Source organism: Butyrivibrio sp. TB (assembly GCF_900110805.1).
Taxonomy (GTDB): Bacteria; Bacillota; Clostridia; order Lachnospirales; family Lachnospiraceae; genus Butyrivibrio; species Butyrivibrio fibrisolvens_C.
This window is the reverse complement of the sequence record NZ_FOER01000019.1, coordinates 1-102,861: the sequence shown is the minus strand read 5'-3', so window position 1 is coordinate 102,861 and position 102,861 is coordinate 1. Positions and strand designations below refer to the sequence as shown.

Genomic DNA, 102,861 nt, shown 5'->3' with positions numbered 1-102,861 from the left:
GTGACTTCAGGAATCGCGAAAGATTTCTTGCGTAGACGTTTGACAGCAGTAGAAAACGAAGAATTAGGAATTCCATTTGCTTGACAAAACTGAGAATCGGATAGCCCGCTCTTTCTGCAGTCCATAATGAGTCTGTACCATTCCTCATCTGTTCTGCGAGGTTGTGGTTTCTTTGGATTCGACATAACAGCTCCTTCCAAGTCGTAGTGAAATGTTCATCATTCGACTTTAAACATAGTAAAATGTACGTTATTCGAATCCATTATGAACCTAATTAATTGCGGTAGCGATCCACCTAATTTTTTCGCGCTTACGTTTGAATTCAGAGATTTTCGTATTTCGTTTGTTTGAGACAAAATCTCATATATCTTTCCATCCATTTCTTTTATAGCTTCAATGTTTCGCTTAACAGCTTCTATTTCTTCATTCTTTTCTTTGTTAAGTTTGGTTCTATTTTTACTAAACAAAAGTATTGATGTTAACAATGTTGCCCCAGCAATTGTCCATCCTACAGGTCCTGCCAATGCCAATAGTGCCTGTCCCCCCGCTACTCCAGCACCTCCTGCCGTTAATGCTCCTCCGCCAAGCCAAGCTAATGCTGCATTTGTTGCTGCAGCACCAGTTAATGTAGATATAGCAGTTCCAGTAGATGCGACACCAAAAGTCGTTGCAATCCACATTGCAGCAGTTGGCGCCATAAAAGCCACACTAGCCCCTGCTGCAATGCCTGCTCCTGCTCCGCCTGCTGCATTTCTAGCAGCATTAACTTCTCTCTGAGCAAATTCACAGGCGTCAGTAAATTCTTTTCTATTTATGTTTATTTCTTCAAAATCAATATCAAAACTCTTTGGGTGGTTTGCAATACTATTCACTAATAATTCTACATTACTTATAGAATCCAGCGCTCTGCATCTCTCTACATAGAGTTGCATTCCCTTATCATTCATAAGTGTATATACATCATTATATTGTGTAATGGTGCTTTCAAGCATTCTGTCCAACTCTGTAAGCTTATTGGTTATATCTTCTTTGGCATCTAACGCAGCATCTTTGATTTCCGCGGCTTTTTCGGATATTGTAGCGCTTGATTTTTTTATCATTTCGCCACCCGCTTTAGTTAGATTAGAAGAAAAATCTTTTAGCTGATCCGTATTTATCTTAAATCCTGGCTTGTCTGTTTTTTCTAAATTTTCAACCTTTGCGCCACATTTGGGGCAAAAAGCAGATTCAATTCCTAAGGTAGCTCCACATGACTTACATTTCATAACCCACCTCCATGCTTTGAATACCATGTGTTTAAATAATTCGTCACTTATAATTGTATCACAATTTAGTTATTGTATTATCGATTTAGTAACTATCGATGGAATCACTCTTCGTTTTTCTAATCATAATAAACAATTTGCCGATGGTAATTCATTTATACTCCTCGCGAAAATATTTTTTTTATTACGAAACTATAAATCACGGAAGGAAGTCAAAAAATGGATATAAATACTTTCTATAGAGAATTTGTGTCAGCTGTATTCGGGCTTCCACCTGAAGAGGCTATAGTCGAATATGACAAATATTATGCAATCCCGTGTGATTATCCGTCAGGATTTGTTTTTGATAAAACCACTGGTAAAATACTTGGCGTTGACTATAGTAAACTAGGCAAACCAAATAAAGTATGGCTTTATAACAAAAAGAAAGATTGTTATGAATAGCATACAGAAAAAACGTGCCAGTCACTGTTAAAAATATCTAACAGTGACCGGCATAACATCTTTTTTAAAAATAAATATCTCTAACCTTTATATTTTCTCAGAAATTATATTGCATGAAATTACCATTATGCTTAAATCCATATGATTCGTATAATTCAACACCCATATTAGAAGCTGTAATATAGATCGTTCCGCATCCATAGTCCTTAGCTTCCTTGACAACTCTGTCCAGAAGCTGCGTTGCAATCCCCATCCTTCTATAATCAGGATCCGTATACATACTTGATAAGATTCCAAGTCTTCCTGTAGGACATGTAAAATACGGGGGCTTTTCTGCAAAAGACATTCCGCTTGTGCCAACTATCTTATCGCCGTCAAAAGCAAGCCAGGATACATATGTTCCAGCAGCCATATTCTTGGTATAAAAATCCATCAGCGACTTCTTAAGATCCACATTTTCAGGAACAGTCTTACCTTCCGAAGTATACTCTTCTGTCAGCTGATTAATTCTCATTTTAATGATCTGGTCAAGTTCATTTTCAGTCAGCTTTTTATATACAATATCCATTATATTCATCCCCTTCTATGAACCAAAGAATTAACGAAATATAACATCTGCATATTAAGAATTTTATTACTGTCGTTTCTATCTTATAATCAATTCTGTAGTACTAGAAAAGCTCATAATTGCTCCTTTATTATCTTCTAATCTAAAGCCTTCATCACATTCGTCCCAATAGCAATTTCTCTCAGTACCATCTTCCCAAACTCTTTTATACTCATGATCAAGCATGGGATTACCTGCCTTTACCATAAGCTGAAATTCTACATTTTTAGCCCAAGGATCAACTGTGATACGATACCCTTTATCTGTTTTTTCTATCTGTACACCTTCTTGAGCATTAAAGGTATATTCATTTGTCTTTACTATTCCATGTTCTTTCTCTGTTCTTCTATAAACAGATCTGTTTTTTAATAAAACATCTCCGATCTCTTCATATTCCCATTTTTCATAGTGAAGATAATTTAAATAACTATAAGAAAATTGCTCAAATTTGCTTTTTAAAACTATATAATCACACTTGATATTATACTTTTCCTGCCTTTGCTTTAGATCATCAAAGGTATAACTTTCTAAAGAAAAGCTTTCCGGCAATTGTTCTATCCAACCGTTATAATATATAGTTGCTCCCCTGTCCGGATTATTTACATATTCTTTTACATCACCATTTTGAAGCACCAATTCACCCGGAAGACCATAATATTCAAAAAAAGCATCAGCCGTACTATCAAATGAACCTTCTCGAAGCGGTCTATAACACAAACCGGTATGGAATGAATCACCAAATATTGTATCAGATGGAAGATCAAGACTCTTCAAATAGTATTCCTTAGAACACTCAACAAATTCTTCCAACATATCATCGTCTGGTCTAAGCCATACAGCACCGGTTTTTATATTAGCAGCAAATCCTCTATCTGTATGTCCGTCATTCATTGTACCTGTTACATAATCAGTAAGATACCAGGGACCACTTGGATACATTAAATCATAATGATTAATTTCTACTATCTTTCCATAAGGACAATTCATTTTTATCCAGTCTTCCATTAATGCTGTGCCCTGTTTTACAACTTCATTAGCTTCATCTTCTGAATACCGTGATCCATAGCATCCCGACAAAAGAAGACAGCTACTTGCAATAATGCAAAAAAGTGCAATAAACCTCTTAATCTCCAATGATACAAACTTATATTTCATACGTCTCCCCCTAAAAAATAGATTCCCCTTTAATAAATGAAACACACTATAAATGTGTGTTTCAAATTAATGAACTCTAGATATCTATATACATATCAATATGATCACTGATGATTTTTGAGATAAAAAATCGCAAGCTGTGTCCTGTCACGCAGTTCCAGCTTTTCAAGAATTGTAGACAGATAGTTCCTGACAGTTCCCTCTGACAAAAAGAGCTTTCCAGCAATCTCCTTATTGGAATAGCCTTCTGCTACCAGCTGGATAACCTCAAACTCTTTTTCTGTAATATCTTTGGACTCATAGTCAAATTCAGATTCACTACTTGAAGCTTTGTTCATAAGCGCAGGAAGTTTGTCTACAACAGCTCCTCCGAATACGCTCTGACCATTTAATGCAGCTTTGATCGCAGCCGGAAGTGATTTATAGTCCTGCTTCAGAAGATATCCTCTAACGCCAAGTTTTAGAGCTTTCACAATATATTCATCATCAGAGAATGTTGTCAAAAAAAGTATCACAGCGTCCTTGTGCCTTTTTAATATCTCTTCTGCAGCTTCAAGTCCATTCATATCGGCCATTCTGATATCCATAAGAAGAAGGTCCGGGCTTAGCTTGTCATATAAATCTATACCTTCTCGTCCGCTGCCACCCTTGCCAACGACGTTAAAGCCTTCTTCCGCATTTATGATCATCTCAAGAGACATTGTTATAAGTTCATCATCATCTACTAATAGTATCTTTTTATCTTCTACCGGCATAGTACGTAATCCTTATTTCTATCTTTATTTCTATCTTTATTTCTATGTTTAGTTCTATATTTATTTTATATCTTTAATCTTATCTTTATTTCTATATTAATTTTATATCTTTATTTATAGCTTAATTTGTATCTTTTTTTATATCTTAAGTTGTATCTTAGTTTGTATCTTTATTTGTATCTCTATGTTCTTGAAACGGTTCCTTAACTCCATCCCCCAGGGGTCATTTTGGTCTCTGGGGATCATTTATGGGGAGGCGCGCAAAGACTGTGAAGCCGTCGTTTGTATAGAAGTAAGCATCGCCACCAAGAGATCTTGCTCTGTTCCTGATATTCTCAAGGCCTATACCGTCAAGACTGCCGGATGAGATCTTTTCTTTCTGAGCATCAGACAGATGTCCATTATCAGTGACAGAAAGGCTACAAAAGCTATAGTTCCTCTGAAGTATGATGGAGACGGTGTCTGCACTTGAATGCTTTAATATGTTAGTAACTGCTTCTTTTAGTATACCGATCAGAGACAGCTTTATCTTTGTAGGAACAGACTCGTCAAGATCAAGATCTGCAAGGACTTTATAGTCTTTAAGTTCTCCTATTATATCATCAAAGTTCTTCTTAAGGTCTATAGAATCGTCGTGAAGATCATGAACTGAGGCTCTCATCTTCTCCATAGACTCATCCAGGGTTCCTGCCAGCATCTCAAGCTGCGAACTTATAGAATCATCCTTGTTGACAGTCTTGATAGCTCCAAGTAGAAGGATTGCTCTTGACAGAAGGTGGCCTACATTGTCATGGATCTCTCTTGCTATCCTGTTGCGCTCAGCAAGTGTAGCAAGGTGTACCTGCTGGTCCTGCTCTGACATAAGGCGTCTATTCTTGTCTTCAAGCATATCTTCCAGTTCCTTGCTGTCATCTCTTGTTCTAAAAAGAAGTGTCTTGTATTTCATCATGATCTCATACAAGATGATAGAGACAGCTGTAAAAGCTCCAAGTATCACGATTGCCCATAGCTTTAACATGTCATAAGGATCTCCCCAAACATACGCACCTGCTATCACAAAAGGGATCAAGGTAACAAAACTGTAAACTCTTTTATCATTAAAAAGAAGACTTACTTCAAGTATCAAAAAAATGCAAACAGACACCACAACCGAAGAGGTTGTAATGCCATTTGCATTTGCTATAGTAATAAGTCCTGCCGCCGCCAGAAGGCGGATAATCACATCATAGAGCATATTGTTCCTTTTTCCTTGTAATGATCATGCCTGCTGCTAAGAAAGTAAGGCCAAAGAGAACCTCTATAAGAAGATATGTTCCAAAACGTCGTCCCATAATGCTGTCAACCGGCGTGTCATTGATAAAATCCAAAGCTCTTGTATACCAGTAAAGAGGCATGAAGTGAGCTGCCTTGACAATACCTTCAGACAGAAGCTCTTTGTTAATAAACACTCCGCATAGAAAACTCATGGACAATACCAGCATATTGGATATCATGTTGATAAGATTCTCGCTGGATGATATCGAGCAGATAAAATATGCCATTCCAAGTCCCACCAGCATCAGAGCGTAGGTATCAAGTGCATAGTATAGGAGCTTTTCATTAGCATATTCAAGACCCATAAGCTGGATGACCAGAATTACAAAAGAAGTGATCGCAAAGCCCACGAAGGTTACGCCTCCGATAGTTGCTGCATTTCTGGTCATAAAGTGCATTCCACTAACTGAAATACGCTTTTTGACATCTTTGTTCTTCATAAAAGTCAGAGTACTTGCACAGCAGATGCACAGGAGCATCATAAGTGTGTATCCGTTAAATGTGAACATGGATGTATAAAAAGAACGATGGTTATCATCAGATGTATCAAGTACAGATGCCTTAGTGCCACTGAGCTCTAACATCTGATCATAAGTAAGTCTTATAGCCTCATCCTCGCTATAACCACTATTTAAATATATCACAACGTCCTGCAGATAGTCATCAAGCTTTTGGGTTAATAGGAACTGTGATGCGGTGGTACCCGGTGCTATATAAGTAAGAGCACCTTCCGTATTACCGGATAAAATATTTTCTTCGAACCCCTCAGGAATTATAAGAGCATATTCATAGATAAGGAATCTTACATTATCATTCATAGTCTGAGGATCATCGGTCTTTGGATCTACAACTTCCTGAGTGCTTTCAAGATAGCTTACAAGAGCTCTGCTTAGTTTAGAGTTATCCTTGTCTGTTACAGCCACTTTGACAGTTACTTCTTCAAAGACATCTTCTTGTGTAGTAACCGTAGCTCTTGCCTGCATATTTCCAAATACTGCAAATATGGAAAAATAGACTATTATGGTCATTATATTGGATTTAAGAGATTTAAGTATCGCATTAAAGACTGACATATTTCCTCCTCCTTAAAAGGAATGCACTGATGATGAGACATCCGGCAATCATACCGCTCATAATATAAATATCCTGATAGTATATATCTGTTTTGCCATAAGCAGCTCTTGTATACAGACAGTCTACAAGAAGCGCTGCGGGATTGATCTTATTTAGTATAGGAAAGTTCGCTTCAATAAGCTGCCTTATCTGGTGCCACATAAGGCCGCTGCAAAAAGAACATGTCATAGTAAAAGCAAGCGGCACTACTACAAGCAGTCTTTCATTTCTGATCAAAGAACCCATAAGTACACCTGCTGATATTCCAAGCCCGCTTCCAAGAGTAGTCAGGAAGATTATGTTAAGAAGCGGAGCTCCAAGATTTATCTTCAAGATATACTCAACATATACAACAACTATTGCATTAGAGACAGCTTGCAGTGTAAGGCCTGCTAAGATTCCTGCCGCAATTGACAAAAGCTTACTTGCCGGTGAACATTCAAAACGCTTGCCTCGCTCAGTCAGATTGGCACACATTCCTTCCAGCATCGCCGTACTTATCCAGGAACTAAAAAGTGAAGCCATAGCTATAAGAGCAAAGAAGTATTGAAGGTACTGGGAAGTATTATTGCCAAATTCATGTTCTTTAAGGACTTTAAGATCACCGGATATCATCTCCATAGAACTTTCAAGCTTATCAGGATGGTCTTTGGCTATATTTTCTATAAGTGTTACTTTGTTCTCATACTCTCTTACTATCTGATTAAGAGTTGTCGTCTTATATCCGTTAAAAGGAACGATTGTCTCTACATCGCCGTTATCATCAACATATATTCCATACAGACCATCTTCTCCTTTTAGGTCCTTTAGTGCTTCCTCTTTGGATGGATATTCATGTACATTAAGTATCTTCTCATGATCGTCATTTTCTTTAGAAAGCTCATCCAGCATCAAAGTAAAGCTTGTATCAACGTCTCCTGTATTAACATATCCAACATCTATTGCTTTAAATGTATCAGGATCTTCTGCGATCATATTTCCAAATCCCATATAAAAAGCTGTAGCCAGAACGATCGGGAACAGGAAGTTCCATCCAACAAGATATCTGTTTCTTGCAAGCTCTTTTAATTTGTATATATAAATGCGTCCAAACATCAGTCTCTAAGCTCCTTTCCTGTTATCTCAAGGAATACGTCATTTAGTGATGGAAGCTGTGTTGATACATGTCCAAATGGGATATGATTATCAGTAAGATATCCAAGGATGTGTACAAGGTTGTGTTCTCCGCCATCGCACTTGATCACAAGATCATCACCATCTTCTTTGACCTTGTATACATGATTTATCTCTTTGATATCACCTATGATCTTGTCTGATCTGTCAGGAAGGCCGACCCTTATCGTCTCACGGCTTATAAGAGATGACTTGAGCTCTTGTGAAGTGCCACTTGCTACGTTTCTGCCATGATCCATGATGACTACTCTGGTACAGAGCTCTTCAACTTCTTCCATATAGTGTGATGTATAGATGATCGTAGCTCCTGCCTTATTCATCTTCCTGATGCCTTCAAGTATCGCATTCCTTGACTGGGGATCAACAGCAACTGTCGGCTCATCGAAGATGATAAGCTTTGGCTTATGAGCGATACCGCAGGCTATGTTAAGTCTTCTGAGAAGTCCTCCTGAGAGCTTTTGAGGCTTATACTTTTTGTATTCTGATAGACCTGTAAACTCAAGAGCTTCCTCTACATATTTTTTTCTTAGAGCTTTATTTTTAATATATAATCCGCAGAAAAAGTCTACATTCTCATATACGTTCAAGGTATCAACTACAGCTACATTCTGCATTACAACGCCTATCTGTGACTTGATATCATAAGCCTCAGGTTTCATCTCTTTGTCAAAAATAGTAACTGTCCCCTTATCATACTGAAGCAGTGATAACAGGCAGTTGATCGTTGTGGTCTTGCCTGACCCGTTTGGTCCAAGAAGTCCTAATATCTCTCCTTCCTGTACATTAAGTGAAAAGTGGTCAACTGCAACTTTGTCTCCATATCTTTTTACCAGATTATCGATTGCTACTACGCTAGTACTCATATTCTTCTCCCTTTATGATTAGTTAGTTGAAGGCTTCCCACTTGGACGGTGCAGTATCACCAAAGGCCTTGCTGAGGCAGGCAAGTGGGAAGTCTGAGTTAGTTATATACCATTTTATCTATTGTCTCGTGGATGACTTGTTATGAGACTATAATACATATAGCAGCACTTATAAACCAGTGAACATCGTCACCATTTATAATGACAATTGTCATATCTGATTCATAAAAAATTCTGCTTTGCTGGATTCTTGCGTTTTTTCCTTTGGCCACAAGAAATCATGATTTCTTGGTTGTGAATGTCTACTGCCAAAAATATTCTTTTCTAACTATTTAGCAGATTCTGACACAAAGTATTATGTATAACATGATATGCGCTATATAATATATTGTTATATTCTGTCTCATTTTTTTCTATTTACAGTTGCTTGTTAAAAATATAATTATCGTATTAAATATACTTTTGACCAAAGGAGCAATTGTAATGAAAACGCAGCAATCAAAAGAATTACTAAATGGAGTATCACCAGATTCAGCAAAAGAAACGTCTCAAGATTCAGCAAAAGTAACATCTCAAGATTCAGCACCAGCTTCACGAAAAGAAACAAAGCTTTCCTTTCTGGAACAGTTTGGATATTTTAGTGGCGACTTTGGAGGTAGTCTTGTAAACCTCTACATAAGTGCTTTCTATGTTACATTCTGTACATACGTTCTTGGCATCAGTCCTGCATGGATGGCAACACTTATCTTCGTCGCCAAGATATGGGATGCAATCAACGATCCTATGATTGGTTCACTACCTGACAGATTCAAGATTGGCAAGGGCACAGACAAGTTCAAGCCCTGGATCAGATTATTCATGGTGCCTCTGGCACTTACAGGCCTTATGTGCTTTACTAATACAGTTTCTATGCCTGATATTATCAAGCATGCATGGGTCGCTGTATCCTACATTCTCTATGGAATGGCATATACAGGTGTATCAATGCCTTACGGCGCTATGGCTTCTGTTATCACAGACTCACCTGTAGAAAGGACCAAGCTTTCAAGAGCAAGAGCTTTCGGCGGGATGGGCGTTGGTATCCTTTTCATCCCTCTTGTATCTCTTGCTATCTGGGACGAAGCAGGTAATCCAAATGCAAAGGGATATTTCCTTATGGCGATCGTAGCAGGCGTATTGTCAGTAATCTTCTATCTTATCCTTCTTGGTCTTACCAAGGAAAGAATCCATCAGGAACACAGATTCGCAGGTGCATCTGCCCGCAAGTACAGCCTTACACATGTTGTTAAGGAAGCCTTTACTAACAGAGCCCTTATTGCAGTTATGATCGCGTCTATCGGCAGCATGTTCGCAAGTGCACAAAGCATGAACAACTTCCTTTACAAAGAGTACTATCATATGCCCAAAGCAATGGCAGCATCTTCAATGATCAGCCTTCCTATGATGTTCGTGGCATTCTTTGCAGTACCACGTCTTGCCAAGATCGTAGGTAACAGGAAGCTCATTATCTACTCAGCATTTTACAGTATCATCGCATTCGGTATCTTATTCTTCATTAGGATCCCTAACTGCTATGTATTCATGTTTGTAAATACTGTTGCAAACCTCGGACTTACAACCTTCACAATGCTCGTATGGGCACTTGTAACAGAATCAATCGATTACCAGGAATATAAGACCGGCGAGCGCTCAGATGGAACTATGTATTCTATTTATACATTCTCCAGGAAAATAGGTTCCGCAGCCGCAGCTTCTATCTCAACAGCTCTTATAGGAACAGCCGGATTTGTAGCTGGTGCCAAAGAGCAGATCCCGGAATTTGGCGAGAACATAAGAAAACTTGTAATCCTTATGCCTTTATTGGGCGCAGTCGTGATCCTTGTAAGTATCCTTCTCATCTACCCTCTTACCAAGAATAAGTCCGATGAGATGTATGCAAAACTTCATGAAATGCATGAATCCAAGAACTAAAAATATGAGCTACTAAACATAACTTCAGAAATCCGTAGCTATTGCGGATTTCTGAATGTACAAGCATTAAATCATACATAACAATATAAGGAGAAACAGTATGAATACTATCATCCGCGATACAGACCTTGGACAGATAAAGGGACTTGAACTTGATGATAATACAGTCCAGTTTAGAGGCATCAGATATGCTACTGCCAGAAGATTTGCTTATCCAGAGCCTGTGACGAGTTTTGATGGCATATATGATGCCACCAATTTCGGCAATGCCTGCCCACAATTTAGAACCTACGATCCAGAGGATCATAAAGACCCTGCACCTTTCTACTACAAGGAATTCAGGGAAGGTGCCAAGTATACTTATGATGAGGATTGTCTTTTTCTTAATATATATGCACCAAAGGATGCCGAAAAAGCCCCTGTTATCATCTACATCCATGGCGGAGCATTCCTTGGTGGATGCGGCAATGAGAATCATATGGACGGTACAGCCTATGCCCGTAAAGGTATCATATTCGTATCTATAAATTATAGACTTGGCGTACTTGGTTTTCTGTGTGACCGAAAGCTTACCAAGGAATCAGGTCATAGCGGCAACTACGGCTTATATGACCAACTTGAAGCCATCAAATGGGTTCATGATCATATAGAGTACTTTGGCGGCGATAAGGACAATATTACACTTTTCGGTCAATCAGCAGGCGCTATGAGTATACAGCAGCACTGCTTCTCTCCCCTTACCAAGCCTTATATTCAAAAGGTATATATGGCAAGCGGAGGCGGAATTGGCAAGGAATTTGCAGGTGTAAGTTCTGTAGAAGACAGTTATGACTATTTTGAAAGACTTACAAGTCTTCTTGGAGATGAGCCTGAAGATTGGAGACAGGTTCCTGTCAAAGAGCTTATAGAAAAGTTCCAGAGCGTGATAGACAGAGATCTTATGTCGCATTGCTGCCCGCATATAGACGGACTTATCATACCCAAAGATCCTGCACAGTCATTAGAAGACAAGGACTACGCAGATGTTCCATATCTTCTTAGCACAAACTCAGAAGATATGGCACCACAGTTCCTGCATCAGATGAGCAAAGACTTCTGCAATACTGTAAATAGGAACGAAGGCAGAGCCTACTACTTCTACTTCTCAAGAAAACTCCCCGGAGATGACAAGGGAGCTTTCCACTCAGCAGAGCTTTGGTATACGATAGGATCCATACGTAAGTGCTGGCGTCCGATGACCCAGGAAGACTTCGATCTGTCGGACAAACTGGTAGATATGATATGCGAGTTTGCAAATACAGGTGCTATATCTTATAGCTCCTTCGATACGCCGATGGCGTCATTTGAAATTCATCCTTAAATAATTTGACAAAATAATTGGCATCAGGAATTCCTACACTGCCGCTGATCTTCTGAATCTCATCGCTTGTAGAGATAAGAAGGCCGGCGGCTTTTTTTAGTCTTACTTTTCTAAGATACACAGCCGGAGTAATACCTGTTTCTTCTTTAAATTGTGCGATCATGTAACTTTCTGTGATATTTAGCTCTTTGGCAATATCCTTGATAGTGAGCTCATTCATATAATTTTGATTGATAGAATACATGATGCTCTGAGTCATCGCAGAGTATTTCTCGTTCTTAATAGATCTCACCATCTCACAGAACTCTTTTAACATAGTCTCACAGGCATCTATCATCTGCTTCTGGCTCTGCGCAGCAGCTATTGCTTTAGATTCCTTGGTTGTGATCTTATGTATGATAGGTGCAGGAACTCCCGCTTCATAAGCTGCTATCCTGCTCATAGCTCTGTTAACAGCAAGTCCCAGTCTTTGGTCTTCCATATTGAACTTCTTGGTCCACATTCCGGAAGCATTCTCAGACAAAAGTTTTCTATAATGCAGCACCTCCTGAGTATTGCCACGCTTTATCGCATCCATATACTGTCTTTCAGTCATATAGTGAGTCTCAAGATTGGCATTACTCATCTTCACAAGCTCATTATCATAAATATCCTCGTTTTTTTCATATTTATATGCAGTATAATGCTCAGTCAGATTCTCAAGATCAAGGCTTCGCAATATACCGCGGAGTATTTTCTCCATAATGCTCTCGTGTATCACAGGATATCTGCCATAATAGATAAGAAGATTCTGAGCATCCATATTCTTTTTGTCTATCTTATTGCAGATCTGGATGCTCCGCCCGATCGTCATCTCTTCTGCAAGATAAGGTCCTAGTATTACAGGTTTATCTTCATAGTAAAAAAGGATGATCCTTACATGGAGAATGTCTTCGAAATAGTTAACATTATCATGATGACTCTTATCAAGTATCAGTTTAAGAGCATCTTCTGTAAGCCATGACTGTGCATCTATTACTCTATTGTCACTGCAGAATCTTTCGATATCTTCATATCTATCAAAAGTCGAATAATCTATATTAAAAATATCATGAATAAGATTCATTGTTACTGTTAACTTGTCAAGTTCCTTGTCCATATAAGTTCCTTCTTAATAAATATTTATCGGCTCCATAATACAGAATCATTGATTAAATCAGTTGTTGCAAAGCCGCAGCGTCCCATGATAGACACAAGCTCAGCTGTCATGGAATTAATCTCCTTGTTATCTTGTTGGAATCGTTGTTACCAGCCATAAACACCTCCAATATTAAGTTATAGAACCCCATAACCCGATTGATTACAGATAGCTTACAGTTTCAGACAGATCTTTTCTCTTACCATGATTCTCAAGTGGACCAGCTCCCTCTGCTGCAAATCCAAGGTCAAGGAGCATGAGGATTTCCTCATTATCCGGAAGTCCCAGATCTTTGGCAAGTTCATCGGGATCAAAGAAATTGATCCAGCAGCTGTCAACACTTTCATCAGCTGCAGCCAGGATCATGTGAGTTGCAACTATAGTCGCATCTTCAATACCTGAGTCTCTCTTGCCGCCCGGATAAGTAAATACATTGTTCTTATCAAATGCTACAGCTATAACCAAAGGCGCACCATATCTGCAAGGTGTAGCTTTATCAACCTTTGCAAGAGCATCGTCTGATTCAAGCACATAGATATGCTGCTCTTGCAGATTCTTTGCAGTAGGAGCAAGTCTTCCTGCTTCAAGAATATGCTGAAGGCTAGCCTTATTGACCTTTCTGTCACTGTACTTTTTGCATGAATAGCGGTTCTTAACTACGTCTTTAAACTCCATACTCTAATCCTCCTGTGTTATAGAAATCATAACTTATATTAAAAATATACTTAACGCTGTTATTAATAATTTCCTATTGAACAATATAATCCAGGCAGCTTCTAAGCTTGGTATATGGTCTTACCTTATTATCAGCTACAGCTACATGCTCAGGATGAGTCGCATAATTTTTAAGCGCCTCTTCACTTTCAAAAGTTGAATCAAGCATCAGATCGGCATTGGAAGAAGGTAAAACTTCTATATTAACCTTGATCTCCACAATTCCCGGAACCTTATCTTTAAGGCCCTCAAGGCCATCCTTGATGCTCTTTTTGATATCAGCCTTCTCAGAATCAGAAAGCTCATCTTTTAATGTCCACAAGATCACATGCTTTACCATAAGTGTTATTTCCTTTCTATTGATAGTTATCTTTTTATACTCAAATTTCAGTAGTCTCAAATATCATTATAACTAATGCATTTAGAAAAAAATATATTTTTAGAATTTCTTAATACATAAAAAAAATCCGAAACCTACTATGGAATCGGATTTTTAAACTTTACTTACAAAATAAAACCATAGGCCAATGTCACTTTATCGGTCTTGCAATATTTACTGTAGGTTGTACTGAGAAACTAAGTCCAAGCTTATTAAATATTTTCAACAGAGTGGAAAGATTTGGCGTTGTTTTACCGGACTCGATCCTAGCTACGGATGAATGTGGTATACCACATAATTGCGCCAATTCTCTTTGAGATAATTCAAGATTATGTCTTTGTTCTATCATAGCTCCAACAATAGCTGATATTTCTTCGACTTCATCAATATCATTCCCTATAATGGGAGAAGTTTCTCTTACGTGATCTTTATATTTTTTCCAATCACTCATGTTTTCCGCCTTTCCTTTTTCTCCAATCATCTCTTTCTGCCTATGCTTTTTCAATTTCTCTGCGTGGAGTCTTCTGTGTCTTTTTTCATCATTATGATAGCATTAATGCGTTCAAGATTCAATAATTATATATTTCTGCTACTCACACAATTTCTCTCCAAAGAAAGACCCTAAACAGCCAAAAGGCAACAACTGTAGTGATAATATCAGCTGTAACCTGCGCTGCAATAACACCGTTAAGACCTGCCGTTACAGATAGAATTATCAGAGCTGGCAAGAATACAACCCCCTGCCTGCAGGATGATAAGATAAACGCACCTATCGCCTTGCCTGTTGCCTGAAATGTGCAGATAACTATAAGACATATCCCCATGAGCGGCATTCCAAGAAGCTGGAATATAAGCATCCTTGCCCCCATATCTATCATATCAGGATCAGTCAGAAATCTTCCAAGAATCACTTTGGAAAAAAGAGAAAGAATAAAAAGTGCTACAAGTCCGGTTCCGCCTGTAATAGCCATTCCAAATCCCATGATCTTCTTAAGCCTGTCCTTAAGCTTTGCTCCATAGCAGTATCCGATAAGAGGCTGACCGCCAAAAGCAAGACCCACGATAACGAGTACAGCAATGTTAACGATCTTAAGGACGATACCCATAATGGCGATATTGTCATCGCCGTAAGGTTGCAGGTATCTATTGGTGAGGGTAATACCAACTGTCTGCATCAGATTCGTAATACTTGAAGGAAGTCCTATAGCCAGAACTCCAGAGAATGTCTGCGCGTCAAAGCTAAGGCCTTTCGGATCTATAGAGAGCACATCACTCTTTTGGACAATGATTATGACAAAAAATACTGAGGTGACAACATAACCTATAGCAGTTGCCATAGCCGCACCAGCAGCGCCAAGTCCAAGTCCAAAGATGAAGATAGGATCAAGGATTATATTAACAACAGTTCCAACAACAGATCCTACCATCGATTCCATAGCCTTACCTTCTGCTCTTAAAAGGTTAGAAGGAACCAGTGAAAAGATGACAAAAGTTGACGCAAGAATAAGCCATGTATAGTACTGCTGCGCATAATCATAAGTATTATCAGTAGCTCCAAGCAGCATAACTACCTGCTTTTTAAATACCAGCATAAGTATAGTAAAAATAATACCTGTGATAACAGAGGTATATATACAAAACGTACTCTTACTCCTGGCGCCTTCCCTGTCATGTGATCCAAGAACTCTTGAAACCACAGAGCTTCCGCCTATTCCAAATATATCTCCTATTGCCAGAAGCAGTGTAAATAAAGGTGCGCACAAAGATACTCCTGCAATAAGATCCGTATTGCCGGTCAGCGCGATAAAATAAGTATCCACAAGATTATAAATAAGAGTAACTACCATACCCATAACAACAGGCAGAGCCATCTTCATATAAGCCTTGGGAATCGGTGCTTTTTCAAATAATTCGTTTTGCATTGTTTTATATCCTTTCCAACATGTTATCTTTTTGAGCAAAAAAATAATCCATGACCCGAGATGGATTATGGATTTCCTAACCGTGGCCAGCGATGCAAGCCCTACTACAATATTTAAATATGAAATTCATGGATGAATTTCTATGTCATGATACCACCTTGTCACTTTTTGAGTCAATAAGCGAAATGAATTGTTTAACTCTATCAACTATTTGTTGATGGCTCATAGCGTGATCATATTATAAAATTAATACATATGATAAAAGTTTAACAAAGGCAGGTTAAGCTTTTACACCCGGCTTATGAAGCGTGCTACTAACGCATGTTTCATTATTTTCTCACCAATATATACCAATAATAAACAGGTAGGAGGACAATTTATATGAAGTACCAGGGACTTTTTGAGCCTATCAAGATCGGTAAGCTCGAAATCAAGAACCGCTACGCTATGGCACCCATGGGACCACTTGGTCTTGGCGACTGCGAAGGCGGCTGGAATGACAGAGGTATTGATTACTACACAAGACGTGCCAAGGGCGGCATCGGTCTTATCATCACAGGTGTAACATTCTCAGACACTGAGGTTGAGAAGCCTTCTTTCCCTAATACACCTAACTCAACTTACAATCCGGTTCAGTTCGTAAGAACAAGCCGTGAGATGACAGAGCGTGTACACGCTTACGGTTCTAAGATATTCCTGCAGATGAGTGGTGGATTCGGACGTGTTACTATCCCTACAAACCTTGGAGAGTTCCCTCCTGTATCTGCTTCTGCTATCCCGCACAGATGGCTTGACAAGACTTGCCGTCCACTTACTGTAGAAGAAATCCACGGAATCGTAAAGAGCTTTGGTAAGGGCGCTTACAATGCTAAGCGTGCAGGCTTCGACGGCGTTGAAATCCACGCTGTACACGAAGGCTACCTTATCGACCAGTTTGCTATCTCCTTCTTCAATCACAGAGAAGATGAATACGGCGGATCACTTGAGAACAGACTCAGATTCGCTAAAGAGATCCGTGAAGAGATCGCTAAGACTTGTGGCTGGGACTTCCCTGTTGCAATGAGATTCTCACTTAAGAGCATGGTCAAGGACTTCCGTGAAGGTGCTCTTCCGGGCGAAGAATTCGAAGAAAAAGGCCGTGATATCGAAGAAGGTATCGAGGCAGCAAAGCTTCTTGAGAAATTCGGCTATGACGCTCTTGACGTAGACGCAGGAACATACGATGCATGGTGGTGGAATCACCCTCCGATGTACATGGAGAAGGCTCCTTACAAGGAATTTGCACGTATCACTAAGGAGAATGTAAACATCCCTGTTATCATGGCAGGTCGTGTAGATAACCCTGATACAGCTATTGACTGTCTTAACAAGAATATCTGCGACATGATCTCCCTTGGTCGTCCTACACTTGCTGATCCTGATATCGTTAACAAGATCCGCAGAGGTAACCTCTCACAGATCCGTCCATGTATCAGCTGTCAGGAAGGCTGCATGGGTCGTATCCAGACTTACTCTCTCATCAACTGTGCTGTTAACCCTCAGGCAGGCAAAGAGAGACTTAACAAGTACAACCCTGTTGTTAAGAAGAAAAAAGTCCTCGTAGTAGGCGGCGGTGTTGCAGGTTGTGAAGCTGCACGCGTACTTGCAGAAAGAGGTCATGAGCCTGTCCTTTATGAAGCATCAGACAGACTTGGCGGTAACCTCATCCCTGGCGGTGCTCCGGCATTCAAGGAAGACGATATCGCACTTGCTAAGTGGTACGAAGATGAAATGGTACGCCTTAATGTAGAAGTTCATATGAATACAAAGGCTACTGAGAAAGAGATCCTTGACAGTCAGTATGATGCTGTTATCCTTGCTACAGGTTCTCGTCCTAAGATGTTCTCACTTGGCGATGATGACAAGGTTTACTCTGCAGAGCAGGTACTTCTTGGCAAGAAAGATGCCGGAGACAAGGTTGTTGTAGTCGGCGGCGGTCTTGTAGGATGCGAACTTGCACTTGACCTTGCTCAGAAGGGCAAAAAGGTAACTATCGTAGAAGCTCTTGATAAGCTCATGGCAGTTAACGGACCTCTCTGCTCAGCTAATAAGGAAATGCTTGAAAAGCTCATTCCATTCAACGGAATTGACGTTGTTACAGGTGCTAAAGTTACAGAATACAAGGACGGCGTATTAAAGGCATCTGTAGGCGAAGGAACTAAAGAGCTTGAAGCTGACAGCGTAGTACTTTGCGTAGGTTATGCAAGCGAGAATACACTCTACAACCAGTACAAGAATGATGTAGACGAGATCTATCTTCTTGGCGATGCTAAGCAGGTATCCAACATCATGTATGGTATCTGGGATGCATTCGAAGTTGCTAACCATATCTAATCCCCCACTAACCACTACTACAGCTTTGTATATAGCTGAAATCTTTTTCATAACCTCCCTTTTTTAATATATATAAGCTCTCATCAGATGTAACTTCTGGTGAGAGCTTTTTGTATTTATCATTATCTGATCATAATTTTTCTTAAACTAAACTCAATAAACCAGCAGTTCGCTAACACAGGTATCATCGTACTTGGCACCTTTCTCAGCGCCTGTGATCGTAATAACTATCGTATCTGTCATAACAGGCTCATCAAGCTCGATCTTGGTCCTGTTACTATCAGCAAGATTATCTGAGCTAAATCCCTCGTAGCCATAGCCATCTACGTCACCTTTAACCACGTTTCCACCGCCAAAATCAACGCTTACCTGAGTCAGACGTCCGTTATTATTGTACTGCTCGTAGCTTGCAGTATATCCGTTGCAGATAAGTACGCCGTATACGAGCTGCTCTTTGTCCAAATGGATTGTAATAGTCTCGCCTACGCCTGTGCCCTTTGCGCCTTCAGCCCAGATTGTTGTATAGTCGCCGTCGATAAGGTTTTCTGCGTCGTAGTCATTACCGCCTTGCGAAGAAAGTGTCGAAGACGCCTCTACAGAAGAAACATCTATAGTATCTTCGCGATACCATCCAAATACAACCGTCACGCCAAATCTGCTGTCCTTATTCTTGGCAAAAAGAATATCCGCATAGCCTACAAAAGCTTCATCGCCTCCATTACTTTCATAAAATCCGGGGCCTGTGTAAAGGATATAGTCATCATCTTCAAAAAACTGCATATGCTCAACAAGTTCCCAGGCTTCTCCATCAGCATAAAGAGGATAATAATACTCATCGTCTACATCCTCATGTTCGTCTGGAGTAAAGTTATCTTCACCATAGAAATCTTTGAATATATCCAATGCAATATCCAAAGGAATTGCCGTTTTGTCATTAACAGTCTCGCAGACATCTTCATAGATACCCTTCTGATCCCAGGTTACATAATCCACAATGTGGTAGCGAAGAGATACCTTATCACTATTGTCCATATCAGCAAAGGTTATGCCTTCGTAATCAAGAATACAGGAAAACGTAACGCACTCTGCCATTTCCTTAAGAATATCTTCGTTATCAGGAATCACAGGTTCAGAAGATCTAAGCTCATATATCTTCTCTTCATAAGTATGGGCATCACCACTTGATGCAGACTCTGAATCTTCATCTTCATCATTAAGAAGCTGCAGATAATAGATTCCGCCGTAGTCAGAATCAAACACTCCCGCTTCGCCATCACCCCAGACGTTAACGTACAGTCCTGTATTTAGATCATACGTTGCATTTTTATATTCATAATTTCTTCCTGATTCTTCAGTTTCCATGTGATAATTGATATTGATTATCCCATTATCTCTCTTGATGATCTGGTCAATGGCATATCCTTCTTCCTTGATTTCTATAATAGGGTCATTCTCAATCAGTTTTGAAAGCTCATCTTCACTGATCTCAACGGCTCCGTACTCTTCAAAGTCACCTGTCTCACTACTGTAATAAAAGTAATACGGCTTCCAGGTATGTCCGGTCCATGTACCTTCTTCTGCGTCGCCCTCAAAATCGCAGTACATGTCATATGCACTAACCGTTATATTAAGATCACCCTTTTCCTTGCCAACATAAGATGATCCAAGATACGATACTCTTGATTCTATGCACTTCTCACCATCCACATAATAGATATTTGATACATCTGCTGTTGCATACAGATCCCTGAAGACAACAAAATTTCTATCCTCTTCCTGAAGTATGGAAAAAATATTCTCGTTCTCACCAACTAAAAAGCTAAACTCATCATGAATCTTCTCACATCCAGATTCATTAACAAACCACACCGTACCATCACCAGATCCCCAGTCAGGATCTTCTTCGCCGCCTACAAACATAAAACCTTCATACGCGCCGTCATCATCAAAATCATCTACAAGATAGTACCTGACTTCCTCCTCATCACTCTCCGCGCTTGAAGCCACCTCTTCTATAAACTTTTCTGTGATCTCTTCTGTTGATACTTCATCTTTACTATCTGAATCAGAAGTCTTATTTTTACTATTATTCTTCTGCTGTCCGGGAGCTCCGCTATTACCTTCATGACTGCTATCCTCACCTTCCGTTCCGGACGATTCCTCGTTAGAAGTCTCACTTAAACTAAGCGAACTCCCACACGCAACTGCATTAGTTACAAGTGACGTGAAGGAAATTATTGCTACCATTTTCATCAATTCACTTTTTTTCTTCATCTCATTACCCCTTCATTAACTATTACCTAAAAAAACGCTTCAGCGCGAACTGCCACAGCCCCTACGATGAATGGCAAGGTAGCCCGATGATTATATCAGCGGCATCTTCCGTCCTATCACGACACTTTATGCCAGCTCACTCCACAAACAAGCAGTGCTGATATGTTTCGCCGCTTATCATTGTTACTTCCCACGTTGATATAACCTCTTCGTAATTATCATCATATGTAGAAACATGGATTGTATACAGCGGCATCCCTTCAGACATTGTCATCAGATATGCTCTTCCACTACCTCTGTCAATATAATCATACGCTACGATATCGCCATCATCATCCTGTATTTCAAAATAAGTATTATCTGACAGCGCAACGATCATTACCTTATTAACAGCACCTTCATCCAGTGCCCCCATAACATAAAACATATCACCAGTCCAAATCTGCGGATCTGTTAATATAAAGAACTTTGCATCATCAGGAGCATATTCCATAAATCTTCTATAGTCACTTGCCCTTCCTGAATCCATATAATCGCTGTATGCATTCATAGCGCCGTCACGTCTTTCAGGCAGTTCAAAAGTTTCTTCCTTGGTCTCTTCATCCTGTTTTTTATCATCCCATATAACATATGTACACTTTACACTCTTGCCATCATCTGTAAATTCAAGACTTTCGATCTCTTCACAATCGATGTAGTACATAAGATCCCCGCACAGGTCTCTTATTTCATTTCCATCTGAATATATAGCAGTTGTAAAGTCATCACCAATCCAGGTCAGGTTATTTCCATTAAAGTATTCCTGTACTATTTCACCCCTGAATTTGTCGAAAACAAGATATGAATTCTCATGATGTGATATATAGCACTCTATTATTATTTTGCCATAAGCGCTGTATAAATTATTGATCTTCATGCCTCCGCCAAGATCTGATACATCTATATCAATACCATTATAAGTAAATGTCTCTCCTTCAAAAGAAACTTCCGGATCAAGATCGCCAAGATCATACATTCCGTAGAAAGCGTCATCAACTTCCTGAATATCCTCGATAACACCATCAGATGATACCTTAAGAAGGCACATGTACCTTGGGTTTTCCATATCAAGTCTCTGGCCGTTTAAGAGAAGCTTTTTGTCTATATCATTTGAATACTCATAATAAGCAGATCCCATTGCCCCTGGCATAAATGCAGCCGCTGTATAGCGATTACATGTATACTCATTCTCATCATCCCACGTAATAGGCTTCATCTCCTGAGCCCAAAGTCCCTTATCGTCAGCCTTCCATACCCATGCATAGAACTCGCCATCCTTAAGCTCTGCCGTAGTATCAGCATCGCTCTTTCTGTGCATGATATAAGAATTGGCCCCCATATGAAAAGATCCATCTACCGTATTAGGATCCTGGAACAGCACGCTACCCGCAAATGTATCGCCGTTCCCTGTTTCCTCCATATAAATATAGTCTTCCCCATCACAGCTTCCATAATAGATCTTGCCATCAGACGAATCCTCGTCTTCTACCACATAGCCACTATATTCAAATGTCATCCCATCAAGCCCAGATACATTCACCGTAAACGTCAGCGGCACATCCTCTTCTACATATAAATGATTAGCCACAAACTCCCCAGTACAGCTTTCTTTACTACCCGTATACCCATAGACAAAAGAGCCCTTATCATCAATCTCCATATGAGCATAATCTTCCAACGTAACCGGATTTACAAAATCCCATTCGCCCTCCATAAAGGAAAAGAGCTCCTCTTCAGATTCAGGCACCTTTAAGCCTTCTACATCAGCGCTATCTTTATCTTCTGAATCATCTTCACTTTCATCAGAAGCTTTTTCAGAATCGCCGGATTCTTCATCCTTATCCTTGTCTTTTTTATCTGATTCATCATCTACATCCTCATCAACATCTTCTTCCTTATCATCCGAAGAAAATGCCGAAGCTATATCACCACATCCTGTAAGAAGCGTAGCTCCTAGTGTACATGTCATAAACAGTGCAACTATTTTTCTTTTCATAATATGCTTAGCCTCCTCTTGATAATCCATTTATAAACTGTCAGCCCGCAGGAATCCCCTCGATAACCTCACTCCATAATGACGGGTCGAATATAGTTTATTTTTCCGTCTGCGTCGAAGCATATGTGGCACATGTATACGTACTCGTCGCTTGTAAACGTTCTATCTGATTCATATACAAGATGTCCGTTTTCATCAAATACGCCGTCATCAATTATGATATCTTCCTTACTATACTCACTTCTTATCAGGTCTTCCAATGCCTTTGCGTCTTCAACCACGAAATCTTCTATAGTATAATCATCCTTTGGATGTTCAAATTTAAAATCATCCGAAAACTCAGCCATATAATAAACATCAGAAGTTTCGGTAGGCGTTTCAGGTCCTCCTGTATATACAGTCTCGTAGAAGGCTCCTACAAGATGACCATCTTCATCAGCATAGAATCTCGCATAAGCATATACTGTAGGCTGCCTCTCATAATATTCGTATTGGTATAGATCTCCCCTTGACCCGGGAGCTTCAAATAAGGTAAATAAGGACGATGCTTCTTTTGCCCCCGCCGGAAGAAAAAAATAGGTACAGTTAAGAAGCATGTAAGACTCTCTCCATCCCACATCTTCAAGCGGCTCTCTGTGACACTGGGCCATGGTATAGAATATTCCTTCATCAAATACTTTATAATACTGAAGGACATTTGCGATAGCACTTCCCGATTCCTGCTCAGGATAGTCATAAGCTATATCTTCAAGTTTATCAGGAAGGAGCGTTTGAGGATCTTCATCAGCACTAAAGTCTTCTATTTCAGCTTCATACAAAACATCGTCAAAAGATCCCTCATCTTCACAAACAGGCACTGTAACCTTTGCACTTGCATAATAGAAATGTCCTGTGCCTTCATAAAAATCAAACTGCAGATGTAACTTTCCATTATCTACGTATCCTTTTTTCGTATATTCAGGATACACCGTGCCATATTCCGCCATATCACTAAAATCGCACTCGGCAAGGCGGTATATATCACCTTCATTATTTATCTGCAAAATGATATATTTATCATCATCCTCTTTTTCCATAAGATATGCATTATCATTATCCATGGTCAGATAAATGGTGGTCTTATCAGTTTGGTAAGATGCATGATCTACGTCAACATCACCTGCCTTAAAGATGTAAAAATTATGGGTATATGGATTGAGAGTATAATTATAATTAGTAAAATGCTTTCCATCTGGTGAAAATCCTTCTATAGCTCCTGCGCATATCTCTTCCTGCTCACCATCCGGCAAGGACGTCTTGTATACCCTTCGCATATCACTGCTATTATTACTATACCCGGTCTCTTTCTGAGAATATATGTACTGCCCATCGATCAGATACATATCGCCAAAGCCGTCATCTTCGCATATAGTCTTAATCCCATTCTCGGGAGCATTAGGATCAAAAGTGCAAAGATTTCCTTTTATATACTGCATATCACTATTTGAAAACTCACCCCAAAGGGCATTGTATCTATATGCATCTGATGAATACTGTCTGAAAAGAATCTGATCATCATAGTATACTGCTTCACCAGCCCAGGCTACATCTACTTCTTTATCTTCAGACTTGCCGCCTTTATTATCTGATTCTTCGCTATCTTCGTCACCATCTTCATCTATTTCAGTAAGGGTAAGCTTACCATCTTCAGAAACTTTCAGATAACAAGCGATCGACTCTCCTTCTTCGCCGCCGACTTCCTCGATCACTAAAACTTTATTCATATTTACAGGAAGGAATACAGGAGCAATATCCTCAGAATCCTCTGCATTATCCCAAGAATAGGCAAGTCCTGCGTTTATGCCATCACCATCTTTGATCTTGCCATCTTCAAGAATATAACAGCTCATCTCCCCATAACCGAATTCGTCATGGTCTTCGATAATGATATTTTTATCACCCTTATGATATAGGAAAAAATTGTAATCGCCAGCGCTTCCTTCATATTCAGGGCTATATGACTTGCTGTCTTCTTCGTATGCCAAATGAAATCCCGAAACGTACAAATACTCGTACTCACCGCCGGTGTTAAAACCATATGTAACTGATGCTATTACGCTATTTTCTTCTCCGTCACCATTTGCATCAAAATAGGTCCGATCTCCTGTAGGCATCTGCATGACCCATTCATCCGGTATATCTTTTGAAAACTCTTCGTTAAAAATAGTATTGTCTGCATCTTCACAGAATAAAACTGTAGCGCTGGCGCACATAGGTGAAAATACATTAGAATCAAACCAGAAAGTTACGCCCTGAGGGTCCAGGGTAAAAGAACATTTGCCGTCTTTAAGGCTATCTTTGATCTCTTCTACAAAATCCTCTGCGTCCTTGTTTGAATATTCGCCCATATAAATATAGAGATCATCATCTACGACGGCTTTGACCTTCTCAGATAGAATGGCATAAAAAGCATCTTCATCTGCCACAATGTCAGAAAGTTCTATCTCCTTACCACTTTCTACGTAGTAAGAATGGGCTATGAATGAATAATAGTCAAAGTCAAATGTACCGAAAGTACAACATTCATTTATAAGGCTCAGATATTTGCCATCAGCTCTTCTAAAGAATGTATAGTAATTAGCATCAAATGTATAATCATCGCTTCCTGATAAATCTTCCTTAGCATGGTCAAAACATTCGCTTTCAAGCGCTAATATCTCTTCATTTGCACTTTTAAGTGCTTTATCAAGAGCTTCATGGCTTTGGGCATATTCTTTGTCCAGAGTCAGATAATTATAATTAACATGGATCGCCGGATTATTCTTGCTGTTCACAGCGTAGTCGGAATCTGTATGAAGTAAAAGAATCGGGATATTATCGGAAGAATCTGAGGTTCCATCAGATTTTGGAACTTCTTCAGATTCTATAGAATTGTTTTCAGAAAGATTAGTTTCAGAATCTTTTGTAGTGGAATCAGATACGCTGATGTCATCAGAATCTGCACCACCGCCTCTTGTTAACAACTTGCCACAGCCTGTACCAAGAGAACATACCATAACCATGGACATGGTTACTGACAATAACTTACGAATACTATTATTACCCATATAGTTTCCTCACACTTAACTTTGTTTTGAAAAAATGAGAGAAATAGTTCCATTATTTAGTGTAAGTTATTGTCAATTAATAATCAATATTACGTTTATTTTATCCTGAAGCTAAACATCAAGCAAAAGCTGATATTCAGAAAGCCTTGGATTCAGATTTATCGGAATCACCATACATTGATGGTTTGCTTGAACACTTCCACTCCACCTTTACCTGAAGTGATAGTAATCTTACTTGGTACTGCGCTATTTCCCTTATACTCAGGTGCACAATCAAATGATTGCGCTTTTCCTTGTTTTACGAGGTCCGCAAGAATATCGTCATAGCCTTCTTTGATTCTGTTAATTCCTACAGGTACATACAGAATATTTGAATCATCATCTGATCCACCAAAGATCGGAGACATGATATGCATCCTCTCCAGATTGCCTTTTCTGCATTCCTCTTTTGCCTTTTCAATTGAATCTATTTCCGCAAAGCTCACGTTACGTTTATTTTTAAATAAATCAAATAATCCCATAATCAACTCTCCTTTGGAATAATCTATCAGTATTCAAATTAAGATTGTAACAGCTAATGTACCAGTGCGGCAATAGCTGATATTCAGAAAGACCTACTTTTTTATGACAAAAGAAAGGCTTCGCATCGTCTTCCTCACTTATAGATTACAGGCAAGACACCCAGTGAAATATGGCTTAATAGTATCCCAGAAGGCTTCTTTCATTATCGATAAAACATTTATTGCATCAATAGCCAAGGTATAGTATTCTAAGTTCATCGGTCTTTCGACCAGAAGAGAATGTTGCTTTTTCAGAGCAACATATTCCCACAATAAACTACAAAAATATGTTAGTATAAATGTAGTAGACGTCTTTTTTGTTCTTTCTGCATTTATACAGAAAGGAAGTTTTTTGAAAAAGACAAGAAAGCAAAAACTAAAATATCTATTCCGGAGGGTTACATACCCCTGGATAAACCGCAAGTACAAAGACACCGTATTCAGGCTTCTGTTCAATAACGATAAGAAGGCTCTGCTTGAGTTATATAATGCCATCAACCACTCAAGCTATACTGATCCTGAGGCGCTTGTGGTCAACACTTTAGATAATGCTATATTTATGGGCATGCATAACGACTTATCATTTATCATCGATACCCACCTTAATATTTATGAGCACCAATCTACAAATTGCCCTAACATGCCCCTAAGATGCCTGTTCTACGTAAGTAAGCTCTATGCCCAAATATTTGATGAAAACAAAATCTACAGCAGTAAGGTAAAGCATATTCCAGAGCCTCACTTTGTAGTATTTTATAACGGTGTTGAGCAGCTACCCGAGGTAATGACCTACAAATTATCTGATATGTATGATTCAGATAATACCGCTCCTGACTTAGAGCTAACGGTCAAGGTTCTGAACATAAACCGCGGGATGAATCCAGAGCTGATGAGCAGCTGTGCTAAAATAAGCGGTTACTCAATATTCGTAGCCAAAATCAGAGAGTATAACACAGAATTACCTATTGAGGATGCTGTACCAGCCGCAATAGATTATTGTATCGAAAACAACATATTAAAAGATTTCTTCGTGAAGCAACGAAAGGCGATTACTATGTTTAGTTTGTATGAATATGATTACAAGAGTCATTTAAAAAGTGAACATGATGATGGTTTTGAAGAAGGTCAAGCCCAGGGTATAGCTATTGGCGAAGAACGAGGTATTGCTATCGGCGAAGAACGAGGTGAGTTAAAAAAACTCGCTTCCATAGCCACCAATATGCAAAACAACGGATACTCACTAGATCAAGTATCGGATATCACCGGTGTTGCAATAGCTGATATCCAGAAAGCCTTGGATTCAGTTAAGAATACTCCAACACAAAAATAATAAGAATAACTTCATCATCCCTAAACACTCATGTTTAAGGATGATGAAGCCAAATACAAGTCTTATATCTTTGACTTCCTTACATATATCTACCGCCGTCTTCCCCTTCTAACTCCCCTGTTAACAGAACACGGTACTTTGGCGTTAACAAATCATGGTACTTTAGTTAGCACTATTATTATAAGCAAAACGAACGCCTGTTTTTATGTTACAATAAACCTATGAATACTCGAAATTTAAAATGTTTTCAAACAGTATATGAAGAAAGAAACCTTCAGATAGCAGCAGGCAAGCTCTTCCTGTCTCCTCAGGGGCTTAGCAAGATCATCAAGAGCCTTGAAGATGAATGCGGTGCAGCTCTATTTGTACGCTCTAAGGAAGGTTTTGTGCCTACAGAAAGCGGCAAAGTCTTCTATGAGAAGTCCAAGGTCATAGTACAAAGTCTTAACGACATGTTCCAGTCCATCGAATCCATAGGTGATAAAGAAAAGAGGTTCAAAGTAGGATTCGCAGCAGGAACTATACGTGCTATTGATATCCCCAAAGTAAAAAGCTTCATGGAAGAAAACCCTGAGATCCTTGGAAGCTGGTCAGAGTATGAAAATGCCAAAGTCATAGACCAGGTACTTAATGATGAGATCAGCTTTGGCTTTGTAGTAGGTAAGCCCGCGCAGAGCAATATCACTGCCACTTTAGTTCAGTCACTTGATCTAGTAGTATACATCCACAAGATGCATAGATTCTGGGACAAGAACACACTTGAAATCAAAGAACTTCGTGATGAAAATCTTATCCTAATGAACGAGAAGCATCACTTATACTATGATGTTGTTAATGCCTGCCACATGTGCGATTTCAAGCCGCACATAGCTGCAACCGTTGAAGAAGGTGAAGCTATGTACAAGCTTGTAGAAAATGGAATCGGAATCGGCATATCTCCAAGGTTCCTAAAGGACAATGATAATATCCGTGCCGTAAATCTAAAAGATGCCTATACGTGGGACATTTACGGTATATACCGGAAGGATTCTGCAGATAAAGATATTGCAGAACGTTTTCTTACCGCTTTAAAATCCTGATATCTATATTTCCGGAGATTGCGTTAATGGTCATGTTATTGGCTCCGCTTCCAATGACATAGGTATCACCATCTTTGGAGAATGCCTGCTCGTAAGATACATCGCCGCTTACAACTTTAAACTGTGCTGTAACATCGATCTCCTCAGGCAGATTGACAGTGATATTGCCTGAGGATGTCTTGATCTGAGTATTCTCAGGGACAGTTCTTAATATATATGTTCCATCCCCGCTGGAAGCATTAGCATCCAAACTCTTGATATAATCAGAATCAACATCTATACTGCCGGAAGCTACCGAGATTGTAACCATATCTGCTGTCTCTAAGCCAAGCTTCACATGACCTGATGACGTATTTGCAGTCAGATTGGTACAATTTCCAAACACTGTAAAGTCTATATTACCTGAAGACGTATGCAGATCGATACTGTCAGAACTACATACAGCTGCAGTATTACCAGAAGATACACTGATCTTAAGATTACCAAGTGTTACATTCTTAGGAATGTTTACAGTAAGAGTTTTATCAAGATTATTTAGATTGATATTCTTAGATGATGCACAATACTTGATAAACAAGGTAGTACCTTCTACATAAGAATGCACTTTGTGATCATCGTCAAGATCTTTCTTTGAAGTCTCTTTAATTGATATAGAGTCAGATTCAGATACTTCCAGATAGATATCTCCTGATATATAGTCAATATCTACATTTTGAATATTATCTGTGATATCGCGATCTCCCGATATATATTTATCACCATTATCATATACATATTTGGAAAAAAGACCAAATGAACGTCCGTTAAAAAGTCCCATAAATTATCCTCCCATTTTTTACCAAAGTAATATTCTTTGCTTATATTCTTGTTATACCGTCATCTGTATACATATCATAGCTCTTAGCATCTGCCTCGAAACCTATATATGTCAGGTTATCTGTAGCAAGAGCTCCTGTCCTGTTTGCAGGCTCTGTGATAGGAAGAACTCGTCCTTTTCTTATAAATACCAGCACCTCTCCAAGATCTGCTCTAAGATAATGATCTCCCTTAGGAAGAACTTCCTCGTCATAATCATCATATGACCTGAAGCGGATCATCTTCATATCTTCCGGAAGATATACGTATCTGCCTGTAGTATTCTGCTTGTATACAGGAGCTATCATGATACTGTCTCCTACAAGGAGCTGATCTTCTACTTCCCTGCTCCTGTCATCATCATATTCAAAGCACAGAGGCTCAAAGAGCATCTCATAGTTAAGAGCAGCCTTCATGAATTCTGAATACAGATACGGAATAAGAGCATATCGAAGATCTATTAGTTTCTTAAAAGTATCTTTTGAATCAAATCGGTATAGTTCCTGATATCTAGTTCCTGCAGCAGCATGATTCCTGAAAAGAGGTGTGAATATGCCAAAAGATATCCATCTGATAGCAAGATCCTCAGTAGTATCTGCACCAAATCCGCATACATCAGCACCTGAATACAAGAAGCCGCACATAGACAGAGCCGGCATCTGCTGTATATTAAGAAGAAGGTGTGACCACCAGGACTTATTGTCACCGCACCATATACCACCATATCTGTGCATTCCTATATATGAAGATCTGGAGAACATAAGGATTCTTTTGTCAGGAGATAATCTCTCAAAAGCTTCACCGGCAGCCCTTGTCATATTGTAGCCAAAAAGGTTGTGGACTTTGTCATGCCTTATCTTCCTGCCCTTATATTCATGATAGAATCTCTTATAATCCGCTTCGTTATTGTCGATAGATCCCACAAGATCCTTGAAAGCAAAAAATGACTTTATATCAAGATTCTTGCCTTTGTAATCCTCTATAGCATCAAATACTTCCTGTAGATGATCCTGCGTATAGAATATGGCAGGCTCGTTCATATCGTTCCAGAAGCCGTCAATTCCCTGATCCAGAAGCACTTTATACTTGTTGCCAAACCACTCTCTTGCCTTATCATTAAGAAAATCAGGGAAGTGAACCTGCCCCGGCCATACAGCTGCTACAAGATTTTCTCCATTTTCTTTTTTGACAAAAAAATCTCCTGCTACGCCTTCTTCGTAGACATCATACCCGTCTTCAATCTTGACGCCCGCATCAATGATAGGGACAAGGTGAATGCCTCTATTCTTCATCTCATCTACAAATTCAGGAAAATTGGGGAAAGCCTTGTCATCTATAGTAAAGTCCTTGTATCTCTCCATATAGTCAATATCAAGGTAGATCATATCAAGAGGAATGCCAAACTCGTCATACTTATCAGCCACTTCCCTGACTTCATCTTCTGTATAATAGCTCCACCTGCTCTGACCAAAGCCAAATGCCCAGTAAGGCGGGATGTAGCTTCTGCCAATAAGGTGCCTGAACTCTTTGACTATATTCTTAAGACTTTCTGATCTGGACAAAGAAGCTTCAGATTCATCAGCTTCTATCAGATAGATATCTGCATCGAAATCTTCAAAAGATATTACAAGCTGGTCCTGCTGACTATAACCTATATCAAATGTAACTCTTCCGGGTGTATCTACATAGACTCCAAGTGATCTGTCATCAGATGTTATAATCAGGAAGTTCTGCGATGCATACAAAGACCTCTTGTCCTCTGTATGATTGGGATCGTCTGAATTAAAGCTTGTATAGATCCAGCCCCTTTTGTTGATACCACGGACTGTCTCCCCCAGTCCAAAGACCATATCCTTCTTGGACATAGATAATGAAAGCATCCCCTCTTCATCATCTTTCTTAAAAAATGGAATCTCCCCTTTGGTAACCTCGATATCCTGCACAACAGAGTCTGTCTCAATAGGATTACCAATTCTATACTTTCTAGTCATTTTGCAATACTGCCTCCCTATGTTCTTATTAGGTTCTTATTAGGTTATTATTTAATGTTTTATGTAATGTTTATATAAGAAATTCTATGTAATGCTTTATGCATTATTGGTATGTGTCATTTTTGTATTATTTTTTTAAGGCAAGATCATTAATTGCTAATAGCCTCAAGCCTCATCATAAACACAGAATACTCATCATTCCACGTGTCCAGATCCGGAGAATTCTCACCGCCGCCATTAGTGCTTCTCTTAATCTCGGCATAGAACTCTTCTCCTTCATTTATCAGATCCATTACATTAATGAAAATACCATACTCCGCAGCAATAGCACAGAAATCTGATACCGGGTTAGCTGAACTTTTAGTATTAAGAAGCTTATTTCTAAGATCATTATCAGACTTTGCCTTTTCAAACAATTCATCAAGATTCTCACTAATAGTCATACAATTCTTCCTTCTGGTATATTATTGGTTGCATAATACGAAAATTATCATCTAAATATCTGTAAATGAGCAGGCGTCTGAATATTATTCAATAAATATATTATCCAATAGGACGATATACACTTATCCCTGCTCATATCTTAATATAACAGAAAAAGTCCTCTATTACAGCACTTCATGTCAATATTATGTTCACAAAATCAGGCGCGAAGCTTAGCCGTTTCCGAAGAAAGAGCTTACTCTTGCAGCATTTGCTATTTCACTGGCTGTATTCATGCCACCAGTTGGTATTATTCTTGATATTTTACGTTCTCTCTGCTATCAACGCTGATCAGGATGATCGAAGCAATCACAGCTATCAGCGTCATCGCTACAGAAAATCCCCATGCATAAGCTGACCCCCATATATCAAAAAGCTTACCGCTGCCAAGCTCCACAACTCCTGTCATAAGAGCTGATGCAAAGCTTGTAACGCCATATATCCTGCCCCTAAACTGTGCAGGAACCTTCCTTGCAAGATATGTTCCAATTACAATTGTTGTCAATATCTCTCCCAAAGTAAACAGCGCTATGGAGATATAGTACCCCGGGATAAACCCAAAGGATACCAGAAAAGCAGCAAAGCTAACTGCCTGTAAGATAGTTCCAAGAGCATATTTTCTTGTAAGAGATACGCTTTCAAGAAGCATAGTTATGATCGGTGTAAAAAGGACTACTATGATGCAGTTAACGCTTGTAACAGTTCCGTATATGACAGATCCATTGTCCGGATATGCCTTGCTGATATCAAGCGGCATCAGATATCCGAACTGTGAGTACGCTCCCTGATAGAAACTAAGTGCTATGATGAAGATCATAAGGGCAGGACTCTTGGCGATAATGTTCAATATACTGCCCTGGTGCGGGTTATCAGCAATTTCTTTTTTCTTATGAGGAGTTCCAATATCTCTTACAAATAATCCGATAAGTACAGTTGATACCATGATCGAGAGCCCGCTTATTACAAAGCATAGCCACAGATAGTTGTTAAAAAGTATCCCTGCTATAGTCGGCGAGAGGATAAGTCCTATGTTAGAGCCAAGATAAAGAAGTGAGAATGCCTTCTCTCTTTTGTCAGGAGGGGTTATATCCGCAACCAGAGCCTGATACGCCGGTCCTTCCAAAGTCTGGAAGAAAGCTCCAACCAGTAGTACGCATATGGAAAAAAGTGATAGCGGTATAAATCCGCTAATGACAAATAATACAATTGATATAATATCGCAGCATATGATAACTCTCTTCTTGTTGAACCTGTCTGCGATCTGGCCGCCCCATATATTAGCCGGCAGGAAGATCACACCTGATACGATAATAAATGTTGCTGTCTGTGTTGCAGAAAGTCCGAGCTTCTTGTTAAGGATCATCGTCATCATAGGCCAGATCATGGCGCCAAGATTCGTAACGATCCTTCCAAAAAACAGGATGTAATTTTCTTTTTTAAGTCCCTTGTATTGTGAAAATAGACGCATAAATGCTCCTCATATAATAAATATACCAGTATAGCCGGTACCGGTATTTCAAAAGGTTTTTGAAACCTGTCCCAATTTATAGATATACATTCAAAAAGGATTTTGACACATAACTCAATTTATAAATTTACGCTCGAAAAGTGTTTTGACGCCTAACTCAATTTATAAATTTATGCTCAAAAAGTGTTTTGACACCTAACTCAATTTATAAATTTACGCTCATACAGAAGTGATGCTTTAGAGCGACCTTGAAGCGACATTAGCACTAGTTTAACATAATTTGTTCGATATATGACAAAAATGATTCAGTAAATCTTTTCTATATATTTTATTCTATAGAAAACGACTAAAATAAATGTGCTTTGCCAGTCATCAAATGCCCTATATACCAGCAATAGATGACCGGCATAAGGCATTTTCCAAAGTCGTTTACTTAAGTTTAGGATGTGCTTTTTGATAAAAAGCCTTCAAGAAAACATGTATTTTCGTATATGAAATCATAGAATACATCACTAAAAAATTTATAACAAAAAGAAGGAACATAAGATGAAAGAAAAAGTACGTGTTTATACAAGAGATATCGACAAAGATGAATACCCCTTTGGTCTTGCCAAGGCAGTTCATTTTGAAGTAGAACACAAGGATGATAAAGGCGTAAGAGGTACTACTGCTTTAAACAACAACTACGCAGTTCTTTTTGCAGAAGGCAATATATCCAAAGATAATACGATCATTCCATTAGGAATAGACGACCCTATAATATTTGAGCTGCCTGGCGGTACTATCTACATATCAGGAAGAAGGATTGATTCAGATGGTAATTCATATGCTCTAGATGAAGGCAGGCTCTGGACTTTTGAGACTCATGACCTGATTCACTTTGAAACCGTAGGGCTTGTAGATCCTGATATCATTGCTGCATACTCTCCTTCTGATGTCCTGGATGTTGATGAGGCAATCATTCAAGCTGCCATAAAGTTCTGGAATCCTGAGAAGCCTTTAGATGATGCATCTGTGACCAAATACTCTTTTCCCCTAGCCAAGGGATTTGGAGATCCTGTCATATTTAAATGGGAAGGCAAGTGGTACTTCATCTCAACAAGCGACAACACAGGTGATATCGGAATCTACGTTCGTGAAGCTGACACTGTCCCGGAACTTTTTAAAGAAGACGTAGTCCAGCACCTCATTCTTCCTTATGATGAAAAAAGACAGCTCATCCAGACTTTCTGGGCACCTGAGTTCCATGTGATAGGCGGCGAGTTATATATCCTCTTTGCTGTAAGTACAAAACAGTGGGGACCTCAGTGCCATCTTATGAAATTCAAAAAAGGCGGAAGCATCATAGACACGGATAGCTGGGAAGATCCTATTAAAGTTTTGAAAAAAGACGGATCGCCCCTTTCCTATGGAGCTATCTCCCTTGACATGACTTATATTAAAGCTGGAAGTGGCTCTTACGTAGTCTGGTCATACAGAGAACATATAGGTGATCCTCTTGATACAGGCTCCATGTTATATATAGCAACAATAGATGAAAAAGAGCCATGGAAGCTTACTTCAGATCCGGTACTTTTGTCACGCCCGCTATACGGATGGGAGAATCTTGAAGGTACCATCAATAATGAAGGGCCTTATGCCTTTATCAGGAATAACAAGATATACCTCACCTATTCAGGCGGCGCTGCAAATGGCTACACATATGCAGTAGGCCTGTTTACAGCAGACTATGACGCAGATCTTCTTGACCTTACTTCCTGGACTAAGAGCATCTCTCCTATCCTTACTTTCTATAACGTTGATGAGTTCGGTCCCGGACACAATTCATTTTTTGAAGATGATAATGGGAATCTCATGATAGCTTATCATGCAGAAAGAAATATCAAAGAGCATCTACGATGTGACATGATCCGCAGAGTCTGCTTCAAGGCTGACGGAACGCCTTATTTTGTGTAAGATATTCCAAAGGTATTGTTAACCTATTGTATAGTTATTTCTAATATTGGTAAATATAAATCGCCTTCCTATGGCTACTACGTTATAGGAAGGCGATTTTCTATTTTTCTGAAAAAATCTGTTTTACAATTCTATCAATTATTACAAGACAATCTGTTTATTAAGCTCATCTGTTTTTTAAGCTCATCTGTTTTCCAAGCTTATCTATTATTAGAAGTATGTTTATTGGTATTTCTATTTGTAGGTACATTGGCATTTCTGTTTATAGCCATATTAGTACTTCTATTTGCAGTCATATTAGTATTTCTATTTGCTGCCATATTAGTACTCCTATTTGTTGTCGCATTAGTACTCCTGTTTGCTGTCACATTAGTTTTTCTATTTATAGCTATATTAGTATTCTTGTTAACATTAGCTTTGTTAGGCATTTTCAAATTTTGAGCTTTATTATATGCACCACCATTAGTATATGGATTGCTGTTATTATATACATCACCATTAGTATATGGATTACCGTTATAATCAGCTTCCTGATATCTCGTATTTTGCTGAACCGGTTTTCTGAACATCTTTAAAATGGTATAGCCGTGATGCAATACAAATACAGCAATAAGCATAAATAGATGCGTGTAGAATATACCAACAATATAATAATTACGCTCCAGCAGATACCCTACACTAAATCCTATATAACACAGGACTCCTGTAAGTATAAGCCCCATGATAAGAAGATGAAGACTTACAAACATATTCTTAAGTGCAATTACAAAGTCTTTAAATGATGCATCAAAATATACAAATCGGCCAATCATTAGTCCCAGATAATACATCATTACAGGGCTGTACTCGCTTTCATCGCCTATGATATTAAGGTATACCAAAATGATGATAACATAGAACATACTAAGCATGCGGACTGTAGCTTTTTTGTCTCTGTCAATCACTTTAAGCGGGATGACTATTTTATCAAGAATTGTATTAAGAACGCAGGACAGGCAGATCAGCAGTAGTAATGCAAAGTCCTTGCCATCACTCCATATATTATAAAAAAGCATCCATCCCGCGCCTGACTCTCCACTTGTCTGTATCAACGAATAGATATGGTTACATACAACATAAGAAACTGCGAATGACATAACAGAAGTTCCTGAGATTATCATTTCATAAAAGAGTTCTACGTTGCTATCTGCTTTTATAAGAAGCTCGCTCTTGTCACTACTTCGTCCGCCGGCAACCAATCTAGTAACAAGTCTTGCTCCAAATGTGCATAGTAAGATTCCTACAAGCGCTATTATGAAAAAAATAAATTTTTCGCCCAATGTAAAATCAGGGTTAATGTAAGCTTTTAATGTCATGATGATGTCCTCTCAGGTTATGTCTGTAAGATTTATTATGATATTGGCAGTTGGTTAATGCTATCCAAGCTGCCATTATTCTTCTTTTTTAGGCAGTAGCTCTGGATCTTTATTTCTGCTATTATTCCTTTTTTCAGTTTTTATCAGTATCTCTGATACAGCAAGCAAAAAGTATACTCATAATATATATTGATGTTTAATAAGTATATTTCAAATATACCAAGACTATTATAGACTACAAACAATTATAATCAACTATATCTTTGCTTAATCGTCCTCAAAATATGCTAAATCAACGTGGATAAACTTTTTATCCATAAAAAAAGTCCCTCGATTTTTCTATAGTAATAAGCTATAGAAAAAACAGGAACCATTCTTACTTCGAACTACTCACAGGACGGACCAGCATTCCCAAAGTCTATACAAGGCCAGTGGTATATAAATCATTGCCACACTTTTTAATCGTTTTATTAAATTCATGAGCGTGATAGATGGAGTTTTTTATTCTGCCAGGGGTCTGTCTGTCTGAGCGAAGCGAGTTTCAGACCCCAGAATAAAAAGCTTCAGGTATCATGCCATGAATTATAAAACGATTAACAGTGTGGCAATGATTTATATACCACTGGCCCTGTATAGGCTTTGGGAATGCTGGTTCGTCCAAGCGGGAATTATGAATTACGAATTCAAAATTCCCTATAGCAGTCATCCTTAAGCTCTGAATAGACAAGATAGCTTTCCTTGCCATAGATAAGTTTTGCAGGGATTCTGAATTTCTCGCCTATATAATATTCATCGGCTACAAGCTTGCCATCAGCATAAACCTGCGCTGCGTCGCCTTCATATCTTATATTTACAAATCCTTCCGGCTTATCAACAGTCAGCTTCCTCCAGAATCTCTTTCTCTCACCACCCATATTAAGCTCATCCAGGTACGTAGGAGTGAATGGCTCATCTATACCTTCTTGGAACAGGTGAGGCTTTTCAAATTCATTTTGCATAATCTTGTCTCTATCTTCATCGGAAGTGATCACAAACTTTTCATCATCATTTAATACGCCGACTTCATCAAAGTCCTCGCCGTTCCATACATAGTACTCAAATGCACCGTCATGAATCTGTCTGATCTTGCCATCTTCCTCGTATAAGTCCACTCCATCGCCGATATATAGCTTGTCACCAAGTTTTCTTGCATATAGTGCCTGCTCAAATGAGATCGTGACAAATCTATATCCATTTCTCACAAAGCTCTTTTGACTTATAACATCTCCATTATCAAACTTATATTCCGGCGCTATTCCATCGATTTCTACGAAGAAGTAGGTATTATCTGTCTTGCAAAGCGGCTGAGCTGTTGCATATACAAGGTTGCCTGCGTCAGTATCCATATTAAATGGAAGAAAGAAAGCTTTATCGCCAGTAACACTAATGCTTGGAAATACAACGCTTCCGGTATCGATTACGACATCTTTGGTATCCTCAAGCTCTGCAAGCCTCTGATGGTGATTGATAAATACAAAGCCGCTTCTACCATCAGTTCTCATGGCATATCGAAGAGAGGTAAGATCATCAGCAGCTACGTCCTTAGTAGAGCCTACATTATCCATAGGAGCTAGTATCTGTCCAAAATCATTAACAAAAAGGTGTATCAGATTAAGGAGTCTGTACTGGTCTCTAACTTCACCATAAGAGGTCATGGCAGTATGGAAATCATAATTCAGAATTGGATAATCATTGGGATATCCTGTAGCCTTGGATTCATTAAAGGTGGACAACTTGCCGATCTTGTTAGTTCCGCCATGGTACATATAATAACCGATAAGATTGTTACCACATCCAAGCTTAACAAGTGAAAGCGCATATGCATCCATCCCGGATACTACTACTCGTCTGTGATGAGTTGAATGAAGACCTGCGCCAAGTTCGCAGGTTGCATATGGATAGTTCTCATAAGGAAGCTGCCAGCCACTTTCATTACTGTCTTTGATAAGGTCAGCGCCTATCGCCGTATCATTCCTTGTAGTATTAAAAACATAATGAGGTGAAAGAGGAAGCTTATCTGTACTATCAGCCCATGGAGCTTCTACATATGCTCCAAAGACAGGAACCACCTCTTCTACAGGGATCTCAGCTCCGTAGATACTGTTCCACCCTGTAACTGTATAGATTGGAGCTTCATAACCAATTTCAAGGGCAAGCTTCTTGAGAGCCAGAAGGTGAGGCGCATTGTCCACAAGTTCGTTTTCAAACTGTATACCAATTATATTGCCACCATCTTTATAGAATAGTCCCTTGACCTCATTGTAGATCTTCTCATACCAGATTCTGGCTTTGGCCATATACTGCTCGTTATTGTCTCTAAGCTTATAGTCCTTTTGAACAAGCCAGTCAGGGAATCCGCCGTTTCTGCATTCACCGTGTGCCCATGGTCCTATTCTAAGGATCACATATAATCCTGCTCTTCTTGCATCCTCAACGAACTTCCTGATATCAAGATCACCCGAGAAGTCGAACTCTCCCTCAATCTCTTCGTGGTAGATCCAGAAAAGGTAAGTTGCAACTATAGTGATGCCGCCGGCCTTCATCTTACACAGTTCATCGTACCAGTTATCTCTTGAGTCTCTTGAGAAGTGATACTCTCCCATTATTCCGATCCAGGGTTTTCCACCTTTTTCAAAATACTTGTTGGTAACACTTATCACTTCGCCATCAGGATTTGAACCGCCCATTTTAAGATGATCTCTGACTAGTTCTTTACTTTCAGACTGCTTGAATTTATATATCATAATATCCCTCTCATATAGGTAAATTGTCCCATTACAGGATGTAATATTGACATGTCCAGAAATACATGGATGTATTTCTATGTTCCTTTACAGGATGTAACGAAGACATGTCCAGAAATACATGGATGTATTTCTATGTCATTGTACAACATGAATTTGGATAATACGATGTAATTTAGAAAACTGCAACTAGTTGCGCTAATCTTTGTAAAAAATGACAACCGGATACTGCCACTGTCAGATATAGAGTTTTAGCCAATCAGTAAATACTATCACAAAATCTTCTCCATCCCCACTTTATAAGGCACAAGCCCCATCTTCTCATAGAACTTCATCGCACCGGGATTACAGCTCCAGACATTAAGAGTGACATTGTAACAACCATTACTGCGGGCGTACTCTATAATATGCTCATAGATAGCTTCGCCCACATGCATGCCCCTTGCAGACTCATCAACACATATATCATCTATGTATAATGTCAAAATATCTGTTAGAAGTCTCGTATTCTCAGGTCTTTGCATTACGCAAAAGCCGTGTCCCAAAACTTTACCACCTTCGCCCTCGCATACAAATACAGGTGTATCATTATCGGCTATGATCTTACTTAATTCATCCGGTGAATACTTGGTTTCTAATTTGAAAAGATCTGGCCTGCCATCATAATGAACCTTGTTGACCTGCTTTAAAAGTTCCATAAGTGATGGAATATCTTTCCCTACTGCTCTTCGAACTAAATACGACATCTAATGTACCTCCCATTACTGTTTTCTACACATTCTACACTTTACCATTTATTACGTATTAAAAAAAGAGACAATCTGCTTATTTGAAACGATTGTCTCTTTTATGCCTACTTTGCTTCCAGCTTGCCAAATTACCGCAAAATCCACTAATTCTAAAATATTTGAACGTTATAATATGACGTAAGGGTCAAAAGTCATTTCGATTCGAGCTTGCTCGAAATCGAATATGAATTTATGACCCGCAAAACATGAGCAAAGTAGTACGTAGTGCGGATTTGCGAATGTTTTAGGATTGTGAGAGTTTCGTAGAAACGGAACAATCCGTTAGTCATAAGGTGTCAAAAGGAACTTTTGACACCTACCTCATAATATCAATAAATTACAATGAAGTGAACTTCTGGGTTGTTTCATTGAGCTGTTCGGTTACTTCGGTGTTTTTGTCGATAGCTTCCGATATCTTCCTTATACCTCCGACGATTTCCTGCGAGCTTGTAGCTGACTGGGATATAGCCTGCGAGCTTTCAAGTACTGAAGTACTTATCATCTGAACAGAGTCAACCATCTCAGTCATTATGCCATTAAGGTTTTCAGCTCTATTATTGAAATTTCCAAGCATCTCTTCCATTATGTCTGCTGTGTGTTCGTATTTCTCTCCGGTAGCTACGAATTCATCGTAATCGCTTATAACCTGACCATTGATATAGTCAAGCATTGCCTGAGCATTTTTGGCAAGGTCATTAACAGCATTAGTAACTTCACCACTGATTTCTTGTATGTTAGCCGCGGTATTTCTTGAATTTTCTGCAAGTGAGCTGATCTCTGTAGCTACTACAGCAAAGCCCTTACCTGCTTCGCCTGCTCTTGCAGCCTCAATTGAAGCATTAAGAGCCAGCAGATTGGTCTGACCTGCTATATCAAGGATGACATTTGTAAGTTCATTGATCTTACCAACCTTTTCAGATTCATGAACGGATTCTCTAAGTGTTTCTGACAATCTTTCAACCTGTTCACTTGCTTCTGATTTTTTCTTAAATACCTGTTCTTTAAGTTCATCTGCCTCTGCCTTTATAGCATTGGCTGTCTTGGTTCCTTCTGTAGCTTCGTCCGCAATCTGCTGTGCAGCTGATTTGACGTCGTCTACACTGTCATTGATACTATTTACATTGCCTGATACCGTCTCCATACTTGCAGACAATTCTTCCAGTGCTGCTGATGTATTGGTTACATTGTCATCTACCATATGAAGCTGGGATGATACTTCCGCCGATGATGATGCAAGTACTACGGATCCATCTTTAACATCTTTCATGATAAGCTGCAATGTCTCTATGAAATTATTTATACCGGAAGTAATATATGATAGCTCTGACTTGGTCTTTGTATTGATTCTGGCTGTCAGATCACCATTGCCGCTTTCAATTCCATCAATGATGCCATTTACTTCGCTGCGTATACTTCTTATCTTTTTGACAACATTAATATAGCTCAAAAGGAAGCTTACTATTATAACAGCTATTATTACGAATATTCCGATGTATGAGGTCACTTTACCTCTAATCAGAAGTATGTTCATAGCATCTATCGTATTGTTAGAAGAATCACTTATTGCCTGATCAAGTACCTTGGTTGAATGGAATATGGCAACTTTCTGTATTTCAGCCTTATCGAAGAGAATCGTATAAGCAGAAGCCTGATCTCCTGCATCCTTCCTCTCCATGGAAGAATCAACGAACTTAACAAGCCTTCCATACTGAGCTTCTATCTCATCCATCTTGGTAGTTGCACTTTCATTATCAAGTGCTGTGAATTCGCTTCTAAGTGAACTGATATCTTCTGAGATGTCCTTCTTGACTTGTTCTATCTGTGGCAAAAGAGCTGTCTGCGTCTCTACAGCTTCTGCTGCAACATAACCAGTTGCCTGATCAAAAAGTGACATTACATCACTTTTAAGCTTAGCTTCTTCGGTAGTGATATTCATCATCTGTCCGAACATATCAACACTTGTATTAGTTGATGTTGTCATAGATGAGATCACCATACTCATGACAACGATAAAAGCCAGAAGAATTGCTACATTACCGGCAGCAATCAAAAACATGATAGAACTTAGTACATTAACTTTACTTTTTTTATTCATACCTCGTCCTCCTTATAACTTTGCATACCAGTCGCTTGCAATCTTCTTGATCTCTTGTAAGAACCCATCCTCATCCAGCTCTCCTTTGGCAAAATCGCAAAATGCAAAAGCAAAGCCTTTTTGACCAAGTCCCTCAGGCATCTCCATCCAGTGCCAGCTTGATGTCTTACCGGAAGATATATATTCTGAGATCACTGGTGCAAAAGGATCTGAAGCAACATATTTACAATCTTTAAACGGACTTACAAATCCTGCCTGTTCTACAAATATCTTCTGGGCGCTGTCTTCTGAGCACCACTGAAGGAATGCAAGTGATGCTTCGACTTGTCCTTCCTTGGATACTGCCCACCATGAAGGAGCACTGGTCAAAATTGTATCCATACCTTCCTGATAACAGTACGGTATCATACCTATTTCAAAATTTCCTGCTTTAGAATAATAATCAGACAGATCTCCAGTTAGCGATGCTCCTATCCATGAACCTTGTGTTATAAAGGCATACTCTCCGCTTGCAAAACCCGTAACCTGCTCATCATAAGTTCCATCTACCAAAATGTCAGGATCAGAATACTCATTAAAAAGAGCAATCATCCTTGTAAAATCAGAGAATCTATCATCATCAAATTTACCGCCATCATTCAGAATATCCAGATAAGTCGTATCTGTCCTTGAAAGTCCTGAATCCAGGTATGCTCCAAAGATATGGTTTCCGCAAGACCATCCAAGGTTCTCAGGTTCAGTGCAGTAAGCTATAACAGCTTTAATCCCTAGTTCATTCTTTTTACTATCGATTGTTTCAAAGGCCTGTCTCATAGAGTCAGGTCCCGTTATAGACCCTGGATCAACTCCGGCCTTTGCAAGAATATCTGCATTATAGGCAAGTCCTATGGCCTCCGTAGTATATGGAAATCCGATAGTTCCATATGTTTCATCAATATATGCGGCATCAGTTCTTCCTGCCCAGTCCTGATCGCTCATATCTACCAGAAGTCCTTCCCAGTTTCCAAATCCTGCTGATTCACAAGCGATAATATCCGGCATCTGATCGGACAGATAGTACCCCTTAAGAGTAGCCTGTGCATCAACACCGGCATCAACTCCGAGGACATTAACCGTAATGCCCGTCTGATTTTTGTACTCATCAGCAAGCACTTGCATCTGCGGAGCTACTTCGCCTTTAATGTTTAAGATAGTGATAGACTCTGCAGTGGATGCAGCATCTGTTTCCTGAACATCTTCTGCTTCCTTTGAAGAGCATGAAGTTCCAAAAACAAGCGCCATTGTCAGGACCATAGAACAAACAATTCTTTTCTTCATAACTTTAAATCCTTTCTGTCTTATATCAAAACAAAAAAGCTTTTCTCACTTAATATATAAAAGTGGGGAATCGTGCACTAGTGATATCGGTCAAAACTAATTATTTGTTAACAGTTTAATTTATTATCAGACCTAATAAATCACCTCACATGAATCTCGTGTGAAAGTAACAGAATAGTCAGAATGTATCTTATATATACGGAACTATAGAGGGGTGAAAATAATTCCTTGCCTTCGTCCACAAGGACCATCGATACGTTTATTTATATACCAACTTGTTCTTGCCTGTTGCCTTGGCTTCATACAGATTCTGATCTGCTTTCTTAAATGTATCTTCAAAGACATCATTATCGCCTTTTGAAGCGGCGCCCACAGAGATAGTGAAACGTAGCGAAGTTCCATTAAAATACATTGTCTTGGCTTCGACTGTCTTCCTTACATCTTCGCAGATATCTGTAAGGACCTCCTTTGGAGAATCTCCAAAGAAAATAATAAGGAACTCCTCTCCGCCCCACCTTGCAGTAACTGTATTCTCATTCTTTTTTTGCAATAATATTGAGCCAAGCTCCGCCAGGACGTCGTCTCCGATATCATGTCCATATGTATCATTGACCGTCTTAAAATTATCAATATCAATTATTGCTATAGCATATTCCGGTGACTTGTCCGGGTCATTAAGGTTTCTACGTTCTCTGATACTATCAACATAATGCCTGTTAGGAAGATGTGTCAGCTCATCATATTTGGCATTTCTTGTAAGTTTGCGTCTCTCTGTAAGTATCCTGGTAGTAAAGACATAAGAAAAGACTATCAGGATCACGAGAATAAAGGTATCATTCATAAGCCTTAACAGTTCTATATCTCTTGGACGTACAAAATATATTGGCTCATGAAACCTTGCTTCCAGCCAGCATATGAAAAAACAAGCCGAAGATACGATAGATACAGCAGCAGCATGAAATCCTGCTATTCCATCCTTTTGAAATGCATATCCTACATAAAAGCATATAACAACATTAGCAAAACAATAGTCCTGAAATCCCGCACCCCATCCAACGCATTGAACTGCCATCATATAGTGTATGAGTACTTCAATGAATGTAGCTGATATGGCAAGAAGAGGTTTTTGTGCATAAAACATAAACGCTATTGCGTAAATTGCCATACTTAACACATTGAAGAACATCATTATCTTTATTCCCAGTGCCATGAATATGATAAAGTATGTAATATGAATGCCCAGCAGTGCACTGTTAAGCGCATCGCCCCATCTTTCAATTATCGGGTATTTATGTCCTTGATTTGTTTCGCTCATATAAACCTCCAGACAAGTTTATGTACAAAATACCACTTTAAATATATCGACTTATTTTTTGCAGAACTTGTCATAAAGCATATGTATTTATGAATCTATTCTGCGCTTTTTGTTTTCCATAAGTCTAAACGCCCCAATACAATTACTGATATAAGTGACAGGATAAAAAATGCTGAAAGAGCTATCATAGCTCCTCTAAGTCCCATACTACCTGCAAGAATACCGGTAAGAGCGGTAAATGTAGCACCTCCGATACCTGTAGCTGTCGTTATCATGGCGGTAGCCGTAGCCTTACGATCTCCAGAATACTCCATCAGCCTTGTAAGAACGCTAGGATATATAGCGCCGCAAGCAAATCCCAAAGGTATACAGAGTGCCATCACAAGTTCTGCGCTGTTTGCAAAAGCAATAACAACTGTAATAAGCGGAATAGCTATTATCGCAGCTATAAGTATCTTCTTTGAGTATTTTGAAAAAAGACCTACCAGAACTCTTGAAGGGATCATAACTACCCAGAACATTGAAAGCGCAAACTTGCCAAGTCCGGAGCTAAATACCTCTTCAAACAAAGTATCAACAAAGAATGCAAAACCATTCTCAAAGCCTACATATATGCACATGACAACACACAATAAAAGCACACCCCAAACAACAAATCCTGTATTGCCAGCATTTATGTTATCTGTTCTAAATGCTGTCTCTGCCTTTTGGTTTTTGCATATGACAACGCCTGCAAAAGCTATCACTGATCCTATGGTCAGTGATACAAAGAGCATCTTCCAGGTAAGTCCGCTATTTATGAAAAAGTCAACGAATAAAGGTGCCAGAAAAGCTCCAAGAGCATACATTGAAGTCATGAAGCCGATCTTCTTTTTGCCGGATGCAGGATAGTTCTCTGCAAGAGCTGCTATGGATATAAACTGAAGAGCACTTGTTGTAAGCCCCAGGAAAAAGATACCAACAATAAATACAAGCTGAATATTACTCATGAAAATAGTAATAGAGAAAATGATCTGAATCCCGAGAAGGATCAGTAGACATCTAAGTTTCTTGGTTCTGTCAGCCCAATTTCCCAATACAAGCGGAGCAAGCATGGTTGCAAAGAGCTCTACGGAGGCAAATAAGCCCTTGCTTGTCACTGATAAATCATAAGTCTGTCCTATACTATAGAGACTTGCCTGATAGCCTCCTGCTTCAAAACCATTGATAAAAACAATAAGGAACAGATAAATCCATAGAAACATAGTCTACCTCTTTACTCCTTATCTACATGAATCGAATCAATATGCATTCTTATAGTATATCGTTAAATTTGAATCAGTTCATAATACATAAACTCTATTATTATCTTTAATTTTCGATCAAAAAATATAATGCATTAACTCTTTTTGGTCGATATACATATACGAAGACTGTTTGTACATTCTTGAAATGTAGTTTAAATAGCTTTCAGAGTGTCCTATATTCTTCCGTAACATAGATTACCTTGTAGCATCACGTATATACCAAAATTATGTGGATGGAGATATGAGCGAAAGCAAGGACGTTAATGGTATTTATGAACATGTAGTCAGCCATATTGATGACGCCATATCAAATGGATGGATCAAAGTCTATTACCAGCCTGTAATAAGAGGACTTACAGGTCAGCTTTGCAGTGCCGAATCCCTTGCCAGATGGATAGATCCGGAATATGGATTGCTGACTCCCGACAAGTTTATAAGTGCATTGGAAGCAAGTAATAATATACATAAGCTCGATTGCTTTTTGGTAGATAAGGTTTGCAGCGATATTCATGAACACATGATAATCGGCAAGCCTACTTTTCCTGTGTCCATAAATTTCTCAAGACTTGACTTTATCATGTGCGATATGCTGGATGTAGTTGAAAGCACGATCTTAAAGTACGATATTCCCAGAGATTATCTTCACTTTGAAATAACTGAAAGTATGATTGCTCAAGACGAAGAGCTTATGAAAAACGTCATCGAAAGCTTCAGAAACAGAGGCTATGAGATCTGGATGGACGACTTTGGAAGCGGGTATTCTTCTCTTAATCTTCTTAAAGATTATGATTTTGATCTTGTCAAAATGGACATGAGATTCCTCTCCAATATGACCGAAAAGTCCAAGAGTATATTAAGATCGGCTATTAATCTCGCCAAACATATAGGTATCAAAACTCTGAGCGAAGGTGTTGAAACCAAGGAGCAGATTGACTTCCTTCTGTCTGTTGGCTGTGGCAAATTACAAGGCTATTACTATGGCAAGCCTCAGCCTTATGATGAAATGCTTAAAAGTATGGAAGATAAGCATATCGAGTTCGAGCAAAGACAGTGGCGAAGCTACTATGAAGCTGCATGTCTTGCTCTTGTAGGTCTGGACAGGCCCTTGGAGATCATTGAATACGATGGCTATAACTTTAAGACTCTTTTTATGAACGAGGCTTATAAGAAACAGATATCCTTAAACGGATACAACTATGAAGAGATTGACAGAATCATCTACAACTCGGATTCTCCTCTTATGTCCAAATACAGAAAATTTGCAGACAAAACGATAAAGAGTAAAGGGACTGAGACATTTTTTTATACATCCAAAGGTAATTACTACCAACTTAAGGTAAAATATCTTGAGGATAATGCCGGCAAATATCTGTTCAGAGGCAATATCAACAATATCTCCCTCGATCAGAATACGGCAGAAAGAGATCAGCTCAACAACAAGCTCAAAGAGCTCAATCATCTTTATGAAACAGTACTTCTTATCAACAAAAAAGAAAATATAACTTCGCCTCTTCTGGGCGGATACAACTATATAGAGGGGTCTGCTTACTCTCCTGTTCCATTAGACAGAACTCTTAAAAGTTTCGAAGAGAAGTTTGTATACCCGGAAGATAGAGAAGCCTTTAAGAAATTTATGAGCCTTATGTATACAGGTAAAAAGGAATTCTCTAAAGAGCTTCCTTTTGCTCAAAAGGCTATCAGGGTCAAACAGGAAGACGGCTCTTATCTGTGGCGCGATTTTGCAATATTACCACTTACCGGCACCGGAGATTCAGAATATCTGCTGACTATTAGTGCAATTACAGGTGAGATGTCAAGAGCTCTTGATAAGCTGTACTATCCTGATTTTTCTGATGATGAGACGAGTTCACTTAGTAATGATCCAGCTGTTACACTTAGCAGTGTACTTGCTGTTTCTAATAATGGCGAACTATACGACGACGATACTACAACGGAATATGCAAGGCTTTGGTATAGCCTTATCAAGAACTCTTCATATAAGCTATTCTGGAAGGATAAAGATCGCAGATTCAGAGGCGTCAGCAAGTCCTTCCTTGATTTCTATGAGATAAAATCTCTGGACGACATCATCGGCAAAACTGACGAAGAGATGCACTGGCACGTCGATGACGGGCCTTATCAGGGTGATGAACTTGATGTCATTGGCAAAGGTCTTAGGGTATACAATGCGCCCGGTCAGTGTATCGTAAATGGAGTCGTACACAATATCATCTGTAACAAAGTGCCTATATATAAAAGCGGCAAGATCATAGGTCTTGTAGGAAGTTTTGCAGATGTAGATGAAGAGATATACAGAGTTCAAAAGCTTAAAAATCCTACAAAGCTTGATACTATAACAAGGCTTATGAATACCAAAGCTTTCATCGAGATAATGATGGATTATGCTATCCAGTACAATGATAGCGGCAGAAACTATGCCTATATAATACTTCACAATTCCAACCAGCGCCGTATCGAAGAAAGCTATGGCAAGGAAGTTGCTTCTAGTGTTATAAGGCAGATGGGCGAGAAGATCATCGATGTCATCAAGCAAAGCGGCGCAGCATCAAGGCTTAAGGAATCCTATTTTGCTATCATCACTTACATAGATTCTAAAGAGAAGCTTGATGAGCTTACCAAAAAAGTCAAAGAACACATAGAGTCTATCAACAAGGTTGATGGAAAGAGTGTCACTTTAAGGATAAATACCAACAATCATCTTAGAACAGATCCGGGACTTACAGATGAAACCATATACCCCATCACCCTAAGAGAACTGGAACAATCAGAAGAAAAGTCTTAATATTAAACAGAGCATTAAAAAGCAGCGCCTTTTTTTAATTATCTGTATCCATTGATTATTTTAATAACTTCAGAAAAATACTTTTCTCTATCATTGTCATCTGAATTGAAGATTTCATGTCTGGAATTTTCATAGGGATGGATTCTTAAATTATTTACTTTTTGGGCAAAGAGTTCATAGCCGGCGGGGTCTATAAGGTGATCCTGTCCTGCGGTAAATAGGTCTATGGGTATACGTATCTTGTCTATATCTTTGAAGATATCTCTGTGCACTTTAATGCTTGCAAGTGCCCAGCCAAAGGTCACTCCAGTTGTCTGATAGTGCTCATCTTCTCTTCTAAACTTTAGCTGATAGTCAAAGCGTGCTCTTGATCTTGCACTGCTTGTTTCAAAAACAGGATCCGGATTAAAGCGCTTTTGGTTAAAAGCAAGTTTTTTATTAAGCCCAAATAAAGCGACATATATTCTTAGTATAGTTTCTACAAATCTATTGATATTGCCGGCTTTCATTTTGAGCATTGGAGAACTAAGAATTGCAGCTTGAAATACTTCCGGATGCATTTCAAGAAAGCGCGTAGTTACAGCTCCTCCCATAGAATGAGCAAGTACAAGTCTTGGCATGGACTTACTTTGCGGTATGACGATCTGGTTTGTGAAGATATTCAGGTCTTCTACATAGGTAGCATAGTCATCGATATAGACAAGATCAGGTTCTGACATCTTACCTTCAGAATACCCATGACCTCTTTGCTCTAAGAAAAACACTTTACAACCTGCTTGATTAAGGTACCATGCATATTCATAATACTTGGCAAAAAACTCTCCCAAGCCGTGAACTATGGTAATGCTGACTGTTGGATCGGGATATTCACTATTTTGTTCTATAAGGCCTTGAGGATCAGCTATATAATAGTTTAGTCTGGTTCCATCAAAACTTGTGATGCTGCCTTTGGTCACGCAGTTATCGCGCCATGTTTTATTCTCATGATCCATTGCACTACGGAAGTCTTCTTCCCCTAAAAAATGTATAGTATCCATATACTTATCCGGCTCCATTTTCTAAATTATAGATTATCACTCTATAACCGGCTTAGGAATCTGCGGAATTGAGTTTATATCGTCTCCGCCGGCCAATTTGGAGGATAACACTTTGATATGCTTGTTCTTGTCAATCTCAACTGTATAGGATACGGTGGTATCAGCTTCAGTCTGCTCCCAGGACCTTGCATAAGAAAATGTGATCTCACAAGTTCCCTGTTCATTTGGGAGTAGTAAGAATACTTGCTGACCTCCCACTCCTGTCATACCTTCTTCATGCTCGTTCTCAATATATTCATCTGTGATCGTGAATAATTCAGGATTCTGGGTAGCTGTCCAGGAATACCCTGTTGTAGGGTTGGACTCAAAAGACAATGTCATGGTCTGCGGCTCAGACTTTCCACATGCTGTAATCAGCATAAAAATGCTTAGTATAGCAATAAGACTCTTTACTTTCTTCATAGCCATGAACTCCTATTAGTATTAAATATATTCAAAAAGTAATATGTATCAGATAGCCAAAGTATTATCATATTTAATTTTATTATACACTGTAATACGATATAATGATAACTTTAGGTAGCTAATCCTGTAGGAGCTCTTCTTGAAGGCAGGTACATTGACTTACCACATTCCTTGGCGGAACTACCAAAGTGGATATCTGATCATATTGAAAATGAATAAGTCATACCGAGTCTATCTCTGGAGTATGATCATTTAGTACAAATCTTTTCCCGGAATATGAACAAGTCGGTATGCTAGGCTCTGCATATCCTCGCCCAGTGACTTGATCTATAGAAAAGAAGCGCTGCCAGCATACCAAAGACAAAGCTTATGGATACTCCGCCTGTTACATAATGTCCATCCCAAAATGTTGCGATAAGATATGCACTGGGTATTCGAACCGCCCATAGCATCAGCAAGTTGACAACAGTAGAATACCTGACAGCACCAATTCCGTTGGCCAGATTAAGGATTGTATTAAGTACGCAAAAGCACCACTGGAACGGAATCTGGATATGCACACATAAAAGTGCATACTTTATTGCCATTCCATCTTTGGTAAAAAAGCCTACCAGCTGGGGTGCAAATATATACATAACAATTCCTAGTAACATAGTTATAAGTGCTGAATACAGGGGGACTATACGTCCTCCTTTTTTGAGCCTTCTATAATCTCTTGCTCCAAAATTCTGACCTGCAAAGGTAGACATAGCCTGTGAAAATGATGATATAGCAACACTACTGACTCCCATTATCTTACCTGCTACCGAAGCTCCTGCCATAAAGGCAGAACCCTGAAGATTGATAAGTGTCTGCAAAAGGATATGACCGACTGTATAAAGTGAGTTGTTAAAACCAAGAGGAAGTCCTAGCTTAAGTATATTTTTTAAAGACTCTCTATCTATTCCTTTTGGCAAAAAAGAAAACTCTATATGAGGATATTTTCTGATAATATATATGACACTAGAAAACCACGAAAGGTACATTGCTATTATCGTAGCTATAGCAGCTCCTGCAACGTCCATACCAAAGCCTGCCACAAACAACAGATCCAGCACGATATTGGTAACACTTGATATGATCAGGAAAATAAGTGTAGAGCTGCTATCACCAAGGCCGCGCAGAACTCCTGCATTCATGTTATAGCCCATATTGCCAAGTAGTCCTACGAATACGATTCTAATGTATAAAACCGCCAGATCCCAGGTATCATCCGGAACATTCATAAATCTTAGTATCACAGGTGTGAGGATGATGCCAAGAACAGCTAAGGGGATTGCAGTTATATAGGTAAATGAAACTGACGTCTTTACTGTCTTTCTAAGAGACTCATCATCTTTACTTCCTGTATGCATGGATACAAGGATAGATACGCCTCCGCCTATACCCATAAACACGCACATGAATACTTCTACAGGCTGAGAACTTGTGCCAATTGCGGCAATTGAGGTCGCTCCGCAGAAATTGCCAATGATAAGAGTATCCATGATCGTATAGAACTGCTGGAGTACATTGCTTGCAATGATAGGTAGGGCAAATAGTATCACCAGCTTCATTATGGGACCTTGGGTCATATCAAGTTTGGTACGTGATTTTCTTTTGATTGAAACTTCTGTCATAGTGTTTTTGGCTTTCCTGTCTGACTAAGTAAATGCTTTTTTATGTTTTTCTGATCTCTGGTTTTTATAATTTTGGGATTTTATAATCTACTTATTTTCTCTCATGCAATACTTATAACTCAAGTCATTTCCTAACTCTATACTTAAGCTCAACATCCCAGTCTTCATTTACTTCTATTTCGAGCTGGTTCTTGATCTTTCTTTTGATAAAAGATGTTATCTCTTCATCTGACATTTCTATTCTGGTTCTACCAAGTACTTCATTCATAAGTTCTTTAAGATTCAGGTCAAGAGATTCTCTAATAGTTCTTGCAAGATCTTTTTGAATAGCATCATTTTTGATATCTTCAGCTCCGCCTGCATAGAAACTGTCAATGTAGCAGTAGAATATGTCTTTTTTGATAAGGGCTTCTTTCAAAGCAAAACTGCACTTATCATGCTCTACCATTACCAAAAACTTAGCATCAGGAAGCTCTTCCATCAGTCCCCAATAATCAGAATCACTGGATACCAGAACAAATGAATCTACATTATTGGTATAGAACTCTTTACAGGTTCTGGCTGTTACCTTGACATCGGCAAGAGATTTATTATCCTTGAGCCTTTCTATCATAATGTATTCTACAGGTATATCTATATAGGACTTAAGAAGTTCCCAGGCAGAAGCGGCATGTATATCATCAAAGAGTATGATCTTCTCGATCTTCTCAAGTCTTTCAGGCTCTAAATTCCGTATTGCAGCACAGAGGCTGTAGGGATCTGAATTCTCGCAGTCTACTATGAATACGCACTTATCACTGTTTTCTATAAATGTATAGATATTGGCCTTGGTTCTATCGCTTACATCAGACACAAAGCTCAGATTCTGGAATTCATCATTGTTCCAGCGGTACAGAAGCGTTACGAATTTCTTATCATTAAGAAGAATATTGCCCTCATCCTGCGCAGGCCAGTTCATATACTGTTTGTATGGATAATAATTAATGTTTTCATAGAAAAAAGCTGCAGCTTTCTTCTGACCTTCAGGAGTAGTACCTCCCGGCATGATAAATATATCAGATAGATAATTCCAGTTGATCCATTCAGGGAACAGGTCTCTACAGTTATTGATCCTGCTTTTTATATTCAGATTAATATTTGTAAGAAATGGTGTGGGTTCTTTGAGATGATTATATATTTCTATCCCATCATCTGACAGAGCCTTCATAGCATCAGCCGACATATATTCCGGCATTCCTAAGATACTTCTTCCTTCCTGCTGGATAGCTTGGCACACTTTTAAGAAATTATGCTCGAGCTGATTTCTAAGCAGACATAGATTTCTAATAATTCGAGCTCTTTTATCAATATCAAGTTTCTTGAAGATTTCTAGCTTTGGCGGCTCGTGATCGTTTTCAAATATTCTCTTATTCATACCAAGAAGATATGCAACTTTAGAAATAATATCGTATTGCTCTCCACTTGAATAGGTCCCGTTTTCAGTTACCATAGCCATGATGTCTGATAGATCAAGTGTGTCGTTAAATTCTGAAGATACAACCATTTTTACTAATTCCCTCTTTCGTATTATTTTTAATCATGATCTATTTCATGATAGCTTAAATCAAATATTTTAATCAAGTATAACAATCAGTTACTAAACTGTTTAGGATTTCCGACAAAACGACAGATATTTAGGATATATGGTAATTTTGAAAAGAAAACTATAAAAAGAACTGATATTAACCGATATACTATATAGGATTTTATATTTAATAAGCCACAACTTCCCTAAGATGAGTGGTCAGATCAGTTGTAATTTGCATTACGCAGTGCCCTATATAAAAAAGCTCGATAATCGAGGGAATAATGAAAAAACACGTAATCAGGATCTATGTAATCTTTTTAATAATTGCATGCATGATCATCGCAGGCTACGCTATCTTTGACATAGGAAATGAACCGGCCGGTATGTTTGCAGAAGATACCCATGTAGCAATTCCTTCGAAGTCTATAATAAAGGACGCTGACGGTTCGGCATTCGTAACCCTTGATACTGCCAGGATCATAGATGCCGGTGGCTGCCTTTCTTTTTACACTGTATTTACTGATGTATATGTCTATGAAGATGATGCTCTGATCTATGAAAGAACAGGTTCTGGCTCTGTATTTATAAAATCTAACGGCAATGTATGGCACTTTATAAAAGTATCGGATGGTTCACAGGAATTAGTCATAAAACTAACCCATTATTATAACAAAAACGGCCTGACAATCCCTTCATTTGTCGCAGGCGATTATTATAACCTGAGAGCTACTCTTGTCTGGAAATCTTCTCCTGCCCTCATCATATCAATACTTGATATCGTATTCGGATTCGGAATGGTCATCTACTACTTTAGTACCAGGCGCTTGAGCGTATCCACCACCAAGATGCTCAACTTTGGTATTGCCTCAATGATGCTAGGTATCTGGTCTTCAGGCGAGACTAATGCCATGGTTGTTCTTCTGGAAAACAGGGCTTTAGCAGGGGTTCTGGCTTTTCTGATTCTGGTATTCATACCATCACCATTTATAATGTACATTCATTTTACCTTATGGCCTGAAGACAAATATCTATATAGGATCACACCAGTTCTATGCCTTGTTAACTTCGTGCTTGTTATAGGACTTGCCCTTTTAGGTGTCATGGATCTTAAGGAATCAGTCATCATCACTCACTCTGTCTGGGCTATAGCTATAATCTATACTGCAGTAGCTGTAGTTGTCACTCTAAAAAGGCATTTTAGGAAAAAATATAAAGTACCCATGCCAGATAAATCAAAAACATCCGAGTTATCGAAGATTTTATTTAATGATACTGTAAGTACGGATGCTGATGAAGAAAAAATAACTATATTCGTAGCTTCTTCAATGCTGATACTTATCGCAGTCTCTGTGGTTGATATAGCTCTATACTGGTCAGGGACAGGCACACAGAACGATCTCTTTGGAAGGTTCCTGCTCCTAAGCTATATAGTGATCCATGCATACATCAACATCAGAGAATCTCTCAAAGCCATTGAAAACGGCAAGATGGCTGCATATTATAAAAAGCTTGCAAACACCGATTCTATGACTACCCTGTACAATAGGAATGCTTTTAACAATGATGTGGCTCAGCTAAGCATAAAAACAGAGTACAGCATCATCTCCCTTGATCTTAACAACTTAAAATCTGTAAATGATAACTTAGGCCATCAGGCCGGTGACAGATATATCATCAATGCAGCTAATATTATAAATGATATATTTGGCCACGAAGGCACATGCTACCGCATCGGCGGTGATGAATTCAGCGTCATAATACAAAAGCCTGATAGTGGAATGGTCACAGAAAAGCTCATTAAAAAGCTTGAAAAAGAGATTGAGACCCACAATAAGAACAATCCAAGTGAGCCTGTATTCATAGCTTACGGATATCACAGCCACACTCCCGATTCTGCGTATGACTATAACGAAACTCTCCACATTGCAGACGAGAAGATGTATGAGAATAAGAGGCTTCAAAAATCCGTCCAATAATTACTGGACGGATTTAATTCTATGTCCCATAATTACAGAAAATACTTATAACCTGATAAGAAAGGCCACCTTATGACATATTTCACATGTTTTTTCCTGGATAATGAAAAAGATATAATAGTAAGCATTTATAAGGATCTGGGCGATCTATACTACGTATTGTCTACGCCAAACCACAGTACCGGTAACCTTATAAGGAATCTGTCAGCGACCTGCAATCTCCCCCTGTCACAGGATGAAAACGGGATGCTGATCATAAAGGGACAGGTTCCCTGCTATGTCAATGCAGCTAATGAAGAAGTATATATATTCAGGCTTGGTGATATAGAAGTTGCGGATATATATCCTGATGGACGAACATCAGTCAAGGCGCTGATCCCCGCTATCGCCAAGACACTTATGAGTCAGACCAAGAACTATCAACTGGATCTAAACAAGACTATATTCAAATCCTATGTTCCAAGAAACCTAAAATTCCGCGGGGATCTCCATACTCACATGAACGGCAACTTAAAAGCCGATGTCATGATCGCTCTTGGAATCTATCATCAGATCCGCTATCCCCTTTACTATGTCAAGAAGCTGGGACTAAAGCTCACACCCTCTCAGTGGGACAAGGTCAATGCCCAGAGAAAAAAAGTTGAGCGCCAGTTCATCACTTCTCCTCTTCAGGGCAAATATCTCGACAGAAAGATAAACGACAACACCTTCATCAATTTTGCTGACCTTATTCTTAACAATCTCGACAATGCCGAAATGAACATCGTCAAGATCCGCGGGTCACTTGCCGTTATAAAGGACGGCCAGGCTGTTTTTACCAATCTTGAGAAGGTATACCTTTACAGATACGTATTCGCCAAAGGCAGAGAAAGCGAGGATAAGATACAAATCGACTCAGTCGGTCAGATACCTGATGCAGATGTAAGAAATGCTCTTGTGCAGATGCTAAGAGACGGTGAGAACCCGGATTACAAGAATAACACTATCTTCCAGGATAAGCTTCTGTGGATAGCCAGAGGCTATAAAGCTCAAGGCGTTGACTATGCTGAAATATCCGATACTACACTGGTCAAAAAGTATGAATCCATCGAGATGCTAAGACAAGTCCATGAGATCATGCCCAAGATCTATCAGGAGACAGGTGTCATGATAAGATTCCTTGCTGCCATCCGAAGGATCCCACTTACTATCGTCAAAGATGCTATAACACCCTCCGACTATCTCGAGCAAAACCTTGAAGTCCTGAAAGCTACTGCTCTTGATCCATATGTTGCAGGATGTGATTTCGTTGGTGAAGAGATCAATGACATAATAACGCTCAAGCCAGCCTTTAAAGAGATAGTCAAGATTGCATCCAAAGACGAGTCTTTCGTTATTAGAGTGCACGCAGGTGAGAATGACAGCCAGAAAGATAACATTGCACACAGCATAGCCTGTGTTAAGGACTCTCTTGCTCCCGGACAGAAGATGCCTCGTATGAGGCTTGGACACGGCTTATATACCTACTCTCCCAAGTCCAATAAGGGCCGCGAAGTCCTAAAGCAGCTCAAAGAAAATGACATAGTCCTTGAATTCCAGCTTACAAGTAACGTCCGCCTTAATAACCTCAATTCACTAAAGAACCATCCGCTAAAAGAGTATCTAAAGCAAGGCATACGCTGCGTTCAGGGAACTGATGGTGCAGCCCTTTATGGCACAACATCTCTTGACGAAGAGCTGTCACTTAAGACTTTACTTGATCTGTCTGATGACGAAGTTAAGCTTATGAAGGATGCGGAGTCACAGATAATAGAAGAAAGCAGGAAAGCCTATTCTGACAAGAAAGCAGCTTTTAATGAGCTTCTTAAAGGGCGTGATATGGAAGAAGTCCTCCTCGAAAAGATGAAGACAGTAAAGCTTAAAAAACGCATGCCACGCTCCAAAGAACTTCTGGATACTAATAAAGAACTTAAAGATATGATCAATGAGATCACCTGGGACCGCTTCCCCATCGTACTTCTTGGGGGAAGTTTCAACTCAGAGAACAGATCTACAAGAGTTACAAATGAAGGCCAAAGACAGCTGGATGAACTTCTTGATTACCTGTCGCCTGATGAAGTGTGTTTTGTCATAGGACATAAACTAAGCGGCTATGAGAAGTACCTTTTAGAGCACAACTCCAAAGGATTCAGGATATATGCTGTTGTTCCTGCTCTTATGGGTAAAAAAGAAATAGAAAGGTTCAAAAAACTTGGTATAGAAATTAGAGTATCTACTGAAGCACAGGGAATGGGCATCTATAAGAGTTTCAACTACGAGATCTTCGAAAGACGCCCATCTATGGTTGTAGCCTTCGATGGTAACAGCGCTGCCGCCAACCTCATCCAGGAAGCCAAGAATGGTAAAGGAAAATCCGCCATATTCGTCTGGAGCCATTCCAAGACACTGCAGAATAAAGCAAAGTCACTTCACGGATATGTTTATTCTTTTGACGAAGATAACAAACTTACCGTCCAATTAAAAAGCCTTCAGGATAAGCTTCTAATATCCGAGCATTAATTTAAGATTCTAAAAAGTTATCAAATAAAAAGGAAAAGGTGCCTTACTCCCATATCGGAGTCGGCACCTTTTTATTTATCTTTAAAATATACTTCGTTTTATAAAACGAACCAGGTTCCAAAATTCCTTTTGACGCCTTATGACTGATCATGACATATGACCTCAGGTTCACCTAAAGACCATCTTGTTCCTACCGGTCTCTTTTGCTTCATAGAGAGCATTATCAATACGTTTAAACACAGTATCTATCGTATCTCCAGGTCTTAAAAGTGTGACGCCGCCGCTTACGGTGATATGCCCTGCCACTTCAAAGTCAAAGTCAGCTACGCCTTTTCGTATCATCTCAGCTGCCTGTATAGCCTTGTCCTTGCTGCTATAAGGAGAGATCATAATAAACTCCTCTCCTCCCCAGCGGCCGATAATGTCCTTCTGGGTAACGATAGATTTAACTCGGTCTACGCCATTTTTAAGTATCAGATCGCCCACATCATGTCCATAGGTGTCATTAACTTTTTTGAAATGATCGATATCTACAAGTAATACCATAACCTCTCCCTCAGATCCTAAGCCGTCTATATGCTGCTGGAGAAAATGGTTGATGGCACGTCTGTTATATATCTGGGTTAGTTCATCAAGACTTGCAACTTTGAATAGCTGATCTATAGCATATCTAAGATCCAAAGTTGTAGTCTCCAAAAACTTGACGAGTCTTTCTGAAAGCGGCTTAAAACCTACGAAATACTCTTTTGGAAAGTTGATATCTTTGTACTCTTTGGCCTTATCCTCTTCAGAAATCTCTCCTTCTCTGATACCAACAGCCACAAGTGATGCATTAAGGAATCCTCTAAGACCATTAGCATGAAGTATCTCTCCATACCCATGAGCCCATGTTGCATCCGGATATATGTTCTCATACAGATCGAACTCAAGCTCTGCAAGATCATCGCCCATGAGCATACGGCGGCTCATACAGGCATAGATCATGATAGCCTGAGGATGGAATCCGAACATCCTCTTAGCATTATAATATGACTCTTCAAGAAGATACCTGTCCGTAGCATATCCAAGGCTGACAGAGGATCCTTCCGGAATCTTTACAGCGAATTCCAGCGCTCCATTTTCCTTCTGATAGTCAAGTGCAACCCTTGCAAGATAATGCCCGTTTTCTCTTAACATAAAGGGAAAAGAGCTGGTATTTTCAAAGAAGTAATCGTTCATCTCAACGCCAAGATGCTGACTGTATATATCAAATGCAGGTTTATTATCAATTTCATATACTACACCTACATCATCAGACTTGGTTACAACCAGCTCTTTGCCAAGAGATTTAAAACCAAGATTGTAATCATAAGCAAAATGAAGCTCATCTCCGCAGAAAGCCACGGCAAGAATAGCTCTGTCATAAATCTTATTATCGACATAGATAAGAGATTTATCATCTCCCATCCGCTTTGTGCCTGCCAGTGCTCCAAAAACAATAATCTCAAACTCAAGCTCATTGATACAGTCTATAAAAGGTTCCGGACACAGACTAAAATCCGAAGACATCATAAGAACTGCCTTGGGATGTTTATAACCTCTAAGAATTACTTTATAATCCTTGCCCGCTTCCCTTGGCGTCTGATCATGACAATCGTACACTGCAACTTCGAAATCGCTCTTTTCAAAAAACAGGATCGAGCATACCGTGTAGCGAATAGAATGGGTCGTCTTACTAAGTGCTCCGTGACTGGTCATTCCTACGATAGTCACATTCGGAAGGCCCTTTTTAAGAACGTCCAGATCTCTTTGTATAGGCACCGGATCACAGTCCTGCTCTACAACTTGAAGGAGAGCTTTATATCCGTTCTTGTACTCGGGAAGCTCACGGATTTCATTGATCATCTGATCCAGTGATATTTTCTTATTAAGGATATATCTGTACTGTTTCATAACTTAACCTCATGTCACGAGCAAAGCGAGCGGCTAATGGTTCAAATTGATGGAACCTGTGACAGCAATTTGGGTATGAAAATGGAACATTTTCATACTTGACCTCATGTCACGAGCATAGCGAGCGGCTAATGGTTCAAATTGGTGTCTATTAGTGGTACAAACAAACTCGATTTTCTCATATATCGACCAGATTTTTTAGATACTTTATATTTGATATGTTCAGGGTTCTTGCCTCGTCAAAATTACTGATACCAATAGATCTGACTTTTCCTTCATCGACTGCATTTTCAAGTGCTTTCCAGGCTCCCATGCATCGCATTATCAATCCGTTTTACTCGCCGATAAAAATGCTTCACTTACGGCTACATAAATAAGATATGTGATCAGTGTTCCAAAGCATACATCAGATAAAAAATGATTAGTCATATGAATGCGGTTATAGCCATAGATCAACACATAAAGACAGGCGATAATAAAACAGATAACATTCTTTCTTTCACTCCTTTTTCTCATTACATTCGCAAGCATCGGAAGTGAAAACATCATACTGGCTATTGTCATGTTACCACTGGGCCAGGATTTAAAATTATCATCACTACCGGCGAGGTTTGGAACCATTTGCCACCAATTACGGAACTGGCTTATTGGATCATCTAATGTGATCAGGTATTTATAACGAGGTCTTGAAGCAACCTGCTTGAGCCACGAGTTCACATTATCTGCCGTTATACCTGCAATAAGTATTGCCGCTCCAACAGCAATGAGCCTGTCAGGATTTCTGTCATCCAATAGACGTATCATTACAAATGGTATCCAGGAATACAGCACAACCCAGAACATCCAACTTGCAACTGACAGTATCGGAGAGGATTGCCCGGCAGAATACCCAAACAACTGGCGCACGTTTTTGCCGTTATAACTGTTAGAATAATACACAGCCATAAACAAACTCAGCACCAGCAAAGTATATGCCAGTATACGGTAGCAGTCTCCCTTCTTCCTGAGGCCCACGAATAAGCATGATCCGGCTGCAGGATACAGGCAATATGAAAAGTATGATCCATAAGTGGCAAAGAAGGCACCAATATCTGTCTTATTGGCAAGCGCCTCATTGATACCAAAGTCAAAAAATGATCCAACAATTATACCCAAAAAACAAGCAGCTATGACACCCCAAAAGCATACAGTGGGAACCGCCATGATTTTTTTCTTATTCATTTTTAACCTCATGTCGCGAGTGAAACGAGTGACTAATGGTTCAAATTGGTGGAGCTCGCGACACCAATTTGGGTTTGAAAGTGGAACACTTTCAAACTTCCATCCTCCATTAAATTACCATAATCAGCGTCCCTGCTCCGATCAGCACACAACCGATCAAAGACTTTGCTGTGAACTCCTCATGTAAAAAGACAAATGCCAGCACCAGCGTAATAACAACACTCAGCTTATCGATAGGCACAACTTTCGAAGCTTCACCCATCTGCAGAGCTTTGTAGTAGCATAGCCAGGATGCACCGGTAGCAAGTCCTGACAGAATCAAAAAGATCCAGCTCTTTCTGCCGATTGAACTTAAACCGCCCTGGGCACTCGTAATGAACACCATAACCCAGGCCATCACCACAACAACGCAGGTTCTTATCGCTGTAGCCAGATTAGAATCAACTCCCTTAATGCCGACCTTGGCAAGTATTGATGTCAGTGCTGCAAACACCGCTGATAGAATTGCAAATAAAAACCACATATCTTCTACACCCCCAATAAGATCTTTCTCTATGTTATTCATTCATAAAATCAAGTTTTGGAGCCTCGCCTTCACGCTCAGGCTGCTCATCAAACATATGATCCTCAAAATAATACTCATCACCTTTTTCATTTCGCTACATCTTCACATGAGGAATTCCGTCCTCAATAAACACTCGAAGGCACTCCTGTTCTGTAACAAAAATCTCAAATAGCTGTCTTTCCCATAAACAAAACTCCTCCGAAACAGATACATCCATTATAACACCAACGGCCCTATTCATCCCACTATAAATGAGCAAACATAAAAGTACCCATATCGGCAATTTTTTCATTTTTTGCCAATATGGGTAAACAATTACATATTCAAAACAAGGCCGTAAGCAATGCTGTACTCATAATTTTGCGTCAGCCTACTATTTCAGTTTGCCGTAGTCTTCATCAGATACAGCTTCCAGCCATTCATTGCTTGTCTCTTCACCTGCAACCTCGATCGCAAGATGAGAGAACCATGAATCTGGTGCTGCTCCATGCCAGTGCTTAACTTCAGCAGGAATGTTTATCACTTTACCGGGAGTCATTTCCACAGCGTCTTTGCCCCATTCCTGATAATATCCTCTTCCTCCGATACAGATCAGCATCTGACCGCCACCATTCTTTGCATGATGGATATGCCAGTTGTTACGACATCCCGGCTCAAAGGTTACATTGAAGACAGGCACCTGTTCTGTTGAAACTGGAGCAAGATAACTCTGCCCAACAAAGAACTCTCCATAAGGGTTAGGATCTCCAATAGGAAAACAGATTGTATTCTGATATCTGTCCTTTTCAGTCAGTTCAGGAACTGCTTCATTCCAGACTTCCTTAGCAAGGCGGAATACCGCCCACCCCTTTGGCCAACCTACATACATAGTGGCATGGGTTATGATTGCTGCAATTTCTTCCTTACTTACACCATGTGCCTTCGCATTCTGAAGGTGATATGTCAGAGAGGAATCCGTGATACCTGAAGCCATAAGTGAAACCACTGTAATAATGCATTTGGTCTTCACGTCAATGGTTTCTTCATTCCATACTTCACCAAAGAGTATGTCGTCGTTCAGGTGCGCGAACATGGGTGCAAACTCACCAAGCTGATCTCTACCTGCTGTTTGTACAATTTTTTCTGCCATCTTATTACTCGCCTCCTAATATTTTCTGTGCTCCCGTAGTCCATACATGTTTCTTTGATGCATCGCTCCTCTTGTTCTGTGCCATAACACCTGCAAGCGAACATTTTGCAGACATTTCTTAAATCCGCTTATTCCCTGCTAATGGTTATAGTAACATCACCATTAGAAAGAAGATCTGCCATCTCTGCTTCATCCTTATCAGATATATGACCTAGCCTTGTGTATGACCAACTGTTGGAACCATAAAACACCACCATCTGGTTTCCTGAATACAGAACTATATCACCTGATGATGTTGTTGTCTGCTTATCATCTCGTGGCAAACTCTGTCCTATTGAACCCACCTGTTCAAAACCGCCATACATTGACATCTGAATGGTAATATCACCATCTTTAGCCATATCCCGCAGCGCTTCTACAGCCTGATTGTCTTCCCAATCCACATTAACTTTTGTATCGCCGATTTTCATTGTCATAGTACTATCTCCAATAGCTTCATCATCTACTGATTCATCTTTTTCTGCCAGCTGATACATAGCAGATCCCTCCGACATGACATTCTCTTCTGAGCTTTCTGTTTCAACATTTTCTGATGTTGATATTTCAGTTACTGCATTCTGATTATCCCCGTAGTTTATTGTATTTCCTGAACAAGCGCTCATACCAAACATGATTGTCATACAGAATGCTATCAAAATCATTTTTTCTTTCATATCAAGCATCCTTTATCATAAAGCCTTTCCAAACTCGAAAGCTTCGTTTAACTCTTCTGTTTTCCCAGATGCCTCACCCATATCACCTATGCCACCGCAGAATAAGGAGCCTGAAAACCGAGCCTTTCCAAAGCAGTCAACCCATCCTTGAAGTCCACTTTCAGCCTTTTTAGGAACAAACTCTTCATCCTCAGCAGCGACAGAGAGCATATATACATTTCTAAATCTATATTCTGAAGGATATAGAGGATTGAGCCTATCCAAAAGAGTCTTCATCTGACCACTCATCTCATAGTAATAAATAGGAGTGACAAATACCAATGTATCTACGTTCTTTACTTTATCAGCAATCGTGGCAGCATCATCCTTAATGACACATTTCTGAGTGTTCTGACATGCCAGACATCCTATACAAAAGCCTATGCTCTTCCCTTTAAGACTTATATGCTCCACATCATGACCTGATGCTTTTGCGCCTTCTATAAGCTTTTCAGTAAGTATATCTGAATTACTATTTGCACGAAGGCTTGTTGAAATAACCAGTACTTTGCTCATATCATCTCATCCTTTATTTCTTTTCTATCGGTTCTACATCCTCTACCGTCATCATTACTTCAGATTCTCCATAAAGAAGCTTTCCAGCTTGTCAAATGGAATATAATTCTTATCCCCGCCATCATATAGATCTGTATGGACAGCATCAGGAATAATCATAAGTTCCTTATTATCTGCATACTTGCTGTCTTTGATCATATCTGCATATGTATCCTTTGAGAAATAACATGAATGAGCTTTTTCTCCATGTACAAGTAAGACAGCACTTCTGATCTCATTACTATACTTAAGGATTGGCTGATTAACAAAGGACTCACAGCCGATCACATTCCAACCACCGTTGGAATTAAGGCTTCTCTTGTGATAACCTCTGTCAGTCTTGTAGTAATCATAATAGTCTTTCACAAAGAAAGGTGCATCCTCCGGAAGTGGATCTACTACACCGCCGCCAAGCTTATACTCACCTGCCTTAAGGTCTTCAAGTCTCTGAGCGCACATGGCAGCCCTCTTCTGATACCTTGCTTCCTCGCTGTCCTCGGAGTCAAAATATCCTTTGGCATTTACTCTTGTCATGTCATACATTGTCATTGCAGCTGTAGCTTTGATCCTTGTATCAAGAGCTGCTGTATTTACAGCCATGCCGCCCCAACCACAGATACCGATGATTCCAATCCTGTCAGGATCTACTTTTTCATTAAGTGAAAGGAAATCAACTGCAGCCATGAAATCTTCTGTGTTGATATCAGGAGATGCCATATATCTTACGTTCCCACCGGACTCTCCTGTAAATGATGGGTCAAATGCTATCGTCAAAAATCCTCTTTCCGCCATTGTCTGAGCATATAGACCTGAACACTGCTCCTTTACTGCGCCAAATGGTCCACTTACAGCAATTGCAGGTAACTTACCATCTGCATTCTTTGGAACATACATATCCGCTGCAAGAGTGATTCCATATCTGTTTACAAATGTGACTTTGCTGTGGTCTACCTTATCACTTTTCTTAAAGGTCTTATCCCACTCGGTTACAAGGTTTAGTTCTTCTTTTCTGATCATTTTACATTCCTCCGTTTTAATCATTTCTCTTTTTGAATCTGTCTTATCAAAAAATCCATATTATCAACTTTTTTCTGACTGTCATGAAGCTCATCCATAAGATGGCACCGGCATTTTCTAAGATCTCGAAGAAGTGTATCGGTGTCACCTTCTTCATACATCTTTTTCATAAAGTTTATTTCTTTCTCATCGCAGCCCATATCTGAAAGGCCTTCAAGAATCTTTTTGGTATCCATCTTTTTGCTCCTTCTGACTTCATAGTAAATCCTTGACCAGATTTTCGCTAATGAATAAAATAAATATCATGTTATTCGATTTTGGAATAACACATAAATTGTCAGCTTTATGGAGGTTTTCATGGAAATAAAAAATCTCAAATACTTCCTTGCAATTGCTATGTATTTTTAAATCAAAAAGACGCACAGAGACTAAACTCTGCACGCCTGATAGGTCTTTTCTATATTACTAAAAGAGGCACATTCCTTCGAATCCATATTTTGCTTCGAAGTAACGGTCCGGATCATCGGTTTTTTCTAAACCACTCTGCACTTACCGTAAGGCTCTTTATAGGATCATTATCGATCCAGTTTTTGTGAGTCTCAAGAACGATTGCTTCTACCCCGGTATTGGCCTTTACGGTCTTAAAAATAGCATCGAGGGGCATATTTCCTGTGCCAAGTTCCGCAGCGTCCTCTTTGAGGATGGGCGTAATGAAAGGTCCCTTTTTCCTGCAGCCCCTGTCATTTATGTGCCACATCACCATTCTGTCTGAGAGTTTGTTTACAAGGGCTGTGACATCGGCACCGCCATCTGCCATCCAGTATGTATCAAGCTCGAAGTTGACATACTGCGGATCTGTATTTTCTACGATCAGATCATAGGCAGTCTTATCTTCTGAGACCTTCTGCAGTTCTACATTGTGATTATGATAAAGCAGTTTTACTCCATAGGGTAAAAGAGCTTTTCCGGCATTGTTCAGGCGCTCAGAGAGCTTTTTTACCTCAGATGCATTTCCGTAATCAAACCTGTACATACCGGTTATAACAACGGTGTTCGTTCCAAAGCTCAATGCTTCCTTCGCAACAGCCTCAGGATTCTCTTCAATGCTGTTTAGATTGCTGTGCAGACTTATGACTTTCAGGCCGCTCTCTGAGATCAGCTTCTTCCAATCGAGTTTTCCGCCATTACCGGTGGGCATACCGGCAAATTTTGTAAGCAGCCTCACAATAAAAGGCGTTGGCCTTATCATGAAGTCATTTAGTTCAATGCCGTCATAGCCGGTACTCTTGATGCTTTGAAGTGTGCTGAGTGCACTCTCATAACTATTGCATCTGCTACCAATCATTATCTGTTGCACACCCGTCAGTACTGTGTCTTTCATTATTTCAAATAGCCTCCAAGATGCTTCAAACTGGGCTTTGGTGCCCTGATCTGTGTTTTCCTGTCAACTGCGCAAAGACCAAATGTCAGCGCATAACCTTTCTGCCACTCAAAATTATCGATAAGTGACCAGTGGCAGTATCCGATGACAGGAATTCCATCATTTATACAACTCTGAACACCCTCAATTGCCTTGTCGATAAACTCAACTCTCTGCTTATCATCTGCTGTTGCTATTCCATTTTCGGTAACCATGATCGGAACATTTGGCATCTCCTCATGCACGCGTCTTATTACATGCTCAAGAGCCTCAGGATATACTTCATAATCCATCTGTGTCATTGGTGTTCCCTCGGGAACAGGCACAATTCCATCTGGGCCGTAAGTTGTTCTTGTATAATTCTGAAGTCCAAAGAAATCATCATCCTTGATATAAGGAATGTAATGGCTAAACTCCTCATTCCAGTCGCTTTCTGCGCGCTCCTTGCCACCTTCTATGTACTGGCAGTCGTGCAGGGAAAGCGTAATACCAACCTGAATATCCGGATTAACAGCCTTGATTGCTTCCTTGGCTGCCTGATGTGCCTTTATAACTATCATATCGCCATTTGCATCTGTTGCAGAAACAAATGTATGCGGCTGAGGATCTCCGAATACTTTGGCGTTCTCCATTGCTGCCAGCTTCATTTTCTCCATCGGATCAGAAAGATTAAGCCCAACCTGAACCTGTCCCTCCATGGAGTCACCACTGCTTTTGGCTGCATTTGCCATTTTCGCCATCATCTGCTTCTTAAATCTCTCCATGAGAGCGCCAATCTGAAGTCTCATATTTGCTTCATTGATGGTGCAGATATACTTTATCTCGCTTCCAAGCTGCTTAGCGACATATCCGGCATAGTTGGCAAAAAACTCTACAACCTGCTCATTGTCCCAGCCACCCAGCTTTATAAGCCACACAGGCGATGTGAAATGCATGAGGGTAATAACCGGCTCAACGCCATTGTCCCTGCAGCATTTGATCATCTTCCTGTAATGCTCAATCTCTTTTTCATCGAATTTGCCCTGCTCAGGCTCAATACGTGCCCATTCAACAGAGAATCTGTAAGTGTTAAGGCCTGCATCCGCAAGCATCTTGATGTCTTCTTCGTATCTGTTATAGTGATCCACGGCATCCAGTGAAGGCTCAACAAACTGTGAATGCTCCATATTCTCCATTAACCAGTAATCTGAATTTGTATTGTTTCCTTCAACCTGGTGGGCTGCAGTAGAAGCGCCCAGCATAAATCCGTTCTCGAACTTGTTCATTTTCCTATCCTCCATAATTTAAATCTCATAACTTCCGCTTGTCAGAATTCTCTTTTCCTGTCCGTGGAGCTCCAGCTCTGCTTCCATTCCTTCAGGAATTTCAAAACGGTAGGCAAAAGAATTCGAGCTCTCAATATATTTCCATTCAGAAACTATGCGACCTTTCGGTGAATCATAGTAGCCCTTTGCATACTTAAGTCTCTCATCCGGCAGTGGCTTTATCAGGACTTTGTCGAAATCGTATCTGATTCCCAAGACACCGGACAAAAGCCATCCGGAAACAGCTCCATAGGAGTAGTGATTCAGTGAATCATGGACAGTGCCGTCTTCCCTGATACCATCCCACGTCTCCCAGACAGTGGTGGCACCTTTCTCCACCGCATAGAGCCATGACGGATAGCTTTTCTGCAGAAGTAATCTGTACGCAGTATCCACATAACCGTAATCTGCAAGCACGCTGCACAGGAAAGGCGTTGAAAGGAAGCCTGTATTAAGATGATAGTCATTTTTCACTACCAGCTCATTTAAGTCATTAGCAGCTTCCACTGCCTCTTTTTCAGGTAAAAGACAAAACGCAAGAGGCCTTACGTACTCGCACTGCCTGTCAGATCTTATATGCCCGTCTTTCAGAACCAGATATCTGTATGCCTCAGTCGCCTTTTCCGAGATCTCTTTATACTTATCCGCATCGGCACCATTTCCGAGAATCTCTGATATTTTAGCGAGAATACCCGATGAATATGCATAGTAAGCTGTTGCCACTTCAGGCTGGCCATCCTTGAATGCAGACATCATTGTTTTCATAACATCTGCCCCCGGCTCGCACCACTCACCGTAGTCCATTCCGGTATCGATGATGTATTTCCTGTAAGGGTTCTTTCCAAAGCGGTTCTTGAGCTTACTCTTTCCGGCTCTTCTTCCGAGGAAATTCACCCACTTCTTCATCATTTCATAGTTGTCTTTAAGTATCTGCTCATCGCCGTATATTCTATACAGATTCCAGGGCACAAGAACCGCCGCATCGCCCCATCCGACAGAAGCCGAGAACATCTCTGCTATCTTGCCCGGATTTGAGTTCTTGGGGCAGATATACGCCATCTTGCCATCAGTGTGCTGCCCTATCCTCACGTTTGCAAGCCATTTCTCGTAAACTCCCCTGCAATCCATAAGGTACGCACCGGTCCTCACAAAGACCGCCGCATCGCCTGTCCAGCCGGCTCTCTCCCTTGTGGGACAATCAGTAGGAATGTCACAAAAGTTTGACTTCATGGACCATACACTGTTTCTAAAGAGCTTGTTTACTTCATCCACGCCACATTCAAAGCCCGCTGTTTCCTTCATGTCCGAATAAACAGCAATGCTCTTTATTTTGATGTCTGACGGTAAGATATCGCCTGTTATCTTTGCGTATCTGAATCCAAACATCGAAAAATGAGGCTTAAACTCATTCCTGCCCGGCTTGCAGATATAGTTTATTTCCTGTTTTATTCCGCCTGATTTGTTCCTGTCTCCGGGCTGGAAATTACTGATCGTGAAGTTTCCGTTTTCATCCAGGTTTTCACCGTGGATGAGACAGATCTTCTCACCGCCCCTGGCATTTTTCACGACAAAAGAAGTATATCCGGCCAGGTTCTGCCCAAAATCAAAGACATTTTCTCCATTAGGGGTGGTAATGAGCCTTCCCTCAAACACCTCATGCTCCGTAACAAATGGCGCGGACTGGGCCACGATGTTTCCCTTGTCAAAAGACATCTCCCTTGCCTTATGCCACTCCTCAAAAGGCGCATTGGCATCATAGTTTTCACCAAGCTCAAGGTCCGTAAGCTTAATGGGCCCGTTTTCACAGGCATCCCAGCTGCAATCCGTGACAAGTATCGGATTCTCCATGTCTCCATCGCCTATCACTGCGCACAGAAATGAAACATCCTCTCCGTAGAGGTTTCTCACGCCGTCAATTCCGTTACATCCTCTGTACCAGCCATCGCCCAGCGTTACAAAGATCTCGTTTTCACCGGGCTTTAGCACTTCAGTGATCTCATACTCCTGATACTGAAGCCTTTTATCATACTCATCACATCCCGGAGTCAGTCGTGCATCCGTGATACTCCGGCCATTTATAAGTATTTCATACAAGCCGTGGGCCGTAGCATATATGCTAACTTTCCCCTCTTTATAAGAGAATGTGGTCCTTAAATATCCTGCACCTTTTCTCTTATCAGGTTCTGTCACGGTTTCAGGTGATATCCACTTTGCTTTTTCAAAAATCTTAGCCGCTTCCATTTAACACCTCTGTTTTAGCGCTTTTTGATATTCATAAGAGCATTTGAAAGTGCCTTAATCTCGTCGGATTCTATATCCATTCCGCCCTGTTGCAGGAGCTTCTTAAGGGGTTGGCGAGCGATCATCTGTTGCATCGCTTCGGATATCTCTACTCCTTCGCCCATCCCACCGGCTGTCTTTGCAGTCATTGCAGCCATCATTCTGTCCAGTATTGCTTTTCCTTCAGGCGTTGCCTGAATCTCTGCCATTGTACTTGAAAGGGAAAGGTATCCCTCTTTTTCCTCAGGTTCATCTGCCTTGTCAAACCAGTTTCTGACCTTTTTGTCGGGAGCAAAGTATGCAGGATTGGGCTCAGAAACCTTTGCTATCTCCATTTCATCAGATAACTCGCCTGAAACAGCCTTTATTGTATGTACTCCGGTTATGGGAACATTAAACTTAAATACGTGTTCTCCGCTTGCACTTGCCGCTTCTACACCGTCAACAAAGAGTGTGACGGACCTTTGGTTTGAATATACCTTTATCTCTGTATTGTCCTCGATGCGGTCGTGATATCTTTTTCCGCAAAGATGAACGAAAGGCTCATCAGACCACCATGCTTTATAGATATAATAAGCGTCCTTTTTCTGCTTTCTGTCAAAGGTGATGACTCCCTTGTGATTTTTGCCGGGGTCTCCTGCCTCATCTCGTCCTGCTGCAGCAAATTCAAACATATTCCAGAGATATGTTCCCCAGATATATGGACGGGTGCTGAACATTTCAAGCATATGCTCGTGATAAACAGCCTGATAACTTTCTGTATAATCGCCTTTTTCAGGTCTTGGAGACTGTAGGCTAATTACTGAATCTGCTCCATACTCCGTAAGTCCTATTGCAACATCAGGATGCTTACTATGGAAATCGTCAAACCACTTGTCATTGTCCTCCATCTCACCTACATACCAGCCATAATACAGGTTGTATCCGCGAATATCCGGCAATGTTACAAGAGGAGAGTCTGTCTCGAGAAGGAACAGATTTGCCATGGCAGAATATCTGACAGGGTCCATTACGTGGACAATATCGTTTAATATCCTGTGATTCTCCAAGAGGTCTTCAGTTACGCCTTGCAGAGATATTTCATTTGAAAGTGCCCAGCACATTATCGATGCATGATTGTAATTCTGGCTTATCAGCTCTTTCATCTGGGATATGGTGTTCTCTCTTCCACTGTCCATATGTACGGTAATATATGGAATCTCAGCCCATGCCACTATGCCCTTTTCATCGCAAAGATCATAGAAGTACTGATCGTGCTGATAGTGTGCAAGCCTGATGGAATTGGCGCCCATAGAGAGGATGAGTTCAATGTCCTCCCTGTGCATCTCTTTTGTCAGTGCATTACCAACTCCTGCCCTGTCCTGATGCCTTGAAACTCCTCGAAGCGGATAGCTTTCTCCATTGAGGAAAAATCCTTTATGAGGATCAACATGAAACTGCCTTACTCCAAACCTGTCATAGATTCTGTCACACTCTTTTGTTCCATCCAAAAGAGTTGCTGTTATGTTGTACAAGAACGGATCCTTGAGACCGTTCCATAAATGTGGCTCTTTTATCGTGATCTTACCACAGGCAACATATCCACAGGATGCATCCTCTGCCGGAACCACCTCAAACTCCTGCTCTGTTACACCATCTATTGATATTCTTACGCGCTCTCCGCCGCTCGTGTATGCCTTTATTTCAATTTCAGCTTCATTTCCGTTTAGTCTTGGTGTGACATACAGTCCTTTTCCACCATAATAGTCCATGTCAAAGTGCTTTTCATCCACAACCACAAGATAAACATCCCTGTAAATGCCACCATAGAAAGTGAAATCCGCTTTCTGTGGATACACCCTTGTATTGGGCTCGTTGGAAACAGAAACTACCATCTCGTTAGAATCTGAAAGTGCATCTGTTATGTCTGCCCTGAAGCAGGAATATCCGCCGTCATGGCTAGCAACCTCACGACCGTTTAAAACAACTTTTGCAGAGGAGTTAGCGCCTCGAAATTCCACAAGCACCCGCTGTCCCTCTTCCATTACCGGTCTTTCAAATGTCTTTTTATAAAGGCAGGTTCCTCTGTAATACTGCTCAGGTCCCGTCTGTCCATCAACAGCATTCCAGGTATGAGGAAGAGATATACTCTCGCTCTTGCCCTCTTTTTCAAATATCCAGTTATCATTCCAAAGAATTGTTGTTCGCATGTTTCACCTCTCCAGCTTTTTACTGACCCATTGCAGCCTTTTTCTTTTCGCCGATACTCTTTTGGATCTCTTCCATCTTATGGTATGTGAGCTCTGAATTCTTCATTGCCAGCAGTGTGCAGATCCATCCCACTATAGGGAATCCTATAAGGAGTATTACCGTCATGACCCTTACGCTGAAAGTAAGCGGATCACCCTGCTGGGGAGCTGTAGTTGTATATCCTATCAGTCCGATCATGAGTGTTGCGATAGTTGCACCAAAAGATGAAACTATTTTGTCAATAAAGCTGTAAGTAGCGGATACTGTCGCAGGCATGTATTTTCCTGAGCGATCCATCTCATAGTCAACAACATCCATTCTGAACGCACTTGTTGATACAGAAACAACCATCTTCATTGCGTTATTTCCAAATGTAAAGAGTACATAAGTGATTGCCATGAGAACTGCTCCGGTTGATAAGTTGCCACCGAATACTGTTCCCACAAGCGTTGTAGGTGTAAACAAAAGATATACTGCAAATGCGATATTCAGTCCGATACAGTTCTTGGTCCAGTCGATCATTACCTTTCTGCTACCCTGTTTACCTGCAATCTTCGCACCAATAATTGCAAAAATAATGGATGGAAGCATTGCAAGCGCAGACAGAATCGATGATATAGCCATTGAGCCAAGCATAATTCCGTTAAGCATTGTGGATACTACCGCTGCAGAGCCTATTGTCTGTGCCAACTTATCAGATGTTGCAGCCATGATGAATCTCTGAAGCTCTTTATTCTCTTTGATTAGCGCCAGCATGTCCTTAAAGCTTGGCTTTTCATCGGTTTCGCCATCCTTTTTGATTCCTTCGAAATTCTCGGGAATGTCGTATGGAGCAATTCCTATGCATGCCAGAATGTAGAAAAAGAGCGAAACAAATATTACCACTACATTGTAAGTTGCGAAGTATTCTGTTCCCTGAATGTTATTAAATCTTGGGAGAATCACAGCCGATGCCACAACGCTCATGATCATTGGCACCAGATATGAATACGCTGTACTCCAGACACCGATTGTAGGACGCTGTTTTGGATCATTTGTCAGAATGTTCATGTTGATCTGACCGGCTATACTTACAAAAGTATAGCCAATGATATAGATCACATAACAGAGAACAAAGAATGTTATTCCTGCGGCGCCCGTAAGTGACAGCTTTGCCCCTATATTGCACATCAGCGTCGTAGCAATGGCCATCAGCAGCCATCCAAACATGATCGAGAATCTTACTTTTCCAAATCGGGAATTAAATCTTTCCAAGAAAAAAGCTATCACCGGATCTGTAATACCATCCAAAAGCCTTGATCCTGTGATAATAAGTCCTGTAACTGCAACAAGAATTCCAAAGTTGGAATTTCCAATATATGTTGCACCATTCATCAGCAGATAAAATGCCATCTGCCCTGCACCTGTCATCATCGCAAGAGCGATGTGCCATGTTTTTGCCCTTTTGTAAGTTACCCCATTTTCTTCTCTTGTCAGAGATTTGTCCTTACCCATAATTAACCCCTTTCAGTTGCATATTAATCAATGAAACATTAATCAATGAAAGCTTTCCTGTTATGATCATAGTATCATTTAGTTCCGGGATATGTTAGAATTATTTTGTTAATTATAGTATTATTTTACTGTTTTTTGAGGAATGAATATGGATCATGCTCTTTTTTCAGCTCTTCTAAATAATCTGCTCTCAGTAGATGTAACGGATGCCACGGATATGGACATATCTCTTGAGGCCTTCGAAAAGAAATACTGCTTCAGTATCAAGATGCAGCCCATGTTTACACAGGATGCCCTTCACTATCTTCTGAGCTCATCCAAAGGAGGCATAATCTATGAGGTTATAGACCAGCTGGGTATATGTATATCTTTTTTTACCTTTGACAACAGGATTTATATAATCGGACCTTATGTAAAAGAAAAATACTCAGAACTTAAGACAGAGACCGTGCTTGCCAGGAACGATGAGTCCTCCTCCAAATCACTGGCCTTCAAGCTGTATTACACAGCATTTCCCATAGTATATACAGAGCAGATAACCAGTGTGGTAAACAAATGCATAATCTCTTTTTCTCCTGCGGAGTCAGAGTATTCGTACAGAAGGCTTACGGGTTTTATCCAGGATGTATCCGAGGAAGACGACAGGACGGAGCTGTCTGAGAAGAATTACAGCGAGATCTACAGGCGATACGACCAGGAAAAACAGTTTCTCTCAATGATAAGGAACGGGGATACCAAAAACGTCATGTCAGCATTTGAAAAATTATCCGGCCCTGAGTCTCTTTCCGACTTTTCTAAAGAGACCCTTAACTACTACGCCTCGGGCTATGGTCTGGCAATACTTAAAACCCTTTCCAGAAAAGCTGCGGAAGAATCAGGGCTTTCGGTCATTACAATAGATGAGATCACTCAGAAGTATACTCAGCTCTCATCAGCTACAAAAAGCCCGGAGCTGCAGACCCGATACCTGATCGAAATGATCGTTGAGCTCACGAAAGCAGTTCGAAATCACAAACTGTCCCTGGACAGGTTTTCTGCGCCAATTCAGAGAGTCCTTGAGTACATTAGTCTCCATCTCGGAGATCACATATCAAACGAAGACCTGACAAGTGCCGCCAATATGTCTGTTTCCCACCTCGCCAGGCTGTTCAAAAAAGAAACGGGCGTGACCATGACGGAATACGCCGCTTCCATGCGCTGCAAAAAAGCTGCCGGCCTCCTGAAGAAGACAACTCTTCCAATCCAGGAGATCAGCAGCTACGTCGGTTACTCCGACAATAATTACTTCGTTAAAGTATTCAGAAAAAACTATGGCATGACGCCAACAGAATTCAGGAGAAATGCCTGATCCTTCATCCAGTTCAGTTCTCTGACCTTATCCTCCGCTTCGGACAGCTGCACCATTCCTTTCGACCGCCAACAACTTGCAGATTATCTTAATCTTGAGCGCAGTGCTCTCTCAAAGGAACTTGGCAAAATGAAAAAAGACGGTCTTATCGAAGTCAGGAAAAATCATTTTATATTGATGTCCTGAATTTTATAAGCCAACGTAATGGGAGCTTAGTGTCTTCTATCTAAATAGCATCTCCTCCCTAAAACGATTTTGTCAGTCTGTAATCACATCAGTCATCACCTTCTGCGACACCCTTCCAAAACATAATTCTCAATGGCATCTGCCGCATCAACTACACCATTTTCTTTCTTGATCTGCTGCGACACTTCCAGTGCTTTGGCATCGTATCTGCCACTTACCAGATCTTTAAGTGAATCCTCAATTTCCCTTGCACTATTTTATGTCTTCTTTGCGTGCTTTCTGTTCATTTTCACCTTTTCTTTGGCAGCTATTCACCTGAAAATTATTTTTATAATCTGCATCTTAACAAGTACATCGCAGAATTTGATCATCAGTTTATGGAAAAAGCTGACATCCTTATATATATCCCTATATCCGCGCATATAGCTTTTTGCTGACACATCTGCAAAATCACCGGACCAGTTTCTAAGCTCATCCTTATCTTCTAATGAGAAAAATGCATCAACCTCAGATATTCCGGCTTCCTTAAGCCACGTTTTTGTCATCATCTTTGCTCCACGCCTGTTACAGCTGTCAAAAACAAGAACGGCTCCCGGAAATCGCTTTGCCATCTTCTGAAACAGAGCTTTCACATCTTCGATTTTAAAATAATAAAACACGCCGGATGCAAAAAAGACTGCACCGCTACTAGAATCAATCTCATCCATCCAGGCCTCATCGTTAAGGTCAAATGCAAGGTTTCTTTCTCTGTCACTCTCAGGAAGCAATTTATTTCTGACAGCGATCACATCAGACATATCGATGTTGTATCCTTTACACTTTCCGTTATCACATTTGCGGAAGGTATCATCCAGTCCACATCCAAGATTGACCACCGCAGCCTCCGGATTTTTCTTTAAATAGTCCTTTACTTCCCAGGCAAGGTCATACTGCCTTTGTGCGACCTCCAATGCACCAAAGAGACCTGCCGCGCTTTCCATCTTCTTTCCCTTTTCCGCAAAATCATAATCAAGCATGCTGCATAAGCGCTCTGCTTCAGGATCCTTGAACAGATCAGGGAAGTGTTCCGAGCAAACTTTTCTTCCATACAAAGGTATGATAAGCGTCTCCTGTACTGTGTTTTTCTCTATATGATACATACTTGTTCAGCCCCCTTTTTTATCTGTAAGAGTCAGTGCACAAACCAAATACAACATAAGCCACCCCAGTGATTCTGTCCCAGAATCCAGCCCTTCTGATATCAAATTAAGTAAGTTTCCGAAAAGTACACCAAAAACAGGGCAACATATGATCATCCATTTTTTAACAGGAAGCATACTCTTAAGAACCATTCCAACCCATCCTATAGTCACAAACATATCGCATACCACAAAACCGGCTAACAATGGAATAAGTTCGCTTTTCAGAACCCTGATCGTCATACCGACAGATGCTTCGATATCGCTCGTTGCTTCCATTCCTGCATTAAAAACAACAGGAAGAATGCATATGCCTATATGAATAAAGGCAAAATACAAAATTCCTCCCCAGTTGGCAACCTTGAAAAGCTTGTATAGTTTGGAATCCTTTAGATTATATTCATCCTCCATAATCCTCATCAGTTCTGTTGCAGCATAAGCAAACATCGCTGCACACAAAAACCCGAGGATTGATGATACTGCATATCTCCAATCAGGAGCCACATTCCAAGATATACCCATATAGGCATCCGGATCTGATGTTGTGCCAATTGTACCGTATCCAAGAAGATAATCCCCAATAATAGCAAGTACCATTGCATAACATCCAAATAATATTCTTTGTTTTGACTTCATAACTTACTTCCTCCCCATTAAAATAGCTGAACCAGAAAGCCCCATCCAGGTTGATTCCCATTTATTCATAAACATTCCGCTTGTTGTATCCACAAGCTTTACATCGTCATATCCCATGTCTTTTAGCTTCTGTACAAATGCCTGCATATCACCGTATTTTGCCTTTGACATAATGTCATGGATTGCAAATGTACCGCCCTTCTTTAAAGTACGTAATGTCTCCAGAAGGATCGCCTGCCTGTCACTGCTTGGAATATTGTGATATACATAGTTGCTTGTTACTGCATCAAAGGTCTCATCTTCAAAAGGCAGTTTACACGCATCTCCCTGCATAAAAGAAGTATTGCTTACACCTTCCGCTTTAGAATTGCTCTCACAGAGATTTTTGCTGAATGAAGCATACTCCTTACCCCATCTGTCAATTCCAGTAAAAGAGGCCGCTGAATTGAAGATATCTACGGAAGGACTCTCATGGTGGGCGGCGGATCCCCTGCACTCCTGCGCTCCGTCCAGCTGTTATGCCATCTTCCAATTCTCTGACTGCATCTGAACTGATATCATGTGATTATAGATTCCATCTTTTACCTTTAGCTCAGAAGAATTTCCTGACTCAGCAACAGTACCATTTTTAAGAACAACTATCTTGTCAACACCATCGACAGTGCGCATGCGATGCGCAATTATCAGAACCGTTTTATCCTTTATCAGGTCACTGATTGCCTCCTGGATCAGGGATTCATTATCTACATCCAGGGATGCTGTAGCCTCATCCATAAGAATAATCGGTGCATCCTTTAGGAATGCTCTGGCGATGGATATTCTCTGCCGTTCACCGCCTGATAGCTCCGAACCGTTTTCGCCTATGAGTGTATTGTAACCATCGGGCAGCTTATCGATAAACTCATCGCAGTGGGCAAGTTTGGCCGCAGCCCGGACTTCCTCGTCTGTAGCCTCTTTTCTGCCAATTCTGATATTCTCAAGAACAGTATTGTTAAAAAGAGTTACATCCTGGAACACAATTGAATACATGGACAAAAGCGTCTCAGGATCTATTTTTGATATATCCATTCCACCAACAGTTATTAGTCCGCTATTAATATCCCAGAACCTTGCAGACAACCTTGATACCGTAGTCTTTCCCCCGCCGGAAGGTCCGATAAGCGCTGTGACTTCCCCCTGTTTTGCCACAAAGCTCACATCGTCTAATACTGTTTCCCCATCCTCATATGAAAACCGCACGTTCTTAAACTCAATGTCATAGTTTTTGTTTGAAAGGATATCTGCTCCCGTCTGTTCGCCATGTGAAAGGATTTCATCCATTCTCTCACACTGAGTATCTGTTGCTATAAGCGCAGAGAAATTCTGAAGTGCTATCTGCAAAGGCTCATACATTCTTGAAACAACAAGAAGGTACATAAAAAATGTGACAATACTTATTTCATTCTTTATAAGGAGGGCTGAGCCAGCAATTGCAACAGTTCCTATCCCAAATTTAAGGATCATCTGGGCACTGCAGACAAATGCTGCATTTAAAAACTCTGAGAAAATATTGTGGGACTCGACAGCTTTGATTTTCTTATTGAGTCCTTCCATGTAGGTATCCTGTGCATTATATGCCTTAAGGTCTCGTACTGTTTACAGTGCTTCCTGGATGCCGTCAAGACATGCCACCTTATATCTGCTACCTCTCCTGTTTACAGCATGCATCACATTTCTTGAGAAAAACACGATTATAAATGCTACAGGAAGCACCCAGACTGCAGCTATTGCCATTCTTGCATCAAAGAAAAACAGACTTATTACTACAAGCGTTGTAGAAATAAAAGCTCCAACAAGCTCCGGGAGCCAGTGTGATGATGCTGTCTCCAGCATTGCGCAGTCCGCCATGATGGTATTGGTCAGATCTGCCAGGTCTTTTTTCCCAAAAAATGAAAGAGGTATCCTTCTTAATTTTTCTGCAAGAGAACGCCTTCTTACACCGCTTTCAACATAGGTTGAGAAAAACGTAGCATTATACTGGAAATACTCAGTGATTGCTATAAGCGCAAGACAAATAATACTTCCACCAATAAATATAACCACATGGCTCTTCGACAGCTGCCCATTTAGCAGATCTCCTGTCATCATAAAAAGAATTCCCACAGGCATCATCTGTGCCAGGTTTGCAAATGTACATGCTGCAAACGCTTTTATCATATCCTTAGCGCCCTGCTCTGAAAGGGCGTATTTATGCTGTAACCTTTCTACTATACTCATGCGCCTTTACCCACCTTCCAGTTTACTGATTTCTGATACTCGTTCCACATATGACCGTAAATTCCATTCTTTGCAAGAAGTTCTTCATGCTTTCCGGATTCTGCCACCTTTCCATCTGTAAGAACACATATCTTATCTGCATTTACTGCTGTTGACAGGCGATGGGCGATCATGATCACTGTTTTATCTTTTGACAGGTTAGCAAAGGCCTGCTGAACCATTATCTCATTGTCCGGATCCGCAAAAGCTGTGGCCTCATCAAGTATAAGTATCGGCGCATTTTTAAGGAACGCCCTCGCTATGGAAATACGCTGTGCTTCGCCACCAGATACATATGTGCCCTTACTTCCGATCATAGTATTTATACCCTCTGGAAGCTTTTCGATTATATCCCAGCACATTGCATCCTTAAGTGCCTGTATTACTTCCGCCTCCGTAGCATCAGGTCTCCCCATTCTGACATTATCAAGTATAGACATCTTAAGGAGTCTGCTATCCTGGAAAACGTAGGACACCTGCTTCATAAGCTCAGATGAAGCGATATCTTTTACGTTAACGCCGCCAATCCTGATACTGCCCTCTTTAACATCCCAGAACCTCGCAACAAGTGATGCAAGTGTTGTCTTTCCGCCTCCGGAAGGTCCCACAAATGCCACATGTTCACCCGGCTTTATATCCAGCGTGATGCCATCGATGGCATTAGCCTTTTTCTCATCATAGGTGAAGGTAATGTCCTCTATGCTGATACCGCTATCCTTGGGAATCTGTGGACTTACGGTCTCCTTAAGAGGCTTCACCTCCAAAAGGGTATACATTCTCTCAAGAGCATCCTTTACCACCATCTGGCTCTCACCGGCATAAGCGACCTTCATGAGTGTGACCGTCAGTATCGGAGTTATGATGATGTAAAAAAGGATGTTATAAAGGAATGTATCTGAAACGCCTCCTCTGGTAAAAATGAGTCCACAGGCTACAAGTGCAGCAAATACACCGTTAGCAGCTGTAGTGAAACCTATCATAGGTATTCTCATTCCTATGGTGTAAGTTATAGTCCATTTTTCGTATTTATCTATAGCTTCCTTGAATCTCTTAAAAGAGAAGACGGACTGCCCAAAAGTTTTTACGACAGGTATTCCCCTGACATATTCAACAGCCTCAGCTGACATCTCATCAAGGGCATTCTGATACTCTTTCATGTCATTCTGCATCTTTTCACCCATCATACCGCCCATGGCAAAAAATGCGATGACAGCTGGAATGAAGCAGATAAGGCCTATCTTCCAGTCAAAGATAAGGAGCATGGCGATTAGTCCCACTGGAGTTGCATAGCTCACCGCCTTATCCGGAAGACTGTGAGCCAGAAATGTCTCCGTAGCTGCACTGGACTCTGCAACTATCTTTCTTATCTTTCCGCTTCCCTCAGATTCTATATACCCCATAGGAAGCTTCATTACATGCTCCATCATAGCAGTTCTCATGTTGGCCTGAACCCTGAATGCTGCGATATGCGAACACATAAGAGCTGCAATATATATAAACATGGCCAAAAGGCTCATACCCACAGCACTCCAACCATGAGATACTATGTGGGTAGCCTTACTAAAATCCGGTCTTACTTCCACAACTTCCTTAATAATGCACCATATGTAATAGAATGGCACAAGCGCCACAAGAGCGCTTATGGCAGCCAGTATCCATGAGCATATAGTAAAATACTTATGATTGCCTGCGTATTCAAACAGCTGTGCAATAACACTTTTCTTTTTCTCTTTCATAGTCTTTCATCTCTCCGCCTGAATTAGTATTTACAACATGACCGTTCTCTAACCGTAGAACCACCGTAGCACATCTCCTGACAAGATCCGGGTCATGAGTAACAACAAACACTGTCTTCTGACCACGCAGTGACCATATCAGCTCAGCCACCCGCTCCATATTATAGAAATCAAGCCCACTTGTAGGCTCATCAAACAGGATGATATCTTTATCAGAAAGCAGCGCACTTGCAACTGCAACCCTCTGTTTCTGTCCACCTGAAAGACTCATGGGATGCCTGTCTGCCAATTCCTCAAGCCCAAGCTTATCCAGGATTTCAACTACTCTTTGTCCGTTTTCCTCATCCATTCCCAACGTGACCTCATCCATAACCGTTTCACAGAACAGTTGATGGTTAACATCCTGCATGACCATGTATGAACTCTTCAGAAGATTTCTACTCTTTTGCTTCTTTTTTCCGATGATGGCATAACCCTTAAATCCCCTCATCAGCCCGCATATACATTTCGAAAATGTGGATTTGCCTGCACCATTGGAACCGACTACTGCTATTACTTCATTCCGGGGTATTTCAAGCCTGTCTATATGAAGAGCATCACAATTTCTGTAATTGTAGAAAAGCTTCTCAAAGGTAATGGTCTCAGGATTCATCTTCCATGTTTCAATTGGCGCCATCGAAAGATTCTCATTTATAGACCGAAGGCCATGGCGTCTTAACTCTTCCTCAGACAGATTTCTGAACTCTTTCATCGGCATATCAAAGATGATCTTCCCTTCTTTAAGGCAGATTACCCTGTCGCAGATATCCTTAAGCCAGTACAGCCTATGCTCAGCTACAACAATCGTCCTTCCCTTCTGCTTCCAGCCAAGGAGAGTATTCTTAAGGTCTTCAATAGCCTCAAGACTTAAGTTAGATGAAGGTTCATCCAAAACACAAACCTCTGGATTTAGCGTATCTACAGATGCGCAGGCTATTCTTTGCTTTTCTCCACCCGACATTTCAAATATGCTTCTGTCCATTAAAGATCTGATCTTCATCAAAGCCACAGTAGTGTCTATGCGCTCCCTTATTTCTTCCTCCGGAAGTCCCATATTTTCAGGGCCAAAGGCAAGCTCGCTTGTGCTGTCCACACAGAAGAACTGGCTCCTGGGATTCTGGAATACCGAACCTACAACTTTTGCCGTCTCATAAAGTTCTGCTTCTGTCGTATCCATCCCAGCAACCGATACACTTCCATTCATCCGTCCCTCATAGAAATGCGGGATAAGACCATTTATCATCCTGATAAGCGTTGTTTTACCGCATCCGGATTCACCACATAAAAGCACCGTCTCTCCCTTGTTTATCTTAAGGTTAATATTCCTGACAGAAGCTTGCTCTGTCCTCAAATAATTAAAGCTGACATTTTCAAATTCTATCATCTCACCACATCCACAATCAGTAATACCCACGGGACCAGGCACAATAACAATGCAGCGTAATCCTGCAGATGAAAACCTATCCTGCAGATATTAGTTCTTTTCACCTCGCCGCCAAGACCTCTTGTAAGAGCCGCTGCTGATAGTTCCTCTCCGATATTTACACAGCAGGTCATAAGAGGAACCATCCTGTACTCTATAATCTTGGAAGCATGTCTCCCCCCCAATGTTTATTCCTCTCATTTTCATCGCGCAGCTAATTGAATCAGCCTCATCTACAACTGTAGGAAAAAAACGGAACATAACAGATAACGGAATGATGAAATTATCGCTTACATGGAGCTTTTTCATTGCTGCTGTAAATTCGCTTACAGTTGTAGACTCCATCAGATACCTCCCCATCATTATGCAGGGAAGGAACCTTCCAAGCACTCCGCATGAGCCGAGGATAATATAGTAAATAAGCCCTCTCAAATCATGCGCATTAGCAAAGGCCAGAAGCATACTCGATCCCCAAAACAGCACTATTCCAATAATCGCTGTTTTGAATCTCTTTGCAGTTAGAAGCAGGAGAAAAGGCACCATGCAAAGTACAGGTACAAGCATTCCGCATCTTCTACCTCCGGCACCGCCCAATGCAAAGGTTGTTACCGTGATGAGTAATGCCAGCTTTGTTCTGGGATCCATGATAAGTCCACGATCAAGTTTTCCCGGGTTATATACCGCACTTTCCATCAGACGATACCGGCTTTCTCAAAATGCTTTTTAAGGAAATGCATTCCAAGGAGTGCTCCGAGAACCCCGAAGACAAATGAACATGCCAGGATTATAGGTGCTGTCCATGGTCTGAATATCCTTGTCATAGCCTCAACATAGTCGCTTCCAAAGGATGTTCTTGTTGAAAAATATCCGTTTATGTCAAGATATAATGGCAGGAAACACCCAAAGATTGTTATACACATAATTCCATAACTTAAGACTGTCTTCTTTTTACTTGAATAATCTCCGCTCTTTGCAACAAGATCCGCAACAATTCCGCATATAATTCCAAAAATAAACGGCCAGAAGCCCATTCCTGTAACCCACAAAAATGCTCCAATTATAATAGTAATAATTGTGATCATCCCGAACTTTTTAACCTTTGTAAAAAATAGCATCATGGTAATACCACCAATCAGAGGGCATAGAACAGATAACATCGGCATCATGATCGGAATGAATCCCAACATAGAGATTGCAGTCATTATCACAAGATAGATAGCTGCATAAATTCCGATATTTATCAGGTCTTTTCCTCCAAGCTTTTCATTATTTTTTTTCTGAGTCATTATCCCATCCATATTTTTCTCCTTCCGCCACACTGGCATTATAGCGATTGTTAGCTTCCGCTAACACACTATATGATTTTAGTTATTTGCCTCCTATATTTCTACAGCAAAATAGCATTTTTAGCCTTTTTAGCATCGACTTCTTCTTTTATATTCCATTGGGAGAACTTTGTGATACTTAAGGAATGCTTCTGAAAATCTCGACTGGTTCTGGTAACCTACAGTTTCTGCGATTTTACCAAGGTTTTCTTTGTTTTCCCTGATAAGCTCAGCTGCTTTTCTCATCCTTATTTCGCTTATAATCTCACTGTACCCTTTTCCAAATACTGCACGAAAATAATTCTTAAGCGAGGATTCACTTATACCAAAAGAAGCAGCCAGCTCGGCTGCTGAATGACGTTTTGATAAATCAGCTGATATAATCCCCAGGGCTTCTTTAGCAATATCCACCTGTGAAGAGGTGCAAAAGGTTCTTCTTTTGTCAGACTTAAAAGACATACCGTTGATGAGATACAAAAGTTTTATGATATCCATAAGCAAAAGATTACTGTCAGTCTGCACCAGAATATCATCCTTAAGATCTTCCACACATCTTCTGATACGCTCTTCTGCCACGGTTATGAATGGAATGCTTCTATCAGTACACTTTTGTGTTATTTCATTTATAATATTTTCTTTGCCATTAAATGAAAGGATCTTGTCAAGTTCCTCAGAAGGATACAGAATCAGTTCTATCCCCTCGTATTCTGCCGTTGGGTAAAAGAATGCTTCCTCGTTGTTCTGGGAAGTGCCATAATCAATTGCCAGTTCATCACCCACAACAAAGGTAGTCACCCCCGAGTTGAGCAGTACCTCGCATCGACCACGATAGCAGTAATTTATCTTGACTGGTACCGTATCCTGATTTTTAAATGAGGTTGACCTGAAAATAGTTTCCGGTAAATTCCTTGACCATATATCTATATAGCCGGCGTGAAAAAGATCATCATATACAATCCATTTCATTTTTCCTTCATTCCCGCAGTCAGTTGCCGGAAGCTTAAAATTAATCTGTGTGCTCTTATTTATAAAAACAGCCATTCAGCATCTCCTTATAGGTCTCATGGAGCATTGCATATGCTTTAGTAAGGGGATAATCAAGACATACTGCTCCTTCAGGTATTTCATAAGCATTATTGAAAACAGCTTCAGGTACCTATCAGTGTAGCTAATCCCTTAAGCGGGAAGGTGTAAGCCCAAAGGCATTCAGGTAATGATAAATCCTTTTATGCTTTTCATCCTTGATATATAGCATAGGCATCCGATGATTCCACAAATAAGTCCCCTTATATTCTTTGTCTTTTTAAACATTTACAAATTCCTCTATTTCTTCAACATACTCTCTGGTATGCGCAGCCATGTATCCACAATGCGGATACCCTTTTCTAATAACCACCTTCACATCTGGCAAGTACTTGGCAAAAGATTTTCTAGAAAGTTTGAGGTCAAAATCCTTTTCGCCATATTCAAGATGGAGTTTGGCCTGTTGTTCTTTTGACAGTGGCTTCATATCGTAGGTACAGCATGCATGGCATATTGCATCGATATCACTCAGCGTGATTCTTTCAAAGTTCTTAGTCATCATCTTTGCGAAGTCATAGCCATACCAATCCACTAGGGATTTTGATGCTTCCACATGAGTCTTATCCAGCTGTTTCTTTCTCTTTCTGAACAGATTACACACAAGCACTTCTGCCATCTTAGAACTCTTATTGAGTGCAACACCGTCAAACCAGGCACGTTCTAAATTAAAATCGGAATCCCAGAATAGCCGCCATGCAACTGCTACGCCAAGTGAAGCTCCGTATACAAGCTTGATATTCTTATAGTCTTTATCAGTCAGATACGATTTAAGCTGTCTGTATTCATCATCAGCGCTGATATATGCCCCGGCTTTACCATGGCCTCCCTGATCGGGAGCGATGATAAAGTAATCTCCCTTAAGATACGGACTCATCAAATCATACAGATTTGCACCGGATATCATCATTGGCGCCAGCAATATGAGCTTTGGATTATTAGGATTTCCATACTCGTTGATATACATCTCATTTCCCTTTCAAAACAAAAACACCACAAAGCTCTTTTCTTATTCAACCCATCAAACTTATGAACAGTCCTACAAGAGCTGCAGGAATCAGTGCAAACAACAGCCCCGGGAATATAGCACCTTTTAAATGAAACCACTTCTGATGGTAAGCCTTGTCCATGTGCTCTGTTCCTTCCAGCCTGAACATTTTCATATTTGCAAATAGCACCCAGTCCAGAAAGAGTGTGTCATAGGCTCCAATCCATACCATGAGTCCAAAAGCGATCGCGAATCCCTGCCAAAATGTAACTGCCCCGGCAAACTTCGCGCATATGGTAAGAATAACTGTAAACATGATTATTCCACAGGCCTTCGCAAGTACTACCTTTTTTGATTTATATGAAACATCCACTCTTTCATGTGTTTTGAAGTATTCTTCCTGAATATCAGGCGGGTAATTATGGATACATGCCGGACTGTACATTTTTTCCCCATGAAAAGACACAAAAAGAATTGTTGTAAATAATACTGCAAATACTATCGCTTCAATTACCAATACATACCAAACCATGTTACCTGCTTCCCTCCCTCATAATACGACCATCATAATCCCTGCCAGTACAGCTGCAATAATAGGATTGCCTACAATCGTAATCAGCCCCTTCACAATCTTCGTCTTTTTGGGGATGTAAGGCCTTAGATCTTCGGTAGTCACCCCCATATTACCCTCAAACTGTCATTACCATAAATTCATCTATAGCTTTCAGCACAGGTTCTGCGTATTCTTTCCCGCCGAACAGCCACTGCTCATGCTGCATGTTGAACTCTCTGATGTCAGGATCATGGAAGTACTTCTTATAGCGTTCAAGATACTTCTCACCCATTTTGTTGGCATAGATAAAATGAGCTCTTGTATGTTCAACATTGATATCATCCCTAAGATGGGTTAGGAGGTCTGTGTAATACTCATTCTTTATGGACTGGGGATTAAACTTGGAAAAACAGTTCATGAATTTCTCAGCATTTTCATCATCCATTTCAAAGATTTTTTTCAGCTTTTCTTTGGATTTATTCCGTTTATTTTCACTGCCTGTAAAGCTTGTTAAAAGAGGCACAACAAGCATTGACTGGAGTTTTGCTGATACCGGCCCGCTCTGATCAAGGTCAGGACTGCCAAAGATAGCATGATCTATATGCACGTTCTTTCTCATAACAAGCTGACCCACAAAACTTGAACCAAGAGAAGATCCAATAGCTCCATCAAGCCTGCCATTATGCTTCTCACAGATATATTTCTCGATTTTTTCTGTTACCGTAATCATATCAGGAAAGATACCATCACTTCCATCAAAACCATCATAGTTCACGCATATAAGATGATATTTCTCTGATAACCTATCAATTACTGTTCCAAAGTTTGTCTGCCAGTCACAGCATGTCCCGGGAAGCAGCATAAGCGTCTTTCCTGACATATTCCCAATTTCTTCAAATTGCATTTTTTATACTCCCCTGTTTTGTAGTATTTCTGATTAAATCCACCATCTTATCCCAGCCTTCCTTGGCCTCTTTCACTATTGGGAATGCCGGATAGCAGTGGAACATGCCTTCGCCTACGATCATCTCATAATCCACTCCATATTTTTGCATGACTTTTTCGAAAGATGGAGCGCAGGCATACAACGTTTCTTCGGAGCCATAAACAAAAGTCACTTGCGGACAATTGGTAAAATCGGCCTTTTGAAGCCATATCATGTATTCAGGAACTGACAAATCGCCATGTCTCATGATATCCACAGCGGTTCTCATATAGCTTGCCGGAATTGCCACATCTTTTTTATTAAGCTTCAGCATCCGCTCCCACTCTTCATCTGTTTCAACGCAGGTTCCGGGTGAAATGGCAAGAATATAGCCAGGCATCGGTGTATCATCATGCCCGTCATTGATGTATGGAACCATTCCCAGCGCAAGATTACCGCCTGATGATGTACCTAGAACCGAGATGTTCCCAGCGTCATAGTCCTTTAGCATCTCTTTATATGTCTCATGGATCATTGCATATGCTTTGGTAAGGGGATAATCCGTGCAAAGGGGATAGTAAGGCACGTACACATCCACTCCTGTTTCCTTGGCAAAACGGAGTGCTTTCTTGACAGCGTCAGGTCTTGGTGCCATTACCATTCCGCCACCGATGATAAAGAGATTAGCGTGAGATGCCTTAGCTTTATGCTTCATCCTGATCACCGTAAATCCCATCACCTTGATCCGGTCTATATCAAACTCAGGATCTTTAAGCTCAGGAATCTGGTTCTTTGCATTTTCCTTTTTCTTTGCTGCAACAATCTCCTCAGCAGTTTTTCCATCCCACATCTTCTTTAAACCCGCGGCTTTCACTACCCGCTTAAGGATCTCATATTTAATGCTCATAGCTCCTTCTTTCTGCACTGGAATACCGCAATGCTCTCAACATTTGTAACATTGACTTCAATGTACAGTCCCTTGAGTCGCTTCTCCAGGGACTCTACTGTTTCGAACGGTCTTGTGAAGAATCCGCTTTTTATGTAAAACCTGTCTATCATCTTATCAGTATGTGTGTTGGCGCCTTCTACATAAAAGCATCCGGTAAAAATGCCACCTGGTTTGAGAACTCTGAATGTCTCCTTATAAGCAGCTTCTTTATCCGGGAATGCGTGAAAACCATTCAGCGAAACAACCGCATCAAATGTACTGTCTTCAAAAGGAAGATTTCCCACATCCCCCTGCTTAAATACTATGTTCTTTATCCGCATTTCATCTGCTCTTTGAGATGCAGATGCCATCATGTTTTCCGAATAATCAAGGCATGTAATGTCTGCGTTCGGAAGCGTTTTCCAAACCGGCATTGAAAGGACACCGGTGCCCACCGGAACCTCAAGTAGTTTCCCTGAAAAGTCTGCAGGTATCATCTCAAAAGCTCTCGCCTGATATTCCAGCGCATCCTCTCTGTCCATGTTCCACACAAGTTTTGTGACTAACCTGCCCATAAAGGTACTGCAGGTCATCATCCCATCATAAAAGCCGTGAGCCTTTCCCAGACTCTTATACGCACTCTTTATCTCAGTTTTCCTGTCAGACATATCTGCCTCCTCCACGTTTCTTAAAACAATGTACATATCCAGGCCACAATAGCTGACGCTGACGGGAATATCACAAGAAGCTTCAGCAGCTGACTCTTGATGTTATATCCATACTTCCTGTTCGCACATACTTCCTTCACTTCCGGATAGTAGTATTGGAAGAAGTGGAACCTCATAAGCAGGAAGTAATCAAAACAGACCATATCGTAAATCTTGTATACGGTGAATATAAAAACAAATCTGAAGAAGAACTGCCAAAACGTGAACCCACTCCTGAAGCCATCCCAGATTGAAATCACTCCGACACCAAGTATCATCAGAAGGCTGAATATCATAAGTGTCCATCCAATTATCCTCGCCCCATAGAATAGCTCCTTGTCTCTATGACGAAGCACCGCCTGTGCTTCCTTTGGCGCTGAATAAAAGAACTTTTCATTCTGTATAAATGCCACCGCAGAAAACATCATCAGCGTGATGGCTGCGCAAAACACTATTGTAAGAAAAACAGTTAAAAGCATACTCATTTACCCCTCAGAAATATAATCCTCTATTGCTTTAACAGCCTCTTCTATGCCATTTTCTTTCATTATCAGCTCAGAAATTGTCTGCGCCGTAACATCGTACCTTCCACTGACCAGGTCTCTAAGAGAATCTGCGATTTCTGTGGCTGTACATAACTTCTTTCTGATGTATAAAGGTTTTGGTCCACATCCAAGCTTGTGATCCACCCTGCCATAGAAATGCTGATCAAGAGCCAGTGCTATCACCAGCGTAGGAAGACCTGCCCTAAGTCCCAGCCCATTTGTAGTGTTTCCGCCATGATGCACCACTGCCCTCACCTTTTCGAAGATGTAAGCATATGGCACGTTATCTATAAAATACAGCTTATCTGTATTTATCCTGTCTTTTTCAGGTATCTGAAACGCCTGCACGATAGCACGAATCCCAGTCTTTTTCAAAGCTTCTAATGTAAGCAGCTGCAACCTTGCAAGTTCAGGGGACTCAGCCTTTCCAAAAGCCACAAATATGGGTTTTCCACCCGCCATCAAAAAATCCGTCAGTTCCTTGGGTTCTTCATAATCTTTTATACTCTCTTCCGGGTGATACCAGTATCCTGTCACATGTATATGGTCTCCCCATGAAGGATCCGCAGGCATAAGGAGTGGACTTGTCGGATAAAAAGTAAGTACTTTTCTTCCATTAAGTTCAGTATATCTGCTGCTTATCTTCCACTTTGGGAGTCCTGCACTCTTTCTCCATTTATTAAGAGCTACCATTGTCATGAGGCTCATTCCATTTGGGAGACCATCATAGCTTTTCAGCACTTTATCAGAATTAAACTCATCAGTATAAAGCGAGTACTGGCTCGTCGGATCCATTGGACTGTAAAAGTATCTGGCACATCTGATTCCAAGATACTCAGCCACATGCCTTGCAAAAGCTGAGCACGTACCATACATGACAAGGTCAGACCCTTTTATGGCATCAAAAGTCTGCTCCATGAACCTCGGATTTTCCTTCTTAAGCTTAAACAGACCATTTACAAAATCAAGGCTCGTCCCATAATCTGTAACCAGATATTTCATGACGTGATCTGCATCAGTATCAAGCCTTAAGAAGGTCACACCTTTACTTTCTATGAGCAGACGGAAAGCCTCCGATGTCAATATCCGGAACTCATGTCCCCTTTTTATCATTTCTTCGCCAAGCTCTGCCAGAGGATTTACATCCCCTCTGGTTCCCACGGCAACAGCTGTAACAATCATTCCCTGCTCCCAATACGTGTAATCCAGCTTAGTATCTCATCTATAGCCAGCTTTCCATTGCCAACATTACAATGATTTTCCGCTTCTTCCTTGTCAGTAAACAGGCGAAATGTAAGGCTTCTGACATTCCTTAGCATGTTGATCTCTTTTCCGATAAGGTGGTAATCAATGAAATGGTCTCCACTGGCCCCAAAAATCAGCATATCCTGCGTAATCTGATCTGCGACGGGTGCAATGTCATATAGCTTCAGCTTCTTGGCATAACTATATGCATCCTTTGCCTCATAGGCATAGCATCCATGGATTTCCCCGTCCGGCCTCCATATTTACACCAGATATCCTTTAGTATCCCTCTCAAGGTCTGTCCACTGCTTTGGAATATCGCCGTATTGCCCGATGTATGCCTTGAAATCCCTGTTGAGCGCACTCATCTCATCGACTGCATTCATCGCATGGTCTGAAGTGCAGAGTTTTCCAAGCTTCGTTGCGAAAATGAATTGATAGAACGGAAGGTATTTCTTTTTGAACTTTGGATTCCTAAAGTCTTTGTCAGAATCAGGCATAATTTCATGCCCATTGTCTTCCAGTACTGTATAAGCCGCAATAATTGCGTCCATGATCCTGTTGACATAGACTTTGTCGCGCCTAAGCTTTTTTATATCACCATTTGCATAATAACAGGCAAAAGCTATTGGTATTACTGATGCTGCATGGCATATGAGCCAGTCTGTCATATTTGATTCATAGACTACTTTGAAGTTTGTTCCGGAGAATACATTTCTTATAAAATTCTCCTGCGAGGAAGTCCCCTTAGTATTTCCAACTGTTATCTTGTTCAGTGACACTGATCTGATATAGTCTTTTTCCCTATGCCCTGCAGACATTGCAAATGCAAACAGCACAGTTTTTTCTGATAGTGCGGATGTAAGCTCGTCTGTCTTAAGATTGTTGCCGACAAATACAATGTTCCTGGAAGCATTATCTTTAAGAGGTTGAACAACACTATCTATCTGGGTATATCTGACCACCACGAATATAACGTCGTATCTATCATCCGATCTCAACCCATTAATCACAGGTATCTTCACATTGGTCTTTCTGCCGAAATAATGATGAATACTAAGCCCATTTCTTTTTATCTCTTCATACCATTTTCCACGTGCAAGAAGTGTGACATCTTTTCCCTGTCTGTACAGACTGCTTGCCAGATTTCCACCCAACACTCCTGCTCCATAAACGAGTATTCTCATCTTATTTTTCCCTCTTAAACGTTATGAGTATGAGCCCGGCAAACAGGGCACACAGCACTGCTCCTGTCAGCATCCACAGCGGCAATCCCCGGTCAGTCTTTGAAATAATTCCATATATTGAAACAGGGATTCCAATCAGCCCGCCCAGCGACAATGCTCCAAAGCCCCTGTGCAGCCTTGTCGCTGTAAGGATGCGGTTAAGCCCTGCCGCCCTCTCACTAATTAGTTCCAACACGCCAATCATCATGAAAATTGCTACTATGACAGAAAGTACGGCATACATATTCGCCTCTTGCCTCAAACATTTCACTGTACAAACGATCCATATTATCCAACCTGCATTCCCCGGCAAATCATATATCATCCACTTAGTTGTGGATATCTCCGTTCTATATATCCCAATGCCAGGTTTCCACGGGATGCATCTGTTTACGTTTTCCTTATACTCAGCGTACTCCTCACCATATAAATCCAAAAGCCACTTCTCTTCCGTTTTTATAAGTGCAACTGTCATAATAATCCAGTCAACTATCGGAAAAAGTAGCAGCCATGCATTATGCCACATAAGGGTAATCCCAGATAGCGCAATCCACCAGCCGCTGTACATCGGGTTCCGTACCCATGAATAAATGCCATTGGTCTGAAGCCTGTTCTCTGTTATAGAATCATCCATATCTGACCGGACAGCTCCTATATACCATACACCGATTCCCATTATTATGAGTAATGTACCAACCACTCGGAAAATAAGTATCCATGGCTTATACAGGATTCCTATCTTAAGCACATAGCCAAACAAGATAATTCCTATTACATTGACCATAGCAATTCCATAAACAATATATGGCCCGACTCCAAAGAGAGGGAGTTTCTGCCCTTCCTTCATGTAGTTCTTTAACATTTTCTGATCACCTCATCATGACATGCAGTCCCATCTGATAAATCCGAATGTCTGATAAACTCTACATGCCGTGTAAGTCCCGAATAGGCTCTTGTATCTGTATTGCAGAATATTTTACAAAGCGGTCTTATCCCATAGGTTTCAAACATTTCGACATACATACACTTTGAAATTCTATATTCTACCTTGTCTCTGGTGACATTGAAATAATCATAGGTTATGCTGCCATCAGTCATTCGTTTTTCATGGTCGCCGATATTCCACTTTCTGGCAATATCAAAACTGTTCGGAAGTGCGTTGATTATTGCAATTATCACATTGAAAAATGTCCTTCTTGCTTCAAAACCAGCGTTTATATAATCCATGATATCTGTGTCAGAAAAGCCAAATTGCTTTAGTTCCAGACACATTGCAATTACCGCATATACATGAAGCGTACTTGTTGATGGATAAACATTGTGTTTCCTGAAATCATCAGAGGCATACATCTTAGAAAGTCGGACAGCGTATGCTTCAACTCTGTCATCGACATTATTAAGTCCAGTTTTTTCAATGACCTTTCGATATATCTTTTTATAGGCTTTTATCTTTCTGTCCATCCCTTATCCTCCAACTTTACTGAGGATCCGCTATCTTATCAGGTACGATCCAGTAATTCCAATCGTCCCAAGTACCATCCCTTTCGGCATCCAATTCTTGTAATCAGCCTTCATCGCCATTTCTCCTATGTTTGATCATATCTATCCTCTCAATTACTCCGATATCTTCCAGCACATTTATCATGCGGTATACCGTAGCTACTCCCACAGAAGAATCATTGCCTCGTACAATACAGCAGATATCCTTACAGCTGGCTCCGTCATTATCCGCAATGACATCTGCAACTATCATTCTCTGTCTGGTTATTCTCATACCGTTCTCTTTTAATGCCTCAACAATCTGCTCATTATTCATCATGCCATCACTTCCACCCAAACATTATTTCGTTAGTTATAGCTAACCCATTCTCAAAAGAAAAGCCCGCACTAACCGGGTGTTCTTAATAGATATTTAATATCATGAAAATAATTATCAGTTATCTCAAATGTTAGCATACACTAACTCCATTTTCAATAGTACTACAGTATTTTTCTGTCTCATCTCCTATCCTTATTCAGCAAGATCTATTGCCCCACTCATCAAGGATAAAGTGCCAGTGCTGAAGCTGAGGTAACTACATTTGATTCCCTTAGTCCATCAGATGCAGCTAATGAATCAGTGATTGCTTTTGGATGTCCGGCGATGGGAGCAGAAGTACTTGAAGAAGGAACCGTTGAGCCCTTCATGGCTGATTATGAAACAAAGTGTAGCGGTAAAAAAGTTGCCCTTTTGGGTTCCTACGGTTGGGGAGATGGCCAATGCCTTTCTGTTTCTATTCACGTTATGCATCATAATACATGAAATATACAGATTGTTAAAAATCTATAAGTAAATTATTCTGGAAGATAAAAAAACCATATCCCCCAACCCTGAAACCGCAAAAATCACCGATTCATCCCGGCAGCTTATTTTATGATTTCAGTCTGGCTCCGTCCTTGAACGCTTCGCCTACTCTTCCACCTACTTTATAGTATCCATGCGTATAAGGGAGATATGTGAGAACCAACCACGATGAGGTCGTAGCTTTTCCGTTATGATAATGCTTTCTACTTTTTAAAAGACTCCTGGTGAATCTTTCTGTGATCAAATTCTGATTCATCATATCCTTTTTTGATCTCACCTTTTTCGCCAAGTGCTATCAGATTAAGAACTTCATAGCCTTCAGGTATACCGAGCAGATTTCGAATCTCTATATCCGATGTCTGACTCTTTCCCATACGATTTCTGATCTGGACCCAACAGGCTCCGATATCATACTGCTCCGCTGCAAGCAAAATATACGCTGATGCTATGGCACCATCCTCTATCCAGAACTCTCCGCGGTCAAGGCTTACAAAAACAACAATTACCGCATCCGCACCAATGATCTGACTGCCTCCATAGCTTTTGCATGACGCCAGATCCTTTATGGTTTCTTTATCCCTGACAACCACAAACTCTACCGGTCTGTGACCGAACGAGCTCGGAGCGGTAAGTGCCACCTTCATGATCTCATCTATCACTTGCTCATCAATCTTTTTATCGCCGTATTGACGAACGGATCTTCTCCTGCTTGCCAGTTCAAATAGTTCGTTTTTCATTTGCCGCTCCTCACCTTATCAAAAATCCTGTTATATTCATCCGTAATACCTTCTTTGAAATAAGCCTGCGGAAAAACCGCAGACTTAAAAATTTGTTTACTGATTCATTTTTGCACAGTCCCCTGCTTTTTCACCTGTTACAAAATATTCATAGGTTGGGAACTCAAAGAGCACAGGTTTGAACACATGATAATCAATCTTGCCTGCCTCATTCAAAACAGACTCATCCGCATAGGTAGCAAGGATCTTTCCGATGAAATTATCAAAATTCTCAAGTTCATAGTTGTGATCCATCTCACACTCAATGGATACCTTTGCATCATCAATAAGTGGTGCACCGTTTTCTCCGATGGTATATTTAAATGCCTCAGACTTGTCTTCCTTGTTTCCAGAGATAACTCCCATTCTGTCAGCCTGCTTAAGCCATGACTCATCCACCACATTTACCGAAAAGATCTTATTCTCACGGATCCCTTTATTTGTATAGTGTGCCTGTACCATGGAAACCATAAGGTGGCTGTGTGCCACTGTTCCTGCATGTGCCACAAGTGTCCAGTTAGGCTTTCCGTCTACCATTGCTCCTACTACGATTACAGGTGCCGGATATAATGCAAGTGTTGCTCCAATATTCTTCTTCATTTCAATTCCTTCTTTCTTAGATCATAAAACCAGCTTCAAAAACTGATAGGTCATTTCATAAATAGTTATATCAAGATGAGACAGCTTTACCTCATCCATTGCTGATATCTGCTTATCTGTAGGATATGAGTAAGGATAGATTCCGTACATGTAAGGAAAGAATGCGTATCTTATCTGTGTACGTTTCTCTTTCGATACATCCGTATACTTTTTCAAACATTCATTAAACAATTCTACGGAATCCTTAAACACTTTTTTGTATTCTACAAGAAGCTCTGCTCTGCTGTTTTCCTCTATTTCATACAGATTCATGGCAGATATTTTCAGAAGTGTCTTTCTTTCTTCCATGGACTTGGCAATTGCTCTTGCAAGGGCATCCTTATTCATGTCCGTATTTCTTCCAATGATGCTTTTAAGAGCGTCATTCCATTTCATATATTCACGGGTCAAAAGCCCTAAAAAGATTTCTTCCTTCGTCTGGAAATAATTGTATATAGAAGGTCTGGAAAAGCTGGTCTCTGTACTGATAACCTTTATGTTAATGCTCTGAAAACCCATTGTTTCATAAAGCCTTTCACAGGCATCCATGATTTCCTCTCTTCTTTTATCAATTGTATCCTTATGTTCTACTGCCATGTTTTTCTCCTTAAACTGTATATCAATACTATTATAATAGTTCTCAGTTGACACACAGTCAATCGTAAGGTAAAAAATTATTCCATTTTCTTTTCCCACATACGGATAAGATTCATTTCCAAACTGTCCGCTGTATTCTCAAGTGCCTTTATTTCATCTAAAGTAAGCTCTATGTTGCAAGCTTTCACTGCATCCGCAACATGGCTGACCTTTGTGACACCAATAATAGGTAATGCTCCTTTTGCAATCGCCCATGCTACAGGAATCTGTGCAGGTGCTACATTATACTTATCTGCTACTTCCTTAAGTTTTTTGTTCATGATTTCAAGTTTATCAAGCACCGGATTATAAGTTTCTGCTCTACCCGAACCAGCAGGCATAGGATTTTTAGTATCATATTTTCCTGAAAGAGCGCCCTGTTCCAAAACCATATATGCCCAGAACTGAATGCCGTTTTCTCTGCAGTAAGCAACAATACCTGAATTCTCCGAAGATCTGTTAAGTAAGCTGTAGTGATTCTGTACAGCGCCTAGTTTAAGACCATGCTCACGAAGAATACGGTCTGCCTCTTTGATTTCTGCCAGATTATGATTGGATACGCCTATTACCGGGACATTTTCTCTTCCTTCAAAATACTTTGCCACTTCCGTAATCCATTTCGGTGCGTCTAGCGGGTTATGCACCCAGTAAATATCCATGTTGTCAATCCCCAGCATTTCGTATTCAGTTTTTAGCATATCCTCAACCGGAGTTTTGGAAGAGTAATCCGCACACTGAGGTGTAAGTTTATCTGAGATAATATAGGAATCTCTGGGAAGACCTTTTAAAAAACTTCCAAGAGTCTTTTCAGAGGTTCCCATACCATAAACATAAGCTGTATCCCAAAGGTTCAGTCCTTCCTTCATAGCTGTATCAAATATAGGCTTAAGAGAATCTGCTGTTAAGTTTCCGCCAAAGGTTCCATCGTTACCCCAGGCCCATGCGCCAAGTGCAATTCTAGGTAATGCGTTTTTCATTTTATGTTCTCCTTTCTACTGACACTGTGTCAGCTTTCGATAGTAATCATATCATCAAGTTGACAGTGTGTCAACTATATTTTATAAAAAATTCAGCCGATATGTAAAAACACATAACGACTGGAAAATCATTTATCTATTAATAAGTTGATCATAGATATTGAAATCAATATCCTTAAATACATTAAACACAACCTTCATATCACTACCTGTCTCATCAAGCCAGTTTTTCACTGTTTCCACAGCAATTTCAGTAGCTCTCTGATTAGCTTCCTGTCTCTTTCCTGGTCACAGGCTTCTCATGCTGTCTCTTCGCATCCGTAATCGCTCTTCTACCTGTTCGTCTGCACCCTGTTTGAGCATCGCCAGTATTTTCTCTTTGTCATCCGGAAGATGTCCATATACCGGCATCATATTGGAGACATTCGTTGCATCCAACAGTGTGTGGATGTCAAGCGTCTTCACAAAGGTATATAGTTCCTGTATCTTTTCTGTCTCTGTAGCTTCTACAAACTCACCCCTTCTCACTTCTTCCATAAGCGGCGTATCAGGGAAGATGGAGAGTCCGGAAGCCAGCACCCTGACGGGCGACAGATGATTCAACACTTCTGCTGTTTTGACGGCATGCCCCATACCATATTCATGACCTCCCAGCCCATATAAGAAGATGACGGAATAATGCATTCCCGCCTCATCCATCTTGGAGAGCTGCTCCACGATATCACTTCCATGATATCCTTTGTTCATCTTGTCAAAAACCGCATCATCACCTGACTCTATTCCGAATACGATCATGTCATATCCCATTTCTTTCAGTGACTTAAGCTGCTCCACAGACTTGTTCTTTACGCTGTCAACCCGACCATATCCGCCGACAGAAACACCCCAGGGCAGGTATTCTTTAATCAAGTCCATGATTCTTTTAAGCCTGTCGTAGCTAAGCAGGAACGGATCTGCCCCCTGCAGAAAAATCCGCTTTACCTTCCATCCTAAATCCCGGATCTCCTGAAGATCCTCCCGTATCTCACTCTCCGGAGATACGGAGAAAGGTGCTTCCTTGTAAAAAGTGCAAAAGCGGCACTTATTATGCGAACACCCCGACGTTACTTGTAAAAAACAGGAACCAGCCTCATAAGGCGGTCTGACGATTCCACATGAAAAATGCATACGAATTTCTCCTCATTTCTATATATCCTTATATCTCTATTTATCGATATGTAAGGGTTTAAATTAAACGGGATCTCTATCATGAAAATGCATTTTCTATTTAATACCGATAATTTCTTTCTTTTTCTGAAATCATGCTATTTTATCCAAAAGCTCATCTATATCACTGTTAATGCATACGCTCCTATCTTCTATCTCTTTGGGACAGTATGCCTCTTTGTAATTCAAGCATGCATATGTAGCTTTTTCATTTTCCATTGTCATTTGCCAGAATGGATACTTGATTATTACTGGTGTATTGCTGCCTACCCCAAGCTCCAGAAAAAGCACATGCAGTTTTTCATGTCTTCTAAGAAAATCAGAATAAGCCGCTGATGCCCTATGCCATCCTTCATCCTCGACAAACGAATCATCCGCTCTCAAATTCGTAGTCATATCAGAGCCGTCATCAGGGCACTTTGGAATCATCTCAGAAGGAATTTCCATATTGATTTTCCCATCCTCTGACAATTGAAATACGCCGGCTTCATCCTGAATGAAGCCCTGTGCTTCCATAGCTTTCATTACCCACTCTTCATTATCAAATGTTTTCTGAATAGCAGGATTCACGCTCTGAAACAAACCATAATCACCCTGCGTATAGAACAGTCTTTTCTTGTCAAAACCCGCTCTTTGAAACTGGTGATCTACATTTGTTGTGATAACGAAATAATCTTTTTCTTTAACCAACTCCAACAACATTTCATATACAGGCTTTGGGGCTTTCATATAGCGGTTGATATAAATATTTCTCGCCCAGTACGCCCATGAAATCTCAGGTTCTAACTGCATCACATAAAAGCCGCCCGAATACATATCATGAAATCCATACTTCTCTTCAAAGTCGAAAAAATATTTCTGAAAACGTTCGCCACTGTAAGTAAATCCTGCTGATGTTGATAGTCCTGCACCTGCACCTATAACAATGGCATCTGCTTCCTTGATTTCTTTTTTCAGTCTGCTTATCTGTTCTTCTTTGTTACCCTTACCATAGGACATGCTTCTAGTAAAGTATCTCACAGCATTCATTCCTTTCTCTATAGTTTCCTGATAACCATTAGTCATATCATCATATAAGTTTTTCATAAATGGCTTTATCCTCATCTTTGAAAACATTGAATATCACTCTTTCTACCTTACCAGGATTTTCGCGAAGCCATTCTGACACAGTCTTAACGGCAATCTCAGCTGCTCTTTTGTTAGGAAAATGAAATACACCTGTCGAAATACAGCAAAAAGCAACGCTCTTCAGGCCATTTTCAGCACACATAGCCAAAGTGTTTCTATAGCAGTTCTCCAAATCCATTTCCAATTCAGGAGTAAGTTTGTACTGGACAATTGGACCTACTATATGAATAACTTTCTTTGCCGGAAGATTATACGCTTCAGTGAGCATTGGAACGGCGGTCGGCTGCTCATAATCTCTTCCATATCTGATTCGAAGTTCATTCATCTGCCTGTTGCACTCAGCTCTTAATTGTACTCCTGCAAAAGTATGGATACAGTTTGCGACACCCTTCTGAATCACACAGCTCGTCACTGCGAGACTCGGCATGGTTATGGAAAAAGCTGGTGTCTTTTGAGGATCAGTACATCACTGCATCCTCTGCAGTGAATCCACCAATTGAACCTGCCTTGACCTGGATACATGCATAGCTTAACTCTGAATCTTCCGCAGCAAGAAACTGTCTCTTTCCTTCAGGTGAAATTCTAACCACATCACCTTTAGCGATTTCAACATCCTCTCCATCAATTACAGCCTTACCCTTTCCGGAAAGAATAAGATAGATTTCCTCATTATTTTTATGTGAGTGTACAAAGGGAACACCTGCTCCTGCAGGAAGATGATTGATACTTATCTCTGCTCCCGTTAAACCAAGAGCATCATGAAGTTCTGTTCTAGGAGCCTCTGTTACGTTTACTTTTTTGAAATTTGACATTTTTGTTTTCCTCCATGTATTTGATATTTGTTTTTGTTTGTTGTATCATCATTTTATCCCTTAGGCAATTTCAAACAAGTACGAACATTTATAATACATAGTCACATTTTTGATACTATTGCGGAAATACAAGGAGAAAATTTTAATGAAAAGCATTTACGGTCAATGTCCTTATGCCACAACTCAAAGAGTCCTTCAAGGTAAGTGGGCCATAGTTATACTCTTTCAGCTTAGTACAGGAACACAACGTTTTAACGAACTTGAAAGGAATATTCCAGACATCACCAGAACTATGCTGACCAGACAGTTAAGACAATTGGAAAATGACAAACTGATAACCAGAAAGGTATATGCCGAAGTTCCTCCCAGAGTTGAATATAGTCTTAGCGAAATGGGCGAAAAATTCAGGAAGGTCTTGGATCAGATTGAACTTTTCGGCTTTGAATATATTAAAGAAATAGAAAAAGCTGAAGGTTGAGCCCTCAGCTTTTTCATTATTATAAATTGTTGTCCATCAAAAGAGCTTCTTTCCATCTGAAAAAGCCTCTACGACATGCTTTGCATCTGCGATCGCAAATATCTTTCTTCATAGGCTGCCTCCATCAATGTAGTCAATGCGTGTATTTATCTACCCTCATTTTAATGTAGTCATTGCGTGCATACCAATGCAAAAAATAAAGCTGACTGCCATAATCGACAATCAGCTTCTTTTACGGGATCTCTATCATAAAAATGTATCTCCCTTTTTACAAAAGTGTTTCTATATGCACAAATTTGAAGTTGTGCGATTAACTTCCGTTTATTCTTCCATCAAGGATTATGTATTACATTTCTCTTTCCACTATTGGCAGTTCCTCTTACTTCTTCGTGGTAAAAGTAATCTACGATTGTTGGATGTCCTTTCTCTACTCTCTCATACGGAGTTTCATTATCAACAAACCTGCAATCATACTTTTTAGCCAGCTCTTCTGCTTTCTTTTCCAGCGCTTCAAAATAGCTGCGGTTCTTTTTGTTATAGATTTCGTCATACAGCGGCACCAGATCCGGATGTTTATCGGAAATGTATTTCATGATATCTGCCTTAAAACCTCCGCGAAGATTCAGATTCTCAAGCCATACAAGGTCACACTGATCTTTTGTCCTGTCTATGATTGCTTCTATATCCGTAATCCCCGGGAACACGGGTGAAATGAAGCAAATTGTACGAATGCCTGCCGCATATACCTCTTTCATTGCAGCAAGCCTTCTTTCTATGCTTACTGCCGCATCCATATCATCTTTAAACTCTTCATCGAGAGTATTGATTGACCATGATACTGTAAGTCTGCTATTTTCATTGATCTCTTTTAGCAGATCCAGATCTCTTAGAACAAGGTCTGACTTTGTGCAGATAAGTA

General features: G+C 40.3%; 91 protein-coding genes and 1 pseudogene. 14 read left to right on the top strand and 78 right to left on the bottom strand.

The genetic code is table 11. The features are described from left to right. A partial coding sequence (tnpA, locus tag BMX21_RS19555) for an IS66 family insertion sequence element accessory protein TnpA (protein ID WP_242952891.1) occupies positions 1-185 on the bottom strand: 185 nt, incomplete at its 3' end. Between the two features lie 33 nt (positions 186-218). Then, a complete protein-coding gene (locus BMX21_RS19080) occupies positions 219-1,265 on the bottom strand; it encodes a zinc ribbon domain-containing protein (protein ID WP_177174038.1) in 1,047 nt (348 codons plus the stop codon). A gap of 219 nt (positions 1,266-1,484) precedes the next feature. Between BMX21_RS19080 and BMX21_RS13170 the strand changes: the two genes are divergently transcribed. After that, positions 1,485-1,709 carry a hypothetical protein gene (locus tag BMX21_RS13170; RefSeq protein WP_092045102.1) on the top strand — a complete coding sequence of 75 codons (225 nt, stop codon included), beginning with the start codon at positions 1,485-1,487 and terminating at the stop codon, positions 1,707-1,709. Positions 1,710-1,806: 97 nt separating this feature from the next. Here BMX21_RS13170 and BMX21_RS13165 read toward each other — a convergent pair whose 3' ends face one another. The 7 genes from BMX21_RS13165 to BMX21_RS13135 all read right to left on the bottom strand — a co-directional run bounded on the left by BMX21_RS13165 (position 1,807) and on the right by BMX21_RS13135 (position 8,689). Continuing rightward, complete coding sequence (locus BMX21_RS13165) at positions 1,807-2,277, bottom strand: GNAT family N-acetyltransferase (protein WP_092045099.1); 471 nt, start codon at positions 2,275-2,277, stop codon at positions 1,807-1,809. 78 nt (positions 2,278-2,355) lie between these two features. Then, a complete protein-coding gene (locus BMX21_RS13160) occupies positions 2,356-3,471 on the bottom strand; it encodes a hypothetical protein (RefSeq protein ID WP_092045096.1) in 1,116 nt (371 codons plus the stop codon). Between the two features lie 104 nt (positions 3,472-3,575). Further along, positions 3,576-4,226 carry a response regulator gene (locus BMX21_RS13155; RefSeq protein ID WP_092045093.1) on the bottom strand — a complete coding sequence of 217 codons (651 nt, stop codon included), beginning with the start codon at positions 4,224-4,226 and terminating at the stop codon, positions 3,576-3,578. 223 nt (positions 4,227-4,449) lie between these two features. Then, the gene (locus tag BMX21_RS13150) at positions 4,450-5,460 is read right to left on the bottom strand and encodes a sensor histidine kinase (RefSeq protein ID WP_092045090.1); all 1,011 of its coding nucleotides are present in this window, start codon (positions 5,458-5,460) and stop codon (positions 4,450-4,452) included. Next, positions 5,450-6,613: an ABC transporter permease gene (locus BMX21_RS13145; protein WP_092045088.1), complete on the bottom strand. Its 1,164-nt coding sequence runs from the start codon at positions 6,611-6,613 to the stop codon at positions 5,450-5,452. The genes BMX21_RS13150 and BMX21_RS13145 overlap by 11 nt, the downstream gene beginning before the upstream one ends. After that, the gene (locus BMX21_RS13140; protein WP_092045085.1) at positions 6,600-7,748 is read right to left on the bottom strand and encodes an ABC transporter permease; all 1,149 of its coding nucleotides are present in this window, start codon (positions 7,746-7,748) and stop codon (positions 6,600-6,602) included. The genes BMX21_RS13145 and BMX21_RS13140 overlap by 14 nt, the downstream gene beginning before the upstream one ends. Next, positions 7,748-8,689: an ABC transporter ATP-binding protein gene (locus BMX21_RS13135; RefSeq protein WP_027205639.1), complete on the bottom strand. Its 942-nt coding sequence runs from the start codon at positions 8,687-8,689 to the stop codon at positions 7,748-7,750. Before BMX21_RS13135 ends, BMX21_RS13140 begins: the two co-directional genes overlap by 1 nt. Positions 8,690-9,172: 483 nt before the next feature. Here BMX21_RS13135 and BMX21_RS13130 point away from each other — a divergent pair, with 483 nt between their 5' ends. Both BMX21_RS13130 and BMX21_RS13125 read left to right on the top strand, forming a co-directional pair. Beyond that, positions 9,173-10,660 carry an MFS transporter gene (locus tag BMX21_RS13130; RefSeq protein WP_092045082.1) on the top strand — a complete coding sequence of 496 codons (1,488 nt, stop codon included), beginning with the start codon at positions 9,173-9,175 and terminating at the stop codon, positions 10,658-10,660. Positions 10,661-10,760: 100 nt separating this feature from the next. After that, on the top strand, positions 10,761-12,020 hold the full coding sequence (locus BMX21_RS13125; protein ID WP_092045080.1) for a carboxylesterase family protein: 1,260 nt from the start codon (positions 10,761-10,763) through the stop codon (positions 12,018-12,020). Here BMX21_RS13125 and BMX21_RS13120 read toward each other — a convergent pair. From BMX21_RS13120 to BMX21_RS13100, 5 genes are all read right to left on the bottom strand, one after another. Then, positions 11,965-13,158 carry a helix-turn-helix transcriptional regulator gene (locus tag BMX21_RS13120; protein WP_092045077.1) on the bottom strand — a complete coding sequence of 398 codons (1,194 nt, stop codon included), beginning with the start codon at positions 13,156-13,158 and terminating at the stop codon, positions 11,965-11,967. The genes BMX21_RS13125 and BMX21_RS13120 overlap by 56 nt on opposite strands. Before the next feature lie 201 nt (positions 13,159-13,359). Then, on the bottom strand, positions 13,360-13,872 hold the full coding sequence (locus BMX21_RS13115; protein ID WP_092045075.1) for a nitroreductase family protein: 513 nt from the start codon (positions 13,870-13,872) through the stop codon (positions 13,360-13,362). A 73-nt stretch (positions 13,873-13,945) separates the two neighbouring features. Next, a complete protein-coding gene (locus BMX21_RS13110) occupies positions 13,946-14,251 on the bottom strand; it encodes a Dabb family protein (protein WP_027205643.1) in 306 nt (101 codons plus the stop codon). A 190-nt stretch (positions 14,252-14,441) separates the two neighbouring features. Beyond that, on the bottom strand, positions 14,442-14,771 hold the full coding sequence (locus tag BMX21_RS13105) for a helix-turn-helix domain-containing protein (protein ID WP_242952925.1): 330 nt from the start codon (positions 14,769-14,771) through the stop codon (positions 14,442-14,444). Between the two features lie 112 nt (positions 14,772-14,883). Continuing rightward, positions 14,884-16,212: an MATE family efflux transporter gene (locus BMX21_RS13100; RefSeq protein WP_092045073.1), complete on the bottom strand. Its 1,329-nt coding sequence runs from the start codon at positions 16,210-16,212 to the stop codon at positions 14,884-14,886. A gap of 381 nt (positions 16,213-16,593) precedes the next feature. On the opposite strand from BMX21_RS13100, the gene BMX21_RS13095 reads away from it, so the two are divergent. Continuing rightward, positions 16,594-18,585, top strand: a complete 1,992-nt coding sequence (locus BMX21_RS13095; RefSeq protein ID WP_092045070.1) for an oxidoreductase — start codon at positions 16,594-16,596, stop codon at positions 18,583-18,585. A gap of 153 nt (positions 18,586-18,738) precedes the next feature. Here BMX21_RS13095 and BMX21_RS13090 read toward each other — a convergent pair whose 3' ends face one another. The 4 genes from BMX21_RS13090 to BMX21_RS13075 form a co-directional block, all read right to left on the bottom strand. Beyond that, positions 18,739-20,859, bottom strand: a complete 2,121-nt coding sequence (locus BMX21_RS13090) for a discoidin domain-containing protein (RefSeq protein ID WP_092045068.1) — start codon at positions 20,857-20,859, stop codon at positions 18,739-18,741. 136 nt (positions 20,860-20,995) lie between these two features. Further along, a complete protein-coding gene (locus BMX21_RS13085; RefSeq protein WP_092045065.1) occupies positions 20,996-22,894 on the bottom strand; it encodes a hypothetical protein in 1,899 nt (632 codons plus the stop codon). A gap of 68 nt (positions 22,895-22,962) precedes the next feature. Then, entirely contained in the window at positions 22,963-25,980 is a 3,018-nt protein-coding gene (locus BMX21_RS13080) for a hypothetical protein (protein ID WP_092045062.1), read from the bottom strand. Positions 25,981-26,147: 167 nt separating this feature from the next. Further along, the gene (locus tag BMX21_RS13075; protein WP_092045060.1) at positions 26,148-26,501 is read right to left on the bottom strand and encodes a hypothetical protein; all 354 of its coding nucleotides are present in this window, start codon (positions 26,499-26,501) and stop codon (positions 26,148-26,150) included. A 391-nt stretch (positions 26,502-26,892) separates the two neighbouring features. Here BMX21_RS13075 and BMX21_RS13070 point away from each other — a divergent pair, with 391 nt between their 5' ends. Together BMX21_RS13070 and BMX21_RS13065 are read left to right on the top strand one after the other, a co-directional pair. Further along, positions 26,893-27,870, top strand: a complete 978-nt coding sequence (locus BMX21_RS13070) for a hypothetical protein (protein ID WP_092045057.1) — start codon at positions 26,893-26,895, stop codon at positions 27,868-27,870. A gap of 221 nt (positions 27,871-28,091) precedes the next feature. Beyond that, entirely contained in the window at positions 28,092-28,949 is an 858-nt protein-coding gene (locus tag BMX21_RS13065; RefSeq protein ID WP_074756188.1) for a LysR family transcriptional regulator, read from the top strand. Here the strand turns inward: BMX21_RS13065 and BMX21_RS13060 are convergent. The 4 genes from BMX21_RS13060 to BMX21_RS13045 form a co-directional block, all read right to left on the bottom strand. After that, positions 28,930-29,766: a DUF4097 family beta strand repeat-containing protein gene (locus BMX21_RS13060; protein ID WP_092045054.1), complete on the bottom strand. Its 837-nt coding sequence runs from the start codon at positions 29,764-29,766 to the stop codon at positions 28,930-28,932. The genes BMX21_RS13065 and BMX21_RS13060 overlap by 20 nt on opposite strands. Before the next feature lie 40 nt (positions 29,767-29,806). Continuing rightward, positions 29,807-31,795 (bottom strand): glycoside hydrolase family 31 protein, encoded by a 1,989-nt coding sequence (locus BMX21_RS13055; protein ID WP_092045051.1) that lies wholly within the window; start codon positions 31,793-31,795, stop codon positions 29,807-29,809. Between the two features lie 149 nt (positions 31,796-31,944). Next, complete coding sequence (locus tag BMX21_RS13050; RefSeq protein ID WP_092045048.1) at positions 31,945-32,238, bottom strand: Nif11-like leader peptide family natural product precursor; 294 nt, start codon at positions 32,236-32,238, stop codon at positions 31,945-31,947. Between the two features lie 290 nt (positions 32,239-32,528). After that, positions 32,529-33,746, bottom strand: a complete 1,218-nt coding sequence (locus tag BMX21_RS13045; RefSeq protein ID WP_092045045.1) for an MFS transporter — start codon at positions 33,744-33,746, stop codon at positions 32,529-32,531. Between the two features lie 546 nt (positions 33,747-34,292). Here BMX21_RS13045 and BMX21_RS13040 point away from each other — a divergent pair. After that, a complete protein-coding gene (locus BMX21_RS13040) occupies positions 34,293-35,702 on the top strand; it encodes a family 43 glycosylhydrolase (RefSeq protein WP_092045042.1) in 1,410 nt (469 codons plus the stop codon). Positions 35,703-35,902: 200 nt separating this feature from the next. Here the strand turns inward: BMX21_RS13040 and BMX21_RS13035 are convergent, their stop codons facing one another. The 7 genes from BMX21_RS13035 to BMX21_RS13005 form a co-directional block, all read right to left on the bottom strand. Then, on the bottom strand, positions 35,903-37,057 hold the full coding sequence (locus tag BMX21_RS13035; RefSeq protein WP_092045039.1) for a hypothetical protein: 1,155 nt from the start codon (positions 37,055-37,057) through the stop codon (positions 35,903-35,905). Positions 37,058-37,740: 683 nt separating this feature from the next. Continuing rightward, positions 37,741-39,840 carry a beta-galactosidase gene (locus tag BMX21_RS13030; protein ID WP_092045036.1) on the bottom strand — a complete coding sequence of 700 codons (2,100 nt, stop codon included), beginning with the start codon at positions 39,838-39,840 and terminating at the stop codon, positions 37,741-37,743. Positions 39,841-40,112: 272 nt separating this feature from the next. After that, positions 40,113-40,586, bottom strand: coding sequence for a GNAT family N-acetyltransferase (locus tag BMX21_RS13025; RefSeq protein ID WP_092045033.1), 474 nt, complete (start codon positions 40,584-40,586; stop codon positions 40,113-40,115). Between the two features lie 379 nt (positions 40,587-40,965). Further along, positions 40,966-42,723, bottom strand: a complete 1,758-nt coding sequence (locus tag BMX21_RS13020) for a methyl-accepting chemotaxis protein (protein WP_092045030.1) — start codon at positions 42,721-42,723, stop codon at positions 40,966-40,968. Positions 42,724-42,735: 12 nt separating this feature from the next. Next, positions 42,736-44,040, bottom strand: coding sequence for an ABC transporter substrate-binding protein (locus tag BMX21_RS13015; protein ID WP_092045027.1), 1,305 nt, complete (start codon positions 44,038-44,040; stop codon positions 42,736-42,738). A gap of 259 nt (positions 44,041-44,299) precedes the next feature. After that, positions 44,300-45,355: a GGDEF domain-containing protein gene (locus BMX21_RS13010; protein ID WP_092045025.1), complete on the bottom strand. Its 1,056-nt coding sequence runs from the start codon at positions 45,353-45,355 to the stop codon at positions 44,300-44,302. 95 nt (positions 45,356-45,450) lie between these two features. Continuing rightward, positions 45,451-46,599 (bottom strand): MFS transporter, encoded by a 1,149-nt coding sequence (locus tag BMX21_RS13005; protein WP_092045022.1) that lies wholly within the window; start codon positions 46,597-46,599, stop codon positions 45,451-45,453. A gap of 283 nt (positions 46,600-46,882) precedes the next feature. Between BMX21_RS13005 and BMX21_RS13000 the strand changes: the two genes are divergently transcribed. Next, positions 46,883-49,444, top strand: coding sequence for an EAL domain-containing protein (locus BMX21_RS13000; protein ID WP_092045020.1), 2,562 nt, complete (start codon positions 46,883-46,885; stop codon positions 49,442-49,444). A 38-nt stretch (positions 49,445-49,482) separates the two neighbouring features. On the opposite strand, the gene BMX21_RS12995 is transcribed toward BMX21_RS13000, so the two are convergent. The 4 genes from BMX21_RS12995 to BMX21_RS12980 all read right to left on the bottom strand — a co-directional run bounded on the left by BMX21_RS12995 (position 49,483) and on the right by BMX21_RS12980 (position 54,147). Then, the gene (locus tag BMX21_RS12995; protein WP_177174037.1) at positions 49,483-50,481 is read right to left on the bottom strand and encodes an alpha/beta fold hydrolase; all 999 of its coding nucleotides are present in this window, start codon (positions 50,479-50,481) and stop codon (positions 49,483-49,485) included. Between the two features lie 36 nt (positions 50,482-50,517). Beyond that, positions 50,518-50,943, bottom strand: coding sequence for a protease inhibitor I42 family protein (locus BMX21_RS12990; protein WP_177174036.1), 426 nt, complete (start codon positions 50,941-50,943; stop codon positions 50,518-50,520). Between the two features lie 296 nt (positions 50,944-51,239). Beyond that, positions 51,240-52,604 (bottom strand): MATE family efflux transporter, encoded by a 1,365-nt coding sequence (locus tag BMX21_RS12985; protein ID WP_092045012.1) that lies wholly within the window; start codon positions 52,602-52,604, stop codon positions 51,240-51,242. A 124-nt stretch (positions 52,605-52,728) separates the two neighbouring features. Then, on the bottom strand, positions 52,729-54,147 hold the full coding sequence (locus BMX21_RS12980; RefSeq protein WP_242952924.1) for a PIN domain-containing protein: 1,419 nt from the start codon (positions 54,145-54,147) through the stop codon (positions 52,729-52,731). A gap of 305 nt (positions 54,148-54,452) precedes the next feature. On the opposite strand from BMX21_RS12980, the gene BMX21_RS12975 reads away from it, so the two are divergent. After that, positions 54,453-56,147 (top strand): GGDEF domain-containing protein, encoded by a 1,695-nt coding sequence (locus BMX21_RS12975; RefSeq protein ID WP_092045010.1) that lies wholly within the window; start codon positions 54,453-54,455, stop codon positions 56,145-56,147. Between the two features lie 72 nt (positions 56,148-56,219). Continuing rightward, complete coding sequence (locus BMX21_RS12970) at positions 56,220-58,685, top strand: amidohydrolase family protein (RefSeq protein WP_092045008.1); 2,466 nt, start codon at positions 56,220-56,222, stop codon at positions 58,683-58,685. A gap of 168 nt (positions 58,686-58,853) precedes the next feature. Here the strand turns inward: BMX21_RS12970 and BMX21_RS12965 are convergent, their stop codons facing one another. The 14 genes from BMX21_RS12965 to BMX21_RS12905 form a co-directional block, all read right to left on the bottom strand. After that, positions 58,854-60,617 (bottom strand): sensor domain-containing diguanylate cyclase, encoded by a 1,764-nt coding sequence (locus BMX21_RS12965; RefSeq protein WP_092045005.1) that lies wholly within the window; start codon positions 60,615-60,617, stop codon positions 58,854-58,856. A gap of 178 nt (positions 60,618-60,795) precedes the next feature. Then, a complete protein-coding gene (locus BMX21_RS19075; RefSeq protein WP_207647645.1) occupies positions 60,796-60,930 on the bottom strand; it encodes an aldo/keto reductase in 135 nt (44 codons plus the stop codon). 11 nt (positions 60,931-60,941) lie between these two features. Continuing rightward, positions 60,942-61,838, bottom strand: coding sequence for a phosphatase PAP2 family protein (locus tag BMX21_RS12960; RefSeq protein WP_177174035.1), 897 nt, complete (start codon positions 61,836-61,838; stop codon positions 60,942-60,944). A 109-nt stretch (positions 61,839-61,947) separates the two neighbouring features. Further along, entirely contained in the window at positions 61,948-62,361 is a 414-nt protein-coding gene (locus BMX21_RS12955) for an EamA family transporter (protein WP_092045113.1), read from the bottom strand. 415 nt (positions 62,362-62,776) lie between these two features. Then, positions 62,777-63,532, bottom strand: coding sequence for a carboxymuconolactone decarboxylase family protein (locus BMX21_RS12950; protein ID WP_092045001.1), 756 nt, complete (start codon positions 63,530-63,532; stop codon positions 62,777-62,779). Between the two features lie 128 nt (positions 63,533-63,660). After that, positions 63,661-64,245: a cyclophilin-like fold protein gene (locus BMX21_RS12945; RefSeq protein WP_242952923.1), complete on the bottom strand. Its 585-nt coding sequence runs from the start codon at positions 64,243-64,245 to the stop codon at positions 63,661-63,663. Positions 64,246-64,260: 15 nt separating this feature from the next. Beyond that, complete coding sequence (locus BMX21_RS12940) at positions 64,261-64,800, bottom strand: flavodoxin family protein (RefSeq protein ID WP_092044998.1); 540 nt, start codon at positions 64,798-64,800, stop codon at positions 64,261-64,263. A 54-nt stretch (positions 64,801-64,854) separates the two neighbouring features. Then, positions 64,855-65,856 (bottom strand): alpha/beta hydrolase, encoded by a 1,002-nt coding sequence (locus BMX21_RS12935; protein ID WP_092044996.1) that lies wholly within the window; start codon positions 65,854-65,856, stop codon positions 64,855-64,857. A gap of 20 nt (positions 65,857-65,876) precedes the next feature. Continuing rightward, complete coding sequence (locus BMX21_RS12930) at positions 65,877-66,092, bottom strand: hypothetical protein (RefSeq protein ID WP_022753548.1); 216 nt, start codon at positions 66,090-66,092, stop codon at positions 65,877-65,879. A gap of 284 nt (positions 66,093-66,376) precedes the next feature. After that, complete coding sequence (locus BMX21_RS12925) at positions 66,377-67,237, bottom strand: sugar phosphate isomerase/epimerase family protein (protein WP_034483557.1); 861 nt, start codon at positions 67,235-67,237, stop codon at positions 66,377-66,379. Further along, entirely contained in the window at positions 67,237-68,541 is a 1,305-nt protein-coding gene (locus tag BMX21_RS12920; protein ID WP_092044993.1) for a glycoside hydrolase family 1 protein, read from the bottom strand. Before BMX21_RS12920 ends, BMX21_RS12925 begins: the two co-directional genes overlap by 1 nt. Before the next feature lie 18 nt (positions 68,542-68,559). Continuing rightward, complete coding sequence (locus BMX21_RS12915) at positions 68,560-70,821, bottom strand: alpha-L-rhamnosidase (RefSeq protein ID WP_092044991.1); 2,262 nt, start codon at positions 70,819-70,821, stop codon at positions 68,560-68,562. A 14-nt stretch (positions 70,822-70,835) separates the two neighbouring features. After that, positions 70,836-73,049, bottom strand: a complete 2,214-nt coding sequence (locus BMX21_RS12910; protein WP_092044988.1) for a glycoside hydrolase family 2 protein — start codon at positions 73,047-73,049, stop codon at positions 70,836-70,838. A gap of 19 nt (positions 73,050-73,068) precedes the next feature. Continuing rightward, the gene (locus BMX21_RS12905; protein ID WP_092044986.1) at positions 73,069-74,583 is read right to left on the bottom strand and encodes an MFS transporter; all 1,515 of its coding nucleotides are present in this window, start codon (positions 74,581-74,583) and stop codon (positions 73,069-73,071) included. A gap of 148 nt (positions 74,584-74,731) precedes the next feature. Here BMX21_RS12905 and BMX21_RS12900 point away from each other — a divergent pair, with 148 nt between their 5' ends. Both BMX21_RS12900 and BMX21_RS20065 read left to right on the top strand, forming a co-directional pair. After that, complete coding sequence (locus BMX21_RS12900; RefSeq protein ID WP_177174034.1) at positions 74,732-75,931, top strand: helix-turn-helix domain-containing protein; 1,200 nt, start codon at positions 74,732-74,734, stop codon at positions 75,929-75,931. A gap of 6 nt (positions 75,932-75,937) precedes the next feature. Then, positions 75,938-76,117: a helix-turn-helix domain-containing protein gene (locus BMX21_RS20065; protein WP_207647646.1), complete on the top strand. Its 180-nt coding sequence runs from the start codon at positions 75,938-75,940 to the stop codon at positions 76,115-76,117. A 311-nt stretch (positions 76,118-76,428) separates the two neighbouring features. On the opposite strand, the gene BMX21_RS12890 is transcribed toward BMX21_RS20065, so the two are convergent. The 22 genes and pseudogenes from BMX21_RS12890 to BMX21_RS12795 form a co-directional block, all read right to left on the bottom strand. Further along, positions 76,429-77,256, bottom strand: a complete 828-nt coding sequence (locus BMX21_RS12890; protein WP_027216349.1) for a class I SAM-dependent methyltransferase — start codon at positions 77,254-77,256, stop codon at positions 76,429-76,431. Positions 77,257-77,262: 6 nt separating this feature from the next. After that, the gene (locus tag BMX21_RS12885; protein ID WP_092044982.1) at positions 77,263-77,931 is read right to left on the bottom strand and encodes a DUF6796 family protein; all 669 of its coding nucleotides are present in this window, start codon (positions 77,929-77,931) and stop codon (positions 77,263-77,265) included. Positions 77,932-77,934: 3 nt separating this feature from the next. Next, the gene (locus BMX21_RS12880) at positions 77,935-78,384 is read right to left on the bottom strand and encodes a class I SAM-dependent methyltransferase (protein ID WP_330390225.1); all 450 of its coding nucleotides are present in this window, start codon (positions 78,382-78,384) and stop codon (positions 77,935-77,937) included. Between the two features lie 63 nt (positions 78,385-78,447). Continuing rightward, positions 78,448-80,181: pseudogene (locus BMX21_RS20060) on the bottom strand (ABC transporter ATP-binding protein). A gap of 2 nt (positions 80,182-80,183) precedes the next feature. Beyond that, the gene (locus BMX21_RS12870; RefSeq protein ID WP_092044980.1) at positions 80,184-81,962 is read right to left on the bottom strand and encodes an ABC transporter ATP-binding protein; all 1,779 of its coding nucleotides are present in this window, start codon (positions 81,960-81,962) and stop codon (positions 80,184-80,186) included. Beyond that, complete coding sequence (locus tag BMX21_RS12865) at positions 81,922-83,385, bottom strand: ABC transporter ATP-binding protein (protein WP_092044978.1); 1,464 nt, start codon at positions 83,383-83,385, stop codon at positions 81,922-81,924. The genes BMX21_RS12870 and BMX21_RS12865 overlap by 41 nt, the downstream gene beginning before the upstream one ends. Before the next feature lie 90 nt (positions 83,386-83,475). Beyond that, on the bottom strand, positions 83,476-84,117 hold the full coding sequence (locus BMX21_RS12860) for an energy-coupling factor transporter transmembrane component T (RefSeq protein WP_242952922.1): 642 nt from the start codon (positions 84,115-84,117) through the stop codon (positions 83,476-83,478). Next, the gene (locus BMX21_RS12855) at positions 84,117-84,722 is read right to left on the bottom strand and encodes an MptD family putative ECF transporter S component (protein WP_022753563.1); all 606 of its coding nucleotides are present in this window, start codon (positions 84,720-84,722) and stop codon (positions 84,117-84,119) included. Before BMX21_RS12855 ends, BMX21_RS12860 begins: the two co-directional genes overlap by 1 nt. A gap of 117 nt (positions 84,723-84,839) precedes the next feature. Further along, the gene (locus tag BMX21_RS12850; RefSeq protein WP_092044975.1) at positions 84,840-85,790 is read right to left on the bottom strand and encodes a helix-turn-helix domain-containing protein; all 951 of its coding nucleotides are present in this window, start codon (positions 85,788-85,790) and stop codon (positions 84,840-84,842) included. A gap of 262 nt (positions 85,791-86,052) precedes the next feature. Then, positions 86,053-86,796, bottom strand: coding sequence for an alpha/beta fold hydrolase (locus BMX21_RS19550; protein WP_207637965.1), 744 nt, complete (start codon positions 86,794-86,796; stop codon positions 86,053-86,055). A 46-nt stretch (positions 86,797-86,842) separates the two neighbouring features. Further along, positions 86,843-87,349, bottom strand: a complete 507-nt coding sequence (locus BMX21_RS12840) for a hypothetical protein (protein WP_027205697.1) — start codon at positions 87,347-87,349, stop codon at positions 86,843-86,845. An 18-nt stretch (positions 87,350-87,367) separates the two neighbouring features. Continuing rightward, the gene (locus tag BMX21_RS19870; protein ID WP_278246674.1) at positions 87,368-87,499 is read right to left on the bottom strand and encodes a hypothetical protein; all 132 of its coding nucleotides are present in this window, start codon (positions 87,497-87,499) and stop codon (positions 87,368-87,370) included. A 7-nt stretch (positions 87,500-87,506) separates the two neighbouring features. Then, positions 87,507-88,274 (bottom strand): alpha/beta fold hydrolase, encoded by a 768-nt coding sequence (locus BMX21_RS12835; protein WP_242952921.1) that lies wholly within the window; start codon positions 88,272-88,274, stop codon positions 87,507-87,509. Beyond that, positions 88,264-89,202, bottom strand: a complete 939-nt coding sequence (locus BMX21_RS12830) for an alpha/beta hydrolase (protein WP_051142158.1) — start codon at positions 89,200-89,202, stop codon at positions 88,264-88,266. Before BMX21_RS12830 ends, BMX21_RS12835 begins: the two co-directional genes overlap by 11 nt. Further along, positions 89,199-89,891, bottom strand: a complete 693-nt coding sequence (locus BMX21_RS12825; protein WP_022753571.1) for a class I SAM-dependent methyltransferase — start codon at positions 89,889-89,891, stop codon at positions 89,199-89,201. The genes BMX21_RS12830 and BMX21_RS12825 overlap by 4 nt, the downstream gene beginning before the upstream one ends. A gap of 20 nt (positions 89,892-89,911) precedes the next feature. Continuing rightward, on the bottom strand, positions 89,912-90,409 hold the full coding sequence (locus BMX21_RS12820; RefSeq protein ID WP_092045108.1) for a hypothetical protein: 498 nt from the start codon (positions 90,407-90,409) through the stop codon (positions 89,912-89,914). A 6-nt stretch (positions 90,410-90,415) separates the two neighbouring features. Next, positions 90,416-91,657: a glycosyltransferase gene (locus tag BMX21_RS12815; RefSeq protein WP_092044972.1), complete on the bottom strand. Its 1,242-nt coding sequence runs from the start codon at positions 91,655-91,657 to the stop codon at positions 90,416-90,418. Continuing rightward, complete coding sequence (locus tag BMX21_RS19070; RefSeq protein ID WP_143057260.1) at positions 91,654-91,860, bottom strand: hypothetical protein; 207 nt, start codon at positions 91,858-91,860, stop codon at positions 91,654-91,656. The genes BMX21_RS12815 and BMX21_RS19070 overlap by 4 nt, the downstream gene beginning before the upstream one ends. Positions 91,861-91,983: 123 nt before the next feature. Then, positions 91,984-92,907, bottom strand: a complete 924-nt coding sequence (locus tag BMX21_RS12810; protein WP_092044970.1) for a ketopantoate reductase family protein — start codon at positions 92,905-92,907, stop codon at positions 91,984-91,986. Position 92,908: 1 nt separating this feature from the next. Beyond that, positions 92,909-93,808: a methyltransferase family protein gene (locus BMX21_RS12805; protein ID WP_207647644.1), complete on the bottom strand. Its 900-nt coding sequence runs from the start codon at positions 93,806-93,808 to the stop codon at positions 92,909-92,911. Further along, positions 93,802-94,407 (bottom strand): L-2-amino-thiazoline-4-carboxylic acid hydrolase, encoded by a 606-nt coding sequence (locus tag BMX21_RS12800; protein ID WP_092044967.1) that lies wholly within the window; start codon positions 94,405-94,407, stop codon positions 93,802-93,804. The genes BMX21_RS12805 and BMX21_RS12800 overlap by 7 nt, the downstream gene beginning before the upstream one ends. A 103-nt stretch (positions 94,408-94,510) precedes the next feature. Continuing rightward, the gene (locus tag BMX21_RS12795) at positions 94,511-94,765 is read right to left on the bottom strand and encodes a Fur family transcriptional regulator (RefSeq protein ID WP_092044964.1); all 255 of its coding nucleotides are present in this window, start codon (positions 94,763-94,765) and stop codon (positions 94,511-94,513) included. Positions 94,766-95,089: 324 nt separating this feature from the next. Between BMX21_RS12795 and BMX21_RS12790 the strand changes: the two genes are divergently transcribed. After that, positions 95,090-95,248, top strand: a complete 159-nt coding sequence (locus tag BMX21_RS12790) for an NADPH-dependent FMN reductase family protein (protein ID WP_177174033.1) — start codon at positions 95,090-95,092, stop codon at positions 95,246-95,248. Between the two features lie 245 nt (positions 95,249-95,493). On the opposite strand, the gene BMX21_RS12785 is transcribed toward BMX21_RS12790, so the two are convergent. The 8 genes from BMX21_RS12785 to BMX21_RS12750 all read right to left on the bottom strand — a co-directional run bounded on the left by BMX21_RS12785 (position 95,494) and on the right by BMX21_RS12750 (position 101,464). Further along, positions 95,494-96,027 (bottom strand): nitroreductase family protein, encoded by a 534-nt coding sequence (locus tag BMX21_RS12785; RefSeq protein WP_092044961.1) that lies wholly within the window; start codon positions 96,025-96,027, stop codon positions 95,494-95,496. Positions 96,028-96,123: 96 nt separating this feature from the next. Further along, positions 96,124-96,666: a flavin reductase family protein gene (locus BMX21_RS12780; protein ID WP_092044958.1), complete on the bottom strand. Its 543-nt coding sequence runs from the start codon at positions 96,664-96,666 to the stop codon at positions 96,124-96,126. Positions 96,667-96,687: 21 nt separating this feature from the next. Continuing rightward, positions 96,688-97,302: a TetR/AcrR family transcriptional regulator gene (locus tag BMX21_RS12775; RefSeq protein WP_092044955.1), complete on the bottom strand. Its 615-nt coding sequence runs from the start codon at positions 97,300-97,302 to the stop codon at positions 96,688-96,690. A gap of 77 nt (positions 97,303-97,379) precedes the next feature. Further along, entirely contained in the window at positions 97,380-98,318 is a 939-nt protein-coding gene (locus BMX21_RS12770) for an aldo/keto reductase (RefSeq protein WP_092044952.1), read from the bottom strand. 288 nt (positions 98,319-98,606) lie between these two features. Then, the gene (locus tag BMX21_RS12765; protein ID WP_092044950.1) at positions 98,607-99,485 is read right to left on the bottom strand and encodes a radical SAM protein; all 879 of its coding nucleotides are present in this window, start codon (positions 99,483-99,485) and stop codon (positions 98,607-98,609) included. 132 nt (positions 99,486-99,617) lie between these two features. Then, complete coding sequence (locus BMX21_RS12760; RefSeq protein WP_092044947.1) at positions 99,618-100,610, bottom strand: SIR2 family NAD-dependent protein deacylase; 993 nt, start codon at positions 100,608-100,610, stop codon at positions 99,618-99,620. Next, positions 100,594-101,079, bottom strand: coding sequence for a macro domain-containing protein (locus BMX21_RS12755; RefSeq protein ID WP_334292640.1), 486 nt, complete (start codon positions 101,077-101,079; stop codon positions 100,594-100,596). The genes BMX21_RS12760 and BMX21_RS12755 overlap by 17 nt, the downstream gene beginning before the upstream one ends. Positions 101,080-101,110: 31 nt before the next feature. Further along, the gene (locus BMX21_RS12750) at positions 101,111-101,464 is read right to left on the bottom strand and encodes a cupin domain-containing protein (protein ID WP_013282514.1); all 354 of its coding nucleotides are present in this window, start codon (positions 101,462-101,464) and stop codon (positions 101,111-101,113) included. A 145-nt stretch (positions 101,465-101,609) separates the two neighbouring features. On the opposite strand from BMX21_RS12750, the gene BMX21_RS12745 reads away from it, so the two are divergent. Continuing rightward, positions 101,610-101,942 carry a winged helix-turn-helix transcriptional regulator gene (locus tag BMX21_RS12745; protein WP_092044944.1) on the top strand — a complete coding sequence of 111 codons (333 nt, stop codon included), beginning with the start codon at positions 101,610-101,612 and terminating at the stop codon, positions 101,940-101,942. A 332-nt stretch (positions 101,943-102,274) separates the two neighbouring features. On the opposite strand, the gene BMX21_RS12740 is transcribed toward BMX21_RS12745, so the two are convergent. Next, positions 102,275-102,861: radical SAM protein (locus BMX21_RS12740; RefSeq protein ID WP_092044941.1), on the bottom strand; the 587-nt coding region annotated here is incomplete at its 5' end.

Coding starts and splice junctions, on each gene's coding strand:
- BMX21_RS12940 (WP_092044998.1), bottom strand. CDS start 64,800: ATGAGCAAAGTACTGGTTATTTCAACAAGCCTTCGTGCAAATAGTAAT.
- BMX21_RS13055 (WP_092045051.1), bottom strand. CDS start 31,795: ATGACTAGAAAGTATAGAATTGGTAATCCTATTGAGACAGACTCTGTT.
- BMX21_RS12765 (WP_092044950.1), bottom strand. CDS start 99,485: ATGCATTTTTCATGTGGAATCGTCAGACCGCCTTATGAGGCTGGTTCC.
- BMX21_RS12905 (WP_092044986.1), bottom strand. CDS start 74,583: ATGGGTAAGGACAAATCTCTGACAAGAGAAGAAAATGGGGTAACTTAC.
- BMX21_RS12785 (WP_092044961.1), bottom strand. CDS start 96,027: ATGAAAAACGAACTATTTGAACTGGCAAGCAGGAGAAGATCCGTTCGT.
- BMX21_RS13130 (WP_092045082.1), top strand. CDS start 9,173: ATGAAAACGCAGCAATCAAAAGAATTACTAAATGGAGTATCACCAGAT.
- BMX21_RS12850 (WP_092044975.1), bottom strand. CDS start 85,790: ATGGCTGTTTTTATAAATAAGAGCACACAGATTAATTTTAAGCTTCCG.
- BMX21_RS12770 (WP_092044952.1), bottom strand. CDS start 98,318: ATGAAAAACGCATTACCTAGAATTGCACTTGGCGCATGGGCCTGGGGT.
- BMX21_RS12985 (WP_092045012.1), bottom strand. CDS start 52,604: ATGACAGAAGTTTCAATCAAAAGAAAATCACGTACCAAACTTGATATG.
- BMX21_RS12945 (WP_242952923.1), bottom strand. CDS start 64,245: ATGAAAGAAAAAATGATTTTGATAGCATTCTGTATGACAATCATGTTT.
- BMX21_RS19075 (WP_207647645.1), bottom strand. CDS start 60,930: ATGGGAGCCTGGAAAGCACTTGAAAATGCAGTCGATGAAGGAAAAGTC.
- BMX21_RS12970 (WP_092045008.1), top strand. CDS start 56,220: ATGACATATTTCACATGTTTTTTCCTGGATAATGAAAAAGATATAATA.
- BMX21_RS13000 (WP_092045020.1), top strand. CDS start 46,883: ATGAGCGAAAGCAAGGACGTTAATGGTATTTATGAACATGTAGTCAGC.
- BMX21_RS13165 (WP_092045099.1), bottom strand. CDS start 2,277: ATGGATATTGTATATAAAAAGCTGACTGAAAATGAACTTGACCAGATC.
- BMX21_RS13115 (WP_092045075.1), bottom strand. CDS start 13,872: ATGGAGTTTAAAGACGTAGTTAAGAACCGCTATTCATGCAAAAAGTAC.
- BMX21_RS13025 (WP_092045033.1), bottom strand. CDS start 40,586: ATGTCGTATTTAGTTCGAAGAGCAGTAGGGAAAGATATTCCATCACTT.
- BMX21_RS12930 (WP_022753548.1), bottom strand. CDS start 66,092: ATGGATACCAAAAAGATTCTTGAAGGCCTTTCAGATATGGGCTGCGAT.
- BMX21_RS12830 (WP_051142158.1), bottom strand. CDS start 89,202: ATGAGCATTAAATATGAGATCCTTAAGCGGGTAGTGAAAGCCGCGGGT.
- BMX21_RS12820 (WP_092045108.1), bottom strand. CDS start 90,409: ATGCTTTTAACTGTTTTTCTTACAATAGTGTTTTGCGCAGCCATCACG.
- BMX21_RS12745 (WP_092044944.1), top strand. CDS start 101,610: ATGAAAAGCATTTACGGTCAATGTCCTTATGCCACAACTCAAAGAGTC.
- BMX21_RS12780 (WP_092044958.1), bottom strand. CDS start 96,666: ATGAAGAAGAATATTGGAGCAACACTTGCATTATATCCGGCACCTGTA.
- BMX21_RS12860 (WP_242952922.1), bottom strand. CDS start 84,117: ATGGAAAGTGCGGTATATAACCCGGGAAAACTTGATCGTGGACTTATC.
- BMX21_RS13120 (WP_092045077.1), bottom strand. CDS start 13,158: ATGGACAAGGAACTTGACAAGTTAACAGTAACAATGAATCTTATTCAT.
- BMX21_RS12855 (WP_022753563.1), bottom strand. CDS start 84,722: ATGGATGGGATAATGACTCAGAAAAAAAATAATGAAAAGCTTGGAGGA.
- BMX21_RS12965 (WP_092045005.1), bottom strand. CDS start 60,617: ATGAAACAGTACAGATATATCCTTAATAAGAAAATATCACTGGATCAG.
- BMX21_RS12975 (WP_092045010.1), top strand. CDS start 54,453: ATGAAAAAACACGTAATCAGGATCTATGTAATCTTTTTAATAATTGCA.
- BMX21_RS12935 (WP_092044996.1), bottom strand. CDS start 65,856: ATGATCAGAAAAGAAGAACTAAACCTTGTAACCGAGTGGGATAAGACC.
- BMX21_RS12825 (WP_022753571.1), bottom strand. CDS start 89,891: ATGTCTGACAGGAAAACTGAGATAAAGAGTGCGTATAAGAGTCTGGGA.
- BMX21_RS12805 (WP_207647644.1), bottom strand. CDS start 93,808: ATGTTAAAGAACTACATGAAGGAAGGGCAGAAACTCCCTCTCTTTGGA.
- BMX21_RS13090 (WP_092045068.1), bottom strand. CDS start 20,859: ATGAAGAAAAAAAGTGAATTGATGAAAATGGTAGCAATAATTTCCTTC.
- BMX21_RS13040 (WP_092045042.1), top strand. CDS start 34,293: ATGAAAGAAAAAGTACGTGTTTATACAAGAGATATCGACAAAGATGAA.
- BMX21_RS13105 (WP_242952925.1), bottom strand. CDS start 14,771: ATGATTGGAGAAAAAGGAAAGGCGGAAAACATGAGTGATTGGAAAAAA.
- BMX21_RS12815 (WP_092044972.1), bottom strand. CDS start 91,657: ATGATTGTTACAGCTGTTGCCGTGGGAACCAGAGGGGATGTAAATCCT.
- BMX21_RS13080 (WP_092045062.1), bottom strand. CDS start 25,980: ATGGGTAATAATAGTATTCGTAAGTTATTGTCAGTAACCATGTCCATG.
- BMX21_RS12795 (WP_092044964.1), bottom strand. CDS start 94,765: ATGATGAATAATGAGCAGATTGTTGAGGCATTAAAAGAGAACGGTATG.
- BMX21_RS12800 (WP_092044967.1), bottom strand. CDS start 94,407: ATGGACAGAAAGATAAAAGCCTATAAAAAGATATATCGAAAGGTCATT.
- BMX21_RS12755 (WP_334292640.1), bottom strand. CDS start 101,079: ATGCCGAGTCTCGCAGTGACGAGCTGTGTGATTCAGAAGGGTGTCGCA.
- BMX21_RS13125 (WP_092045080.1), top strand. CDS start 10,761: ATGAATACTATCATCCGCGATACAGACCTTGGACAGATAAAGGGACTT.
- BMX21_RS12995 (WP_177174037.1), bottom strand. CDS start 50,481: ATGGATACTATACATTTTTTAGGGGAAGAAGACTTCCGTAGTGCAATG.
- BMX21_RS13140 (WP_092045085.1), bottom strand. CDS start 7,748: ATGTTTGGACGCATTTATATATACAAATTAAAAGAGCTTGCAAGAAAC.
- BMX21_RS12885 (WP_092044982.1), bottom strand. CDS start 77,931: ATGAAGTCAAAACAAAGAATATTATTTGGATGTTATGCAATGGTACTT.
- BMX21_RS13020 (WP_092045030.1), bottom strand. CDS start 42,723: ATGAATAAAAAAAGTAAAGTTAATGTACTAAGTTCTATCATGTTTTTG.
- BMX21_RS13030 (WP_092045036.1), bottom strand. CDS start 39,840: ATGATATATAAATTCAAGCAGTCTGAAAGTAAAGAACTAGTCAGAGAT.
- BMX21_RS13095 (WP_092045070.1), top strand. CDS start 16,594: ATGAAGTACCAGGGACTTTTTGAGCCTATCAAGATCGGTAAGCTCGAA.
- BMX21_RS12955 (WP_092045113.1), bottom strand. CDS start 62,361: ATGTGGTTTTTATTTGCAATTCTATCAGCGGTGTTTGCAGCACTGACA.
- BMX21_RS12775 (WP_092044955.1), bottom strand. CDS start 97,302: ATGGCAGTAGAACATAAGGATACAATTGATAAAAGAAGAGAGGAAATC.
- BMX21_RS13035 (WP_092045039.1), bottom strand. CDS start 37,057: ATGACATTAAAAGCTTACATTAACCCTGATTTTACATTGGGCGAAAAA.
- BMX21_RS13065 (WP_074756188.1), top strand. CDS start 28,092: ATGAATACTCGAAATTTAAAATGTTTTCAAACAGTATATGAAGAAAGA.
- BMX21_RS13135 (WP_027205639.1), bottom strand. CDS start 8,689: ATGAGTACTAGCGTAGTAGCAATCGATAATCTGGTAAAAAGATATGGA.
- BMX21_RS13160 (WP_092045096.1), bottom strand. CDS start 3,471: ATGAAATATAAGTTTGTATCATTGGAGATTAAGAGGTTTATTGCACTT.
- BMX21_RS12900 (WP_177174034.1), top strand. CDS start 74,732: ATGGATCATGCTCTTTTTTCAGCTCTTCTAAATAATCTGCTCTCAGTA.
- BMX21_RS12925 (WP_034483557.1), bottom strand. CDS start 67,237: ATGAAAGACACAGTACTGACGGGTGTGCAACAGATAATGATTGGTAGC.
- BMX21_RS12790 (WP_177174033.1), top strand. CDS start 95,090: ATGGGAGCAGAAGTACTTGAAGAAGGAACCGTTGAGCCCTTCATGGCT.
- BMX21_RS12890 (WP_027216349.1), bottom strand. CDS start 77,256: ATGTATCATATAGAGAAAAACACAGTACAGGAGACGCTTATCATACCT.
- BMX21_RS13170 (WP_092045102.1), top strand. CDS start 1,485: ATGGATATAAATACTTTCTATAGAGAATTTGTGTCAGCTGTATTCGGG.
- BMX21_RS12980 (WP_242952924.1), bottom strand. CDS start 54,147: ATGGTTGTATCTTCAGAATTTAACGACACACTTGATCTATCAGACATC.
- BMX21_RS13075 (WP_092045060.1), bottom strand. CDS start 26,501: ATGGGATTATTTGATTTATTTAAAAATAAACGTAACGTGAGCTTTGCG.
- BMX21_RS12865 (WP_092044978.1), bottom strand. CDS start 83,385: ATGATAGAATTTGAAAATGTCAGCTTTAATTATTTGAGGACAGAGCAA.
- BMX21_RS13050 (WP_092045048.1), bottom strand. CDS start 32,238: ATGACTATTAGTGAGAATCTTGATGAATTGTTTGAAAAGGCAAAGTCT.
- BMX21_RS13155 (WP_092045093.1), bottom strand. CDS start 4,226: ATGCCGGTAGAAGATAAAAAGATACTATTAGTAGATGATGATGAACTT.
- BMX21_RS13150 (WP_092045090.1), bottom strand. CDS start 5,460: ATGCTCTATGATGTGATTATCCGCCTTCTGGCGGCGGCAGGACTTATT.
- BMX21_RS12990 (WP_177174036.1), bottom strand. CDS start 50,943: ATGAAGAAAGTAAAGAGTCTTATTGCTATACTAAGCATTTTTATGCTG.
- BMX21_RS12760 (WP_092044947.1), bottom strand. CDS start 100,610: ATGAAAAACTTATATGATGATATGACTAATGGTTATCAGGAAACTATA.
- BMX21_RS13045 (WP_092045045.1), bottom strand. CDS start 33,746: ATGCGTCTATTTTCACAATACAAGGGACTTAAAAAAGAAAATTACATC.
- BMX21_RS12750 (WP_013282514.1), bottom strand. CDS start 101,464: ATGTCAAATTTCAAAAAAGTAAACGTAACAGAGGCTCCTAGAACAGAA.
- BMX21_RS12960 (WP_177174035.1), bottom strand. CDS start 61,838: ATGAATAAGAAAAAAATCATGGCGGTTCCCACTGTATGCTTTTGGGGT.
- BMX21_RS12870 (WP_092044980.1), bottom strand. CDS start 81,962: ATGAAAGAGAAAAAGAAAAGTGTTATTGCACAGCTGTTTGAATACGCA.
- BMX21_RS13015 (WP_092045027.1), bottom strand. CDS start 44,040: ATGAAGAAAAGAATTGTTTGTTCTATGGTCCTGACAATGGCGCTTGTT.
- BMX21_RS13145 (WP_092045088.1), bottom strand. CDS start 6,613: ATGTCAGTCTTTAATGCGATACTTAAATCTCTTAAATCCAATATAATG.
- BMX21_RS12910 (WP_092044988.1), bottom strand. CDS start 73,049: ATGCGAACAACAATTCTTTGGAATGATAACTGGATATTTGAAAAAGAG.
- BMX21_RS12840 (WP_027205697.1), bottom strand. CDS start 87,349: ATGGTTTGGTATGTATTGGTAATTGAAGCGATAGTATTTGCAGTATTA.
- BMX21_RS19870 (WP_278246674.1), bottom strand. CDS start 87,499: ATGGGGGTGACTACCGAAGATCTAAGGCCTTACATCCCCAAAAAGACG.
- BMX21_RS13100 (WP_092045073.1), bottom strand. CDS start 16,212: ATGCAAAACGAATTATTTGAAAAAGCACCGATTCCCAAGGCTTATATG.
- BMX21_RS12835 (WP_242952921.1), bottom strand. CDS start 88,274: ATGCAATTTGAAGAAATTGGGAATATGTCAGGAAAGACGCTTATGCTG.
- BMX21_RS19550 (WP_207637965.1), bottom strand. CDS start 86,796: ATGTATATCAACGAGTATGGAAATCCTAATAATCCAAAGCTCATATTG.
- BMX21_RS13060 (WP_092045054.1), bottom strand. CDS start 29,766: ATGGGACTTTTTAACGGACGTTCATTTGGTCTTTTTTCCAAATATGTA.
- BMX21_RS13110 (WP_027205643.1), bottom strand. CDS start 14,251: ATGGTAAAGCATGTGATCTTGTGGACATTAAAAGATGAGCTTTCTGAT.
- BMX21_RS13005 (WP_092045022.1), bottom strand. CDS start 46,599: ATGTTTCTATGGATTTATCTGTTCCTTATTGTTTTTATCAATGGTTTT.
- BMX21_RS13010 (WP_092045025.1), bottom strand. CDS start 45,355: ATGAGCGAAACAAATCAAGGACATAAATACCCGATAATTGAAAGATGG.
- BMX21_RS19080 (WP_177174038.1), bottom strand. CDS start 1,265: ATGAAATGTAAGTCATGTGGAGCTACCTTAGGAATTGAATCTGCTTTT.
- BMX21_RS12810 (WP_092044970.1), bottom strand. CDS start 92,907: ATGAGAATACTCGTTTATGGAGCAGGAGTGTTGGGTGGAAATCTGGCA.
- BMX21_RS12915 (WP_092044991.1), bottom strand. CDS start 70,821: ATGGAAGCGGCTAAGATTTTTGAAAAAGCAAAGTGGATATCACCTGAA.
- BMX21_RS12950 (WP_092045001.1), bottom strand. CDS start 63,532: ATGGCAGAAAAAATTGTACAAACAGCAGGTAGAGATCAGCTTGGTGAG.
- BMX21_RS12920 (WP_092044993.1), bottom strand. CDS start 68,541: ATGAACAAGTTCGAGAACGGATTTATGCTGGGCGCTTCTACTGCAGCC.
- BMX21_RS19070 (WP_143057260.1), bottom strand. CDS start 91,860: ATGCTGATTTTTGGGGCCAGTGGAGACCATTTCATTGATTACCACCTT.
- BMX21_RS13085 (WP_092045065.1), bottom strand. CDS start 22,894: ATGAAAAGAAAAATAGTTGCACTGTTTATGACATGTACACTAGGAGCT.